The organism is Peptostreptococcus sp., from assembly GCF_036639115.1.
Taxonomy (GTDB): domain Bacteria; phylum Bacillota; class Clostridia; order Peptostreptococcales; family Peptostreptococcaceae; genus Peptostreptococcus.
Genome location: NZ_JAVWJH010000003.1, coordinates 1 through 115343, shown reverse-complemented (window position 1 = coordinate 115343; position 115343 = coordinate 1). Strand labels below are relative to the sequence as shown.

At 30.8% G+C, this 115343-nt stretch carries 86 protein-coding genes, 1 tRNA gene, 1 other RNA gene and 1 pseudogene (1 of these 89 running past the window's edge); 10 read left to right on the top strand and 79 right to left on the bottom strand.

Translation table 11 applies throughout. From position 1 onward, the window contains the following. The 15 genes and pseudogenes from RR561_RS04815 to RR561_RS04745 all read right to left on the bottom strand — a co-directional run. Window positions 1-826 carry the 5' portion of an RluA family pseudouridine synthase gene (locus tag RR561_RS04815; protein WP_332506418.1) on the bottom strand. Its footprint begins 149 nt before the window's first position, so only the first 826 of its 975 coding nucleotides appear in the window; the start codon lies at window positions 824-826; its stop codon lies off the left edge, out of view. Between the two features lie 63 nt (window positions 827-889). Beyond that, window positions 890-1336, bottom strand: a pseudogene (gene lspA / locus RR561_RS04810) (signal peptidase II); the annotation flags it as partial. A gap of 228 nt (window positions 1337-1564) precedes the next feature. Further along, window positions 1565-2572, bottom strand: a complete 1008-nt coding sequence (gene trpS / locus RR561_RS04805; RefSeq protein WP_332506416.1) for a tryptophan--tRNA ligase — start codon at window positions 2570-2572, stop codon at window positions 1565-1567. Window positions 2573-2872: 300 nt separating this feature from the next. Continuing rightward, entirely contained in the window at window positions 2873-3652 is a 780-nt protein-coding gene (locus RR561_RS04800; protein ID WP_332506609.1) for a cell wall-binding repeat-containing protein, read from the bottom strand. Between the two features lie 230 nt (window positions 3653-3882). After that, window positions 3883-4782 carry a sulfite exporter TauE/SafE family protein gene (locus RR561_RS04795; protein WP_332506415.1) on the bottom strand — a complete coding sequence of 300 codons (900 nt, stop codon included), beginning with the start codon at window positions 4780-4782 and terminating at the stop codon, window positions 3883-3885. Between the two features lie 239 nt (window positions 4783-5021). Then, window positions 5022-5720 carry a 5'-methylthioadenosine/adenosylhomocysteine nucleosidase gene (locus RR561_RS04790; RefSeq protein WP_332506413.1) on the bottom strand — a complete coding sequence of 233 codons (699 nt, stop codon included), beginning with the start codon at window positions 5718-5720 and terminating at the stop codon, window positions 5022-5024. A gap of 206 nt (window positions 5721-5926) precedes the next feature. Next, window positions 5927-6982 (bottom strand): YeiH family protein, encoded by a 1056-nt coding sequence (locus RR561_RS04785; RefSeq protein ID WP_332506411.1) that lies wholly within the window; start codon window positions 6980-6982, stop codon window positions 5927-5929. Between the two features lie 312 nt (window positions 6983-7294). Beyond that, window positions 7295-8185, bottom strand: a complete 891-nt coding sequence (locus tag RR561_RS04780; RefSeq protein ID WP_332506409.1) for a sulfite exporter TauE/SafE family protein — start codon at window positions 8183-8185, stop codon at window positions 7295-7297. A 160-nt stretch (window positions 8186-8345) separates the two neighbouring features. Continuing rightward, a complete protein-coding gene (locus RR561_RS04775; protein WP_332506407.1) occupies window positions 8346-9353 on the bottom strand; it encodes a proline racemase in 1008 nt (335 codons plus the stop codon). Between the two features lie 84 nt (window positions 9354-9437). Further along, window positions 9438-9902 carry a glycine/sarcosine/betaine reductase component B subunit gene (locus RR561_RS04770; protein WP_332506405.1) on the bottom strand — a complete coding sequence of 155 codons (465 nt, stop codon included), beginning with the start codon at window positions 9900-9902 and terminating at the stop codon, window positions 9438-9440. Between the two features lie 11 nt (window positions 9903-9913). After that, a complete protein-coding gene (gene prdD, locus RR561_RS04765; protein ID WP_332506403.1) occupies window positions 9914-10672 on the bottom strand; it encodes a proline reductase cluster protein PrdD in 759 nt (252 codons plus the stop codon). 174 nt (window positions 10673-10846) lie between these two features. Then, on the bottom strand, window positions 10847-11578 hold the full coding sequence (gene prdB, locus RR561_RS04760) for a D-proline reductase (dithiol) protein PrdB (RefSeq protein ID WP_332506401.1): 732 nt from the start codon (window positions 11576-11578) through the stop codon (window positions 10847-10849). A 26-nt stretch (window positions 11579-11604) separates the two neighbouring features. Further along, window positions 11605-11976, bottom strand: coding sequence for a CBO2463/CBO2479 domain-containing protein (locus RR561_RS04755; RefSeq protein ID WP_332506399.1), 372 nt, complete (start codon window positions 11974-11976; stop codon window positions 11605-11607). A gap of 52 nt (window positions 11977-12028) precedes the next feature. Beyond that, window positions 12029-13930, bottom strand: coding sequence for a D-proline reductase (dithiol) proprotein PrdA (gene prdA, locus RR561_RS04750; RefSeq protein WP_332506397.1), 1902 nt, complete (start codon window positions 13928-13930; stop codon window positions 12029-12031). Window positions 13931-15352: 1422 nt separating this feature from the next. Next, window positions 15353-17113, bottom strand: a complete 1761-nt coding sequence (locus tag RR561_RS04745) for a sigma 54-interacting transcriptional regulator (RefSeq protein WP_332506395.1) — start codon at window positions 17111-17113, stop codon at window positions 15353-15355. 961 nt (window positions 17114-18074) lie between these two features. Between RR561_RS04745 and prdC the strand changes: the two genes are divergently transcribed. Both prdC and RR561_RS04735 read left to right on the top strand, forming a co-directional pair. Beyond that, entirely contained in the window at window positions 18075-19388 is a 1314-nt protein-coding gene (gene prdC / locus RR561_RS04740) for a proline reductase-associated electron transfer protein PrdC (RefSeq protein ID WP_332506394.1), read from the top strand. Between the two features lie 406 nt (window positions 19389-19794). Continuing rightward, on the top strand, window positions 19795-20376 hold the full coding sequence (locus tag RR561_RS04735; protein ID WP_332506392.1) for a flavodoxin family protein: 582 nt from the start codon (window positions 19795-19797) through the stop codon (window positions 20374-20376). Window positions 20377-20565: 189 nt separating this feature from the next. Here RR561_RS04735 and selB read toward each other — a convergent pair whose 3' ends face one another. The 5 genes from selB to RR561_RS04710 all read right to left on the bottom strand — a co-directional run bounded on the left by selB (window position 20566) and on the right by RR561_RS04710 (window position 27240). After that, a complete protein-coding gene (gene selB / locus RR561_RS04730) occupies window positions 20566-22455 on the bottom strand; it encodes a selenocysteine-specific translation elongation factor (protein ID WP_332506391.1) in 1890 nt (629 codons plus the stop codon). Further along, a complete protein-coding gene (selA, locus tag RR561_RS04725) occupies window positions 22455-23888 on the bottom strand; it encodes an L-seryl-tRNA(Sec) selenium transferase (RefSeq protein ID WP_332506389.1) in 1434 nt (477 codons plus the stop codon). The genes selB and selA overlap by 1 nt, the downstream gene beginning before the upstream one ends. A gap of 119 nt (window positions 23889-24007) precedes the next feature. Continuing rightward, complete coding sequence (gene selD, locus RR561_RS04720) at window positions 24008-25060, bottom strand: selenide, water dikinase SelD (RefSeq protein ID WP_332506388.1); 1053 nt, start codon at window positions 25058-25060, stop codon at window positions 24008-24010. A gap of 185 nt (window positions 25061-25245) precedes the next feature. Beyond that, entirely contained in the window at window positions 25246-26229 is a 984-nt protein-coding gene (locus tag RR561_RS04715) for a hypothetical protein (RefSeq protein ID WP_332506386.1), read from the bottom strand. A 228-nt stretch (window positions 26230-26457) separates the two neighbouring features. After that, window positions 26458-27240 carry a helix-hairpin-helix domain-containing protein gene (locus RR561_RS04710; RefSeq protein ID WP_332506384.1) on the bottom strand — a complete coding sequence of 261 codons (783 nt, stop codon included), beginning with the start codon at window positions 27238-27240 and terminating at the stop codon, window positions 26458-26460. 430 nt (window positions 27241-27670) lie between these two features. Between RR561_RS04710 and RR561_RS04705 the strand changes: the two genes are divergently transcribed. Continuing rightward, window positions 27671-29605: a D-alanyl-D-alanine carboxypeptidase family protein gene (locus tag RR561_RS04705; RefSeq protein WP_332506382.1), complete on the top strand. Its 1935-nt coding sequence runs from the start codon at window positions 27671-27673 to the stop codon at window positions 29603-29605. Window positions 29606-29813: 208 nt separating this feature from the next. On the opposite strand, the gene RR561_RS04700 is transcribed toward RR561_RS04705, so the two are convergent. From RR561_RS04700 to recX, 16 genes are all read right to left on the bottom strand, one after another. Further along, entirely contained in the window at window positions 29814-30137 is a 324-nt protein-coding gene (locus tag RR561_RS04700) for a DUF2325 domain-containing protein (RefSeq protein WP_332506380.1), read from the bottom strand. A 265-nt stretch (window positions 30138-30402) separates the two neighbouring features. Then, window positions 30403-33078 (bottom strand): cation-translocating P-type ATPase, encoded by a 2676-nt coding sequence (locus RR561_RS04695; protein WP_332506379.1) that lies wholly within the window; start codon window positions 33076-33078, stop codon window positions 30403-30405. A 342-nt stretch (window positions 33079-33420) separates the two neighbouring features. Then, window positions 33421-34338, bottom strand: a complete 918-nt coding sequence (locus RR561_RS04690) for a WYL domain-containing protein (RefSeq protein ID WP_332506378.1) — start codon at window positions 34336-34338, stop codon at window positions 33421-33423. 295 nt (window positions 34339-34633) lie between these two features. After that, window positions 34634-35011, bottom strand: coding sequence for a RidA family protein (locus RR561_RS04685; protein WP_332506376.1), 378 nt, complete (start codon window positions 35009-35011; stop codon window positions 34634-34636). Window positions 35012-35138: 127 nt separating this feature from the next. Next, a complete protein-coding gene (ilvA, locus tag RR561_RS04680; protein ID WP_332506375.1) occupies window positions 35139-36356 on the bottom strand; it encodes a threonine ammonia-lyase in 1218 nt (405 codons plus the stop codon). A gap of 279 nt (window positions 36357-36635) precedes the next feature. Continuing rightward, complete coding sequence (locus RR561_RS04675; RefSeq protein ID WP_332506374.1) at window positions 36636-37022, bottom strand: YhbY family RNA-binding protein; 387 nt, start codon at window positions 37020-37022, stop codon at window positions 36636-36638. A 118-nt stretch (window positions 37023-37140) separates the two neighbouring features. Then, on the bottom strand, window positions 37141-38421 hold the full coding sequence (obgE, locus tag RR561_RS04670) for a GTPase ObgE (RefSeq protein ID WP_332506373.1): 1281 nt from the start codon (window positions 38419-38421) through the stop codon (window positions 37141-37143). Between the two features lie 171 nt (window positions 38422-38592). After that, the gene (gene rpmA / locus RR561_RS04665; protein WP_332506371.1) at window positions 38593-38883 is read right to left on the bottom strand and encodes a 50S ribosomal protein L27; all 291 of its coding nucleotides are present in this window, start codon (window positions 38881-38883) and stop codon (window positions 38593-38595) included. 13 nt (window positions 38884-38896) lie between these two features. Then, a complete protein-coding gene (locus RR561_RS04660; RefSeq protein WP_332506369.1) occupies window positions 38897-39214 on the bottom strand; it encodes a ribosomal-processing cysteine protease Prp in 318 nt (105 codons plus the stop codon). Between the two features lie 6 nt (window positions 39215-39220). After that, window positions 39221-39529: a 50S ribosomal protein L21 gene (gene rplU, locus RR561_RS04655; RefSeq protein ID WP_332506367.1), complete on the bottom strand. Its 309-nt coding sequence runs from the start codon at window positions 39527-39529 to the stop codon at window positions 39221-39223. 197 nt (window positions 39530-39726) lie between these two features. Then, window positions 39727-40692 (bottom strand): DMT family transporter, encoded by a 966-nt coding sequence (locus RR561_RS04650; RefSeq protein WP_332506365.1) that lies wholly within the window; start codon window positions 40690-40692, stop codon window positions 39727-39729. Window positions 40693-41164: 472 nt separating this feature from the next. Next, window positions 41165-43585, bottom strand: coding sequence for a leucine--tRNA ligase (gene leuS / locus RR561_RS04645; RefSeq protein WP_332506364.1), 2421 nt, complete (start codon window positions 43583-43585; stop codon window positions 41165-41167). A gap of 424 nt (window positions 43586-44009) precedes the next feature. Continuing rightward, a complete protein-coding gene (rsfS, locus tag RR561_RS04640) occupies window positions 44010-44393 on the bottom strand; it encodes a ribosome silencing factor (RefSeq protein WP_334309592.1) in 384 nt (127 codons plus the stop codon). Between the two features lie 7 nt (window positions 44394-44400). After that, window positions 44401-44985: a bis(5'-nucleosyl)-tetraphosphatase (symmetrical) YqeK gene (gene yqeK / locus RR561_RS04635; RefSeq protein WP_332506360.1), complete on the bottom strand. Its 585-nt coding sequence runs from the start codon at window positions 44983-44985 to the stop codon at window positions 44401-44403. Continuing rightward, window positions 44986-45675: a nicotinate-nucleotide adenylyltransferase gene (gene nadD, locus RR561_RS04630; protein ID WP_332506358.1), complete on the bottom strand. Its 690-nt coding sequence runs from the start codon at window positions 45673-45675 to the stop codon at window positions 44986-44988. A gap of 672 nt (window positions 45676-46347) precedes the next feature. After that, window positions 46348-46980, bottom strand: a complete 633-nt coding sequence (gene recX, locus RR561_RS04625) for a recombination regulator RecX (protein WP_332506356.1) — start codon at window positions 46978-46980, stop codon at window positions 46348-46350. A gap of 489 nt (window positions 46981-47469) precedes the next feature. Between recX and RR561_RS04620 the strand changes: the two genes are divergently transcribed. Genes RR561_RS04620 through RR561_RS04610 form a run of 3 tightly spaced genes read left to right on the top strand, consistent with a single transcriptional unit; the run spans window position 47470 to window position 49167 of the window. After that, entirely contained in the window at window positions 47470-47820 is a 351-nt protein-coding gene (locus RR561_RS04620) for a fluoride efflux transporter FluC (protein ID WP_332506354.1), read from the top strand. A gap of 15 nt (window positions 47821-47835) precedes the next feature. Continuing rightward, window positions 47836-48231 carry a fluoride efflux transporter FluC gene (locus RR561_RS04615; protein ID WP_332506353.1) on the top strand — a complete coding sequence of 132 codons (396 nt, stop codon included), beginning with the start codon at window positions 47836-47838 and terminating at the stop codon, window positions 48229-48231. Window positions 48232-48246: 15 nt separating this feature from the next. Next, complete coding sequence (locus tag RR561_RS04610; protein ID WP_332506351.1) at window positions 48247-49167, top strand: ribonuclease Z; 921 nt, start codon at window positions 48247-48249, stop codon at window positions 49165-49167. A 213-nt stretch (window positions 49168-49380) separates the two neighbouring features. On the opposite strand, the gene RR561_RS04605 is transcribed toward RR561_RS04610, so the two are convergent. The 26 genes from RR561_RS04605 to polA all read right to left on the bottom strand — a co-directional run bounded on the left by RR561_RS04605 (window position 49381) and on the right by polA (window position 82808). Continuing rightward, window positions 49381-51156 carry an NADH-dependent [FeFe] hydrogenase, group A6 gene (locus tag RR561_RS04605; RefSeq protein ID WP_332506350.1) on the bottom strand — a complete coding sequence of 592 codons (1776 nt, stop codon included), beginning with the start codon at window positions 51154-51156 and terminating at the stop codon, window positions 49381-49383. Next, the gene (locus RR561_RS04600; RefSeq protein ID WP_332506348.1) at window positions 51150-52985 is read right to left on the bottom strand and encodes an NAD(P)-binding protein; all 1836 of its coding nucleotides are present in this window, start codon (window positions 52983-52985) and stop codon (window positions 51150-51152) included. The genes RR561_RS04605 and RR561_RS04600 overlap by 7 nt, the downstream gene beginning before the upstream one ends. 374 nt (window positions 52986-53359) lie before the next feature. Further along, window positions 53360-54682 carry a ribonuclease E/G gene (locus tag RR561_RS04595; RefSeq protein ID WP_332506346.1) on the bottom strand — a complete coding sequence of 441 codons (1323 nt, stop codon included), beginning with the start codon at window positions 54680-54682 and terminating at the stop codon, window positions 53360-53362. 61 nt (window positions 54683-54743) lie between these two features. Then, window positions 54744-55442, bottom strand: a complete 699-nt coding sequence (locus RR561_RS04590) for a TIGR03936 family radical SAM-associated protein (protein WP_332506344.1) — start codon at window positions 55440-55442, stop codon at window positions 54744-54746. Further along, window positions 55442-57301 carry a TIGR03960 family B12-binding radical SAM protein gene (locus RR561_RS04585; protein WP_332506343.1) on the bottom strand — a complete coding sequence of 620 codons (1860 nt, stop codon included), beginning with the start codon at window positions 57299-57301 and terminating at the stop codon, window positions 55442-55444. The genes RR561_RS04590 and RR561_RS04585 overlap by 1 nt, the downstream gene beginning before the upstream one ends. Window positions 57302-57492: 191 nt before the next feature. Continuing rightward, entirely contained in the window at window positions 57493-58611 is a 1119-nt protein-coding gene (gene rodA / locus RR561_RS04580; protein WP_332506341.1) for a rod shape-determining protein RodA, read from the bottom strand. Beyond that, a complete protein-coding gene (locus tag RR561_RS04575; RefSeq protein ID WP_332506340.1) occupies window positions 58592-59839 on the bottom strand; it encodes a septum site-determining protein MinC in 1248 nt (415 codons plus the stop codon). Before RR561_RS04575 ends, rodA begins: the two co-directional genes overlap by 20 nt. Window positions 59840-59869: 30 nt before the next feature. Continuing rightward, window positions 59870-62941, bottom strand: coding sequence for a penicillin-binding transpeptidase domain-containing protein (locus tag RR561_RS04570; RefSeq protein WP_332506338.1), 3072 nt, complete (start codon window positions 62939-62941; stop codon window positions 59870-59872). Window positions 62942-62952: 11 nt separating this feature from the next. Then, window positions 62953-63438 (bottom strand): rod shape-determining protein MreD, encoded by a 486-nt coding sequence (gene mreD, locus RR561_RS04565; protein WP_332506337.1) that lies wholly within the window; start codon window positions 63436-63438, stop codon window positions 62953-62955. A gap of 8 nt (window positions 63439-63446) precedes the next feature. After that, complete coding sequence (gene mreC, locus RR561_RS04560) at window positions 63447-64337, bottom strand: rod shape-determining protein MreC (protein ID WP_334309589.1); 891 nt, start codon at window positions 64335-64337, stop codon at window positions 63447-63449. A gap of 3 nt (window positions 64338-64340) precedes the next feature. Further along, window positions 64341-65390: a rod shape-determining protein gene (locus tag RR561_RS04555; protein WP_332506334.1), complete on the bottom strand. Its 1050-nt coding sequence runs from the start codon at window positions 65388-65390 to the stop codon at window positions 64341-64343. Between the two features lie 939 nt (window positions 65391-66329). After that, on the bottom strand, window positions 66330-67013 hold the full coding sequence (radC, locus tag RR561_RS04550; protein WP_332506333.1) for a RadC family protein: 684 nt from the start codon (window positions 67011-67013) through the stop codon (window positions 66330-66332). A 255-nt stretch (window positions 67014-67268) separates the two neighbouring features. After that, on the bottom strand, window positions 67269-68138 hold the full coding sequence (gene rnfB, locus RR561_RS04545; RefSeq protein WP_332506331.1) for an RnfABCDGE type electron transport complex subunit B: 870 nt from the start codon (window positions 68136-68138) through the stop codon (window positions 67269-67271). A gap of 16 nt (window positions 68139-68154) precedes the next feature. Further along, a complete protein-coding gene (rsxA, locus tag RR561_RS04540; RefSeq protein WP_332506329.1) occupies window positions 68155-68730 on the bottom strand; it encodes an electron transport complex subunit RsxA in 576 nt (191 codons plus the stop codon). Window positions 68731-68743: 13 nt separating this feature from the next. After that, window positions 68744-69337, bottom strand: coding sequence for an electron transport complex subunit E (locus RR561_RS04535; protein ID WP_332506328.1), 594 nt, complete (start codon window positions 69335-69337; stop codon window positions 68744-68746). 14 nt (window positions 69338-69351) lie between these two features. After that, the gene (locus tag RR561_RS04530; protein ID WP_332506326.1) at window positions 69352-69918 is read right to left on the bottom strand and encodes an RnfABCDGE type electron transport complex subunit G; all 567 of its coding nucleotides are present in this window, start codon (window positions 69916-69918) and stop codon (window positions 69352-69354) included. Next, window positions 69918-70904 carry an RnfABCDGE type electron transport complex subunit D gene (locus tag RR561_RS04525; protein WP_332506325.1) on the bottom strand — a complete coding sequence of 329 codons (987 nt, stop codon included), beginning with the start codon at window positions 70902-70904 and terminating at the stop codon, window positions 69918-69920. Before RR561_RS04525 ends, RR561_RS04530 begins: the two co-directional genes overlap by 1 nt. A 17-nt stretch (window positions 70905-70921) precedes the next feature. Beyond that, window positions 70922-72265: an electron transport complex subunit RsxC gene (gene rsxC / locus RR561_RS04520; protein ID WP_332506324.1), complete on the bottom strand. Its 1344-nt coding sequence runs from the start codon at window positions 72263-72265 to the stop codon at window positions 70922-70924. 326 nt (window positions 72266-72591) lie between these two features. Continuing rightward, window positions 72592-73893, bottom strand: a complete 1302-nt coding sequence (locus RR561_RS04515; RefSeq protein WP_332506322.1) for a pyrimidine-nucleoside phosphorylase — start codon at window positions 73891-73893, stop codon at window positions 72592-72594. A gap of 214 nt (window positions 73894-74107) precedes the next feature. Then, a complete protein-coding gene (gene deoC, locus RR561_RS04510; protein WP_332506320.1) occupies window positions 74108-74755 on the bottom strand; it encodes a deoxyribose-phosphate aldolase in 648 nt (215 codons plus the stop codon). Window positions 74756-74821: 66 nt separating this feature from the next. Continuing rightward, entirely contained in the window at window positions 74822-75649 is an 828-nt protein-coding gene (locus RR561_RS04505; protein WP_332506318.1) for a carbon-nitrogen hydrolase family protein, read from the bottom strand. A 189-nt stretch (window positions 75650-75838) separates the two neighbouring features. Beyond that, entirely contained in the window at window positions 75839-77677 is a 1839-nt protein-coding gene (locus RR561_RS04500; protein ID WP_332506317.1) for a C40 family peptidase, read from the bottom strand. Between the two features lie 601 nt (window positions 77678-78278). Further along, the gene (locus tag RR561_RS04495; protein ID WP_332506315.1) at window positions 78279-78497 is read right to left on the bottom strand and encodes a heavy-metal-associated domain-containing protein; all 219 of its coding nucleotides are present in this window, start codon (window positions 78495-78497) and stop codon (window positions 78279-78281) included. 263 nt (window positions 78498-78760) lie between these two features. Then, window positions 78761-79312, bottom strand: coding sequence for a lytic transglycosylase domain-containing protein (locus tag RR561_RS04490; protein WP_332506314.1), 552 nt, complete (start codon window positions 79310-79312; stop codon window positions 78761-78763). Between the two features lies 1 nt (window position 79313). Further along, window positions 79314-79919 carry a dephospho-CoA kinase gene (gene coaE / locus RR561_RS04485; RefSeq protein WP_332506312.1) on the bottom strand — a complete coding sequence of 202 codons (606 nt, stop codon included), beginning with the start codon at window positions 79917-79919 and terminating at the stop codon, window positions 79314-79316. Window positions 79920-80126: 207 nt separating this feature from the next. Continuing rightward, window positions 80127-82808, bottom strand: coding sequence for a DNA polymerase I (gene polA, locus RR561_RS04480; protein WP_442952299.1), 2682 nt, complete (start codon window positions 82806-82808; stop codon window positions 80127-80129). 379 nt (window positions 82809-83187) lie between these two features. On the opposite strand from polA, the gene RR561_RS04475 reads away from it, so the two are divergent. Both RR561_RS04475 and RR561_RS04470 read left to right on the top strand, forming a co-directional pair. Beyond that, window positions 83188-83271, top strand: a tRNA-Leu gene (locus RR561_RS04475). A gap of 202 nt (window positions 83272-83473) precedes the next feature. Continuing rightward, entirely contained in the window at window positions 83474-84400 is a 927-nt protein-coding gene (locus RR561_RS04470; protein WP_332506308.1) for a selenium metabolism-associated LysR family transcriptional regulator, read from the top strand. Window positions 84401-84608: 208 nt separating this feature from the next. On the opposite strand, the gene RR561_RS04465 is transcribed toward RR561_RS04470, so the two are convergent. The 4 genes from RR561_RS04465 to RR561_RS04450 form a co-directional block, all read right to left on the bottom strand. Further along, the gene (locus RR561_RS04465) at window positions 84609-84854 is read right to left on the bottom strand and encodes a DUF896 domain-containing protein (RefSeq protein WP_332506307.1); all 246 of its coding nucleotides are present in this window, start codon (window positions 84852-84854) and stop codon (window positions 84609-84611) included. Window positions 84855-84995: 141 nt separating this feature from the next. Continuing rightward, window positions 84996-86423, bottom strand: coding sequence for a MocR-like pyridoxine biosynthesis transcription factor PdxR (gene pdxR / locus RR561_RS04460; RefSeq protein WP_332506305.1), 1428 nt, complete (start codon window positions 86421-86423; stop codon window positions 84996-84998). A 91-nt stretch (window positions 86424-86514) separates the two neighbouring features. Continuing rightward, window positions 86515-86704: non-coding RNA, 6S RNA (ssrS, locus tag RR561_RS04455), on the bottom strand. A 189-nt stretch (window positions 86705-86893) separates the two neighbouring features. Beyond that, window positions 86894-87916 (bottom strand): LacI family DNA-binding transcriptional regulator, encoded by a 1023-nt coding sequence (locus tag RR561_RS04450; RefSeq protein ID WP_332506303.1) that lies wholly within the window; start codon window positions 87914-87916, stop codon window positions 86894-86896. Window positions 87917-88262: 346 nt separating this feature from the next. Here RR561_RS04450 and acpP point away from each other — a divergent pair, with 346 nt between their 5' ends. Beyond that, entirely contained in the window at window positions 88263-88490 is a 228-nt protein-coding gene (gene acpP / locus RR561_RS04445) for an acyl carrier protein (RefSeq protein ID WP_332506302.1), read from the top strand. Between the two features lie 98 nt (window positions 88491-88588). On the opposite strand, the gene RR561_RS04440 is transcribed toward acpP, so the two are convergent. Both RR561_RS04440 and RR561_RS04435 read right to left on the bottom strand, forming a co-directional pair. Beyond that, window positions 88589-89599: a nucleoid-associated protein gene (locus RR561_RS04440; RefSeq protein ID WP_332506300.1), complete on the bottom strand. Its 1011-nt coding sequence runs from the start codon at window positions 89597-89599 to the stop codon at window positions 88589-88591. Further along, window positions 89589-90509, bottom strand: a complete 921-nt coding sequence (locus RR561_RS04435) for an RluA family pseudouridine synthase (RefSeq protein ID WP_332506298.1) — start codon at window positions 90507-90509, stop codon at window positions 89589-89591. Before RR561_RS04435 ends, RR561_RS04440 begins: the two co-directional genes overlap by 11 nt. A 227-nt stretch (window positions 90510-90736) precedes the next feature. Between RR561_RS04435 and RR561_RS04430 the strand changes: the two genes are divergently transcribed. Further along, a complete protein-coding gene (locus tag RR561_RS04430) occupies window positions 90737-91585 on the top strand; it encodes an NAD(+)/NADH kinase (RefSeq protein WP_332506297.1) in 849 nt (282 codons plus the stop codon). Window positions 91586-91627: 42 nt separating this feature from the next. Here the strand turns inward: RR561_RS04430 and RR561_RS04425 are convergent, their stop codons facing one another. The 11 genes from RR561_RS04425 to RR561_RS04375 all read right to left on the bottom strand — a co-directional run bounded on the left by RR561_RS04425 (window position 91628) and on the right by RR561_RS04375 (window position 114869). Further along, complete coding sequence (locus RR561_RS04425) at window positions 91628-92959, bottom strand: HlyC/CorC family transporter (protein ID WP_332506295.1); 1332 nt, start codon at window positions 92957-92959, stop codon at window positions 91628-91630. A gap of 433 nt (window positions 92960-93392) precedes the next feature. Continuing rightward, entirely contained in the window at window positions 93393-97007 is a 3615-nt protein-coding gene (locus RR561_RS04420; protein WP_332506293.1) for an AAA family ATPase, read from the bottom strand. Further along, the gene (locus RR561_RS04415; protein ID WP_332506291.1) at window positions 97008-98222 is read right to left on the bottom strand and encodes a metallophosphoesterase family protein; all 1215 of its coding nucleotides are present in this window, start codon (window positions 98220-98222) and stop codon (window positions 97008-97010) included. A gap of 2 nt (window positions 98223-98224) precedes the next feature. After that, window positions 98225-102406, bottom strand: a complete 4182-nt coding sequence (locus RR561_RS04410; RefSeq protein ID WP_332506289.1) for a UvrD-helicase domain-containing protein — start codon at window positions 102404-102406, stop codon at window positions 98225-98227. After that, entirely contained in the window at window positions 102406-105984 is a 3579-nt protein-coding gene (addB, locus tag RR561_RS04405; RefSeq protein WP_332506288.1) for a helicase-exonuclease AddAB subunit AddB, read from the bottom strand. Before addB ends, RR561_RS04410 begins: the two co-directional genes overlap by 1 nt. A gap of 12 nt (window positions 105985-105996) precedes the next feature. Further along, window positions 105997-106713: a PD-(D/E)XK nuclease family protein gene (locus tag RR561_RS04400; RefSeq protein ID WP_332506286.1), complete on the bottom strand. Its 717-nt coding sequence runs from the start codon at window positions 106711-106713 to the stop codon at window positions 105997-105999. Between the two features lie 159 nt (window positions 106714-106872). Then, a complete protein-coding gene (locus RR561_RS04395) occupies window positions 106873-109191 on the bottom strand; it encodes an ATP-dependent helicase (RefSeq protein WP_332506285.1) in 2319 nt (772 codons plus the stop codon). Window positions 109192-109463: 272 nt separating this feature from the next. Next, window positions 109464-111428, bottom strand: coding sequence for a hypothetical protein (locus RR561_RS04390; RefSeq protein WP_332506283.1), 1965 nt, complete (start codon window positions 111426-111428; stop codon window positions 109464-109466). A gap of 424 nt (window positions 111429-111852) precedes the next feature. After that, window positions 111853-113352: a hypothetical protein gene (locus RR561_RS04385; protein WP_332506282.1), complete on the bottom strand. Its 1500-nt coding sequence runs from the start codon at window positions 113350-113352 to the stop codon at window positions 111853-111855. 105 nt (window positions 113353-113457) lie between these two features. Next, a complete protein-coding gene (locus tag RR561_RS04380) occupies window positions 113458-114462 on the bottom strand; it encodes a DUF1700 domain-containing protein (protein WP_332506280.1) in 1005 nt (334 codons plus the stop codon). Between the two features lie 47 nt (window positions 114463-114509). Further along, window positions 114510-114869: a PadR family transcriptional regulator gene (locus tag RR561_RS04375; protein ID WP_332506278.1), complete on the bottom strand. Its 360-nt coding sequence runs from the start codon at window positions 114867-114869 to the stop codon at window positions 114510-114512. Window positions 114870-115343 lie beyond the last annotated feature (474 nt).

Genomic DNA, 115343 nt, shown 5'->3' with positions numbered 1-115343 from the left:
GATATCCATATAGATTATCCCCTATTATCGGATGTTTTAGATAGCTTGAATGAACTCTTATCTGATGAGTTCTTCCTGTCTCTAAATTTGCCTTCATATATGTAAAGCCTGGCAAATGTTCCAAAACTTCAAAGTGAGTGACTGCTCTTTTTCCTCCACTTTTAACTACTGCCATCTTCAGCCTATTTTTAGGATTTCTTCCTAAAGATGTATCTACAGTTATTTTGTCCCAATCCACTCTACCTGAGCAAATCATCTCATATTCTCTCGTGATCGAGTGAACTGCAAACTGCTCAGCAAGCTTTTTATGGGCATTATTATTTTTTGCAACTACCAGCAATCCAGATGTATTTTTGTCAATTCTATGTACTATTCCTGGTCTTATAACACCATTTATAGAAGATAGTTTCCCCTTGCAATGATACATTATTGCATTTACTAATGTTTGGTCTGGATTTCCAGGAGCTGGATGTACTACCATACCTTGCGATTTATTGACTATCAATAGATCGTCATCTTCATAAACTATATCTATATCTATATTTTGTGCTTCTATTAATAACTCTTTTGGTTCTGGCATAGCTACTGTAATTGAATCTCCCAAGCTCACTTTGTAGCTTGATTTTTCCTTTTTTGAGTTCACTAAAATTCTGTCTTCTTTTATCAGCTTTTGTATGTTACTTCTAGAGATATCTATATACTGTTCAGATGTAAAAAGATCTAATCTCTTACCCACTGAATCCTCTTCTACAACAAATCCATCTATCTCTTCTGCAAATGGATTTGATGCCTCTATATTTTCTTTATTGTCTATTTTAAAATCCATAACTTATAATATTTTTCTTGTTTACAATAAATTTTAAATTAATTACTTAAAACTAACTGTAAACTAATTTTCTTCCTTTCCACTTTTTATCAAATAAATGCAGAGTAGCAAAGTTCCTACAACTACAAATATGTCTGCTATATTAAATACATAGTTCCAAATAAATCTAAAATCAAAAAAATCTATTACATATCCCATCTTGACCCTATCTATTAAATTACCTATAGCACCCGCTATAATTAAGCAAATAGATATATTGGCAAGTTTAGATGTTTTTACTTTATGTATATATACAAGTCCTGCTATAGTTACAACGATTGCTATTACTATGAAAAAAACCTGCATATTTTCAAACAAACCAAATGCTGCTCCACGGTTTTCAACGTATGTAAGGTGAAATACTCCATCTATAATAGCAACACTATTGCCATATTCTAAAAAGTTTTGCATAAAAATCTTTGATACCTGATCTAACAACACTAAAATTACTATAAAAATTTCGTACATAAAAACTCCTTTATCTACATTTAAGTTTTCATAATTACAATAAAACCATTGATTTCATCGTAATTGCATAATAGTCCATAATAAATTATTATACCATAAAAAATAAAAGTATCGGTCTAATTGCGATACTTTTATTTTTTATATTTTTTAATTGTTTTTATATTTTTATAACGAATATCGAGTATTGAATTTATAAACTTTTAAATCAAGCCGCTTATAAATTACTTATTCCTAGTAATTTCTTCTTACAAAACCTATCTGATCATATACTGAATCCAAAGTTTCCTTTGCTCTTTTTTCTGCCTTTTGAGCTCCCTTTATATATATACTTTCTAGATAGTCTCTGTTATCTAGTAGATAGTTATATTGTTCTCTCATAGGTCTAAGAGATTCTACTACTGCTTCTGCCATTTCTTTCTTGAAAGCTCCATATCCCTTACCTTCATACATTGCCACTATTTGATCTACAGTCTGATCAGTTAAAGCTGAATATATGTTAATTAAGTTTCTTAAACCTGGTTGTTCGTCGTTATACTTAACTATTCCAACTGAATCTGTAACTGCTTTTTTGATCTTCTTAGCTGTAGTATCAGCATCCTCTGCCAAAAGTATATAACCATTTTCATTAGAATCAGACTTACTCATCTTCTTTAATGGTTCCTGTAGACTCATTACTCTAGCTGTTCCCTTTGGATAATATCCTTCTGGTACTACAAAAGTATCAGAGAATCTATTATTAAATCTCTCAGCAAGATCTCTAGCTAGTTCCATATGTTGCTTTTGATCATCCCCTACAGGTACTACATCAGCCTTATATAAAAGTATATCAGAAGCCATAAGTACTGGGTATGTAAATAGACCTGCATTTAGATTAGCCTCACTCTTTTTTGACTTATCCTTATACTGTGTCATTCTACTTAGTTCACCCATATAAGTCATTGTACTTAACACCCAGTTGAGTTCTGCATGTTGTGGAACATGTGACTGTATAAATATTGTATTTAAATCAGGATCTATACCACACGCTATAAACTGTGCCAACAATTCTATTGTTTGCTTTCTAAGCACTTCTGGATCTTGAGGTACAGTTATAGCATGCATATTTACCATACTAAAATAGCACTCAAAATCATGCTGTAAATCTGTCCAGCTCTTTAGAGCTCCTAAATAATTACCTAATGTCATTTGACCAGATGGTTGAACACCACTGAATATTACTTTTTTTCCTTCTTCACTCATATCATTCTCTCCTTATATAGTTATTGCAGAACCTATATAATATATTAAAATCTTTTACCTAAATTCATTATATACTTCTTTAAATTTTGTGTCAATATCAAGCAAAATTGAGTTCATAGCACTTCAATTAATTTTCAAACTTATTTTTGATAAAAAAATATATACAAGATAATATTTAAAATTTATTCTAAAAAAAGAATCTATAAATTTCTATCTATAGACTCCTTTTTAGAATGTTACTCTGTTTTAATTTGTTTTAGTTTTTGGTGTTATTATATTTTATTTTAATTTTTGATGCTACTATATTTTTAATATACTAAATACATGCTTTGATACTGTATTCTCTCCCCCAACCACTATTTTGTTTTCAGACTTGATTTTTTTTGCAAAATCTTTAATAGAGTTAGGGATTTCCTTGTTTTTAGTAAGTAATATTGGTGATTTCAACTTTGCTCCTAAAGAATTTGCTATCAGAGCATCTGATAGATTTTCACCACTTACATAGACTGCATATTCGGAATTTGGCCATACCCCGACAGCTATTTGGGCTGCTGTTTCATACCTATCTTTACCTGCATATCTTGCAATTTTATTTGATCCAAGTTTTTCAACCTGTTTTTGAACGCTTTCTGATATTGAGTAATTACCTCCTGCATAAATTATACCCTCTATTTGTTTAAATTTTATGAATTTTTCTGTTTCATTAGAAAGTTTCTTTCCATCAGTTATAAGTATAGGCATTTTTTCCTTACTTGCCAAAGAGCTAATAGCTAGTGCATCTGAATAGGAATTCGATGATACTAATATTGCTTTTTTAGATGATGGATTTTTGTCCATTACTATGTTAGCTATAATATTTGAAGTATCAAACCTATTATTGCCTGCTACTCTTTGAACCTTATACTTTGATGAAAGTGTATCTTTAATTTGACTAGATACTGATTTTTCTCCGCCAATTATTATTATATTTTTTGCCTTAAGTCTTTCAATTTCATTCATTGTTTCTTTTGGTGTATTGTTCTCATTTGTATATAATACTGGAGATTTTAATATTTCTGACAGAGGTGATGTTGTTAAAATATAATTAAAGCACCTTTCATTTTTTCTTATTGTTTATTTAGTACGTTTTTATACATTTAGTTTTCATACTTATTCGAATATCTTATATTAACTATTGATTTAACTTTATATTTTTACTTTCTTAAATTATCTATAAAAAAATAGACATTTTGATAGAGTATACTCAATTGTTTGAGTTTCTATAAAATGTCTATTAATATATAGTTTCTAATATAAAATTAAAATTTATACTATGCTATTTCTGCACTCGCTTCATCATTAGAAGGCTTGTTCTTAAATGCTGCCTTAAGCATCATGAATGATGTTATTGCAACAACTATTATAACTAATACCTTTAACTTTTCTATTGGAAGTCCCTTTACAAAGAAAGCTGCTATAAATACACCTACTATACCTGCAAGTGATATTATTACAGAATTCTTCTTTGCATATGCATCTTCCTTAACGAATTTAGCAGATGCTACTGGCATAAGTAGAGCACATGATCCCATCATGATTGGGAATGCTGCTGATGGGTCCATTCCCATTGAATATACTACTACCATTGCTGGAGCGTATAGACCTATACCTGCTGTCATAAGAGCACCCAATACAAAGAATAGTACTATTGCTACTATTAACTTAGCTCCATGAAGACCTAAAGCTGTTCCGCCTATTGGTAATACGTTTAATGTTGATAATAATAACATTACTGCTGAAATTAACAGTGCAACACCCATTATCATCTGTATTTTTCTTTCATCAGTTCTTGCTATTACTCCTGCACCTAAGTATGATCCTACTACAGCTGCAGCAATTAGAGATACTAATGTCAATGGTTCTACCTTTGTAGCCTGTATAAATATTATAGCCTCACAAAGCACTGGTAATGTACATGAAACATTAAGAGTTGCAGGTATCTGCTTGTCTTTTATGTTACTCTTAAAAGCTTTAAATAAAAATACTGTTGGAGCAAATGCACCAATTCCTAATGTATCAAAAAAATTAGTAGAAAATCCTATTATAGCTGGTTTCCATGCCTTTTCTTCTTCTAAATTATCCTCTTTTTTCGCCTTGAATATATCCTTGAAAAATATTATTGCGAATCCTACTACTGCAACATATAGTAATATCTGTAATACCTTTATCATTTTGTTCTAACCCTTCCTTTTAAACTAAACTTAATTAAATTTATTTTGCCAAATAAATTGTTTCTAAAATCTCTAAATATTTTGTAAGCAAGGATATGACTATATGAATTCGCATAAAAATAAAACACCCCTCCTAATAATCAATCTATAGAAATTATATATTGATTTTCAGAAAAGTATTTTACTTTTAAAAAACTATCAAATATACGCTTTTAGAATTTTATAAAATTATTTAATTATTATAATCTCTTCAGCATATTTACTACCATATCTTTTGAGTTTATGGCAGCTATTTTGACAAATTCATCATATGTCATATCTGCTGAACTATCAGCTTTATCCGATATTGCACGTATTATAACAAATGGAATTTCATTTAAATAGGCTACATGAGCTATAGCTCCGCCTTCCATTTCACAGCAATATCCATTAAAATCGTTCTTTAAAATGCTTTTTGTTTCATTATCAGCTACAAACTGATCGCCTGTAACTACTCTGCCTTTGTAGGCTTTGAATTTTAAATCCTCTTCAAGAAAGGCATCATATGCTGCCTTGATCATTCTCTCATCAGATGTAAACACAGAAGTTTTCATTCTAGGTATAGTCCCTTTAGGGTCGCCTAATGGAGAAGCATCTACATCATATTCTATAGCATCTGTAGAGATAACTATATCATTGATATTTAATTTTTCATACAAAGCTCCTGCTACCCCAGTGTTGATTACTGAATCTACATTAAACTCACTAATTAATATCTGTGTACACATAGCTGCATTTACTTTAGCTATGCCACATTCTACTATAGCAACTTCTTTCCCCTCAATAACCCCTTCTTCAATAGATAGACCTGCTATCTTTGTAGTTTTTCTGTTTTCTAGCATTGAAGTAAGTTCTTTTACCTCTTCTTCCATCGCTCCTATTATACCTATTTTTTTCATGTGCATCAGTATACCAAAGGTATACTTTCCTCACTCCCTTCTATGTTTGTAGTTGTTTTGGTGTTAATGGTAATATAAAACATATTTCCATTCTAAAGTTCACATTAATTGTTAAAGTTAATATGAATCGTTTGTTTTGTGTGTTTTGTGTGTTTTGTTTTGTGTGTTTTGTATTTCTTTTTTATATTAAATGCGATCCTCCATACCTACAATAGGCCAGTGAACTTTTGCATCAATAAACTTACTGCTATAATTCCTATCCAGCAGAATGAACCAAGTAATATCGGTTTTCCACCAGTTTTTATTAGCTTAATAATGTCCGTATTAAGACCTATCGCTCCCATTGCCATCACTATAAAGAATTTACTTACTGTTTTCATCAATGAGAAAAATTCTGGAATCAAATTAGCTAGGCCACCTGATATTATACCATTACTTATCATAGATTGAAATACCGTTGTTATAATTGAGCAAAGAACAAAATATAATATAAATGAAGGTATCATTTTACTTATTTTGTAAGCTCCTACTGTAGAACCATTTGACTCTTTCTTAGAGTAGTATAGTGATAGGAAGAATGTTATTGGTATTATTGCCAAAGTTCTAGTCAATTTAACTACTGTGGCTGCATCCAATACCATTGTTCCTGTTTGGTGCATACTGTCCCAAGATGACGCTGCTGCAGTTACAGAAGATGTATCATTAATTGCTGTACCTGCAAATACCGCAAACCCTTGATTGCTTAATCCAATCAAATCTCCAATTGTAGGAAATATTAGAGCTGCTATTATGTTAAAGAAAAATATTACTGATATTGCCTGAGCTATTTCATCACTATCTGCGTCTATTACAGGCGCTGTAGCAGCTATTGCTGATCCACCACATATAGATGATCCAACACCTACTAATATTGATATTTTCTGTGGAATGTTCATCTTCTTGCTCAAGAAGTATGAAATTATTAAAGATGTAGCAATAGTACAAACTATTATAGGTAATGAAGCCTTTCCTACCTTTACTATCATCTGCAAATTAAGACCAAATCCTAATAAAATTACTGCATACTGCAATACTTTCTTTGATACAAAGTTTATACCACCTTGAAATCTTTCTTTTTTTTCATTCATTATTGTCCCGACAACTATACCTATAATTATAGAAAATACAGGCCCCCCAATTATCGGAAACATTTTCCCCAAAAACCAAGCTGGAATAGACATTAAAAAACAAAATATAATCCCTTGATACTTATTTTCTGACATGAATCTCTCCCCTTCCTTTTACTATCTTTAATACATCTCTATTTTACATTTCATTAGAGAAAAATTCAATGATTTAAGCAAATATTTTTATATAGTTTTTTAAATAACAATGCCTTAAATATAGCCAATTGTCTATTTATTTACAAACGCTATATTTATTGAAATTTCAGTCTTTTGAAGAATATTCATCCATATTTATTTTATAATTTTTTTTATATTTTTCACCTTAAATTACACTTATATTTTCATTAAAAACGCCCTTAGAGGATACATACCTCCAAGGGCATTAATGTTCATTATAAATTGAGTAAATTAATTTACTTTTGGTTCTTTTGGTCCCTTATTTGTAAATGCTGCCTTAAGCATCATGAATGCTGTAACAGTAACAACTATTATGACTAATATTGTTAATTTATCTGTTGCTAGGCTCTTTACAAAGAACGCAGCTATAAATACACCTACTAGACCACTTATTGCTATTATAAAAGCGTTCTTCTTAGCGTATGCATCTTCCTTAACGAACTTGGCAGACGCAACTGGCATAAGTAGTGCACATGATCCCATCATGATTGGGAAAGCCGCTGAAGGATCCATTCCCATTGAATATACTACTACCATTGCTGGAGCATATAGGCCTATACCTGCTGTCATCAACGCACCTAGTACGAAGAATATTACAATTCCTCCTATTAGCTTTCCACCATGTAGTCCTAAAGCTGTTCCACCGATTGGAACAATTCCTAATACTGACAATAAGAATAAAAGTGCTGATGCAAGAAGTGCAAATCCCATAATCAGCTGTATATTTCTTTCATTTAACTTAGATATAATACCAGCACCTATATATGAACCTACCACAGCTGAGGCTATCAAAGATACCAATGTTATAGGTTCAACATTAGTTGCCTGTATAAATATAATTGCCTCAAACATAACTGGTAAAGCATCAGCTGCATTAAGTGTAGCTGGTATCTGCTTATCATTTATATTGTGCTTGAATGCTTTAAAAAAGAAAACTGTAGGTGCAAATGACCCTATACCAAGTGTGTCAAAGAAATTCGTAATGAAACCAGTAGCTACTGGCTTCCAAATTTTTTCTTCTTCTAATCTGTCTTCCTTCTTAGCTTTCCAAATATCTCTAAAGAATATTATTGCATAAGCGACAAAAGCTACATACAATAATATTTGAAGTCCTTTAATCATAACGATTTCCTCCTCATTTTACAAAGAATCAGGGGGAAGCCCCCCTAATTAAATAACTAATTCCAAATAACTTTTCCTTTAAATCGCTAACAAAATAAATTAAGTAACTAGCTTAATTTATGAATAATTAATTTCTTTGTAAAGTAATTTTTGACGCAACTTACTTTAGTATAAATCCGTGCTTAACTGGGTCAGTATCATCTATTACAAAATGATTAAATCCAGTTATATAAGCTGAACCACTTATCTTAGGTATTACTGCATCAAATGTGTCAACCTTTGCAGTTCCTACGATTTCGCCTTCGAATACTGTTCCTAGGATTGATTCATAAACGAATTTTTCTCCCATTTTGAACTTACCCTTAGCATATAAAGTAGCAAGCTTTGCACTTGTACCAGTACCACATGGAGATCTATCTACCTGTCCCTGTCCAAATACAACACAGTTCTTTAAAGTAGCACCTGGTGTATCAGTTTCTGACCACCATTCAATTAAATCTACTGTATGAATATGTGGCATTTCTGGATGCTGAACTGGTATTTCAGCGTTTATGATGTCTCTTAACTGCATACCTAATCTGTTAAGTATATCAGCATTTTCTGGAACTATTTCAACGCCTATCTGATCAACCTTTACTATTGCAAAGAAGCTTCCACCAAATGATATATCAAACTTAATCTTTCCATATCCAGGTAGTTCTACTTCTTGATCTTCCTTATATAAGAATGCAGGAACATTTTCAAATGATACCTTCTTAGCTTTTCCATTTTCTACAGATACTTCACCCTTTATTATTCCAGCTGGTGCTTCCTGTATTATATGAGTAATTGGTTCATGTACTTCTACCATACCTGTTTCAACTGCTACAGTCATAGCTCCTATTGTTCCGTGGCCACACATGTTTAGGTATCCGCCACCATCCATAAAGATGATTCCATAATCAGCTTCTGGGTGTGTAGGCTGAGTTACTATTGAACCAAACATATCATTATGTCCTCTTGGCTCTAACATTATAGCTGTTCTAAGATAATCTAAATTATCCTCTAACCATTGTTTCTTTTCTGGCATTGAGTTTCCAACAACGTTTGGTATACCTCCAACTACAATTCTTGTAGCCTCACCTGCAGTATGGGAATCGATTGCATGAATACTTCTACTAAATTTCATAACTATGTACCTCCATTCAATTAATGTTATTAAATTATTAATTTATATCAAATTATTAATTTTTCTAATTTATTATTTAATTAACTATTTTTGACGCATTTTAAACTTTAAATATACAAGTGCCTTCCTTGCATCGACTACATCTACATTGTTTTCTCCAACAACTTCCGTTTCAATGCCTTCTTTGCTCTTGTTTATATCGACAATTGTGTCCATATATTTATTGGTTACTACAAACTTAGCTTGTACTCCATTAAATGTCACTCCAACCGTTGGTATACCTCTTTTTCCGATCTCTTCAAAGGTATTAGCATAATCCACATGAGAATTACCCCAACCATCAGAACTCAAAATAACACCGTCTACCCTCATAGCTTCACACCATGCAGCAGCTCTTTGTCCAACTAAGTTTTTATATTTATTATCATCTGGTGTACCAACTACGATTACACCGACAAAATCAACATCTGTATCCTCACCCATCACTTCTATCAATGGATCTCTAAACATATGTAGTGATGTTTCTTTTGTTGAAGGACCTATACCCATTATTACACCCCCTATACTAATGCTCTCAAGATTCCATCCCTATATTCATTAGGAGACAGTATCATCGGCATATTACACATATCAATTATAGATGTACCACCTTCGAAACCACTAGGTTCTTCAGGGAATAATAGATTATCGTACATTGCGCCCTGTCCTGCAACTTGTTTAACTAATACAACTTTCTTTTTTCCTGGTGAAACTTTATCTAAATATTCATATGAACCACTTGCAGCTCTTCCATCAACGATTTTTAGAGCTTTTCTAATTTCTTGAATAAAATTATCACAGGCTCTAAAGCAAGCGTTTGGAAGTGTTCTATCAAAAGGCAGACCACCCTTTATAGTGACATCCATATGTATAATGTAATCTTTGGTATCAGGAGTTCCCCTCTTACCAAATATCATTTGCTCACTAAGTATACCTTCAGATGATCCAAATTCATGCATTTGTCTACCATCTTCATCTACGCCAGTCAACATTACGCAGACACCAGTCAAAGTATGAGTTATACCTTCACCTATATCTCCTAAGACTTTTGTAGAAATAGGTATTATATCCATAATTGTATTAATCTGCCTGTCATAATCCCCAGGCTGTATAATCTCTAACTTTATATCACTGATTAAATCATCAGCTGCTTTCAATTCATCAATTTTCTCTTGAACAATTTCAAGAACGTCGCCTTTAATTGAGAATCTTTTACCATACTCAACATTGTTTATGGCAAAAGGCTTAATTACAAGGCGTCTGAGAATTTTCTCGTCCATAATATGACCACCTTTGGTATAAAATTAGCAATTGAGAATAAAAAACAATATTCTCAATTTTCAAAATAGTAAACTTACATCCCCTACATTGCTATAGAGGATGAGTTTACAATTTTATGTTTCTATATTTCTTTATTTCTTTATATTCTCAACATAACCAATCTTATCAGCTAACTATATAGCAGCGTGATATTCAAATGGTAGTGGAACTATCTTTCCTGCTGAAGGAATAGCTATTAATTGTTCTAAAGTAGCCTTTAATATTCCTGTCTGCATTTCTATGTTGTTTGGTTCACCAGCGTTAGCACCCATTGGTACCAATGGAGCTACGGCTCTTGGAGTACCATTCTGTCTAACTACTGGAGGAAGTGCTGCTATTATTATTGTAGGTATACCAGCTTCTTCTATTGCTCTCTGCACGATCACGGCAGTTCTATGACAAGTACCTCAGCCTGCTGTCATAACAACGCCATCTACACCTTCTTCTTTTAACTTGGCAGCTATTGCTGGACCAGTTTCGTGTGTAAATGCATCCTGGTTTCCACCACCACCCATGAAAGTGTAGTGACAAGGTGCAACTCCCTTTATGAATCCTTCCTTAGCAAGTTCATGTAATCTTTCGATTGGGAACATGCAGTTTACGTCTCTATTTACATCAGAGTTATCATATCCACCATGAGATACCATAAGATCTGCTGGAGTAGCTGTATCTGGAACCATTCTGAATCCAGTATCACCTGCTAGGTTAAATTTCTCATCACTCTTCATATGTACACCGGCAGCTGAAGCCAATGCTATTACCATTTCGTTTAATGGTTTTGTAACAGGAGTCCAAACTGGAGGTGGTGTTATTGGAACATATATCTCTGATTGAAGTCCTGGAACTGTTGTTAACTTACGACTCATTGTATTTCTCTCCCTTCAAAATCGATCTAAATTTCTGATTCAAGTTCCTTAATTTTAATCTTTTTTTCTAAATCAGCTAAAATAGCTGTTTTTTCTAAGATTTTTTTTTCAAGTCTTGTCAGATTTTCAATCTTCTTTTCTTCTTCTACTTTTTGCTGACTAACTATTTTTCTCAAATATTCCTCATTAGGTTCTGGACGTAATACCTCTGGATTGCTTAACATAAATCCAACTTCATGTCCTACCTGAGGATTATAGTCAGTAATAAGCATTCTGTTTGGTATTTTAAATTGTCCAAGCCTACCTTTTAAATCTATAGTCACAGCGCCACCTTCAACATTGGTGATGACACCTTCATAATATTTTTCTGAGGATATGTATCTTAAATCTTCTTCCATGTTATCCCCTTTCTAAAAAGCTCTTTGAACAACCTTAATTTAATATTATATACTACTTGCTTTCTACTGGAGTGTAAGTATCCTTAACTGTACCAGCATCTATATCTTCTCTTTCGTATAATCTGCTTCTCTTTTCAGTCATGTTAAGAGTAGTTTCATTATCTTCTAAAGGAATTGTTACTCCTAAAGCACTTTCTATAGCATCTATGTTGTTCAACTTAACGTTGTTATTCCACTTTCTTTCAGCAGGCTTAACTTCTTCGCCTTCGATAGCGTTCTTTAACATAGCTACTATTCTGTGAGCTTCTTCTGGAGCTAGTGTATTGTTTTCAAGTATTTCATTTTCTATACCCTGTCTAGACTTATTATTGTCTACCATGTTAGTCATGTACTTGTTACCAACAACTAGAGCACCCTGAACAGCACAGAAAGATACACCTACTACTGGTATTCCTCTCATACCTATCTGTTCGATATGTGAAGCGAAATCTATATGGTTATTACCGAAACCTTCAGTAGTTACTACTGCTCCGTCAACTTCCATAGATTCAACTAACATACCTAATCTCTTAGATACATAGAACTTTTCTGAGTTAGCCTGAGGTGATCCAACGAATACTACACCTACTAGGTCTAGTTCATCATCTTCCATTACTCTCTTAACTAATGGCTCTCTCCAGTAATGTCTTGACATTTCCTTAGAAGCAGGTCCTATACAAGTTAATGCATGGATACCACCATCTAATACTTCAAGTGGAGATAATACAACTGGAACGTTTCCTAAGTCAACGTTAGGTCTAGCGCCTAAAGTACCAACTGGTTCAACTGGTAGTATTAGGTTATCATGCATAGCACCCTGTCCCATTATTTCCTTTACTATTACTACTTTTCTCTTTCCGCTTCTTCTGTACTGGTTGATTTCTTCAGTATCAACTACTAAAGATTCATCTTCAACAGCCTTAAGAGCTTCTCTTATTTCCTGAGTGATGTAGTCAAATGCCTTATGAGCTGCAAGAGGTCCTGGTCTTTCCATGTTAGTACCTTCTTTTATTGTTACCTGTCCCTTAATGAATATTTCACCAAAGTCAGCTGCACCTGGTCTACCCCACATCATTGTTGTATCCATTGCACCTTCAGAAGAACCGAATTCACCTATCTGAACGCCATTTGCATCAGTACCAGTAAGTACCATTACAACACCGTCAAGAACTCTAGTAACACCTTCACCAAGATCACCTGATTCCTTAGTTGCTACTGGCTGTAAGTCAAGAACTGCTTCTGAATATTCATCATATCTGTCCTGAGTTATTATATCTAACTTCATGTCATATACAAGTTCTTCAGTATCTACAGCTTCCTTACATATTTCTTCTGGATGTCTTATTGTAAGAGTAGTTCCGTTGATTTCAGTTACATCACCGAATACTACCTTTTCTATCTTATAGTGCTTCTTAGTAAGACTTCTTATTAGCTTAGTTTCTTCAACTATTTCTTCAGCTGGAGCTGCTTCTACTATTGTACCAGCCTGTCCTGCTGCTGCAGCGATTCCTGTTGGTATTTCAAGATTGATATCTTTACCTTCACCTATATGAATCTTTATTGTTCCACCTAAAGCAGATGGAGCTGCTACTGTAGTTGTTGCTGGAGCTACTGCTTCTTCAGCTTCTTCTTCAGCATCCTCTTCAGTTTCTTCTACTAATTCAGAATACCCTTCCATATTATCTGTAGTCATTGTACCAAGCGCATCTAAAGTTTCCTTCATTGTAGCACCTAATGCCTGACCAATTGTTAGAGCATTTTCTGGAATTTCCAGTAAACCAGAATCAATTAAATCTGGGAATATAGCTGGATCTTCAAGATTTGCCGCCTCTACTACTGTTCCTGCTTCAAATCTGCAACAGCAGACTGCTGGATCATTAGCATGAGCTTTTGCTGTTTCATTAGTTATTGACATAGCAAAAAACCTCCTTAAAAGTTAAAATTTAATTTATAACAAATATATATAATTCCCACCGCAAAAAATTGTCTATTGTGTTTTTTAATTATAGTAAAACGGTTTTTCCTTATATATATTTTTTTGTGAATTGATCTTAAAATAGATCTGCAAAACATAAATATCTTCCATGATATACAAAGTAGATATTTATCTGTACTTCTTAGTGACATCGTCACACTTTTGTTGAGATACCTATATTATATTATTATACTGTTAATTCTATTATAATACAAATACTCCTTATTTAACACCCTTTAAACAACTACTTAAACAAAACATACTACCACCTCTATATATAGCAAACTTAATGCCAACTTTTTCATTTTTATTATAAAAAAGTAATTAAGTATATTTACTTATTTTTTTAAATATATACTTTTACAATTGTTGCTTTAACATGAATAGAAAATATCTATAACTAAGATGTATTTTTTCAATGTGTCTGTTTGCCGACAATTTTTATAAAAAAAACTACTAAAAACTTTTTTTATTTTTCCGCATAAAAGACTACATACGTGTAAAACACTTATGTGTAAACGTTTATCATGTAGGAAAAACTTTTTATGTCAGTTTTCCGCCTTTTTGTCAGAAATCAGACATAATATTTCAAATGTTTTTCAGTTGTTTTTTAACTCAATTTTTCGACTTTTTAAACTTTGTTTAAAATATCAATTTAAATTATATTTTATAAAATTTTTAAATCTTATAAAATTTTTAAATCTTATATCGATTTTCTATCACTTACTATATATCCTTGGTATTTCTAATAACACTTTAGTTTAGCTTAATCCCTCTTAAAGTTAAGTATGCATTAACTATTATATATATTTATTAATATATATGAGTAAATATCTAAACTTTCAAAACTACACATACAAACACTACTATTTGTTTTCACAAAATAAACACTCGACATCTATATAAGCAATTTTCATGCCAACTTATGTTATTTTGCACTTTTTAAAGTTTTTATCTATTTTACCTAATTATATTACAGTTTTTATCTATCATCTTTATTATTTTTATTTTTATTTTTTATTTCTTTTTTTACTCAACACTTTTTGTGTTCGTTTTTTGAACATATGTATCATTTTTAGACGTTTAAACGTTTTCTCGCTTATATTAAAGCAATTTTACATAATAATTCTTATATTCGTATAACATTTTTTATATCTTATTTTTTATATATATTTTATTTTCAAATGTATTTTTTAATTTTTTATCGTTTTTTCATATATTTTTTTATGTTGACCTTATTTAAATAAATTAAGTCAATATTTTAAAACACAAAAAAAGATGTTCAATTTTCTTACAGTAATACTGTATAAATTTAAACACCCTTTTTACATTTACATTCTAAACATTTTTAGTATATTTATTTTAATTGTCTATATCATATTGATTGATTTTATAATACAAGGTAGTTCTAGGTATATTCAATATTTTAGCAGCTTTACTCTTATTTCCCTTTGACATTTCAAGAGCTTCATTTATTTTATTAATCTCTAATATTTCAATAGCCCTGTTTAAGTCCATCGGATACACTACATTTGTAGGCTTCTTTACAGCCTCAATTATATACTCTGGTATATCATCTACTTCCAAAGTTGGTCTAGATGATAAAACTACCATATTTTCTATTGTATTTTTTAATTCTCTTATATTACCCTTCCATCTATATTTTTCTAGTACCTTAAATGCCTCTTTACTTATCTTAAGAAAAGGCTTAGCATTTTCTTTACACTGCTCTTCTAAGAAATGATATATCAATATTCCTACATCTTCATTTCTTTCTCTTAATGGTGGTAACTTTATTTCAACTACATTCAATCTATAAAATAAGTCTTCTCTAAATTTTTCTTCTCTTACCATTTCTTTTAAATCTTTATTGGTTGCAGAAATTATTCTCACATTCACTTTGATCATTTCTCTGCCACCAACTCTCATGAATTCTCTTTCCTGAAGAACTCTTAGTAGTTTGACTTGCATATTTAGTGGCATATCTCCAATTTCATCTAGAAATACCGTACCGTTATTTGCTAGTTCAAAAATACCACTCTTACCATTCTTTGTTGCTCCTGTAAATGCTCCTGGCGCGTACCCAAAAAATTCACTTTCAAATAATTCTTGAGGTATTGCACTGCAGTTTACTGGTATAAACGGTCCTTCTCTCTCGCTATACTTATGTATAGCCCTTGCAAACACTTCCTTACCAGTACCACTCTCACCATTTAACATTATAGAACTGTTAGTTTTGGCTACTTGCTTGGCAATATTTTTTGCCTTTTCAAACGGATAACTCTTACCTAATATCTGGTCAAACTCGCTCTTTGAAAGTGATTTTACTTCATCTTCTAAATATGCTAATCTGTCATTTGCAACTTCTAGCTCTTGAGATAACTTTGTTGCATCTGTAATATCCACCTCAGTACATACAACTCCAACAAATTCATCATTGAAATATATAGGGTTCGCTTGAACAAATCCGTATAAATCTGTATTATCATCAATCTTCTTAGAATAATAAAAATCATTCATACTTTCTCTAGTGGTCAACACTCTCTCCATAATTGTGTCTTCTAGAAAATCATTCATTTTCTCACCAACCATATCGCTGGCGCGAATATCATATCTTTCTTCCATAAATTTATTCCAAAGTATTACTACTCCATTTTTATCGATAGCAGCTATACCTTCATTTATTTGTTGCGTAACATATTTTAGAGTTACAAACTTCTCCTCTAATGTAGAATAATTATTGTATTTTATATTCTTCTCTGTCATATAGCCAACAATTTTTTCATCATCATCTATAATAATGTTTACATATGCTCCATTATCCAATAAATCTCTAAAAGATGAAAAATCATAATCGCTACTAACTAGCTTAAAATCCCTATTTAATACACTCTTTACTTCAACATCTCTATATTTAAAATCATATCTTTCAATTATTTCCGACATATCTAAAATAGACAAGTAACCTGCAATTGTATTACTAAGACTATCCATTACTATAATTAGTTTATTCTCGGTTACCATGTATTCAAACACTTCGCCTATAGTACAGTAGTCTTTTACAACTTTAAAATCCTTCTGAATTACATTTTCAAAAGATTCTTTGATGGGGACACCAAACATATATACACCTCCAATATCTATTATCTATTTATTCAATTATATCACAAGAAGTTGTCTTCTATAATCTAATTATTCGTGTTTTTTAATGAATATATTTGCTTGACCCATATTCTTAATTTTAAATTAAAAACAAATAAATAATATTGTTTCATATACACTAGTAACTACACAAGATCCAACTATTTCTTACTAGAAACATAATATACCATATTAGCTCTTAAATCTATATATTTTCTGATATTAGTTCAGAAAATATACAATAAAGTATAATTTTTATTAAAAATCAGTTCTATTTATTATTCTATCATAGTTTTTTTAGATTTTTCTATTAATAGTACTATTTTTAGTTATTATGATTTAGCCCATATCTTTAATAGATGATATCTATAATGATTATAGATATAATTTTGAGTATTTTTTCTAATTTATGATAATATGTAATTATATATTAATTTATCTATTTTTAATCAATTAATTTGTATCTGTTTTTTTCTTTGCCCATAAATTTTGCTTTTTCATGCTAACATATTCGCTATAAGTCATGCTATACAAGCTTTTGACTTTCAAAAAAACATATTTTATTATTATTCTCTACATTATATATAGTATCTTTTAAGACCTTTTTTTCTTATATATAAAAATATCTATGATATTAAGACGTTTTTTTATATATTTACAAATTAATAAATTAACTTTTATAAATACACTATTAACTTTTATCCATTATATGATATAATAGGAACGTGAGTAGATGAGCTTGCTATAAACAGTTCTTTACCCACATCATTTTATGTTAATATTTTAAATAAAACATATAAACTTAAACACTAGCGGCTCATATGCTTTTGACTTTTAGTCTAAAGTGGTTAGCTAAGCGATACTTAATAAAACTAATACACTTACAAATAAACTACAGATTATTAACACTACATACAATTTATTATTTTAAGGAGGCAGGATTATGTCAAATACTATTCACTTATTATTAAAGCAGAATATTGGCGCAAAGAATTCTCCAGTAGTCAAAGTTGGAGACGAAGTTAAGAGAGGACAGCTAGTAGCAGATTTCGAAGGTTTAGGTGCTTACCTACATGCCAGTGTAGATGGTAAGGTTATAGAAGTTACTGAAGATGAAATCGTTATACAGCCAAATGAAGTACAAGGTGAAGACTTTGTTAAAATTGAAAAGGGCGCAACTATAGCAGAAACAGTTAAAAATGCAGGTATCGTTGGTCTTGGTGGTGCTGGTTTCCCAGCTCATATCAAGTTAGGTACTGATCTTGGTGGAACTGGATACGTTCTATGTAATGCAGCTGAATGTGAACCAATATTAACTCACAATATGCAGCAATTACTTGCAGAACCTGAAAAACTACTAAGAGGTATGAAGCTTTGCATGGAATCTTGTAATGCAGCTCACGGTGTATTTGCTATAAAGGAAATTCACGAAAAAGAAATACTAACAATGCAAGAAATAATAGATGATGAAAGAATCTCTGTACATATATTACCAGATATGTACCCAATGGGAGAAGAAAGAGCTATCGTTAGAGAATGTTTAGGAATTGTTCTTGAAACTGATAAGCTACCAGCAGAAGCAAATGCTGTAGTAATAAACTCTGAAACAATGTGTGCAGTAGCTAGTGCAGTTGATGAACTTAAGCCTTTAATCGAAAAGGACTTAACAGTAGCTGGATACTTAAACACTGCTAATGCTCTTGAAATATTCAAGAACGTTCCAATTGGTACAAGAGTTGGAGATTTAATAGAAAGAGCTGGCGGATTATTTAAGCACGGCGAATACGGCGAAATAATCATGGGTGGACCTTTCACAGGAAAATCTACTAACTTAGATGCAGTTACAACTAAGACTACAGGTGGTATATTAGTTACTAAGCCATATCCAAAGGATGACAGAAAGATGGGTCTATTGGTTTGTGCTTGTGGTGGTAACGAAGATAGATTAAGAGAAATCGCTGGTTACATGGGATCTACAGTAGTAGGTGTTGAAAGATGTAAGCAAGCAATCGAAGGTAAGGGTGGCGCATTAAAGTGTGAAAACCCAGGACATTGCCCAGGACAGGCTCAGAAGATGCTTGCTCTAAAGAAGGCTGGTGCTCAGACAGTTCTTATTTCAAACTGTACTGACTGTACAAATACAGTTATGGGTATTGCTCCAAAGATGAATATACCAGTATATCATCAGACTGATACTTCATTAGATACTATGCACATCGAAAGAATTAGATTCTTAAAGGATGGACAAAAGAAGTAAATTACTTTTTATATAAAAGAAGACAGATAATCTGTCTTCTTTTTTTATTTGATGCTTTTTATAGTATACTTATTAAAGCTCTTAGTTCGCAGTAATTTTATAATGATTTTAAGGTACAAACTTCAATTAAATATGTGCTTATTACACAAAAAAATATTTATTTGTTCGACAAACACACATATGTTCAATCTATGACATTTCCTCTATAATCTATATCAATCGACCTCCCATTATTTCTTACATAATTCAATCTATTATTTGTAAATATTTTATACTTATTCAAGATATAAGTATTATTATTTCTAATATTCTGTTATATTTAGTATATAGGTATTAGAGTCTACTCTATCTATCTATTTATTTATAATAAATTATATAAATCAATTATTTTTTACGGAGGTATTATATGAAAGTATATATTTTGATGGGAAGTCCAAGAAAGGATGGCAATACTGCTTCATTACTAGACCCATTTGTAAGTGAACTTGCAAGAGATGATGTAGAAGTAGAAACAGTTTGGCTGCACGATAAAGAAATTAGTCCTTGTATTTCATGCAGAGTATGTCAAAATGATTGGACAAAGTTTGGATGTTTTCACAATGATGATGTCGCAGAAATTTTTGATAAAATACTAGAGTCCGACCTAATAATATTAGCTACACCTATATATTCTTGGTATTGCACTGCACCTATGAAGGCACTCTTAGATCGTTTAGTCTATGGTATGAATAAATATTATGGAGAAAAAAAAGGACCTTCTCTATGGGAAGGTAAGAAATTATCCATTATTACAACTTGCGGTTATAGACCTGAAAAAGGAGCAGACCTTTTTGAAACTGGAATGAAAAGATACTGTAAACATTCAAAGCTAGAATATTTGGGTATGCTTGCTGAGAGGAATCTCGGATACAATCATGACTTTATGAATACTGAAAAAAAGAAAAACGCTGAAGAATTTGCAAAGAAAATGTATGAACTTTGTAACTAGCCATAAAAATACTAGTAATAATCCTTATAAAATTTAAAAATAAGACTAATTATATACACATTTTCTAGATAAATAAGACTAATTATATACACACTTTCTAGATTTATATAAATGAACTCTTGTCTAATAAATACATTACAAATACACAAAATAATGGATAGGAATCCCCTATCCATTATTTAAAATCAATTAATATAACACTCTCTTATTTTCCACTCTTTTAGTTATCTTTTGTTTATCGAAACTTTCAAGTATTATCATGCAAATTTTTCTGCTAGAATCCATCATATCTCTAAACTCTGCAAGACTCATTTCACCATTTTTCTGAATGAAATCTACCATCTTCGTCTTTGCTTCTTCATATAGTTTTGTTGATATAATATATTCATCGTCTAAAAGTTGAACTTCCGAACCAATCATCGAGTCTAATACTTCTTTTTTTGCCTTATCTCCATCACAGATATCATCAATTGTTGAGATGTCATTATATCCCATAGAATTTAATTTCTTATCTAATTGTAATTTTAATTTCTTTTGTTCATCATTTAATTCTACACTAAATTCTTTCAAAGAAACGAGATTGTTTACAATTTTTATTCTATCATTATCAAGCACAAGCGATAAAAATCCATCTATATCTTTCGCCTTAAATGATGAATCAACTTTTGTACCTGCTTCTTGTTTCAACATGCCCGTTTTAAGAGGGTTTTCTTTATGATATTTTTCTAGTATTCTTATGAGTTTTGATTCTAGGAAATCAAAATACTCTTTATGTACTACTCTATTATTTATTTCAGATATTTTGCCTTCTACTTTTAACTCACTTAATATCTCTTCTATTTTTCCCTTAGATAGACTTACATAGCTCATCATATCAGATATTTTTGGATAAGTTGACGAATTATTTTTCAAAAATACTTCTAGTATTGATTTTTCATCACCTGATTCCTTAATTTTAAGCTCTTCTATTACACTTCCAATATATTTATTGATACTATGCTTTTCTTTGGAAACATCAATGATTACTCCACCACCAATTGTATCCATTGGGGAATAAGTTCTGATTACAAAAGGGTCTTGTTTTTTACAAACGATCTTTTCTTCAAGCCTTAATTGTACAAATCCTTCATCTCCAGCTTTCATTATTTCTTTTTCTAAAGGCACTGCTCTACATAAGATTTCTCTTGTACCATGATATAATTTTAATCTATCCCAATTTTCTATTTTACAGCCTTCGTGATTTAAAAGTTTTATTTTGACATCTATCATCATAGATTCAAGCAGGGAGTCTGGAGCTGCCAAAATATCTCCTCTTTCAATATCATTCACTTTGATATTTGCTAGATTTATCGCAGTTCTTTGACCTGCAAATGCTTCTTCTTCATTATTACCATGTACTTGAATATTTCTAACAACCGCCTTTTTGGCCCTTGGATATATTTCAAGTTCATCATTTAATTTTATTTGTCCTTCAATAATAGTTCCAGTAACAACCGTTCCAAACCCCTTAATAGAAAATACTCTATCTATATTTAATCTAGCAGGCAGATGATTATTTTTCTCTTCTACCTCATCGCTCATTTCATCTATTTTTTGAATTAACTCAGGTATACCTCTTTTGGATAAAGAATCTACTCTTATTATATCTGATCCTTCAAGAAATGTTCCTACTAGACCTTCTCTAATGTCATCTTCTGCTAGTTCAATCATCTCGTCATCTACCATATCACACTTAGTCATTACTACTAAGCCTTTTTTAATGTTTAAGTAAGACAATATATCTATATGTTCTATAGTTTGAGGCATCATACCTTCATCTGCAGCTATTACTAATAATACCATATCTAGCCCTGATGCTCCTGCTAACATATTTTTGATGAATTTTTCATGACCTGGAACATCAACAATACCAACATTTTTACCACTTGGTAGATTAAAATAAGTAAAGCCTAAATTTATAGATATACCTCTTTTTATTTCTTCATCAAGCGTATCAGTTGCTCTTCCTGTAAGAGCTTTTATAAGGCTCGTCTTTCCATGATCAATATGTCCTGCTGTACCTACTACTATATGTTTCATTAATTATCCCCTCCTAAAGCCTTAACTGTTTCTAAAGCAATTTCTTCAAATTGATCTTCAAAAATTGTTCTGACATCTAGGATGTATTTATCATCATAAACTCTTGCTATTATATGTGAATCACTAAGTCTTAGTTTTTCTTCAAAGTGACCTACACTCATTTTTTCTGGTTTAATAGCTACTGCTACTGAATTTAATTCCTCAGTAGGCATAGATCCCCCACCAACTTGACCTTTGCAGTCCTCAATTGATAAATCAACTGATATAGATTTCTCTAGTAAGGCTGATTTTATCGTTTTCAAAAGATTTTCAGCTTTTACTCTTAGCTCATCATATGTATATGTAAGCATTCTTAGTGTAGGTATATTTTTTATAGCTTTCTGCTCATCAAGATAAAATCTTAAGGTAGCTTCTAGCGCTGCTATTGTCATTTTGTCTACTCTAAGAGCTCTTGTAAGCTGATTTTTTTTCATTTTTTCTATATATTTTTTCTTTCCTACAATAATACCTGCCTGTGGTCCACCTAGCATTTTGTCTCCGCTAAAACTAACCACATCAACACCTTTATTGATTGAGTCAAATACTGTTGGTTCGTATGACATGCCATACTTAGAAAGATCTACAAATACACCGCTGCCCAAATCCTCAACTACAGGTAAGTCATATTTATCTCCCAATTCTCTCATTTGCTCAAGTCCTACATCTTCTGAGAAACCGACTATTCTATAGTTACTTGTATGAACCTTCATCAATACTTTTGTATTTTCTGTAATTGCGTCCTCATAATCATTATAGTGTGTTTTATTTGTTGATCCTACCTCTACCAAATCCGCACCACTAAGAGACATAATACTTGGTATTCTAAAAGCACCACCAACTTCTACTAGTTCTCCTCTTGAAACAATAGCTTCTCCACCCTTTGCCATTGTACTTAAAACCAATAAAACTGCTGCTGCATTATTGTTTACTACCAAGACATCTTCTGCCCCTGTAATTCTTTTAATCATTGCTGTTAAATGATTGTATCTAGATCCTCTATGACCTTCATCTATATTATATTCTAGATTTGAATATCTTGAAGCTGCATTCCATAGCTCTTCTTTTATATTTTCGCTAAGTAAAGACCTTCCCAGATTAGTATGAACAACAATGCCAGTGGCATTTATAACTTTTTTCAAAGATAGTTCATATGACTTTTGTGCCAAATTAATGCTTTCTATTATAATATCTTCCTCTTCTAATTTAAATGTTTCTATTTCTTTATCATCGATAGAAACTATTAACTTTCTATACTTGTCTACAGTAGTTCTTATTGAATCCAATACTATACTTCTAGGTAATTTTGTACACAACTCTATTATTCTATTGTCGCTTAATACTTCATCAACTGATGGAAGAACTGCGAATAATTCTTTTTTATTATTATCATTCATATTTTATACCTTCTCCAAACTTCAGATTTTATTTTTTAATATCTTATAATAGTTTCTATATAGACTCACCCAGTATTACTACTAGGTGCACCATATATATATTATACTATAATATTCAATTAATGTACTTCTAAATATTTTTCTTGTTTTGGAATGACTTCTCCTATTACTGCAGCAGATATTGTTCCATTTAATAACATATCCTTTACAATTTCATCTGCATATTCGCTTGGAAGTGATATCAATAATCCCCCAGATGTCTGTGGGTCGTGGAAAATATCTGAAAGAGCCTCTTCTACATTTTCAGATATATATGTATCATCTTGAACATAACCCATATTTTTGTATGCACCCTCGGGTATTATACCCATTCTGGCAAAATCTAGTGCATGATTCATAATAGGAACACTCTTAGAATCAATTGATATAGTTACCTCTGACGCCTTTGCCATCTCAAGAGAATGTCCTAAAAGGCCAAAACCAGTAATATCTGTTACAGAGTTTACTGGAAATTTATCCAAGCTTTTTGCTGCATATTTATTTAGGTGAATCATTACCTCTATTACATGATTAGATGTTTCCTTATCTACAAGTTCTGCCTTCATAGCCGTATTCATAATTCCTGCACCTATTGGTTTTGTTAGAACTAGCTTATCACCAGCCTTTGCTGTAGAATTTGCAAGTACTTTATTTGGGTGAACTATTCCCGATACTGATAAACCATACTTAGGTTCCTGATCATCTACAGTATGTCCACCTACAAGAAGGCATCCACTTTCATTTACCTTATCTGCTCCACCTCTAAGTATTTCTGCCAATACATTCATATCATGACAAGATGGGAAGCATACTATATTCATAGCAACAGTAGGTTCTCCACCCATAGCATATACATCTGATAGTGCATTTGCTGCAGCAATCTGTCCAAATATATATGGATCATCCACCATCGGTGTGAAAAAGTCCAAAGTCTGTATCAATGCCAAATCATCAGTCAACTTATATACAGCCGCATCATCAGCAGTATCAAGTCCTACCATAAGATTACTTACCTTGTCACTTGTATTTTGTGGTAATTTTGCAAGAACTGTAGCCAGCTCTTCTGGTCCTATTTTAGCTGCTCAGCCTCCTGCTTTTGTCATGTCTGTCAATTTTTTATATTCTTTTGCCATTTTTTCTCCTTAAAAAAATAATAAGAGGATTGCATTCCAAAAAATCGGTGGCATTTTCCTCTTATATTTTAAACTAATAATAAATGTTTTATTTTATAAAAATATTTATTATCTATATCTCAGCTCTTGCTATAAATAGAATATTAAATATTTATATTTATGAAAGAAACAAATTCTATCTTTCTTTAAAATTCATAACCAACTTTTTCTTCTTTTGCCTTGTCATATATAGCTTTTCCTGTTACTACATCCTGTGTACTTATTCCAACTGACTTGAATACAATTATTTCATCATCATTTTCTCTTGAAATAATTTTTCCATTAATCATGTCTCCAAGATCACCTGTAAAATCAGCTTCTGATATTTTGCCTTCTTTTAAAGGTGTTATAATACAACCTGCCTCTGATAATACTGCTTCTTTTGAGTCAAAGTATATTTTATCTGCCTTCATAAGAGTTTTTTCATCTATTTCGTGCATAGTAGGCATATAAGAACCTACTCCACATACAAGTGCACCCTTCTTTAAATTATCACCATTGATAATTGCTTTAGTAGAAGTCGTTACCAGTACTACTATATCTGAATCTAACACTGCTTCATCAGCACTGTTAGAAGCTATTACTTTTATCTTGCCTGAGTATTTATCTTGCATCTTTTTGGCAAAAGCTTCCCTCTTTGCTTGAGTTCTAGAGTGTACTTTGACCACCTTCACAGTATCACATCCAGCAACTATAGCATCAAATTGAGACTCAGCCTGTCCACCTGTACCTATCAAAGCTGCGGTTTCTGATCCTTTGCGAGCAAGAAGATCTATAGCTGAACCTGAAGCTGCCCCTGTTCTAATTTCTGTAACATATGTTCCATCTAATATACAGTTAACCACTCCAGTCTTGTCATCAACTAACAATACTGTTCCTGGTGTAACTGGTAAGTTTTGTTTTGTGTTATCAGGAAATACAGATACTATTTTTAGCCCTGCAACTCCTATATCGCCTACATATCCAGGCATAAAAAGTATATTTCCATTTGCATTTTCTGATGCAAAATTTGTTCTCAAAGGAGATATACTCTTTCCCTTACTGAATATTGAATAAGCTAATTTATCTGCCTTTATGGCATCTTTCATTGTAAAAATTTTTTCTATATCTTCTCTATTTAAAAGTAACATTTTTTGTCCTCCAGTAACCTTCATTAAAACCACAATTAGACACTTTTTCATACTACAATTATAACACAAAAATATATTCAATTCTATAAGTCTAAATAGTAATGATGATTTATTTCAACTATTATTTATTTGATCTTCAATTATCCCTTATAGAGAATAGCTATATCAATATTAAAGAATACTCTACCTTAAATATCAACCTTTCCCGTTGGCTAATATTTTTGAAAATTATTTTATATCAATATATTCTTTCATGTTTTCAAATTTTTTATCGCCTATTCCAGAAATATTTTTTATATCATCTATACTCGAAAATTTCCCTTCTTTTTCTCTGTAGTCAATAATTTTTTTGGCAGTAGATGGTCCAACACCAGTTATTGTTTGTAGTTGGTTTTCATCGGCAGAATTTATATTGATTTTAGATTCTTTTGAGCTTGAATTAGATGAATTGTTGGTATTATTATCAGCTGTTACATTTGGAGATTTTATACCATTGGAACTAACAGCAGATAGGTCATCTTCTCTACTGCCTTTATCATCTTGACCAATGTAAGGGATAATATAATGCTGAGAATCCTCAAGATTCATAGCCAAATTTATTCTATTAATATCTGCATCCTTAGTCGTACCACCTACCTTTTTTAATGCATCATCTAATCTCATATTTGAATCCAAGCTTATTACACCTGGGTTGGCAACAGCTCCTGTTATATATATCGTTATATTTCCACTTTTTTTATTATTTTGTGATAGTACATTCTCCTTGCCAACTTTCTTTTTTTCACTATCTAATACAACCCCATCTTTTTTATCAATTGAATAATTTATTTCAGAGTTACTTGACTCATTTAATTTTTCTCTTCTATCCAATAGTCCAAGTCCACCAGAAAATATGATCTTATAAAGCAAAAAAATTATAATTATAAACGTTATAATAGCTTTTTTCTTATCAATTTCTGAAAGTTTATTTTTAAAAATATCTAATTTTTCTCTCTCTTTATTTTTACCCATTTTATCCTCCATCTAATTCTAAATACACATAATTCTTTTGAATTTGCTATGTATAACAATTTTCTTATTATTTTTAATTCTATTTTCTATTTACATAATTTCTCATCTTGCTATTATATAATTATTCATTTTAAAATATAACTTATATGTTTTTTATATAAATTCAAATTTCCTTTAAAAACTAATTATTATTAGATTCTCTAATATATAAAGCAATCTATTCATATATATATAGTCATTAATTTGAAATTTCTACACCAAAAATAAGGAAATATGTGATATACTATTTTTGCGAACTATATTTAAATATAAATAGGCAAAGGAGGTCGATGCGTAGTACAAATATGTCTTATAAGAGGTATATTACAGCAATCTTATATTTTTTATAAACAAATTTTGATGTATTAGTACAATGCATCCTATAAAAATTATGCTCAAAAAATTTATTTCCATTTTTTCAGCAACTATACTATGTGTAGCTTTATTATCTAGCTCAGCAGTAGGTGTTTTTGCAGATGAAAAAACTGAATTAGATTCATTACCGTCAAAGCATATGGTTTTGATGGACTATAATTCTGGAAAGGTATTATACCAAAAGGATGCTGATACAAAAATGTATCCTGCCTCAACTACTAAAATATGGACTGCCTTTTGTGTTCTAAAAAAAGCTGATGATGTCAATGAAATTATAGAGATTAAAGATATGCCAACTGTAGAAGGTTCTAGTATGTATCTCGAAAATGGAGAAAAGTTCACTGTTTTGGAACTTTTACAAGCTCTCTTGATACACTCTTCAAATGACGTTGCGTATGTTTTGGCTAGACACTATGGAGATGGCAATGCAGATAACTTTATTAAATATATGAATGAAGAAGCCAAAAAATATGGTGCACTGCATACACATTTTAACAATCCACATGGTCTTCCAGATGAGGAACATTATACAACTGCACTAGATATGACAAATCTTTCTAGAGTAGCATTCGGTGATGAAACGATCAAAAAAATTGTTTCAACAAAGGAAGTCAGTTTCAAAAAAGGTGATAATTGTAAGCTTGATAGACAGATGTTTAATAGCAACAAATTTTTAGCTTGTAAACAAAATATGGAGTATAAGGGCAAAGAAGTTCCAATCAAATATGATATAGTTGATGGAATAAAAACTGGATATACAGATGATGCTGGAAACTGTCTTGTATCAACTGCACAAAAAAATGGTGTAAGGCTAGTTGCTGGTGTATTTGGTTCTCCAGGAGGAAGTTTGTACCATGATTCGAGAGCCCTGTTAGATTATGGATTTGATGGATTTAAGGTAGTTACTATTTTTAAGAAAGAAGATATGAAAGGCGAGAAAAAAGTAAAGTTTTCTACACCTTCTTCTATAAAATACAGCCTTGCCAATGACTACATCATAACAATACCAAAGAATGATAACACTTCTAAAAAAGATTATAAAACCAAGTTAGATTTTGAAAATTTGAAAATGCCCGTTAAAAAGGGTGATATCATTGGTACTTTAAATATCTTTGAAGATGGTGATATGGTCTCTAGTATAGGCTTGGTAGCAGAGAATGAATCAAAAACATATACTCAATACATGATGAGTATGCTACCTTTTGGAAATTCAAAAAAAGAAGATCCTAAAAAGGCTTCTTCCGATAAAAAAATTAGTAAAGATGAATCGAAAAAAACTAATAAAAAAGATTCTGATAAAAAAGAAAAAGAAGCAAAAGACAATGAAAACAATAATAGTAAAAGTTCAAAAGAAACAAAGGATGAATCTAAAACTTCTGACAAAGTAAAGACTGAAGTATCCAATTCCTTCAATGGATTTATAGGTATTTTTTATGGTATAGGAGATTTCTTTAAGAATATATTCTCATCAGATATAGTAAAAACTTTTGAATCTAGTAACTTCTATAAGTTCTTAGATAAACAAATAAGTAGTAAAATCAGTTTTATCCCTTCAAAAGTTATTATATTGGGAATACCTATTATAATAGTTCTTGCTGTTATAATGCTTATAATAGGAATATTAAGAGATAGCTTTAAGAAAAACTCAGATAAAAAAGAAAAAAAATCTAGAAAAGAAAGAAAAGCTGACAAAAAGGCTAGAAGCGAGAGAACGTCTAATAGAAAATCTGAAATGAACGTTGATGATATTGTTCCAAAAGACCTTGATAGTTCGGCTCCTGATGAAAATATTGATAACTCTAAGGACCGTAAGTCTAAAAAAAGAAAAAAACTTAATACAAAAGAAAAATCAACTTCAAAATCAAAGGCAAGCTATAAAGAAAGCACTGTAGATAACAGTGACTCTACAAAACGAATACCTGTCATAAAAGATTCCAAAGACAATAAATAAAGACAATAAATAAAGTAAAAAAGACTAGGAAAATATTCCTAGTCTTTTTATCTATTAAATATTATAATTTATACTCATTTTTATTAACATTTCTTAAATCTATTAATTTCCCTAAACAATCATAGGGTTTTATAATGACATCATACATAAAATATTTCTTAAAATATTATATCAGCCTCTAATACTTATATACACTTATAATCAAATACTAGTTCTTATTACATCCCTTACATTCCGCACAGTTACCTAGGCAATAATCAACATCTTCAAGACACTTAGTAAATGCAACCTTACTACTGTTTTTGTGTCTTATAATAGGTATAGACATTTTTTTTGCATGTGATTCTACAATTTTTGTCATTTTGTGTGACACAGTAGAAGTCAGTATCACTATTGCATCTGGACTTCCTATTGAATTTTTCACCTTACTAGACATAGTTGTATATACCTTCGCCTTATACCCCTTATTTTTTGCCAATTTGTAATAATCTTTCTCCATTCTCTCATGACCACCAATCACTAATAAACTCATAAATTACCTCCTAAAATATACTCTTTCTAATTAAACTATATTGATTAATATCCGAATAAGTAAAACATCCTCAAATTATTTTTTTATATATGATATAAGAATGTTATAATTATTATTTTTTATTCTAAACAAGGATGATAATAATTATCATCCTTGTTTATATAATATAAGAATATTTAATTTTTGTCAAGTCTTATTGATAACTTTTCTTAATTATTAATGATTTTCTTAATTTTATTTTTCTATATTCCTATCCATAAATAAATTATTTTCTAATTTTTTTAGTTACTTCCATACATAATACTGCTCCTAAAGAAAGTCCAACTGCTATTGCTAATTCTCTAAATGAGTATGCCATAGGTATAGCAAATATAGCTCTTACGCTTGGTAACAATACTATTCCCAAAAGTAATAAACAAATCAACACTGCATAAATTACATATTTGTTTGAGAAAAATCCTGCTGAAAATGCACTATTAAAGTCAGATCTACATGCAAATGTCTGGAAAGTTCTAGACAAAAGAAGTGTTGTAAATGCAAGTGCTACACCCATTTGTGAAGATGTTTTCATACCTATATATTGTGCTATTATAGCGGCTATACCTACAAATATACCACGCGATAGTATGGATTGTAGCGTTCCACCACCTAATAGACCTTCATTCTTTTCTCTAGGTGATATTTCCATTATTCCCTTTTCTGGCTTCTCCATTCCCAAAGCAATAGCTGGTAGAGAGTCATTTACCATATTTATAAATATTAATTGAAGTGCTGTATATGGGTTTGACCAGTCAGCAAACACAGCAAATAATATAGATATTATGGCACCAAGATTTCCTGAGAACAAGTAAGTTATTGATTTTTTGATATTACTATATACTGTTCTACCAACCTCTACTGCATCTATAATACTGGCGAAGTTATCATCCATTAAGACCATTGCAGAAGCGTCTTTAGCAACTTCTGTGCCACTTCCCATAGCAATACCTATGTCAGCATTTTTAAGAGCTGGTGCGTCGTTTACGCCGTCACCTGTCATAGCCGTAACTTTATTTTTTTTCTGCCAAGCTGCTACTATTCTAATTTTATTTTGTGGTGACACTCTTGCGTACACACTTATTTTTTCTAGATCTTTATCTAGCTGATCATCACTAATATTATCTAATTCTAATCCTGTATAGGCCATATTTCCATTTTCAAATATTCCTATTTCCTCTGCAATAGCCACAGCTGTTGTTTTGTGGTCTCCTGTAATCATTATCGGCTTAATACCTGCTGATTTTGCCTTTTCTACTGCATGTATTACTTCTTTTCTTGGAGGGTCGATCATAGCTATCAGACCTATAAATATAAAATCTTTTTCATAGTTTACATCAATTTTAACATCATCGCCCATTATTTTATATCCAAAAGCCAATACTCTAAGTGCTTTTTTTGAATAATTTTCATTTTGAAGTTTAATTTTATTTAAAATTTCATCTGTCATATCTATTACTTTATTGCCCTGCAAAACTTTTGTACATCTAGATAAAAGTATGTCTGGAGCTCCTTTTGTAAACATCAAATTCTCAGAATTGATATTATGGGCAGTTGACATCAGCTTTCTATCTGAGTCAAATGGTATCTCTTGAAGTCTAGGATATATTTCTCTTACTCTATTTGTCAAGTATCCTGTCTTATCAGCAAATACTGTAAGGGCAACTTCAGTTGGATCTCCCAGCTCGAGACCGTCTTCTTTTACAACTGAGTCATTACACAATGCTGCTGCATAATTAATCATAGCCTCTGATGAAAATTCATCCATTGAAATATCTTCCAATACTTCCCTATCTTCTACTTTTTCTGAAACTGATTCATTTCCATTTTTATAAGTGTAGTATCCTACTGCTGTCATTTTATTCATTGTAAGCGTTCCAGTCTTATCTGTACATATTACAGAAGTAGAACCCAATGTTTCTACAGCTGGCAGCTTTCTAATTATAGAGTTCTTCTTTGACATAGTCTTTGTTCCTGCAGACAACACTATAGTAACTATAGATGATAGTGCCTCTGGAATTGCTGCAACAGCTATTGCAACTGCAAACATAAATGAGTTAAGAACTACTTGCTTCATGTCAGCTCCAGTACTGTGTCTAGTAGCTCTAAATACCTGTATTGCAAAAATAAATATACACATTGCCACAATAGCTATTCCTAGCTTTTTAGAGAATTGTTCTATATTTGATTGCAGTGGCGTCTGCTTTGTCTCTGTACTTTCCAAAAGACCTGCTATTTTACCTATTTCAGTATCCATACCAGTGCTCGTACATACATATGTTGCTCTACCATTAACTACCATTGATGTTGAATATACCATATTGATTCTATCACCTACAGTACATTCTTCATTTATTCTTTCTGTATTTTTCTCTGCTGGTTCAGACTCTCCTGTCAACATTCCTTCCACAATTTTCAAGGACTCTGCTTCTAGAAGTCTACCATCTGCTGGTACATAATCTCCAGCTTCCAATAAAATAATATCTCCGGGTACTACATCTACTGAAGATATAGTTATTTTTTCGCCATTTCTTATTACTTTAGCATTTGGTACAGACATTTGCTTTAAGCTATTTATAGATGATTCCGCCTTTTTAGTCTGCACCGTTCCTAATACAGCATTTAGTATCAATACTAGAAATATTATCAGCGATTCTATTACAGAACCAGTTGCTATCTGTATTAAGGCCGCAACTATAAGAATAATTACCATAGGATCCTTAAAACTCTCTAGAAATATCTTCCAGGTTGGATCACCCTTTTTTTCTCTTAATTCATTTTTACCATATTCTGATAGCCTTTTTGAAGCTTCTTCATTGCTCAATCCATCTTTAAACGAATAAAGCGAATCTAGTGCTTCTTCACTACTCATCATATAGTGTTTTTCATTACTATTGTTTTTCATAATTTCCTCCTTAAAATAAGATTATTTTTTATCTAATCTAAAATGGTTCAAGCGAGCACTATATCTATTATTATACCCTAAAAAGGTTATTTAAAATAAAAAAAGCCCGACTGCAATACTTCAAAATAGGCGCACTTCACCAATTTTGAAAGTCTCGCTGCCAAGGCATAATAATCCTCGTTCCACTACCCGAGTACCAAAGGTACCGTCCTGACGAATAATGGCTGTACATGGGTGTACATCGCTACTCCCCTTCTATACTTTAGTATATAATAATTATATACAATTGTCAAAATATAATCGTTAATTTTACAAAAATATTACTATGTCTATTTCATTCTATTAAAACTTAGTTTCCTCGATTAATTTTATAGCTTTTTTTAATCTTGACTCCATAGTGTCCCTGAGTGATTCTGGATTCATTATCAATACCTCCTCTAAAAATTGGAAGAAGTATACCTCAGCCTGTGCCTGCGAACACTCAAATACCTTTGTATATTTATCTTTTAATTCATCTTCATCTAGATTTATAATTTTATTTATTTCTTCACTTTTGTATACTAGCTTTTTATCTAGCTCAATTGGTCTATTCAGAGTTATTTTACTTAAATTTTTTATACCTTCTTCGCTAAATTTAACTTTTACATATTCTCCATACGATAAAAACGCATCATAATATTCATCTACTCTTTTAAGTAGATCAGAATTTTCATCTTCAAAACTAACTTTATTAAATTTAATTTCCAAAATTCTAGAAATTCTAAAACTTCTAAAATCCTTTTTATTTTTACAATATGCAATTAAATAATTGTATTCCTCTTTTGCTGTTGTTTTGATACGGTAGGGCTCTACTATTCTATACTCACTCTTACCATCTTTAAAATACTTTATCTTCAAAGATTGTTTATTTAATATTGACTTTTCTAGATCCTTAACTATACTATTATATATTATTAACTCTCTGATATTTAGTGGCTTAGATAAATAAGAAACTATGTATCCTCTTAAAATTTCAGATTGATGCCTATCTTTTTGTTCGTTTATAATATCATTCCACTTGCTCTTATTTTTTTTATTAATGAGCACATTTACAGTTTTATTTTTTCTTTTGTCTTTATCTATTTCACTGTATGCTGGAACTAAATTTTCATTGCTTTCTATTAATCTATTTATAAAAGTATTGAATTTTAAGCCATTTTTTTTCAAATCTCTCTCAATTCTCTCATGAACATCTTTTTCAATAGTTAAACCAACCTTCATTATAATCACCTCTGTCTTAATTATACAATCTATAATATATGACTGCAAGACCTAACATCTGAAAAAATTATTCAGTTATATATTTTCATACATCTATTATCTAAATTTTTTTCTTGATTTCACCTTATATATATTGAGATTACTTGATTTTTATATTTATTTACTACTTATTTCATACATTTATCAATTAGAATAAATTCATTAGATAATTTTTATTTTATATAAGAATTTTATGTCTTTTTATTTAAAATAAAAAAGTGTGAGAGATAAATCTCCCACACCAAATATTTTAATATTATAGAACTACTAAAACTTCAACTTCTACCTTAGCACCCTTTGGTAATTCCTTTACAGCTACACAAGATCTAGCTGGCTTGTGATCTCCAAAGAAATCAGCATATACTTCATTTACTCCACCGAAGTCTGCCATATCAGTTAGGTAAACTGTAGTCTTAACTACATTAGTTTCCTTAGCACCTGCTTCAGTAAGTACAGCCTTTACATTCTTTAAAGCCTGAGCTGCCTGAGCCTTGATATCTCCCTGTACTAATTCACCAGTTTCTGGTACTAGTGGAATCTGACCTGAACAATATAATACATTACCTTCCTTTATAGCCTGTGAATATGGACCAACTGCTGCTGGAGCATTCTTTGTAAATAAAACTTCTGACATATTGATTTCCTCCTAATTTATTTGATAATCTTATTATACACTTATTTTATTAAAAAATCAAGCAAGTTAACCATGCTATACATCTTTAAAATAAGTCTTTTATTGTTTTTTTCTAATTATTTAAATTTTATAGATATTCTGCTTTTATACCATTTTCTACAAGAGCAGACTTTATTATATTTATTTGGTCAAAACTTACTGTTTCTATAGTAGCTTCAACAATTTGCTTTTTAATGTGCTTTCCTGTAGCTAGCTTGTCTTGATTTATACTTAAAACATTTGCTCCATTTTCTGCAAATATAGATACAAACTTTGCAAGAGCCCCTGGTTCATCTGCCAATTCAGCTACCATGCTCAATCTTCTTCCCTGTTCCTTTAATGCAACACTCATAATTCTATATAGTGTATTGATATCTATATTTCCACCTGATACCACGCATACAACATTTTCTCCCTTAGCTGGCTTATATTTACCAGATAAAAGTGCCGCTGTACTTACTGCACCTGCTCCTTCACTTACTAGCTTTTGATTTTCCATCATAAATAGTATTGCTTCAGCTATTTCTTCTTCAGTAACAGTTATTATCTCATCAACCTTTTTAGAGATTATATCAAATGTCAAATCTCCTGGTGTCTTAACAGCTATACCATCTGCTATTGTTACATCATTAAATGCTGAAGTAACCTTACCTGCTTCATAAGAAACCTTCATAGATGGAATATTACAAGTCTGAACTCCAACTATCTTAACATCTGGTTTTAGACCCTTAAGAGCTGTAGCTATGCCTGCTACTATACCACCTCCACCTACTGGAACTAATACAGTGTCTACATTTCCATCAAGCTGTTCAAATATTTCTAAACCAATTGTTCCCTGTCCAGCGATTACTTCTTTATCGTTGAATGGTTCTAGGAATGTAGCCCCTGTTTCTTGCTGAATTTCTACTGCCTTAGCATGAGCATCATCATATACATTACCGTGAAGCACTACCTCTGCACCATAGCTCTTTGTTGCTGCTACTTTTGATACTGGAGCTGTGGCTGGCATACAAATTGTCGCTTTTATTCCAACATTTTTTGCACTTAAAGCTACTCCTTGTGCGTGATTTCCTGCACTAGAAGCGATTACTCCATGAGCCTTTTCCTCATCTGTAAGATGGGCAATCTTATTACATGCTCCTCTTATCTTAAATGAACCAGTTCTCTGTAAGTTTTCACACTTATACCAAACCTTTGCACCTGTTTTCTCAGATAGTCTAATATTTTCAAGAAGGTCAGTCTTTAAAACGACATCCTTGATAGTCTCTCTTGCTTCTTTTACATCAGTTAATGTAACCTTTTCCATTTCCATGTCTCCTTTTTCTCGAGTTATACAAACACCCGCACCTAAAATTATTTCTATTTTTTGAGTTATACAAACACCCTTTTTGATGCAAGATACCTTTATATTTAAGATTTTTTGATATAAAATAAATAATTACGAACATATTTTATTTCTTAAACATAACTTGCCTACGTATTTAATATAATACTATCAGAGAAAAATTTCAACATCAAATTCAATTTTTTTATGTTTTTTTCAAAAAAAATAATAATCGGCATTAAACCGATTATTATAATAAATTTATTTTCTATTTCTCTTTCCTAGCTCACTTGCTTGTTTCTTAGTCATTCTTCCGCTCTTTGTTTCTCCCTTTTTCTTAGCCTTTGCAGGTCCATGTCCAGGGAAAAGAATTTTAGGTTCATCTAAATTTTTCTTATATATTGTAAATTTATTACCTATAGACTGTACATACTCCGCTCTTATAGCCTCACAAACCTCATTTGCAGCTTCTTTCGCATCTATTCCAGCCGTTTCTAATATAGTTACCTTTACAAGCTCTCTAACTCTTAACTGATCATCCAATTGAGATAAAAATTCTTCTGTAATACCTTCCTTACCTATCTGAGTAGTAGGTTTAGTTGTATTTGCAAGAGATCTCAAATATGAGCGTTTCTTTCCATTTAACATAATTTCACCTTTCTAAATAACCATTTCTTATGGTTATAATCTATATTATCAAAATAAAACTCCAATTATAATTTTTAAATTACTTTTTAAAATTTTATTCTAAATTTTATATTTATAATTAATTATAAAATTCAAATTCTAATTCGTATATTTTAACGGTATCACCGTCTTCTATTCCCATTTCTCTAAGTTTATCAAAAACTCCTCTTGACTCCATTTGTTGCTGGAAGAATTGTAGAGATTCCATATCTTCAAAGTTTACAGAATACATTATTCTTCTCAACTCTTTACCTGATACTACGAATATTCCATGTTCATCAATTTCTACTTTTAGACCTTCTTCTTCTGTGTCATCAAGCTCTGGTCTGTAGATTTCATCCTCTGATACCAACTCTATTTCTTCAGCATCTGCAAGTATAGCAGATACTCTATCTATTACTTCATCTACGCCTTCTCTTGTTGCAGCAGACATTTTGAAGACTTCATATCCTCTATCTTCCATAGTTTTCTTGAAGTTATCATATATTGACTCATCATATAACAAGTCTGCTTTATTTGCTACTACAAGCTGTGGTCTAGATGCAAGCTTTTCATTGTAAAGATTTAATTCTTGATTAATCTTGTCAAAATCTTCAATCGGATCTCTTCCTTCTATTCCAGATATGTCTACAATATGTACCAAAACTTTAGTTCTTTCCACATGTCTAAGGAACTCATGACCAAGTCCAACACCATCTGAAGCACCTTCTATTATTCCTGGGATATCTGCTATTACAAAGCTATCTCCATGTCTAGTCTTAACAACACCCAAATTTGGTGTAAGTGTTGTAAAATGATAGTTCGCTATCTTTGGTTTTGCAGAAGTTACAACAGAAAGGAAAGTAGATTTTCCTACATTAGGAAATCCTATTAATCCAACATCTGCAAGCATCTTCAATTCTAGAGTAATCCAACGTTCTTCTCCATCTGTTCCAGACTTCGCAAATGATGGAGCCTGTCTTACTGCGTTTGCAAAGTTAAAGTTACCCTTTCCACCAAATCCGCCCTTAGCAACGACTACAGAATCCCCTTCATTTTTTAGATCCGCTATTATTAGACCTGTTTTCTCATCTCTGACCAAGGTACCTTCTGGAACATTAAGCACTAGATCTTCACCGTTTTTACCAGCTCTATTTCTTTTTGATCCATCTTCACCGCTCTGTCCTGAATACTTTGTTTTATACTTAAAATCCATCAAAGTTCTAAGGCCTGTATCAGCTACAAGCTTAATGCTTGCTCCTTTTCCGCCATTTCCGCCATCTGGTCCTCCAGCTGGTACGTATTTTTCTCTTCTAAAAGAAACCGATCCGTTACCGCCATTTCCAGCCTTGACAAATATCCTCGCTTTATCTATAAACATATGCGTCCCTCCTTTTCAAAATAATCTATATATTTATATATTACCTTATTATTTTGTCTATATATCTATTATATCCCTATTTCATATAAATAATCTAGTTTTTATATTTTGGAAATTTGTATATAATTTAAAAATAGAGCTATCAATTATTTGATAGCTCTATAGCTTGTATTATTCAGCGATTTCTACTGGATATATACTAACTCTCTTTCTCTTCTTGTCTAATCTTTCGAACTTAACTTTACCGTCTACAAGTGCGAATAGAGTATCATCTCCACCCTTACCAACGTTAGTTCCTGGATGTATCTTAGTTCCTCTTTGTCTTACTAGTATAGAACCAGCTGTAACAGTCTGGCCATCAAATCTCTTGACACCTAGTCTCTTAGAGATAGAATCTCTACCATTCTTAGAAGAACCTACTCCCTTCTTAGATGCAAGAAGTTGTAAATTCATTTTCAACATCTGGAGTCACCCCCTACTTTTCAAATATTTTTATATTTTTTGGATATTCTCTGCTTATTTCCTCTAGTGCAAGTCTTAAATGTTGTAATAGAAGTTGAGATTTTTCTATATCATTGTCTTCTATTAAACAAGATATCAATCCCTCCTTGGCAATTACTTCACTAAAACTTACTTTCTGTAGGCTTTCTAGTGAATTAATTACAGCAACAGAGTTGCTAGTAGCGGCAGAACAAACTATGTCATATCCAAATTCGTCATAATCTGCGTGACCTTTTAATTCAAAACCCTTAATTTTAAAATCGTTATTATAAAAAAATGTTACCTTAATCATATACGATTATGCGTTGATCTTCTCAACTACTAACTTAGTATATAGCTGACGGTGACCATTCTTTCTTCTGTAGTCTTTCTTTGGCTTGTACTTGTAAACGATAATCTTCTTATCCTTACCCTGCTCAAGAACCTTCGCCTGAACATTAGCACCCTCAACTACAGGAGCTCCTATTTTAAGCTCACCATTGTTCACAGCTAATACTTCATTTAAAGTAACAACTTCACCTTCGTTAGCTTCTAACTTCTCAACGAAAAGAACATCTCCTTCAGAAACCTTATACTGCTTTCCTCCAGTTTTTACTATAGCGTACATATATACACCTCCTCGTTTCAGACTCGCCGGACCAGGTATCTATTTCAGGTATAAATATCTGTAATAGAGTTTCAATGCCGAGCACTGTTTACACGTGCAGCTACCCTTCCCGTGCGGCAATTACCTTATCATTATACTAAATTGATTTTAGTATGTCAATGTATTTTTTAAAGATTTTATTTGTTTTCATTTTCATTTCACTGTGCTATCTTTCGATTTTCAGTGTTTTGATCAAATTCATCTTCTATTTCTTTACTCTTTCTTAATGGCAACTGTACCTGAGCTATAAGTACTGATATTACCATTATCATACAGCCTACTATCTCTCTGCTACTCAAAATTTCACCTAGGAATAGTACTCCCGCTACTGCTGAAACTCCAGCTTCCATACTCATTATTAAAGAAGTAATTGTTGGAGGAAGATTCTTCTGTGCAACAATTTGAAGAGTAAATCCAACACCACTTGATAATAAACCAGTGTATAAAATAGCAACAAAAGCAGCTTTTACACCAAGTATAGTTGTAGTCTCTGTTGCAAGTGTTGCAACTAAAGATAATAATCCACTTGTCATAAACTCTACCATTGATAACTTTATTGCATCAACTCTTGGTGCAAATATATCAATTATAACTATCTGTAAAGCGAAAAATATAGCTGATATAAAGACTAATAAATCACCTTTTTCAATTACAAATCCTTCTTTTATTGATAGCATATAGATACCAACACATGCTATAGCAACACATAACCACATCTTTGGAGTAGTTTTTCTGCCATAGAAAATTCCCATTATAGGTACCAATACTATATACATAGTAGTGATGAATCCAGCCTTTGATGCTGTTGTACTAATCATTCCTACCTGCTGTGTACTCATAGCTAAGAATAGTGCAATACCTGCTAATATTCCACCTATAATTAATGACTTACTGCTAAACTCTGACTTGTCTACCTTGTATCCTTTTCTTTTATTTCTGATCTTAAATGTAGTACTAACCAACAATAAGAATACCAAACTTAATAAGCATCTAAAAAAGTTAAATGCAAAGGGACCAATAAATTCCATCCCTGTTCTCTGAAATACAAGTGCAAAACCCCAAATAACTGATGTTAATATCATTAATAAAGCACTTTGAGTTTCTTTCCTCTTCTGCATGTTCATAATAATTCCTCCTTCCAATTACTAAAAATTCTCAAATAAAAAGGGCATCGCTGACGCAATCACCCCTTATAATCATATCCACGTATTCTTTTCACATCTCAATATTATCATAATTTATTAGCTTATTCAACACCTTGAAGAGAAATATTTTTTGTTTTTTTATTATTAGTTTTCGCTTTAATTTTAATTAAATGTACAAAAATTTAGTGAAGCTACTTTTACAATATCTAAAGATAATCATTCTTATTGTTTTTCTTTTTAAAAGTAAATCTATTTTATTTTTTTACAAAATAAAATAAAGAGGCTTAATCTGTAGTTTCACCTACGAATTAAACCTCTTTTCCAAAAAAACTTTTTTTATTTTTATATTTATTTTTTTTGTTTTTATATTTACGTACAGAATTTTTATATTATATATAATATTTATACTTTTTATAGTAGCATCATAAATAAATATTTTCTTATATTTTTATTACTTTATTACAATATTTACAAGTTTGCCTGGTATAGCAATTACTTTTACAATATTTTTATCTCCAATAAAATCTTTTACTTTTTCATCCTCAAGAGCAATATTTTTCATATCTTCCTGAGTAACATCTGTTGGAGCCAATACCTTGCTTCTAACCTTACCATTTACCTGAACTACAAATTCAATTTCATCTAGTACAAGGGCATTTTCGTCATATTTTGGCCAAGCAATATCAAATACGCTTCCTTCTTTTCCAATTTTTGCCCAAAGTTCTTCACCTAAATGAGGAGCAAATGGAGATAGTATTATTACAACAGCTTCTAAGGCCTCTTTTATAACCGCATCATTTCTATCATCTAATTCTTTATACTTATAAATATCATTGATTAACTCCATCAACGATGCTATTGCAGTATTAAGACCAAACTTGCTACTCAAATCATCAGTAACTTTCTTTAGAGTTGCATGAGTCTTGGCTCTCATATCTCTATCTTCCTTACTTAATTCCCCAATTTGTGCATCAGACTTTGCTATATCTTCTAGCTCGTCTACCAATCTATACACTCTATTAAGGAACTTAAAACATCCTTCTACACCCTTATCTGACCAGTCAAGATCTCTTTCTGGAGGTGCAGCAAATAGTATGAATAATCTTGCAGTATCTGCTCCATACTTGCTGATTATTTCCATTGGAGAAACTATATTTCCCTTAGACTTACTCATCTTTGTTCCATCCATAAGTACCATTCCCTGAGTTAGAAGATTCTTAAATGGTTCTGTATGCTTAGTCCAGCCTAGCTTATGAAATGCCTTTGTAAACCATCTAGAATATAAAAGATGTAGTATTGCATGTTCTACTCCACCTATATACTGATCTACTGGAAGCCAATGATCTACCAAATCAGTGTCAAAAGCTTCTTCTGTATTTTGGCTATCAATATATCTCATAAAATACCAAGATGAATCGATAAATGTATCTATTGTATCAACCTCTCTTCTTGCAGGCTTTCCGCACTTAGGACAAATACATTCCTTAAATGATTCAGATGTAGATAGAGGTGATTCTCCTCTTCCTGTAAACTTAACATCTGTTGGAAGTAGCACTGGAAGATTTTCTTCAGGAACAGGAACTATTCCGCAATCATCACAATATATAATAGGTATTGGACAACCCCAATATCTCTGTCTAGATATTAGCCAGTCTCTTAATCTATAGTTTGTAGTCTTCTTTCCTCTTCCCAACTCTTCAAGTTTTTCTACTATTGAATCAAATGCCTCATCTTTATTCATTCCATCAAATTCGCCTGAATTTATCATATTGTCATCTTCATCAATTACAGGAACAATTTCTAAATCATACTTACTAGCAAAGTCTTCATCTCTTTCATCATGTCCAGGTACTCCCATTACTGCACCTGTTCCATAATCAGCCAAAACATAATTTGCTATCCAAATAGGCATCTTCTTTCCTGTCAAAGGATTAGTTACAGTTCTTCCAATGAATCTACCCTCTTTTTCTAGTTCTGTAGATTCTCTTTCTACCTCAGTTATAGCATGAAGGCTCTTTAAAAATTCATCTAATACAGCCTCATACTCAGTACCTTGAACCAATTCTCTAGCTATCTTAGATTCTGGTGCAAGTACCATAAATGTTGATCCATAAATAGTGTCTGGTCTAGTTGTATATACAGTTATATCCTTGTCCATATCATCTACCTTAAAGGTAACATTGGCTCCATAACTCTTCCCTATCCAGTTTTTCTGCATAAGTTTTACTTTTTCTGGCCATTCATCCAATTTATCTAAATCCTGAAGCAATTCTTCCGAAAATTCAGTTGTCTTAAAATACCACTGTTCCAACTCTTTTTTATCTACTGTAGATCCACATCTCTCACATTCGCCCTGAACTACCTGCTCATTGGCAAGAACTGTTTCGCAAGATGGACACCAGTTTACATATGAATTTTTCTTATATGCAAGTCCTGCTTCTAAAAACTTCAAGAAAATCTTTTGTGTCCATTTGTAGTATTCTGGAGTAGATGTTGCTATCTCTTTATCCCAATCATAGCTAAGACCTAGCATGCTTAACTGATCTCTCATTTCATCAATATTTGCCATTGTCCACTTATGAGGATGTATGTTATTTTTGATTGCTGCATTTTCAGCTGGTAGACCAAATGAATCCCATCCCATTGGATGTAATACATTATAACCTTCCATTTTTTTAAATCTAGCTATCACATCTCCTATAGAGTAATTTCTTACATGACCCATATGTATTTTTCCTGAAGGATAAGGAAACATCTCTAGACAATAATACTTTGGTTTTGATGTATCTCTTACATCCATTTTATACTGTCCATTGTCTTTCCATACCTTTTGCCACTTTTCTTCTATTTGCTTAAAATTATAAGTGCTCATTTCTTCCTCCTTAAACTATTAACTAAATAGTTTTTAATAAATATATAATACAATTGCTAATAATGACTCTGTCGCAAATATCTAAATTCTAAAATTTTAGAAAATAAAAAAAGCCCGTCACTAAACATTTCTGTTTAGGGACGAGCAATATTCTCGCGGTACCACCCTAATTAGCCTTAAAGGCTCTCTCGGATTAGTCTATAAGCCAACTACGGCCATACGGTTTAATCGACAAGTTCAATACTTTAAACTGCTACCCTCCCAGCAACGGCAGCTCTCTAAAAGTTTTATCATACCTACTACTTCGACCATATAATTCTTCAACTAAAATTTATATTCTAGTTATACTTACCTATATTAACATATATAAAAATATTCTGTCAATACAAAAATATAATACATTTTTTAATATACTATATTTTTATTACATTTCCACCTTAAGAGATTCTGCATCAATTGCTTCCAACTCTTCCATATCTACATATGGAGCGTCTTTCCAAAGTTTTTCAAGGTTATAAAAACCTCTATTTTCTTCATCAAATATATGGACCATAATATCTCCATAATCTAAAAGAATCCAGCTCTGAGTTTCTCTTCCTTCTTTACCTCTAGCTTCTATTCCTTCTTTTTTCATAGTATCTTCTACACTATCAGCTATAGATTTTACCTGTCTTGATGAAGTTCCAGATGCTATTATAAAATAATCACATAAACTGGATACCTTCCCTATATTTAGGACTGCGATGTCCTTTCCTAATTTGTCGCTGATAGAATCACATATCAGCTTTGTCATATTTTCAACTGTAATCATAACCTTACCCCTTTTTTACACTCTTCAACTTACGGATATAATAGTTTCTAGCCTCTACTGTTCTCACATGTAGTGGTAGCCTTCTATTTAAGATATTAATAATAGTATTGTCTATGGACTTAACTATTACTTCGTCAATTTTTCCAGAATATGCCAATTCTCGAAGTTCATCAACCCCTGGGTAATCCCTACCATCTTCTATGAGATCAGCAAGATATATTACCTTTTCGAGTGGCTTCATAGCTGGCCTCCCTGTTGTATGATATCTTATAGCATTTAATATTTCTTCATCTTCTATGCCAAACTCATACTTTGCAATATATGCACCTACAACACTGTGAGATAGTGCTGTACTATTTTTTTCTAATTCATCTAACTCTATGCCATACTTTTCGCAGTAGTCACCTACTTTAGCAAACTTTATATACTTTGCAGTATCATGAAGTATCCCTGCTATTTCAGCTTTCTCTTTATCACACTCACAAAATTCGCATAACTTTACAGCAGCCTTGGCTACATTTAAAGAGTGGCGTATTCTTTTTTCTGGTAGATAATCGCTTAGTTTTTCAATCATCTCAGATTTATTCATCTACCTTCTTGCACCTCCATATAAATTATACTTATTAATATATTCTTCCACCCTGCCTGGTACCAAATATTTTATGCTCTTTTTACTCTTGACTCTTGACCTAATATAAGTCGAAGATATCTCAAGTGACGGAACATATACCATATCAATATCAGCGCAATAGCATTTTCTATATCTTGTAATATTTTCCTGTGTCTCTAATAAATCTATTCCAGGTCTAATCGCTGCAATAAATTTTGCATATTTAAAATTCTCCTGAAAATCTTTCCATGATTCCATTTGATTAACTGCATCAGACCCTGTAATAAAGTATAGTTCTTCATTCGGATAAGTTTCCTCTAAATGTTTCAGTGTATCTATAGTATATGTGTTATTGCTATCAGACGTTATTTCAAAATCAGAAACAAAAAAATCATCATTTTTAAAAGTTGATAGAACAACCATATTATACCTATGTATCTTGTCCAATACATTCTTTTTATGAGGTGGATCACCAGTAGGAATGAATACTACCTTATCCAAATCGTATTTATCACGAATAAATTCCGCTGTTGCAAGATGAGCATTATGAATAGGATTGAAAGTACCTCCCATAACTCCCAGCTTCATTTTTTCTCCTGACTCTCTAAACGTCTTGAGTTTTTCATCATTACGCTTATGTGAACAAGCCAGTCTTTCCTCTAATTGCATGTCATTTCTTCCCTTCGTAACCATGATAAATTCATTTTATCACAGCTAACTGCATAAGTCCAATTAGAATTTACATTATCTTTACATTATTTTTATACTCTAAATAGCAAATAATTAAGAGTAAAAAGCCATCTTTTATAGCTCTTAATTTATTCAATAACTCTCAAAAGTATTTAATCAATTAACTTTGAATTTTATTTTTCACAAAAATCGTTTAAGCACTCGCCTAATGTAATAATATTATTAGATATTTTCTTAGATTTTTAATAATAAACTAGAACTGCAAAAAATTCAACTATTTATTTTCATCTATATACAATTTGAAAATATCGTATACACCTACAACAATGCTTATTGTAATTATAATCAGATTTTTCATATCAATATTTTCCATTCCTAGATTCTAAAGCCTATTATAAAAATAAAATATTTTATAAATATCTTTTATCTATATGATTATTTATCTATACCTCAATAGCTAATAAAAAATCTTTATAAGACTTTTAATCTAGAAGCAATTCTAAAAGCTATCAATAACCCTGTCTTACCTTAAAAACAGTAAAATTCATACTATTTCCAACTAGCTCTTTAGTCAAACAATGTTCAATATTTTAATATTAAGTAAGCTCTATAAACAAACTCTTTTCGTCATTATCGAATTAAAGAATGTATTTAATAATTTTCTTCTTCCAATACTTCATTGATTGCTAATTTAATAATATCATAGCTAAAACCCTTGTATGATAGATGTTGATATAGTTTATTTTTCACCTTGTTAATATCTTTATCTTTTATTCTTGGTAACCTTTTTCTTGCCAAATAAATTGCATTTTCTAATTCAACATCGCTATCGATTTCAGATATGGCAGAATCTATATATTCTCTTTTTATCCCTTTAGTATATAAATTTTGCTTAATTCTATTTTTTCCAACTCTTTTAAAATTCAAATCATTGGAAACTATCATATCGGCAAATCTTTCATCATCCACTAGCTCATGTTTCTTAAGAAATTCAATGACCATTTCTATTATTTCTTCATCAAAATCTCCTGAAAGTTTTTCCCTGATCTTTTTTTCTGATTTTTCAACTTTCGATAAAGAATTCAATGCTTTATTTTTTGCCTTTTCATAGTCATCCGCTCTTGCAATTTCTATCAATTTTTCCTTATCTATCTCCTGATTTTTACTTAGATTGTATTTATATACTAACTCTGCTTGTAAGGATAATAAATATTCATTGTCAACATACAAGTTTACTCTGTTTTTATTTCTCTTCTGTATCTCAATGCCTGTTATCTTGGACATTTTATCACAACCTTCCAAATAAATTATATCATAAATCTTATTAATTTAATTTATAAAACAATATCTTCACCTATTTGTAACTAATAAAGTTTCTTCAAATATTTTTTTCATTATTCTTTTTAAAATGCTTTTTTTATTTTTAAAAATAAATTATTTTTCTTTAAGTTCTCCAAAATCATTTTATCTTTAATCAATGGAGTAATTATAGCCTTATAGATGTTTTTGATTTTTGCTTCACTCTATCTTTATACTTTTTTGCCTATAACCAACCTTATCCAACTATTATTTTGAAACATTTTATATATAAGGCAACTAAATATTTTTTATAACTTTTTTAAGCAATATTATTCTTACTGTACTTGCTATATTTAATATACTTTTTTTGCTTTATTATAGATATAATATTTTATCTTATTTACCTTTAAGATTCAATTGTTATATAATGGAATTTGTAGAAATAAATATATGCAAAATTAAGAGGTGAATTAAATGGAATTTTTTTTAATAGGACTGGGCGGAGGATTAGGTGCAGCCACAAGATTCTCATTGGGCAAGTATATCAAGGGAAAAATAAACATACATTTTCCATTAAACACAATGATTATAAATATACTGGGATCTTTTTTGCTTGGAATAAGTGTCGTAAACACAAAAAATCCGAGTCTGGCTTTTTTTATACAAAGCGGTTTCTTAGGAGGTTTTACAACCTTTTCTACATTTATGCTTGAGGGTTTTAATCTATATAAAGTAGCTGACTTTTACAAAAGCATATTTTATTTATCCACTAGTGTACTTTTGGGAGCTATTTCATTTTTAATAGCTTTTCATATAAAATTTTAATACTGAGGTGATTAATTGAAAAAAATATTTTATATATTTTGTGGGGGATTTTTAGGAGCAATTTTAAGAGCATTGTTATTTAACATTCAAATTTTAAATGTTAAAAGCCTTTTTCCACTAAATACAATTGTAGTAAACTTACTCGGATGCTTTTTTCTTTCTCTAATAAGCTATAGTTTAGAGAAAAAAATAAAATTCAATGATAATTTATATTCTGCTATTACTGTAGGTTTAATAGGAGCCTTTACTACTTTTTCTACTTTCTCAAAAGATTTGGGAATTCTAATATATTCAAATTTTTGGCTTTATGCTATAGTATACTTACTTATATCTATCGTTGGTGGTTTTATATGTGTATTTTTAGGCTATAAAACCGTTGAAATAGCTTGTAAGAAAACTAAAACTAATTAGCTTGGTGGTGAAAAAATGGTAAATCTAACAATGCTTGGAACGGGGGGCAATGTTCCATCTCCAAATAGATTTTGTTCCAGCGCATTTATAAATTATAAAGGTAAAAAAATGTTAATTGACTGCGGTGAAGGAACCCAGATATCTATGAAAAGTATCGGCTGTGGCTTTAAGGGAATCGATCTAATAATGATCACACATCTTCATGGTGACCATATAAATGGTCTAATTGGACTTCTCGCAACTCTTGGAAATGCTGAAAAGAGAAGCCCTCTTACAATTATTGGTCCAAAGGGAATTAAAAGAGCAATATATGCAATGATGATCCTAATTGAAGGACTTCCCTATCAATTAAATATAATTGAAGATCCTATTGGAAGTTTTTGTATTAATGATGATCATTTAAGAGATATAGAAATTTCCACTCATACCTTAGAACATTCTACAGAGTGTATTGGATATAGTCTATACTTTAAAAGAAATAGGAAATTCTGTGCAAAAAATGCGATCAAGAATAATGTTCCTAAAGCTCTATGGAGCCATCTCCAAAAGGGGAAAAGCTATTTTGTAGACGATAATAGCTACACTCCTGATATGGTTCTAGGAGATGAGAGAAAGGGAATCAAAATAAGTTATATTACAGATACTAGACCTATAGAATCTATTGTTGACTTTGTAAATGATAGTGATCTATTTGTATGTGAGGCTATGTATGGTGATGATATGGACATCTCAAAGGCTGTAAAAAATAAACACATGACCTTTAGAGAAGCTGCAACACTTGCGAAAAATGCCAATGTAAAAAAACTTTTATTGACTCACTTTTCTCCCTCTGTTGAAAAGCCCGATTATTTTGTAGAAAATGCAACTTCAGTCTTTGAAAATACTATTGTCGGATATGATGGTATATCAGTTGAAGTTTCATACCCTGATAAGTAATCAACAAAAGAGTCTTTATAATTGATTTAATACTGTCTATATCTGTGTAAAATTATTATAAAGACTCTTTTTATGTATTTATTTTTTATATCTATTTTTCTATCTAGTTCTATAACTATTTTTCTATTTATTTCTATAACTATTTTTTCATTTATTTCTATACCTATTTTATCTTCTATATATACTAAGTATTTTAAAATCTTATTTTAGATCTTACTCTATATGAAAATCAAATTCTTCTTCCACCTTTAATGAAAAAATCGGTGATAGTGGCATGCTCCATTCAAAATGATCCGTATGAAGAAGCTTATGCGCTATATTTGAGTTTGTTTTTTCAAAATAATCACTATATATTTTTTGTATTGCTGGATTTTCGTGGGAATATCTTAAATACATTTTTTTATCTAAATTATATAGTTTTGAAGCTCTCTTATGTGCTAGTTCACATCCATCTTTTATTGGTTGTCCACCTCCACCAGCACATCCACCTGGACAGGCCATTATTTCAACAAAATCATAATTAACATCTCCTCTTTTTAGAGCTTCCAATAGATTTCTTGCATTTTTAAGTCCACTTGCCACTGCGATATTTATTTGATTTTCTGCTATTGAAAATTTAGCATCTCTCCAACCTTGTTGACCTCTTACCGATTCAAAAGCATCTGGACTTGTATTTTCACCTGTTACAAAATAATACGCAGATCTCAAGGCCGCCTCCATTACTCCTCCCGTTGCCCCAAATATTACTCCTGCCCCACTTCCAATTCCCAAAGGTGTGTCAAATGATTCTTCCTTTAACTTTGAAAACTCTATATTTTCAGCTTTTATCATTTTTTCTAATTCTCTTGTAGTGATTACTATATCTACATCTTTTTTAGCCCTGGTATCATTTATAGATTCTATATCCGCTTCTTGTTTTTTGGCTGTGCAAGGCATAACTGATACACAACATATTTTGCTGGGGTCTACTCCTAAAATATCCGCATAATATGATTTTGCAACAGCACCAAACATTTGTTGAGGTGACTTTGAAGTCGATAGATATTTTACCATATCTGGGTATTGTGACTTCATAAATCTTACCCAACCAGGACAACAAGACGTAAATAGAGGATACTCTCTTCCTCCAGAAGTATATATTTCTAAAAATTCACTTGCTTCTTCCATAATAGTTAAATCTGCGCTAAAATCAGTATCAAATACATAGTCAAAACCTATTTTTTTAAGCGCTGCCACCATTAAATTTGTAGTTGCATCCTCTTCCCTAATATCCAAGTGTTCCGCCCATGCTGTTCTAACAGCAGGTGCTACTTGAACTACAGTAATTAAATCTGAATTTTCTAAAGCATCATAAACTATAGAAGTGTCATTTCTTACCTTTAGAGCACCTACAGGACAATGAGTAATACATTGACCACATATTGCGCAATCACTTTCTTCAATAGTTCTATTATGTGACACATCAACAGTTGTCCTAGATCCACTATTTACAACATCCCAAACCCCTAAACTCTGTATTTTATCGCATATCTGAATACATCTCATGCATTTGATACACTTTGAAAAATCTTTTTGCAATGGAAAATCTTTACTCCATTGTCTGCTTTCATATTTTACCTTGTATGGCATAGTCTCTACACTTAAATCATTGGCTATCTCTTGAAGGGAGCAATTTCCACTTCTAACGCATGTCGCACACCTAAAATCATGTTGGGACAAAAGCAACTCTATATTCGTCCTCCTAGCCTTTCTTACTTTAGGGCTATTTGTTTTTATTACCATACCTTCTTCAACAATATTGTTACAAGATGTCAAAAGCTTACTCGTGCCTTCAACTTCTACAGAGCATATTCTACAAGCTCCTATCTCATTTATATCTTTAAGAAAACATAATTTTGGAATTTTTATTCCTATTTCTCTAGCCACATCTATTATTTTGCTGCCTTCTTCTACCTTTAGTTTTATATTATCTATAGTTAACTCTACCATATCGAAGTCCTACCTCCCTTGAAATTTCCCCATCCAAAGTGATCACACCTTAAACATCTGCTAGCCTCTTGAGAAGCCTCATCTGCAGTCAATCCTTGCTCTATCTCTTCAAAGTTATCCTTTCTCTCTTGAGTTGTAAGCTCTCTCATATTGGATCTTGCACATGGCTTTCTCTCATCCCATTTAATATTTGGAAGCTTGATATCGACACTTATTAGATGATTATACCCTAGATATTCGTCTATATTTGCAGCTGCAACTTTTCCCGCTCCTATTGCCTTAATTACTGTGGCAGGCCCTGTAACGCAGTCCCCACCTGCGAATATTCCAGGAATATTTTCTATTTCACTAGAGTTTAACGCTTCTATAATTCCTCTTCTAACAGGCATACCAAACTCACTAAAATGTTTGGATTCTATATTTTGTCCAATTGCAACTATAAGCTGATCACACTTTAATTTTTTTGCCTCTTCATTAGAGTTTCTTGGTCTAGGTCTAGCAGATTTGTCTATCTCACCAACTATCTGAGGCTGAAGCCAAAGAGATTTAACTTTATTATCATCATCAATTTCAATTTTTAGAGGTGCCATCAAAGAGTATAGTTCACAACCTTCTATCAGTGCTTCATCTATTTCTGCCTCAATACAAGTCATGTCTTCTTTTCTTCTCCTATAAGCAATCGATACACTTTTTGCACTACATCTTAAAGCTGTACGAGCTGCATCCATTGCAACATTCCCACCACCTATTACTACTACATCTTTGCCCTCAAAATTCGGAAATTCTTCATTTCCAATCTTTTTAAGCATCTCTACCGCTGGCATTACTCCAATCGCATTCTCACCTTCTATATTTAGCTTTTTATCTTCATGTGCCCCAATTGCTACATATATGGCATCATAATCTTTCGCTAAATCCTCTATTTTTATATCTTTTCCAACTTGAGTATTTCTATAAACATCTATTCCTGTTGATAAAATGGCATTTATATCTTCTTGAAGCTTTTCTCTAGGAAGTCTATATTTAGGAATACCATATCTCAACATTCCCCCCAATTTTTCTTTTCCCTCAAATATTGCCACCTTATGTCCCATCAAAGATAGGTAATAAGCTGAACTTAGTCCACTTGGCCCACCACCGACAATAGCTATTTTTTTACCTGTTGATTCTGCACATTCAGGAGCTTCTACTATACCCGCATTATCCACTGCATACTTTTTCATTCCTCGTATATTCATAGGCGCATCTATCATAGCTCTTCTACACCTCGCTTCACAAGGATGTTCACACACTAGAGCACATGCACTTGGAAATGGATTATCCTTTCTAATAAGACGCACTGCATCAGCATACCTTTGCTCTCCTAGCAAGGATATATATCCAGGTATATCCACACCTGCTGGACATAGTGTTACGCATGGGACAGAAATATTTCTATCCATAGAACACTTCAATGTCTCCACGTGAGATATATAATCATCTCTAAAACCTAAAACACCTTTTAAAACCATCTCTGCAGCTTCGTAGCCTATAGCACAATCTGCAGAATATAATATCATTCTTGATGTATGTTCTATTAGATCTATTGTTTCCTTACTTCCCTCTCCATCTAATACATCTTCAATTAATTCTTGTAATTTGCCTAGACCAACCCTGCAAGGAACACATTTCCCACAAGTTTGTGCATGACATAGCTTCAAAAATGCTAGAGATACCTCTACAGGGCATATACCTGGAGGGCTTGATACTATTCTTCTCTCAACATCTCGATATAATCCTTCAACTACTATTTGGGCAGTATCAGGTGTATTTATATACAATCTACTCATTAGCTTTACCTCCTAAAACTTTATATTAAATAAAATATTTTTCGCTATTTTTTTAACAATATTTTTGTAAATTAAAAATCTGGATAAAAGCAGATTTTTCAGTTTTTATTTAATTTTCTGATTATTTTAATAATATCATATTTGTTAGGCTTTTTCACTATTTTTTTTGATAGTTATGTTAAAAACAAAATTTATTAAACAATAAAAAAGCCCCCTTTTAATTAATAAATGAGGGCTTTTAGTACTTCATAGAATATATAAGAGCTTTTCTTATATATTTTATATTTTTTTTGCTTTTTTATATTATTTTAAAATCAATATTTCTTTTTTTTTACTTTTTTATTTTTTATTGCTAATGTTTTCTAATTTTATAATTATTTTTTTATCAAACATATTTTTACCTTATATTTTGCTTCTATTTCTTTTATTTTTGATTTTTCTTTATCCAAAATATTATAATATGATTCGCCGATTTCTATTTCTACCTGATCTAAATTTTTATGGTATTTGGAGTTTATTACTTTTCTTTCTATTTTGTCTATTTCATATAAATAAGACGAGTAAAAATCATCTATAGTATTTTCTTTTCTCATCCTTGATATTTCCATGAGTCCAAGCTGGGTAAAGCCATGAACATTAGATCTATTTCCCTCTACAGATAGATTTTCAGACATTCTCTGAAGTACTCTTTTTTTATTTTTATTTGTTTTCATATCTATAAAATCAACTATTATAATTCCACTAATATCTCTTGTTATTATCTGTCTTGATATTTCATCACAAGCTTGCATATTAGCTTGAAACACTGTATCTTCATAGCTTTTATCACCTTTAAAACTACCTGTATTAACATCTATTACTGTCATTGCCTCTGTCTTATCTAAAACTATATAGGCTCCACTTTTTAAACGAACAACTCTAGATAGATATTTTTTTAGTTCATTATTTATTCCATAGCCTTCAAATATATCCATATTATTTTTTCTATCCAATTTTTCTAAATACAATGGATTTATTGACTTTACTGTACTCCTAATTTCTGAGTCCATTTCACCCTCTAGATAGACTATGTTTTTTATTTCATCAGATAGATGTTCTCTTATATAAGCCAAAATAGTTTTTTCTTTTGAATATAGTTTTTTCGGATAAAAACTCACTTGATACTCTTGAACAATCTCTTGATATTTTTTTCTTAAATCCTCAACTTCTTGCCTTATTTCATCTTCCATACATCCCTGTGCTTCGGTTCTAAGTATAAATCCTTTTTCTCCATCAGATGCATTCAATAAAATTTTCTTGAGTCTCTTCTTCTCATCATTAGACTTTATCTGATTTGAAAACACTAATTTTTTATTACTAGGTATATATACCAGAATTCTTCCTGAAATGCTTATTTCTGTGCTTAATTTAACTCTTTTGTCTCCTTTTTCTTCTTTTATTACCTGTACTAATATGTTGTCTCCTTCAATCAAATTAGCCTCTGCCTCTTCAAGTTTAAGATAGCCAGGATTATTTTCACCAATATCAACAAAGCAAGCCTTCATAGCGGGCATTATTTTTTCAATTTTTCCTCTATATACATTTTTTAATTTTTGACTATTGTTTTTTTCTTCTATTAAAAGTTTTTCAATTTTTTTATCTTTAAGAACTGCAAGCTTACTTGAGCTGACAAAGTCTTCAATAAAATATTCTTTCATAAATTACTCCTTATATTATAATAAGTGGATAACCAAAGGCAATCCACTTATTTTTAAATTCTTATAGTGGAGAAACAAGCTCTCCTTGTATTTCAAAATAAAGATTATTCCTTTTTATATCTACATCTAAAGGATCTATCTCTATATCTAAGTACTCTAATAGCTTCGGCACAAAAACATTAGTATTTAAATTTTGCTTTGATCCAGTAGCTAATATTGAGGATATTGATATCTTTTCATCATCTACCTTTATTGTATCTATTGTTTTTATAAGCGGTCTAATATCAACCTCAACTATTCTTTTCTTTTTATTTCTTCTTGTAGTTATGATAGACTCACTACTTTTTAATTTCTCCAAATTTTCAAGTACAGTTTTTTCGTCAAATTTATTCACATTTGGTATATCAAATTCATAATCTCCAAAAACTATATTGGCAGCTAAAGCTCTTTCTCCACCTTCAAGCTCAATACATTTTTCAAATTGCATACCATCAGGAAGCTGTCTGTTAATCCTATCCATCAATTCTTGACAATTTATATCGTCTTCAATTTCTATATCTACGTATTCCCCGTAGCTTTCAACACCTAAAGCCAATGCGTTTCCATAACTCATTTTTGGATGTGGATTAAATCCTTTTGAAAATGAAAGCTCAACATCAGCTCTTCTAAATGCTCTTTGAAGAAGTCTTTGCACATCCAGATGGGATATATATATCATATCTTCATTTTTAACAAATTTTATTCTCATTGTTTTTGACATTAACATAACCCCCTTCCAATATCATGTACGTTGATACCACAGCCATTACAACCATGCCTACAATCTTCTGTTACCTTAGCCTGTTTTGCTGTTTCATTTTCTCTAACTAAAAATTCTTTTGTTACACCAACATCTATATGATCCCATGGGAAAACTTCATCGTATTCTCTTTGTCTATGTGCGTAAAAACTAGGATCTAAATTATTAACTTCCATTGCATTTAGCCATCTATCTAAATCAAAGTATTCTGACCAACCATCAAATTTCGCACCATTTTTAAAAGCTTCTAATAATACCTTACCTAATCTTCTATCGCCTCTAGCAAATACCGCCTCCATCAAACTTGTCTTTGAATCATGGTAGTTATATTTTATATTTCCATTTCTAAGTTTGCCTATTAGATGTTTTTGCTTATCTCTAATTTGTTCCTGAGTGTCCTGACCATGCCACTGGAAAGGTGTAAAAGGCTTTGGTACAAAAGTAGAAGTACTTACTGTCACGCCAAATCTTCCACCTATTCTACCGCCATGAACACCTTTATATATATCTATTACTTCATATGCAAGATCTCTTATACCATCTAGATCTTCATAACTTTCTGTTGGTAGTCCAATCATGAAGTATAATTTTACGCTATTCCATCCCATTTCAAATGCCTTACCAACTGCATTTCTCAGATCATCTTCAGTAACTCCCTTATTGATAACATCTCTAAGTCTTTGTGTTCCTGCTTCAGGAGCAAATGTAAGACCTGTTTTTCTTACCTGTTGCACCTTTTCTGCAATTTCCATAGAGAAGTTGTCAAGTCTAAGTGACGGAAGTGACACTCCTATATTCTGTGATGCGTATTCTTCTACCAAAAAATCTGTAATTTCTTGTATCTTAGAATAATCGCTTGTACTTAAAGAAGATAGAGAAATCTCATCATACCCTGTATTTTTTATCATATTATCGACTATTTCTTTTAGCCTATCAAGTGATTTTTCTCTTATCGGTCTATATATCATACCTGCCTGGCAGAACCTACATCCTCTTGTACAGCCCCTGAATAGCTCTAAAACTATTCTGTCATGTACAGTCTCTATGAATGGAACTATAAGTTTTTCTGGATATTCCGCCTCGTCCATATTTTCTATAATTCTTTTTCTAGGCTTATCTGGAACAAAATCTTTTAGTTTGTTTAATTTTTTAACAGTACCATCTTCATTGTATTCAAACTCATAAAAAGCTGGTATATAAACTCCCTCGATTTGAGATGCTATTTCTAGAAAACCTTCTCTTGTTTTTCCATTTTCGTAAGGATCTGTAGCAATCCACTCCTTGTATGCTCTTATTACGTCTAGATTCATATCCTCGCCTTCGCCAAGCACTACTATATCTACAAAATCTGCTAAAGGCTCAACATTATAAGCACAAGATCCTCCTACAAGTATAAATGGTTCTCTTTCTTTTCTATCCTTTGCTAGCAGTGGAATATCTGCTAAATCCATCATATTTAATATATTTGTATAACACATCTCATATTGAAGAGAAAATGTTACAAAATCAAAATTAGTGATTGCTTCCCTTGATTCTAGTCCAAAAAGAGGAATATTGTTTTCTCTCATCTTTTCTTCCATATCAACACCTGGAGCATATACTCTTTCGCAGAATACATCTTCTTCTTTATTTATACAGTTGTACAAAATATGACTTCCTAAATGGCTCATCCCAACTTCGTACATATCTGGGAAACAATGAGCATATCTTATCAATTTTTTATTTGAAGTATCTTTATGAATAGTATTTAATTCATTTCCAAGATATCTAGCTGGTTTTTCTACTTTTTTGAGTATACCTTTTATATTTACTTTCTCCAAAATTTACCTCCACAATCTTATCTTTACAATTATGTAGGGCTTCTATTTTTCAATACAAGCCCTTAAAATTAAATATTAATTTATTACCTATTACCTATTACCTATTACCTATTACCTATTACCTATTACCTATTACCTATTACCTATTCATTATACACTAAGAGTTCATATAATAAAATTTTATTTTATCCTTAATAAAGGTTCATTCTTTTTCTTCGCATATACACGTTGAGGACTATCCCAATATTTGCCATAGAAGTCAATATTGAGCTACCTCCGTAACTCACAAATGGAAGTGTTACACCAGTTACTGGCATCAAACCTACAGTCATTCCTATATTTTGTATTATCTGATAGGCAAACATACCTGTAATACCTGCCACTATAAATGTTCCATAAGTATTTTTTGACCTTTTAGCTATAGTCAAAAGCCTTGTTATCAACAAAATAAATAAAATAATTATAAACAACATTCCTAACAAACCGAATTCTTCTCCAATAACCGCAAATATAAAGTCGCTATCACGTACTGGAAGGAAGTTTTCTTGATTTTGTGAACCATTATATAAGCCTTTACCAGTTAATCCACCAGAACCTATCGCAATCATTGACTGCAACACCTGATAGTTACTGGAAGCTTCTGGATTAAAAAAGTTTACTATTCTAACCCTTTGGTGAGGTGCCATTAAAAAGAACATTACAGGAGCTAATATAATACCTGCAATTATAACATTTCTAATTATTTTTTTATCCAAACCAGCAATATAAAGCATGAAGAAAATAATGCACATAAATACTATTGCAGTACCTAGGTCAGGTTGTCCTAATAACAAACCTATAAACGGAAGTGCATATAAAATCAATTTTGCTAATGTTTTTAGTTCATTTATATTTTCTCTATTCATATCAACTATTTTAGCATAACTCAAAATAAAAGTTGTTTTTACTATTTCTGATGTTTGAAGATTGTAGCTACCTATACGAATCCAAGATCTAGCACCAAACTGCTTATCTCCTATTCCTGGTATCAAAACGATCAACAACATTAAGAAACTGAATATATATAGTTCTTTATAATACTTACCAATACTATTATAATCAAATAACAATAGAATTATTACTATCACTATCCCTAATGCAAATGCCAGTAACTGAGTAATCATCTGTTTAAAATCCCCAGTAACGTTCACATGTGTGGCACTACTCAACACAAGTATTCCAAAAGCAAATATTAATAAGACTATAGTAACCAATTTCCAATCAATATTTCTTATTATTCTCGCTTTTTTACTATAATCTATTTTTTTCATCATCCACCTCTTCCTCTATAAGCAGATCTTTTATTTTATCGACAAATGTTTTTCCTATTTTCTTTTCTTTATTTTCTTTAGAAATATCATTTGTATTGCTTTCAATTTTATCTGTTTTTTCATTTTTTATATCAAATGTCAACTTATCTAGCTTACTCTGTGATTTATTTTTTAAATGCTTATTTGACTCACTATCTTCTATTTCACTATCTTCGCTTATTTTGTTTTCTAAATGCCCGTCCAACTCTTTAAAAGAATTTCTTTTTCTAAGATTTTCCAATAAATTCAAAGTTTTACTTTCCTGTAAAGAATCTTGAACTTCATCTTCATCTTTTAAAATTTTTGTTTTTTTATGAAGTGGATTAATTTTTCTTCCACTACTTAAGGATTCTTTTTTAGAGTGATGTTTTATCTCATATGAAAAATCATCAAAGGATTGATTCTTTTCCATCATTACTCCTTGTTCTTCTATATCAAAAGCTCCATAACTGGTATCTTTAATACTTTCAGGAGCGTATTTAAATAAAACTTCTTTTTTCTGAGATATAGTAATCTCTTTGCTTTCATCAATATATGCTATTTCTGGATTGCTCATACTTGTTTTCCTCTTACTTATCACACTGTCACTTTGGCAATCAAATATTGCTAGCTTCTGAGAATTTATTTGTCTGGCTATAACACAGGCACTATCATTTCCATAAGCCCCTGCATATACCATTCCTCTTACTTCTCCCATTACTATTATATTTCCACCAGATATAACGGTTGAATCTATCTCAATACTTCCAAGAACAGTTATATCACAAGATGCTTTTATAACACAATTTTTAGGTGTAGTAGTCATTACAACCAAACTACCATTATAATCTATTACTTCACCTTGAGATAGATCCATTATATACATAGTTCTAATAGCTTTAAAAATAGCTGTTGCACCCTTGTATTCTTTTTGATTCATCTGTTCATTAAAGTGGAATTCATCTACACCAGTATACTTTATATCGTAGTTTTCATCTAAATATTCTATTATAAGCTTTTTTTGATATGGCGAAATATAATTACTGTCTATATCGGTTAATACTCCTCCAATAAAAAAGTTTGGGGATGACTTGATCTTGTTGGAGATTGAATCAAAAATAGACTCCATTGAACTTTCTCTGTCTATATACAGCACTAAACCTCGTCCAGTCCCTTTAAATTCAACTGCTTCTTTCTCCTTCAAGTTCATAATATCATCCCCTCAAACTAATATTCAAAACTATTCTACAGCTTTTATATCGCTGCTAACATCTCTTGTCCTATCCTCTGAATTATTATCATTCTCCGATTCTTCATTATTTTCTTCTTGTGATTTAGTACTTTCTTCATTACCTTCTGATTTTTCTTTTGCATTATCATCTTCAGTCGTAGCTTTTTTATCTTCCTTAGCATCCTTATCTTCTTCCTTTATAAGACCAAAGTACTGTCCCATGACTTCTCTTATTGGAAGAACAGCATAAGAACTCGATTCTCCTTGAGGTATTACACAAGCAACGGCAATTTCTGGGTCTTCTGCAGGTGCAAATGCTACACACCACGCAAATGATCCATAATCTGGCTTGAATTTGTCAATATCATCATCAGTAATCTTTCCATTTAAAGACTTTATTGCCTTTCTTAGGTAAAATGCATTTATTTTATCAGTGTCATCTAATTTTACTTTGACACCTCTTTCCAATTCTTTTTCATACTTTTCTTTGTCTTCCTCTTTTGTTTTAGGATCTTTAATCTTTGATTTTAATTCTTGTATCTTGGTATTAGTAAGTTCTATCTCTCTTTGTGATCTTAGTTCCCTATACCTTGCCAAAACATCCTCTTTCTCTACACCATATGAAGACAGGTGAGACATCAAATAATCATATTCGTTGTCACTAGGTATTTTACCACTTTTTTCTGCAGTACCGGTTTTAGAAGCTACCGTCACAGGGAAATCAGCAAAAGCTCTCTTTGCCAGACCAGTCTTAGATACCCTAACCATTCCCTCTGTCAATACATCTAAATTAGAATCATCCTTAAACTTGATTTTTTCAGATTTTTTCTTGGTTTTTTCAGTTACCTCTCCCTTTGGCGATTCTACCTTGTCTACTACATTCATATCTACAAGATATCCTCCATTGGCAATAGCTGCAATATATCTAACTATTTGTGATGGGTTATAGGCATTTTCACCTTGACCTATAGACAAGTTAAATGTATCACCTATGCCCCACTTAGCAAAATTAAAATAACTATAAACCATTAAATCTGCATCACTTTCAATATGTTCTTCCTTTACACCTAGCTTTCCTAATCTTTCCATAGTCTCTTTTCTTCCAGGTGTTTTTTCTTCATCGATCCAACTTACTATTTCATCTATTTTTTTCTCAAATTCATCTTTATCTTTATCATAATCAATTCCCTCAAAGTGATCTCTCATTTTTCTATCTAGAGCGACCTTTAATTGAGCTTTTGTGCCTTCAACCTTTTCAGTTTCACTAGGAACTTTTCCATTTCTTTCTTCAAGCTGATTTTCAAGACCAGTTCCTTCATTCAAACCGAATTTTTTGGCATATTCTAGAATCTTCTTTGCTCCCATACCAAGGTTTAGATCTTCTCCTGTAATCCAGTTTTTATCACTACCTATAATATAGAAGTATATATTACAAGATTCTTGTATAGCCTTGTATAAATTTTCAACTCCATGATTTTTTCCACCATGATGCCATACATAATCGGCAAAATCTCTTCCAGCAAATCTAATTACACCAGGGTCATTAATTGTATATCCTGGATCTAGTCCAGAATCTAATGCTGCCATAGCCGTAATTAACTTGAAAGTTGAACCTGGCTGGAAAGCTCCCTGAGTTGCAAGGTTTAAAAGTGGATTTGGAGCCAAGAAATCATTTGGATTTTTAGGAAGGTAACTATTATAATCTTCGGCGCTTATCCCTCCTGCAAACTTATTTGGATCATAGTCAGGATAGCTTGCCATAGACAGAACTTCTCCTGTTTTAACATCTATTGCAACCAAAGCACCCGATTTTGCATTCGGAGCATATTCTCCTATACTTATATTTCCAAACTGACTTTCAAATACAGAACCTGTTCTAGCTGAGTCAATAGCTCTTTCCAATGAATCTTCTGCTACTTTTTGTACCTTACTATCAATAGTTAGATAAACACTGCTTCCTGAAATAGGTGATACTGACTTCATCTCATCTATTACTCTACCTACACTGTCTACCTTCACTTCCTTATATCCTGATTTTCCTTTTAGTCTTTTTTCATAACTATGCTCTATTCCAGATAGACCTATTAAGTCATCTGGATTATATCCATCTTTCTTTAGTTCTTCTGCCTTAGATGATGGTATTTTACCAACATATCCAAGTACATGTGATGCCAAATCCTTTTCTGGATATACTCTTTTTTGTTCTACTGCAACCGACACCCCTGGTAGTTTCATAGCATTTTCCTCTATCTGAGCAACAGTTTCTTTTTTAATTCCCTTTGCTAGAGTTACTGGGTTGTACTGAGTATACACATTCGATTTTAACATATCTCTAACTAACATTATCTTTCTAGCTTCACTGTCAGACATGCTGACATCTATTTTATAGTATTTATTTCTTATTAGATCAAAAGCTTTTTTAGCTGATATATTTTCATCCAGTTTGTAGCTTTCGAGCCAATCATTTTTATTCTTTTGTTGAGTAAACATCCAGTCATTTACCAATATTGGAGGATAATATCCCAAAGAATTCATTTTTGATTGAAGTTCCAATGGTTCCATACCTCTATCAGAGGCAGATAGTATTCCATTATCAATTAAAGAATCTACCATGTAATAGAAACATTTTTTAGGTGAAAAATTCTTTGGTATTCCATTTTCTGACTTAAATTGTTCAATCTTTTTATCAAAAGTAAAGTAGTACTTCCCATCTTCTATGACAATAGGAAATTCATCAGTATATTCTTCCTCATTTCTTTCCAAAATATTGATTATAGAATAAGCAATTCTATTTGGACCATCTTTCTCACTTTTTCCAACCTTATTAAAGGTATCTGCTACAATCTGCACAGTAAACTCTGGTTTATTACCTGCGAGTAAGACCCCATTTCTATCTTTTATCTCTCCTCTAGGTGCCTGAACCATTATTTGTTTATATGTCTTTTGATTTGCTAACTCTAAGTAATGAGAATTTTTAACGGTAGTCATATACACGATTTTACCTAATATCACAATAAGTACTACTATTATTATTTTATTAATAGTTTTTAATCTTTTTTTAATAATTGTATTCTTATTCATATCTGCCACCACTATTCTTCTCTTAATTTTTTGAGTCTGTCCTCAAATATAGTATATGCAAAAAATGCAACTAATGTATTTGCCGCTGGTATTACTACAATACACTTTATCAGAGCTATTATAATGGGTGTAGGAACGAAAAATATCGCTGAGAACACTGCACTTATAATAGAGTAAAAGACACTTACAATAGCTACTAATAGGCAGACTATACCCCTTTTATCTTTGAATATAGACTTCTCTACCATCGATATAAAATAAGATACTACCAAAAATAAAATCGCACTAACTCCGACTATACCCCCAGACATAAAGTCGCTGATTAATCCCAACAGGCCGCACAAAATCAATGAATTATTCTTGTCTATATATAAAGAAATAAATATTATATATATCAGTAAAAAATTCACACTGACAAAGGAGTTGATAAAATTCGTAAAGAATACCTCTATCAACATAATTATCAAACCAATTATAAAAAGTATTATATTTTTCATTTTATCACCTACTCCAACTTTCTTGGAGGTATAATACTCACATCATCTATTTTCTTAAAATCTACATTTGGTCTAACCTTTATTATTTTCATAGACTTACTTTTATCATTAATTACCTGTGTAACCTTACCTATAGGTATGTTTTCTGGATATAAACCTAATCCAGATGTCACAATTTCATCGCCTTTTTTAACCTTTGATCTTGAATCAAACAAGTACCCCTGTAGAAGTTTGTCCATATCTTTCAGATCGGATTTTCCTACAGCAGAAGATGTTGTGATAACACCTTTATAATCTTCTTTTCCTACTATTTTAAAACTTACAGAAGCCCTAGAATCAATTAAAGATATTGCTTTAGAATAGTTATTGTTTACACTATAAACTATTCCTACAACACCTTTGCCATTAATTACTACGCTATCTTCTTTTATTCCTTTATCAGCACCTGCATCTATAATAAAAGACTGATACCAATCCCCATCATTTTTACCTATTACTCCTGCTGATACAAATTTTTCCTTTTGATCTCCTTGAACATAGTTCAAGGAGTCTTTTAAACTTTCAAGTGACTTTTGTTTATTTTCATCACTTTTTATATCTATTATCTCCTGCTTTAACTTTTCATTTTGTTTAGTTAGCGTCTTCACTTTATCAGAATTATTTCTAAAATTAGCAAGATCACCTATAAATCCTCCAGTTGCTTGAACAACCTTATTCGTGTGTTTTCCTACATCATAGAAAAACTCTGAAACAGTGTTATCTTTTAAAAATGATAGTTTGTCGTTACCAGAAATAGACATTACAGATACTACTATTAATGCCGCGACTACTCCAGTTGTTATTATAGACTTGATAGTGAATCGTGACCTATTGTCCTTCTTTAACTTCAAAACAATCACCAACTAACTTTCTGCATTAATCTTTACAATACTATTAAAGATAAGCTCATTTTCAATTGATCTACCTGCTCCTATAGCAACACTCTGTAGTGGATTTTCTGATATATGCACATCAAGTGCAGTTTCAGACTCTATTAACTTATCCATACCACTAAGAAGAGATCCTCCACCTGTCAGATAAATTCCTTTTTCCATAATATCAGATGCTAATTCTGGAGGAGTTTGCTCAAGAGTAGTTCTTATTTCTTCAACAATTTCAGCAATCGGTTCTCTAAGAGCCTCTCTTACTTCAGTAGAACCTATAGTAATAGTTCTTGGAAGTCCAGTTAGTATATCTCTACCGCTAACATTGATTTCTTGCTCTGTTTCAGAAGCATAGGCTGAACCTATTGCAAGTTTAATATTTTCAGCTGTTCTAGAACCTATGACTATATTGTATTCTCTTCTTACAAAGTTTTCTATAGCCTCATCAAACTCATTTCCACCAATTCTGATTGAATTTGCTACCACTATTCCTCCAAGTGAAATAACTGCTATTTCCGAAGTCCCTCCGCCTATATCAACTATCATATTTCCCTCAGGATCATTGACATTTAAGTCTGCTCCAATAGCTGCTGCCATAGGTTCTTCTAATATATATACTTCTCTTCCACCTGCTTGTATAGCTGCTTCTTCAATTGCCTTTTTTTCTACCTTTGTAATACCATATGGTACACAGATTACTATTCTAGGACTTACTACACCCTTTGAACCCTTTTGTATAAAATAGCTAATCATAGCCTGTGTTGCTTCAAAATCTGCTATAGCTCCTTCATTTATAGGTTTAATTGCAACTATATTTTCAGGTGTTCTACCTATCATCTCACTTGCTTTCTCACCTACTGCCAATATTTCATTATTATCTTCTCTTATTGCTACCACAGAGGGTTCATCTACTACTATCCCCTGACCTTTTATGTATACCAAAGTATTTGCTGTCCCCAAATCAATACCCATATCATTTGTAATTATATTATTAATATTTGATCCAAAAAATTTGCTAAAGAATCCCATCTTTTCCTCCTATGCTTTAATAATTATTCATTTAAAACATCAATATAATACCAGACAATATATACAAATATTATATTATAATGTTATATAAACATGTATTTTAAATTTAACTTATATAGATTCATTTTATAATAAAAATTCACTCTATTCAATAAATATCAAGATCTAAACTAATTCCCAAACAAACAAAATATTTTCTTTCAATAAAATACCCTTTCTTTAAAGAGATTCTTTATTTCAAAGCATAAATTTTTTACAATTAATTTTGAGTCTATAAATCTAGATAATGCTTATATAACCGCTGTTTATTTACATTTTTTCTCTACTATAGTATATCACATCCGTGACAAATATAACATAACAACATTGATACAACTAACTAATTAAATATAGTCATATCACTTTCAAAAGTTACATTTTGTATCAAATTAATCTAATTTTATTATTATACAAATAAATATTAAGAAAGTGATAAAAATTACTGTTATTTATATTTTAGACAATAGAGGCCACTAATTTATATATTTATTTAAAATATATAAATTCTTTTTACGCAATTTATATTTATTTTGCCTGCGTTTTTTAATAAATTATAAAATATATGAGAAATTTAATACATGCTCATATATTTTTATAGCTTATTTACAATATATTTTTTTGCCACATATTTATAGATAGACTATATCATAAAAGATATATATTAAGTTCATCTTTTACTGATTTTTAACTACTTTTCCCTTAAGTATAATCAATATTTTCGAGATTTATATTTACATTATATCCTCAAAATACCAATATTCACTTGATGTAGAGAGAAATAGATACAATTCTTTTTAGAAATCTATTAAAATTGCATATTTATAATACTAATATACTACATTTTTCTTAATTTGAGTTAAACCACAAGTTTTTTTAATGAATTTTTGAAATTTTATTTACTTAAATGTCACCCTCTTCCTTAAGGCTATAGTATATTCCATCTCCAATTATAATATGATCCAAAACATCTATTCCTATAATATTTCCTGAACATATCAGTCTTTTACTTATCTTTTTATCCTCTTCAGATGGGCTAGGATTTCCCGATGGGTGGTTGTGCATCAAAATTACCGAATTTGCACTTCTTTTTATTGCTTCTACAAACACCTCTCTAGGGTGTACAATTGAACTATTTAAACTTCCGACAGACACATCTATATCACATATTATTTCATTTTTAGTATTTAGTAAGATAACCTTAAAAATTTCTTTTTGCAGATACCTCATCTCCCCCATGTAATATATGTATACATCCCAAGGATTTTTAATTTTATATCTTTCAGGAATATACTTGTCCACTCGATTCCCTAGCTCAAGAGCCGCTTTTATTATTGTAGCCTTTGATGGTCCTATACCTTCTAACATGCAAAGCTCCTCTATAGTGAGCTTTTGTAGTCCTCTTATTCCATCAACACTCTTATTTATTATTTCTGAGCTCAAAGCCACTGCATCTTTTTCCTTGCTTCCTGTTCTAATTAAAATAGCTAACAATTCAGCGTTTGATAAGTACTTCACTCCCTTACTTATCATCTTTTCTCTTGGTTTTTCTTCGTCTAACAAGTCTTTTATTTTTATTGATGTCATTTTTCTCTCCTATTTATACACATATCTCTCTATCTATACACATACTTCTCTATAATAGTAAGCATAAATCTATAGGCAATTAAAATAATAAATAACATCAATTAAATTTAAACACTTAAATATCATCTACTCAGCTAGTTATCTAATAACTCGAATCTGTTTAATAACAAAATCAAATAAAAAAAAGCTATCATGAATTAAAATTCATAATAGCTTTTGATAATTTCTTATATACAATCTAAAATAGAATAAATATTATTCAGATTTAGCTTCTGCCTTTGCGTCTTCCTTAACTTCTGGAGTTGTAGTTGCTTTAGCAGCTACTGCAGGCTTTTTTCTTTCCTTAGGCTTAATAACCTTAGTTGGGCACTTATTAGCACACTTGTTACACTGCTTACATTTGTCATAGTCTATACGAGCTAACTTATTTTCAAATATGATAGCATCAAATGGACATTCCTTGAAACAAATTCCACAACCTATACAACCAACTGAGCAATTATCCTTTACAGCCTTACCAAAATCATTTGACATACACTCTACAGTTACTTCTTTGTTAACTGGCTTCTGTTCTATAAGTCCCTTTGGACATATATCTACACACTTACCACAGTTAACACATTTTTCTTCATCTACTACTGCTACTCCATCTACTATATGAAGAGCATCAAATGCACAAACCTGAACACAAGTTCCTAGACCTAAACAGCCATATGAACAACCTTTTGGTCCCCCTATCAATGAAGCTGCTGCTCTACAATCCTGTATTCCATTGTACTCATATTTATTCTTAGTAGCCTCACAAGTACCCTTACATCTAACATGAGCCACCATCTTTTCACCTGAACCAGCTTCTACGCCCATGATGTCTGCAACTTTTTCTGCAACAGCCACGCCACCAACTGGACAACCATTTACTGGAGCATCGCCTTTTGCAATTGCTGCTGCTAGACCACCACAACCTGGGTATCCACAACCACCACAATTTGCACCTGGCAATACTGTTAATATTTCAGCTTCCCTTTCATCCACTTCAACTGCGAACTTCTTTGAAGCAAAGTCAAGGATCATACCAAAGATTAGACCGAGTACTCCTAGTACTACTATAGCATAAACAATAACCATTCTTTAGTACCTCCCCTTATAATTTTATTAAACCTGTAAAACCTAAGAAAGCAATTGACATTAGGCTGGCAGATATTAGTGTTATAGGGAATCCTTCAAACGCTTCTTGAATATCAGCCAATTCAAGTCTTTCTCTTATACCTGCAAATATTACTATTGCAAGAGTGAAACCTATACCGGCACCAGCGCCGTTTACTAGAGTTTCTATTACGTTATAACCTTTTGTTATATTAACTATTGCTATACCTAGAACGGCACAGTTAGTAGTTATCAATGGAAGATAAACTCCCAACGCTTGATATAGAGATGGAGAAGTCTTCTTAATTACCATCTCAACAAACTGTACTATTGAGGCAATAACAAGTATAAATGCTATTGTCTGCAAAAATCCTAGACCAAATCTATCCAATATCATTTGGATAAAATATGTTATCACTGAAGCCAACGCTATAACAAACGTAACGGCCACACCCATACCGATAGCTGTATCTGTCTTCTTAGAAACACCTAAGAAAGGACAAATACCAAGGAACTGAGAAGTGATAACGTTGTTTACAAGAACTATATATATAAATAATAGTATTAAATTCATTATCTACACCCCTTTACGCCTTTTTCTTAATCATCTTGTTGAATATAGCCATTAGGAATCCTAGAGTAAGGAACGCTCCTGGAGGAAGTATAAATAGTAATGTATTTACACTTGATGGTAAAAATACAAAACCGAATATGCTACCTGCACCAAGAATTTCTCTTACTGCACCTAGTATTGTAAGGGCTAAAGTAAATCCAAGACCCATACCTATACCATCTACAAATGATGCGCCTGGACCATTATTGAAAGCAAAACTTTCTGCTCTTGCAAGTATGATACAGTTAACGACTATAAGTGGTATATAAAGACCTAGAGCTTTATCTAAAGCTGGAACATAAGCCTTTAATAACATCTGTACTATTGTAACGAAAGTAGCTATAACTACTACGAAACAAGGTATTCTTATTTTATCTGGAACTACTTTTCTAAGAAGTGATATTGCTAAGTTTGAACAAGCAAGAACCACTGCTGTGGAAAGACCCATACCTATACCATTTATTGCTGAGCTTGTAACAGCAAGTGTTGGACACATACCTATTACCTGTACGAAAGTAGGGTTCTCGTCAATTAGACCATTTTTAAATATTTTACCTAAATTACTCATATCTAACCCCCCTCTTATTTACTTAAGGCTTCAAATACCATAACTGCATCATTTACACCACTAGTAACTGCCTTTGATGTAATTGTTGCACCAGATATTGCCTTAATTTCATTTTCACCTGGTGAACCGCTTTTGATAACTTCTAGTTCTTTGGCATCTTTATCTTTATACTGATCACTAAAAGCAGGATCAGCAGCCTTTGCACCTAGACCTGGAGTTTCTGTATTGTTACCAACATTTACTCCTGTTATCTTACCGTCTTTACTAATACCTATAGTAAGCTCGATTTCTCCACCGTAACCTGATGGCTTAGACTTGATAGTATATCCAACCTCGTCTGAACCGTTACTGCCTTCGAATACTTCAGATATAGTAGCTGCCCCAGCTGATTTATAAGAAGAACTTTCAACTTCCTTAAATTCTTTTGCTTCTGGAAGAACTTGAACTCTAGCTTCATTATTAGCTTTTTCATTACGTTGTTCTATCATAGGTGCAGTTATCTGGTCGGTACCAGCAAGTAGTAATGCTGAAACGGCACAAAACGCAAAAAGAGTTCCACCTATTTTAAACATACTATTCATTATTTACGCACCTCCCCAAATACTTTATTATGTACATATTTGTCAATCAATGGTACTAGACAGTTGGCAAATAGTATAGAATAAGATACACCTTCTGGGTAACCACCGTATAATCTTATACAAGTAGCTATTATAGCCGCAATTGCAGCATATATTATCTGACCTTTCTTAGTCATTGGTGAAGTAGTGTAGTCTGTTAACATGAACATACCACCTAGAAGTAATCCACCTGCTAAAGTTTGATATAAAGCAAACTCTGCATTGAATCCACCAAGCAAGAAAGTAAGTATAAATACTAAACCTATATATGTAACTGGCATTACATATGAAATGATACCTTTGTAAATTAGATATATACCGCCAATTATTAGTAATAACGCGCATGTTTCACCAACAGTACCGCCTATATTACCCATAAACATTTGACCTATAGATATTCCAGCCTCGTGAAGTTTATCAACTGCACCTGAAGCTGTTCCCATTCCCTCTGCACCAGCTAGCTTCATGTAGCTTAATGGTGTTGCAGAAGTTATTGCATCAGGATTATTTCCTGGAGTCAACCAAGTAGTCATAGCTACTGGGAAAGACGCTAGCAAGAAAGCTCTTCCTGCTAATGCTGGGTTAAGGAAGTTACATCCTATACCGCCAAATAACATTTTAACTACTACTATTGAGAATATTGAACCCAATACACACATCCATACAGGAAGCCCTGCTGGAACGTTAAAAGCAAGTAGTAAGCCTGTTACTACTGCTGATAAATCATTAATAGTAGATTTCTTTTTAGTAATCTTGCAGTAGGCCCATTCAGAACCCACAGCACCAATAACGCAGGCTAAAATAGTAACCAAGCCACTTACTCTAAAGTAGTACAAGCCAGCTAAAGTTGCTGGAAGTAGCGCTATTAAAACTTGCTTCATTATATATGAAGTATCTTCCTTACTCCTAATATGAGGTGAAGAAGATACTATCAACTTATTATCCATCACTCGTTCCCCCTCTATTATTTCTTTTGTGCTGCAGCAGCTTTTCTTCTCTTAGCACCGATTTCTTTCTTTGCCTGTCTGATTGAAGGTAATAAAAGTCTTCTTGAAGGACAAATGTATGAACATGATCCACATTCTATACAATCCATCGCTCTATGCTTTTCTGCTTCATCAAAATTATTTTTTAACGAATATGCACTTATGAATAACGGCTGAAGGAATGCTGGACATACGTCCGCACATCTTCCACACTTTATACAGTTCATCTGTTCTGGAGCTCTAGCCATATCTTCATCTAAGATTAGTATGCCTGAAGAACCCTTATTAGTAGAGATATCATCTGTAAATTGTGCTAGACCCATCATTGGTCCACCTGCAATAAGCTTGCTAGCGTTTACGCCTTCTTTTATACCACCGCATTGTTCGATAAGTTCACTAAACTTAGTACCTACCTTTGTTATTAAGTTTTTAGGTTCCTTTATACATGGACCTGTTATAGTAGTAATTCTTTCTACTAAAGGCATACCTTCTCTAATAGCTTTTGCTATAGCAGCAGATGTAGCTACGTTATCTACAACTGCGCCTGCAGCTATTGGAAGCGCTCCTGAAGGAACTTCTCTCCCTGTACAAGCATAAATTAACTGCTTTTCTGCACCTTCTGGATACTTAACCTGTAGGCTTACTACTTCGATTTCAGGGTATGCGTTTGCAGCTTCAACCATATTCTTAATAGCTTCTGGCTTATTAACTTCTATCCCTATGAAACCTTTCTTTACATCCAATACCTTCATCAATGCTCTTAATCCGTACACAACTGTTTCTGGGTGCTCCACCATCAATCTATCATCTGCTGTTAGATATGGTTCACACTCAGCACCATTTAGTATTACGTATTCTGCCTTTGAGTCTGGTGGAGGAGATATTTTAACGTGGTTAGGGAAAGTTGCACCACCCATACCAACTATACCGGCCTCCTTAATAATAGCAACAATTTCATCTCTCGATAAGTCTTCTATTTCACCATGTGGTTTAACGTTTTCATGCAGTTCTTCCTTGAAATCATTTTCAATAACTACACACATAGCAGTACCACCTGGTACGCCGCATTCCTTAATGGATTTCACGACACCAGATACTGATGAATGAATATTAGAAGATACAAACCCCTGAGCTTCACCAATTTTTTGACCTAACTTTACTTCATCCCCAACTTCTACGATGCATTTTGCTGGTGCACCGATATGTTGCTGAAGAGGAATATAAACAGTCGAAGGAGCTTTTGCTCTCTCAATTGGTTTCTTGTTTGCGTACTCTTTTCCATATGGAGGATGTATACCTCCCTTAAAAGTTAAGAGTTTCATCATGTTACCTCCTATTCATAACTAATATTTACTTTTTCCTCTATACTAGTATACAACATTTATGTGTATAAATCCATATTTTTATATCATAATTAATATGTGTGTTATTGTCTTTTTTTTGACTAATAGAGCGTTTTTTTAATTGAGAATGTTATTTCAATACAATATCTTATAATTAACATTAATTAATTATACTTAATGTGTTTTTTTCTATATATTATGAATTTTTACACAAAAATAAGAATCTCCATAAATTTATGAAGACTCCTATTTCGTATAGCTTATTTATTTAATTATTGTTGTTTTTTAATATTCCGACACTTTTTTTACTTTAATATTTCTTCGACAATCTTTGTATGTTCTGGCATATAATCTGAATAGCTAAATGCACTATATAATCTCTCTATCCAATCTAAACTCAAACTTTCATCATGATAAACGCTACATAAGCTATCGCCTTCACATATCTTCTCAGTTTTTTTTACATTTAACTTTAGGCCGACCGCATAATTAATTTCATCTTCTTTTGAAGCTCTTCCCGCACCTAATTGCATTGCTAATATACCAAGTTTCTGTGAATGTATTGTATTGATATATCCCGATTTTTTTGATTTTATTTCCGTGATGAACTTAGACTTAGGAAGCAGCTCGGTGTTTTTTATTTGTTCTATATTCCCTCCCTGAGCTTTCACCATTTGAATAAATTTTTCATATGCCCTACCAGAAGATATAGATTCTTCAAGCATTTTTCTTGCTTCCTTTTTAGTGCTTGCAATATTTCCCTGAATTAACATAATTTCACCTGCACACATACATAGTTCTGTAAAATCTTTCGGTCCTCTTCCTTGTATTGTTTCTACAGCTTCTTTTACCTCCAAAGCATTACCTATAGTGTTTCCTAAAGGTTGATTCATATCAGTGATCATAGCCATAGTGCTTTTTCCCAAGCTATTGCCTATAGATATCATTGACTTTGCAAGTTCCCTAGCATCTTCTACTGTATGCATAAAAGCACCTTCACCGTATTTTACATCCAACAGGATACTATCTGACCCTGATGCAAGCTTCTTTGACATAATAGAAGAAGCTATCAAGGCTGTAGAATCCACGGTAGCTGTAACATCTCTAAGTGCGTAAAGTTTCTTATCTGCTGGTACCAAATCTCCAGTCTGACCAATAATTGCAAGACCTATTTCATTTACCTGTTTTTTAAAGTCATCTTCACTTAGAAATATGTTAAAGCCTTCTATAGATTCTAGTTTATCAAGAGTTCCTCCTGTATGACCTAATCCCTTACCAGACATTTTTGCTACCCTTAGCCCACAAGATGCTACCATAGGACAAAGTGCTAAAGAAGTTTTATCACCTACCCCACCTGTTGAGTGTTTGTCAGCTTTTATTCCTGGAATATCTGACAAATCTATTATATCTCCGCTATTTCTCATTGCTTCTGCCAATATAGCAGTTTCATATTCATTCATTCCATTAAAAAATATCGTCATTAACAAGGCACTTGTCTGATAATCTGCTACACTTTCATCACATACTCCATCTATCCAAAACTTTATTTCTTCTTCTGTCAGTGCTTGGTTTATCTTTTTTTTCTCTATTATATCTAAAATCCTCATATTTCCCCTCCGAATCTAGGTCAGCTTTTGAAAAATCCATTAAAATTAATCCTAAAGTAAAAATAGATAGTTACCCTATATTAAAATCATCTACAAATTTTTATAAATAATCAGGAATCTCTTTTTTATTTCTTCTAATAATTAAAAGCTCCTATACTGACCTTGTTTGCTATGTTGATTTCTAATCCATTTTCAAATAATTAAAATCTCTTACCTACAATACCAACATTTTAACAGCAGAGCTTGTCCCTATCCTATCACAACCAGCATTCAAAAAATCAATTAGGTCTTCTATTGATTTAACTCCACCTGCAGCCTTTATTTTAACATCTCTTCCTATATTTTTTTTAAAAAGAATAATATCTTCCATTGTAGCTCCAGAACTTCCAAATCCAGTTGAAGTTTTGATATAATCTGCCTTAGCATTAGTAATTGCTTTGCACATAGCTATTTTTTCTTTTTCATCTAGATAACAACTTTCAATTATAACCTTTAGTATTTTTTCTCCACATATATTCTTTAATTCTCTTATTTCTTCTTCCACTTTATTGTAGTCTTTATTTTTTACATCAGATATATTTACTACCATATCTATTTCATTAGCTCCATTGCTAATGGCATCTTCAACTTCTTTTATCTTTGATCCAGTAGAGTTATATCCCAATGGAAATCCAACTACCGTGCATATGTTTATATCCTCACCATACTTTTTTCTTACTCTTTTTACATACGTTTGAGAAATACATACTGAGGCGGTCTTATATTTAAGAGCTTCATCACAAAGTAACTGGATATCTTCCCAAGTAGAAAAAGCCTTTAACAATGTGTGATCTATATGAGATAATATTTCTTGTCTATTCATTTTTCTTCCTTTCAAATAAAATATTTATATATTTTCTTGATTTGATCAATTAGTAGATATTAGATTTTATACATTTATCTTTAGAGCATATTTATCTTTTCTCAAATGTTTCAATAATGGTAGTTCTTTTCTTACTTTAGCAAGCTTTCCACTATTGACTTCTGAATAAAGGATCTTTTCATCTATCCCAGCAGAAGCTTCTATAGTTCCCCAAGGGCTCACTACCATAGAATTAGCATATGAAACATATGATGAACTTTCGTCTCTTGCAGGAGCCGCTGCAATCATATATATCTGATTATCTACTGCCCTCATTCTTATTGACATTTCCCAATGAGCAGGTCCTGTTGTCATATTAAAGGCTGCTGGAAGTAATACCACTTCTGCACCTAACATGGTCATAGCTCTAAAATACTCTGGAAATCTTACATCATAACAAATTGCTATCCCGATTTTTCCTAGATCAGTGTCCACTACAGTAAAATCATCACCTGGAGTCAGTACATCACTTTCTTTAAATTTTTGCCCACCTTCAATATTTATATCAAATAAATGCATTTTTCTATGCTTAGCTATTAATACACCTTCTCTATTATAAAAATAAGATGAATTATATATTTTTCCATCAGATTTTTCTGGTATTGATCCTGCTAACAAGTATATGCTACTTTCCTTGGCAGCTTTCATCATAGCCTTAGATGTCTCTCCAGGAAACTCTTCAGCATACTCAGAGAAACACTGATTGTTATAAGGGCACATAAATATTTCTGGAAGTAGCACTAGTTCCGCTCCATTATCGGCAGCTTCTTTAATCATACGAATTGCTTTTTCAATATTTTTAACTTTATCATTGCCAACATTCATTTGTACAATTCCAACTTTAAAATTCTTCAATTCAAACTCCTCTCAATATACAATCTCTTAGTATCTATTTTAGATTAATTCACAAAAATTATCCACAGTTTTATAGTTTTTTCCACAGTCAGTATTTTATTTTTTCTAACAAAACAATATTTTATTTTCTATATCAAAAATAGCACTGCAGAAATTTCCGCAGTGCTATATAATATTCTATTTAATTGATTAAGCGAATCTTCTAGCTCCTAGACATTTAACCCATCTTTCAGAAAGACTTGATATCTTTACATATTCTGGATTAGATGCACTACCACTCGCATGTATAAACTTACCATCACCTAGATATATACCTACATGACTAGTTCTTCCTCCACCCATTGTATCAAAGTATAATAAATCTCCAGCTTTGGCATTACTCATAGACACTGCTGAACCAGCATTTGCCTGATCTCTAGAAACTCTTGGTATATTTACACCCAAAGCATTCTTATATACATATTGAGTAAATCCTGAACAGTCAAATCCAGCCGTAGTAGTTCCACCCCATGAGTATTTTACCCCTAATAGAGAAGTTGCTGTATCAACTACCTTTTGTCCAGCAGCTGTTGTATTCGAACCTGGATTCTTATCTGGTGTCTTATCCGGATTCTTATTTGTATCCTGTCCATCTTCTTTTATATTTCCTGAACCATTATTATTGTTGTTATTATTTGGATTACTTGGTGTAGTCTTTGTTACATATCCTGCGCCAACATACCCAGTCTGTCCATTTTCAAGCTTAACCTTATACCAACCATTTTCTTCTCCAATAATATTTACTACTGAATTATGATTTAAAGTTGTTATTACAGACGTATTAGTCCCTGCACCTGATCTTACTCTTAGGCCAACAGAACTATTTACCTTACCCTGATTAGAGTTTTGCTTATTCTGTTCTTGCTGTTTGTTGTAATCATCAATATTTGTCTTATCTTCTGTAACAGTCATATCAATATACTTACCATTAGCCCATCCAGTTGTACCATCATTTAGCATTACCTTTACCCAACCGTTTGGATCTTTTTCAAGTACTTTGAATATTTCGCCTCTATAAATAACGCCAGAAACACCATTAGAAACTGAAGGGCCTACTCTTACATTAAGAAAATCTGTAGAAGTTACCTTACCATTAGCCTCTTTATCACGCTGATCTGTCTTGTTATTATTAAGAACATCTTCTGTTGATGCCTTATCTTCTGTTTTTACTGTTTCATTTTCTTTCTTTGCTTCTTCATCTCCAGCTACGTAATATCCACTTATCCATCCGATTTGTCCATTTTCAGTTTGAACTTTTGTCCATCCATTTTTTCTTTCCAAAACAGTTAGTTTTTCGCCAGCCTTAAGCTCCATTACCTTACCAGAAGTTACATCAGCCTCTTCTCTAAGGTTTGTTGCTGTAGTTGTCTGTGGAGTTTTCTTATCTGAAGCATCATCTGTAGTTGCAGCTGCATCTGTCTTAATATTTGTAGTCGCATCTGCATTCTTATCTTCATTTGTATCTGTTACATTCTTGTCTGCATTCACATTTGTTGCTTCTGCATTCACGTTCTTATCTGTATTTTCATTTGTTGCTTCTGCGTTTACATTCTTATTTTCATTTGCAGTATTTACATCTTTATTTGTATTATTATTATTAACATTCTCATCTATCTTATTTACTTCTTCACTTGCAGTTGCTTCTTCATTTACAGCTACTGCATTTGCACTTCCATTTGTTGTCTTTACATTGTTTGTCTCTTGTTTTGGAAATGCTGAAACATTGTTTGAAGTCGAGTTTGTATTTACACTTGTCGCTTCTCTAGTAGTATTTGTTTCTGTAGCTGTTACTGTCTTTATATTGTTCCCAGTAACTGCATTTGACGTTGGAAGTTCTGAGACTTTATTTGAAGTTGCATTTTCCTGTGCATCTTTATGGTTAATAGTTGTAGTTGCCTCTGTCGCTTGTTGTTCCATAGCGCTAGCATTTGAAACCGAAATGGCTACAGCTGCTGCACTTAACCCTAATACTGTAATTGCTTTATTCATCTAATTCTCACCTCTCGTAATTTTTCTTTCTATCATCATATTTATAGTAACTTGACGACCAATTATTTGTCGAAAACTTTTGTTACTATTTTTAAATTTTATTTTTTAAATTCGTATTTTTAACTCAAAATTTATATCACATTCTTATAATACATCATTTGATTACAGTTTGTAAAGCTTTTTTTTGAAAAAATGTCATTTTTCATCATATTTTTGTAACTTTTATACCCCGTTTTGTAACCTTTGACCTTTCTCTAAGCCTTACTTCTGTTACTTTTTTGTAACTTTATTGTTTTTAGCTAAATTTATTTATTATTATCACTTAAATTTTTACTGTAAATCTATTTTTTTACTATATATCTACTCTTCAAGATTTTTTACAGTTTACTTTCTTAATTTTTTTTCTTATCCATTCTTTTACTTATCATGAATTTTTGCTTATCTAATAAAAACACGGTTGTTACTTTTTATGTAACAACCGTGTAACTTTTACTATTATACTATTTTTTATAGCAATCAATCAATAGTTTTATAATAATTTTTACGACTTTTATAATTCTATCATAAAATTATCTCCATCTATTATACTATTTTACTAACTCTATATCGTTTTTACTTCCTTTAATTCAAAGCCTAACTCTTCGACAGCATCCTTAAGAACTTTATCTTCTATATTATTGTCTACGTTTATGTCTGCGTATCCTCCATCCAGATTAATATCTATTACTTCAACACCATCAATATCTTCTGTAAGTACAGCATTTAATCCCTTAACGCAATTTGCACAGTGCATTCCTTCTATTACTAGTCTCTTTTTCATTACAACATCTCCTTTAATTAAAATAGAATTTTAAAATCAGTATTAACTAGACTTTACATCAATAGTTATTGATAACCACTACCATTAGTTTAACACATTGTAAAACTTTATTCATCCTTTTATTATAAAAATATAGTTATATTTATTAAAGCTAATATATTATCTATTATTATGTATTTAAAAGGCTTACATACAGTTTTTAAATGTTTTTTCTACATTTATATTCTATTGTAATGTATACCCCAAAATTAAGCATATATAGTCTATCTATCGTACAACTCTTTATACTTTCTATAATTTCTAAGAACTTTTTCAGTATACTGAGATGTTTCTTTAAAAGGAATACTTTTCAAAGACTTTCCGTCATTACTGTATTTAGATGATTTCAACCATTTTCTAACATTCCCTGAACCACCATTATAAGCACTTATAACCAAATGCAAATCTCCATCAAACTCTTTTTCAAGTCTACTTAAATACCATGTACCTATCATAATATTTGTTTTTGGATCATGTATATCTACCTCTTCTTTGATTTTTAGTTCTTTTGCGGCCCAAGAAGCTGTCACATCTGTTATTTGCATCAAGCCTGAGGCACCTTTTCTAGATACAGCATCTGGATTAAATTTACTTTCCGTTTTGATTACGCTGTACACAAGGTATTTATCCACATCATATTTTTCTGAGTAATACTCTACATAATTTGAATATTTCACAGGATAAAACCTTCTCTCGATACTTTCATAGTTTACGCACAACACAACAATCAATAATAAAATTGAAATCAGAGTGACCTTATTGCGTATTTTTTTCAAGCTATATTCCTCCGCCTTCTATCATCCATGCTCTAATTTTAAGCATAAGTTTTATAACATTATCCTTTAAATCTTCCCTAGTGTAAGAATTATCTATTATATAATCTGCAAGTTTCATCTTTTTTTCCTGACTCATTTGACTGTTAATTCTTTTCATAGCCTCATCTTCAGATATATTGTCTCTCAACATTATCCTTTTTAGTTGCTCTTCGCCATTACAGTAGACTACAATGACCTTATCCACTATATCCTCAAAGCCTGCCTCGTAAAGTAACGCTGCGTCGACTACAGCCACTTCATTTCTTTCTTCATATTCAGATAATCTATCTTCTATTATACATTTAATTTTTTTATGAGTTATTTGATTTAATCTTTTTAGTTTGTCTTCATTAGAGAAAACTAGTTGACCTAATTTCTTTCTATTTATTTCTCCGTCAACTATTGCCTCAGAAAAGAACTCTCTCATCTCCATCATAACGTCATCATTTTTATATATCTCTCTAGATATCAAATCTGCATCTATTATATGAATGCCACGTTTTTCCAGTTCTCTAGAAACGCTACTCTTTCCACAAGCTATATTACCTGTCAAACCTATCTTCAACACTCTTTTATCCCCGCCTACCTTACTTTTTATTTTATTCCAATAGCAAAGCCATCTTTGAAAGCAGAGTAAGAATGTTTTAATCATCTAATCAAACAACTTTTAACACAAAGCTTTTTAAAAATGGCTACACTAATTATAGAATACATCTATTATTATATCAAATTTTCCTCACAATTTTTAGTGATTTTTCTATTATTTATCAATTATTTATTTTGTTTCATACCAAGATCGACCTACATTCAAATCGACATCTAAATTAACCTTCAAGTTGACTGCATTTTCCATTTCTGATCTTAATAATTCACTTACTCTATCTATCTCAGCTTCACTGGCTTCAACTATCAACTCATCATGTACCTGAAGAATCAGTTTGGATTCTAGTTCTTCTTCTTTTAATCTATTATAGACATTTACCATAGCTATCTTTATAATATCGGCAGCACTTCCCTGTATAGGAGCATTCATAGCAGCTCTCTTGCCTCTATTTTTGTCTATAAAGTTACTGGATTTAATTTCTGGTATATATCTTCTTCTATTAAACATAGTCGTTGAATATCCTTTTTCTTCTGCAGAAGAAACTATATGATCCATAAATCCTTTTATTCTTCCATACTTTGCAAAATAGCTAGCTATATAATCTTTTGCCTTTTTCTGTGATATACCTAAGTCTTTTGCTAGTCCAAAATCACTTTTTCCATAAATAATCCCAAAGTTTACAGCCTTGGCAGCACTTCTAAGCTCTGGTGTTACATCTTCAAAATCCACTCCAAATACTTGTGAAGCAGTCTTTCTATGTATATCCTCACCACTTTCAAATGCCTCTATCATATGTTCATCTTCACTCATGTGAGCCAATACTCTTAATTCTACCTGAGAATAATCGGCATCTACTAGTTTTTTACCTGGTTCAGATATAAACACCTTTCTGATCTGTCTACCCATAGAAGTTCTCACAGGTATATTTTGCATATTCGGATCCGTTGATGATATTCTTCCCGTAGTTGCTATTGTTTGGTTAAATGAAGAGTGTATTCTTCCATCTATAGGATTTACTAGTGTTCTTATTCCGTCTATATAGGTAGACTTTAACTTCACAACTGTTCTATATTCTGTTATTAAGTCAATTATAGGATGTTTATCTCTTAGCTTTTCTAGGACCTCTGCATTTGTAGAATATCCTGTCTTTGTTTTTTTAATTACTGGAAGTTCTAATTTTTCAAATAAAATCACTCCCAATTGTTTAGGTGAGTTAACATTAAATTCTTCCCCAGAATACTCAAATACCTTCTTTTCAGTAGTTTGTATAATTTCGTCAAATTCTTTACCCAAACTATCAACTATGTCTGTATCTGTATATATCCCAGCATATTCCATATCTCCAAGGACTTCCACCAAAGGCATCTCTACATCATAGAAAAGCATCTCCATGTCATCTTCTTTGATTATATCCTTCATCTTGTCTACAACATTTACCACAGTACTCATCATTCCTGCTGCATACTGATTTAGCTTCTCTACTTCCACCTCTGGATAATCAATAGCTTTTGCGCCCTTACCTAAAAGTTCTTCTTTTGAAGTGACTTTCTTATATAGATATTTATTTGCTATTATATCAAAGTTATATGACGTTGAAGATTTTGAATCTATAATATACTCAGCAATAGATATATCAAAGGCCATAGTATTTAATTCGATTCCGTATGGTCTAAGGGCTAGATAGTCTTGCTTTAGCTCATAACCTATCTTATCTATATCAGCATCTTCCAATATATCTTTTAAGCCTAAAATATTATCTCCATCTAGATAATAAATTGTTTTTGCATCTACTGATAGATACATTTTATATATATTTTTTTCCAATATATTACCCGATCTCGAAAAAGTCTTTATACATAATCTATTATTATCTTTTACACTTTTTATAAATTCATCAAGATTTTCAAGCTTCTTAACCTCAGTATTTTCCTCTTTTATGTCTTCACTTGATAGTTCACTCACTCTAGATATAAGACTATTAAACTTTAATTCTTGAAATTCTTTTATTATATCTGAAAGTTCAAAATCCCCAAACTTCATACTATCAAGATTATAATCTAAAGGAATATCTCTCACTATTGTTGCTAGTTCTTTACTCATTATAGCTTCTTGCTGATTTTCTTCAACCTTTTTCTTCTGAGCTCCCTTTAGCTGGTCTATATTATCCAAAACACCTTCTACACTTCCATATTTTGTCAAAAGTTTTATACCTGTTTTTTCTCCAATTCCAGGTATTCCAGGTATATTGTCTGATTTATCTCCCATTAGACCCTTAAGATCTATAAATTGATCAGGAGTAAGTCCATAGCGCTCTATTACTCCTTCTGTATTATACTCTTCTACATCCGCTATTCCTTTTTTAGTAATCAATACAGTTGTATCATCAGATGCAAGCTGAATAGCATCCTTGTCACCAGTTACAACATATACCTTATATCCACTCTTTTGTGCATCTAAAGATAGTGTCCCTAGTATATCGTCAGCTTCATATCCTTCTATTTCTTTTCTATCTATATTCATCTTATCCAAAACATTCTTCAAAGGCTGCATCTGCATTGCAAGTTCTGATGGCATCTTTTTTCTGCCCGCCTTGTATTCATCATATGCCTTATGTCTAAAAGTTGGTGCCTTTAAATCAAAAGCTACTGATATATGAGTTGGCTTATAATCTTTTATCATCTTAAACATCATTGTCAAAAATCCATAAATAGCATTAGTTTGAAGCCCATCACCATTGTCCATAGGTGGAAGTGCAAAAAACGCTCTATTTATAATAGAATTCCCATCAATTAATAATAATGTTTTATTTTCTTTATCGCTCATATTTTTCCTCATTTCTATAGTTTTTGTCATTTTTTCAATACACAGGTAAAATAGTCTTCACTTATATATTAGTGCTATTTAAAATATTACCCCATAGCACTGACTTTATTCTTAATTAGATCCTATAAATGTCTATTATAACCCGTAAAAGTATTTAAATTTCATCATTTTATTCAATGTAAGGTTGCTTTTTATATGCTCACTTGTATCTTTATGTTAAAATTACTTAAATCTATCAACTTGATTATACCACAAATAATACTCATTGAATTTTTAAATTATTTTTTAATTTTCATCTTGTTTTTTTAAAAAAAGTATGGTATTATATTACATGTACTTAGAAGTACTTAATTTTTTAGTGTTTTCCGCTGTTTTATAAATTAATTTTATAAAATACACAATTAAATGAGCCGCTATGGCGGAATTGGCAGACGCACAGGATTCAAAATCCTGCGGTAGCAATATCGTGCCGGTTCGACCCCGGCTAGCGGCATTATTACCAAAGCCATAAGGGAAGAGTTCTTTCTTTATGGCTTTTGTTCTGTATAATTATAAATTTTACAAAAATAGACTTTCAAAAATGTCTAATATTTAGTATTATTTATAGATATAGAAAAAATCTATTATACAAATTTTATTTATCTATGGATATATAGTATAATTGTACTATAATATAATTTTATGGAGGTATACTGATGGATATAAAACAACTAGAAGTTTTCGTTGCTGTTGCTAAACATAAGAGTTTCTCAAAGGCAGCTAGAGAACTTTTTCTAACGCAACCAACTGTTAGTTCACACATTCAAAACTTGGAAAGTGAAATGCAAACAGTGTTGTTAAATAGAAATAATAAAACAATAACTCTTACAGACTCAGGTAAAATTCTTTACAACCACGCAATTGTTATCTTAAATGATTGTAAAAAAGCAGTCTATGACATCAAGGAATATTCAGGAAAAATTGAGGGAAGTCTAAATATTGTCTGTAGTTCTATCCCTGAAACATATATATTCCCAAAGTTTTTAAGTAACTTCTGTGATAGGTACCCGAATATAACATTTACAATTAATCATTGTAATTCAAACTTAGTTATACCTGAAATTTTGAGCGAAAGAGTTACTTTTGGTATTGTAGGTTCAAAGCTTAAGCATCCTCATATTGAGTATTCTGATTTTATCAATGATGAGTTGATACTTATATGCCCAAATGAGTGTGAACTCGATGTTGATGAAGATAGATATATTGCCATAGAAGACCTAAAAAAACTCACTTTTATTATGAGAAAAGAAGGTTCTGGAACTAGAAACGTTATAGTAAAGACTTTAAATGCAAGCCCAGTGACTTTTTCAAGTCTCAAGGTTAGGGCTAATGTAGAATCAAATGATGCCATCATTCAAATGGTAAGAGAAGGACTTGGCTGCTCATTTGTATCTCAAATATCTGTACAAGATATGATTGATAGGAACGAACTAAAGGGATATAGAATAAAGGGATATAAGTTTGATAGAAACTTCTATTTTCTATTCTCGAAAAAAAAGGTGTTCACTCCGACGGAGAAAAAGTTTCTGGAGTTCTTTGAAGAGTTCTATGAAATAAGTATTGATGGAGATTCATCTTTATAGATTAAAATAAAGTTTTACAGTTAGAAATTTAATTATATTTTAAACAATAATTTTATTTTTTTAATAATAATTAGTATATAGACTTTCTAATCACACTTTAAAACAAGTATAAACAAATAAAATCAAGCCACATTATGCATAAATAGTATTTAAAATACTGTTTCATACACCATGTGGCTTTTTAAATCTTACTATAATTTAATTCTTCCTAAACTTCTACAGTCTCTTCAATCTCTACTGTTATTTCTTCTTCCTCTATTACTTCATCAGGGTGAACAACTTTTATATTGCTTAACTGTTGTCTAAATCCTGATCTAAAATTTTCTAAGAATTCTTTTCTTAGAATACCTCTTTCTTTTTCTTCACTTGATGTAAGCTTTCTTTCCTTGGCAAATTTCGCCAACTCATTAATTCTTGCCAATTTATCTTTATCGAATTCATTTATCATATCCATAGTTTTACCTCCTAAACTCCGTCTTCCGAACTACATTATACTACAGCTTTTTGTTTTTTGCTATATATATTTTATTTTTTCTTTATATGCTTATTTTTATATATTTTTAATATCACATTTATCAAAATCAATATTTATACTCTACTGTAAATCCGAATTACTTTTTATTGGGATTTTATTAAATTTCCTATAGAAATCATCTAGATTGTCAGCTATGATATCCACAGCATCCTTTATTCTTTCTACTGATTCTCTCGCTATATTTATTCTAAAAAATCTATCATCTATTTCATTGTCAAAATAAATGGACCCTGGTTGGAGAACCACTCTTTTCTCTAACATAAAATCCACAAAATCCCTAGAAAAATATCCTCTACTTAATTCAATGAAGAAATTAATTCCTCCATCTGTTTTTATCACCTTGAGCCTCTGTCCTAATCTTTTATTAATATATGAATAACACTCAATAAATTTTTTAGTATATATCTTTTCGACTACAGAAATATGTTTTTTCCAATCAAATTTGTCCATATAATAGTACAATGATTTCTGAATTAAAGTCGATGTTGATATATCTGAATTGTACTTTGACAGCATCGCTCTGTTCATAAGTTCAGTAGGTATATCCATTACTCCTACTCTTAGTCCTGGCATCAATATTTTCGAGAAACTCTTAATGTATATTACTCTATTATATTTATCATAGCTTTTCAATGTTTTATTGTTTGTTGCCAAAAATTTAAAGTCACTTATAAAATCATCCTCTAGAATATAAAACTCATACTCCTCTGCCAGTTCTATTAATTTCTTTTTCTTGCTCTCTGAATATGTTATACCTGTTGGGTTTTGAAAATTTGGCATCACATAGATCATTTTCGGTCTTATTTTATCCAATTTCATCTTTAACACACCGATATCTATTCCATCTTCTAGCATCGGTATGGGAACTAATTTTGAACCTCTGCTTTTTAGCACATCTATAGCTCCTGCGTATGTTGGTTCTTCAATAAAAACAATGTCAGAATAGTTTATTAGTGTTTTTGCCACTATATCTATTCCTTGTTGTGCACCAGATATCACCATCAAGTTATCTGATGTCGTATTGATGTCAAAATTTTTCAAATATCTTACCATTACTTCTTTCAGCTCTGTTATGCCATTTCCTTCATCATAATTAAATATGCTCGCATCATCTTCTTCAAGAGCCATATTTATTGCCTTTTTAAAATCAGTTATAGGAAATATCTCTGGTGATGGATTTCCACTATCAAGCCTATAAAACTGATCATCTTCATCGATATCTCTTTTAGAATATCCATTACTTTTGCTAGATATAAAAGTTCCACTTCCCACCCTTTTATTCACATATCCATCTGATTCTAACAGCTCGTATGCCTTTACTACTGTTACATTATTTACATCCAAAAAACTTGCTAATTTTCTTATCGGTGGTAATTTATCATTTGAATTTAGCTTGCCTTCTAGTATCATTGATTTTATATTATTATATACTTGTATATATTTACACTCCTTACCAGAAAACCTCACCTTATAATCATCAAATTCCATAAATATCCCCCTTTATTAATCTATTACATATACTATAACATGATTAGCCAAATATTACACAAAAATAAAAGTGCTGCCATATGGCAACACCTTTACTCCCAAAACACCGTAGGCTAATTAAATTCACACCCGAGAATCACCCAGGTGGGTGACCCGCCATATATTTTCCGAATTCCCAAATGCAATATTCAGGCTTTTCTTACTCGCATATGAACGTTGTCTCCCGTATTACAAATGTAGGTTGAACTTACATATAACCATGTCGTATGTTCTAGCTATATATACATTATATACCAAAACACAATTTTTTTAAAGTTTTTTTGTATTTTATTTTCCTAATAATGTTTTTTTATTTTGAAATTCATATCATCAACTATAAATAAACTTAATTTTATTTCTTTTTTTAAGTTTATCTTTAATAAACTTAATTTTTATATAAAGGTTCTTTTATATAATTTATAAGTATATTTTTATTCATTTCTATCAAGAACACTTTCTCTGTCAACTATTCTGTATGGAAGCTCCACTTTCCTTTCTCCAATATCCTGACCTTGAATAACCTTTATAATCATTCTTATCGCAACTGCTCCCATATCAAATAATGGTTGGTAAACAGTAGTTAATTTTGGTCTATATATCTTGGCAAACTTAACATCATTAAATCCTGCAACAGATATATCTTCTGGAACCTTATACCCCATATCAAAGCATGCATTTATTGCTCCTATAGCAGCCTCATCACTAGTAGCAAATATTGCATCAGGCTTTGACCCTTCATTTAACAACTCTTTTGCCGTAGCATAGCCATCATTGTATGTAGCACCACATGACTTAACAAGCTTCTCATCATATTCTATATTATTTTCGCTAAGAGCTTCTTTATATCCCTGTAATCTTGCATCTGCAAGGTTAGATATATGATAATTCGTTCTAAGTAGTGATATTCTTTCATGTCCTTTATCTATTAAAAATTGTGTCATATCCCTAGTAGCAGGTGCATTTTGAGTAGAAACATTGTATATGTCAAAGTCTCTAGTTGTCTTACTAATATAAACTGCTGGTATCCCACTGTTTTCTAGTACATTTACTATTTCTTGGTCAATATCCCAGCAAATCATTACTATTCCTTCTACCTGCTTTGCTCTTAATAAATTTATATTTTTTATTTCCAATTCTCTTTCTGAGTATGTGTTAGCAAGAAGTATATCATAGTTATACATCTTAGATATTTCTTCTATACCATTTAATACCTCTGCTGAAAATGTATCTGTTACTTCTGGCACAATGACACCGATTAACTGACTCTTTTTAGTTACCAAGCTTCTTGCTAATGGGTTTGGTACATATCCTGTTTCTTTAATAACGTCTAGAACACGCTGTTTTACTTCATTTGTAACAGGTTTAGAGTCATTTATTACTCTCGATACTGTAGATATTGAAACGCCAGCTTTTTTCGCAACATCTTTAATTGTGGTTGGTTTCTTAGTTACCATTTTATAATCTTTGCCTCCTTTTTGTAGTTTGTAAAACTAATATAGTTAATTATATATAATATCTTATCCTTGTACAACACTTTCCAGATCGTTGTATTTCCAATTAATATTAATTAAATTTAGCTGTATCTATTTTCCTCTTATTTTCATTATATACTATTCCTAAAAATAAATATAGTTTTTTTGAGTATTTTTTGTTGAAAAAAAGCCAGTAATATATTAAGATACTGTTATAAAGTGTTATTTACTTAAATATGTCAACTACCCACCGCCAATATTTTTATAATAGGTGGGCTTAAGTAATTAGTTGCCTAGACTAAATAAATTTATCGGGGAGGTAATCTAAATGTTTGAAAAAATCAAAGAAATCATCGTTGATAAGCTAAATATAGATGATGATAGCTTTATCACTTTGGACACTGATTTAATGGAAGATTTAAATGCCGATTCTCTTGATGCTGTTGAAATAATAATGGACATCGAAGACGAGTTTGACATTACAGTTGAAGAAGATGATGTAGAACAGATCAGAACTATTGCTGATATCATTAATTACATTGAAGAAAACAACTAAAATCGCAAAAAGGGACATAATCTATGTCCCTTTTTAAATTCAAAATATTTCTTTATATAACACAAAATATTTTATGCTATAAGATATATAATTTAAAGTTACTTTTCTTCATAAAATTCTACATTCTTAATAGTAATATCTACGCTTCCATCACTATTTTGTCTTATAGAATATTTCATAGGATCTTCAAAATCTTCCAATAATCCTTTTACGTCAAAACCAGTGTTTGTTTGTATACGTCTTCTTTTCAATTTTTTCTCAACCCAAGTCTTATCTATTGGAAACTCTCCAGTAATCTCTTTGTCTTCCAATAATTCTTTATAGCTCTCTTTTCTTTCATCATCAACTATACACTCATCTACAAATTTATCTATATCCACGCTGTTATCTTCTTTAAGAACATAGTTCATCATGCTTCTAACATCCTCAGCATCTTTTACATTATTTCCATATGCGTTGGTAATCCAGTTGTCAGTAACATTTTTAAATGATTTTGTAAGGAATTTTTCGTCTCTTACTTTTTCTACCTTTAAAAACTCTGTGACGAAGCTAGAGTCAGTTTCACTTTTTTCAGCAGCTTTATCCAAAACATTTAAATGCCATTCATCATTTACACCACTCACGCCTACCAAAGCAGCATGCACAATCTTTTGTGATGATTGAATTGCTATATCATTAGCTATCATTTGAATTGATACCTTTTCATTTTCATCATCATAACCTATCTCATGAGTGTATAGCTTTTTGTAGTCAAGCTTTATAATAGCTACACCCTTTTGATCCTTATTCGTATAAAGTACCACAGCCAAATCACAAGAATCTAGCTCTGCATTTATTTTCATAGCTTCAAATAAAAAGCCTGCAATACCTTGAGAACTCACGACGAATGAGTTTTCATCGTACAATATATGATCACAACAAACTCTTATTTCATTTTCATTATAATCATTAAATTTTGCTTTTCTTAAATCATCATCTCTCAACACTCTTCTAATGATTTTTTGATAAAAAGCATCTATCTCAGGTGAAATAGCATTTTCTGTGTCATTTAATACTGGAAAATCAGAATTTTTATCCAATACATGAATTATTACTTTATTAATAATCAATACTTTTTCCTCCCAATTTCTCTATTAATTCTTTCATATCTTCTGGTAATTTACTTTCAATTTCAATCCTACTTTTTATTCTAGGTTGATTTAGACCTATCTTACAAGCGTGTAGAGCCTGTCTAGCTATCAAACTATCATCAACTCTTCCATATAGTTCATCACCTATGATACCATGGCCTATATGGGCTAGATGAACTCTTATTTGATGTGTTCTTCCTGTTTCCAATCTCAATTTTACAACAGTAGAATTATCCATTCTTTCCAATACCTGATAGTGAGTTACCGATCTTTGTCCTCTAGGGTCTACACATCTAAGAATCGAGTTCTCTTCAGATATCATAAGTGGCTCATCTATAGTTGCAAAATCATCTTCGACTACTCCATCAACTACTGCAATATATTCCTTATTCATCAGATCATCACTCATATCCTTTGATAGCCTATGGTGTGCATATGCATTTTTGGCCAACACAACAATACCAGATGTATTCATATCCAGTCTATTCACAAATCTAACCTTGTATTTTTCATTTGATTTTTCGATATAATTTATTACATGATTTGCAAGTGTTCCTCTGTAATGGCTCTTGGTAGGATGAACAACCATATGAGCTGGCTTATCCATAATCAATATATCAAAGTCTTCATACAATACTCCTACACCTAAGTCTTCAGATACAAAATCACTTGTCTCTTCCTCAATAGGAATTTCTATAATATCACCGCTACTCACCATACAAGATGGTTTTCTAAATTCACCATTTACAAATATTCTTTTTTCTCTTTTCATTTTAGATATTGACCTTGTTGAAAACTCCAACTCATTTAACAAAAAATCTTTTAACTTGATTTCTTCTTCAACACCTATTACAAACTTATTCCATAACTGTTTTTCTTCAATAAACACAATATTTCCATCCTTAATTAAGTATTTATTTTTACCTATACCTTGCTATTATACCATAAATAGCTTCTTTTCCGTAATTATTTATTAGCTTTAAATTTTCCTCAATATTGTCCATAATAAAATAATATGTTTTTTTTATATCAGATTTCATTTTATTGTTTATTTTTGTACGGTTAGTTGTTATCATATACTTATAGTATTTATGAAAGAAGGTTGAAAAATATATTATGAAAAAAAATATTACTATTAGATCTAATCAGCTAGATATATCACTAAAAATTAAAAAGATAATTACAAAAAAATTCTCAGAATATGGATATGATATTAGCGAAGAGTTCACAGACAAAACTTCTTTAGTAATATCTATTGGAGGAGATGGCTCTTTTTTAAGGGCTGCTAGAGAACTAGACTTCCCTGATGTGCCTTTTTTCTGTATTAATACAGGTCACTTAGGATTTTTTGCCGAGATATTGCCAGATGAAAAAGAAATTGATTATTTCATAGATAGTTATGTAAATAATGATTTTGAAATCAATGAACTTCCTTTATTGGAGATAGATATCACAAATAAGGTTCACTCTGTTAGGGATTATGCCATTAACGAATTGGTAGTCAGAGGAAATAGATCGAGAACTGCACATTTAAAGCTTTTTGTAAACGGAAACTTTATGGAAACTTTTAGTGGTGATGGACTTATACTTTCAACATCAACTGGTTCCACAGCATATAACTATTCAGCTGGAGGAAGTATTGTTGACAACCGTTTAAAAATCATGCAAATTACTCCTATCTCCCCTATCAGTACCAATGCCTTTAGAAGTTTTACTTCTAGTATTATATTACCTGCTGAAGACAGTGAGATCAGCTTGAATCCTGAATACAAATTTGATAATTCTATACTGATTGTAATAGATGGAGAAGAGAAAAAGTTCCAAAATATTACAAGCATTAAATCTAGACAAGCAAATAAAAGGATTAAGTTGTTAAGACTTAGAGACTATGAGTTTTGGAACAGAGTTTATATGAAGTTTCTTAAAACATATGACTATAAAGAAAACGAAAGAAAAAATTTTTAATCAGCAAATAAAAAAACCAGATGCATACGCATCTGGTTTTTATTAGTCGCTATCTTTATTACTTTCTTTTTCTTTATATTCCTTAAATGATATTTCATCATCACATTTTTCTACGTCTTCTACCATCATTCTAATTGCGCCAATTCTATTTTTATCAAGAGATAATACTTTGACTGTAATAAAACCGTTCAATTCTATTTCTTCACCTTCGATTGGAAGTCTATTTAGATATCCTATAATGTATCCACCTATTGAATCAAACTCACCTGATTCAATATCTTCATGTAGATATTCATTTACATCACTGATTTTTGTACTACCATCAACAATATATTCATTATTTGAAATTTTTACTATTTCATCTTCATGTTCATCATATTCGTCTTCAATATCTCCAACTAATACTTCAACTAAATCCTCTATTGTCAAAAGTCCAGAAGTACCACCGTATTCATCTAACACTATAGCTATCTGAGTCTTTGCAAGCTTCATTTCTTCTAATAATTGAGAAATCTTCTTAAATTCATATGTAAAAAATACATCACGCATATAATCTTCTACCTTAAAAGTTTCTTCCTCTTCGTCAGTTAAAAATATTATATCCTTAATATTTAGTATTCCTACTATATCGTCAATGTTTCCTCTGTATACTGGAAATCTACTCATTTTTTCTTCTTTAAATAGACTTAATAATTCATCATAGTCTGCATCAGCGCTCACTGTAACCATGTCTATTCTCTGAATCATAGCATTTTCTGCCTTCATATCTCCAAACTCAAATACATTGTCAATGATTGCCTTTTCTTCTTGTTCCAACACACCTTCTTCGTGGCTGAAATTCACCATAGCTTTTAATTCTTCTTCTGTAACAAGTGACTTCGGATCGTCGTCTTTGATTCCCAATATTTTAAATATCAATGTGGTCATTAGATTTATCAGAAATACTAATGGAGCAAATATTGTAATAGACAGACTCAATGTTTTTGCAACGGCTAAAGAAACTCCTTCTTTATTGTTTGAAGCAAGAGTCTTTGGCGTAACCTCACCAAATACCAATATCAAAACTGTCATTATAGCTGTAGCCCAAGCTACTCCTCGGCTTCCAAATAATCCCACCATTACAGATGTAGATATAGATGTAGCTGCTATATTTACTATATTATTTACTACCAAGACTGTACTTAAAAGTTTTTTAGGCTCAGAAATTAATTTTTCTAATACATTCGCACCCTTAACGCCCTCTTCCTTTAAATGTCTTACTCTTACCTTACTAATCGATGTCAACGCTGTCTCAGATGCTGAGAAAAAAGCCGATATTGAAAGCAAAACTATCAAAATAACTACCTGAATCCACAAACCTCCAGAATCCAACAAAAACCACTCTCCCATATTCAAAATTATTTTATCTTAAAATTTTAGACAACTTAAAACTCACCTATAAGTTTTCTGTCTTAAATTAAAAATACAAATTAATTAAAACTTGTATATACATATAATAAAAAAGCCTTTCTTGTGCACCTACATACATTGTGTACTTTATATAGAATAAAACAGGTTACAAAAACAAGTAAAGACTTAATCATTTTATCCAACTTTACGCTTTTATTATATCATAATAAAGCACAAATTTCCATGGATTTGCCCGATAATATTTACTTTTCATTTGTAATTAACATATTTTCGCAAGTTAACTATATATTAAATATTACCATGAAATAGATACTTTTAATCATTATTACATCTATTTGAATATTAAAATAGATAATTGTTTAGAATTTTTCATATTTTAAATTCTTAGAGTTTCTTTTTAGTCAAGCACGTGATGAATTACCGAAGATGATATAGACTCATCCATTTCTACTTCAAGTTTCATTGGTATTCTTGTCTTTATTTCATCCACATGAGATATTATTCCTACACTAAGAGTATCACTCGATAGCTTTTCAAGAGATTGCATTACTGTTTCCAACAAACTACTATCCAAAGTTCCAAAACCTTCATCCAAAAAGAAAAATTCAAGGGGTGCACTACCCTTTAGCTGTATTTGAGAAGAAAGTGCCAACGCAAGCGATAGTGATGTCAAGAATATTTCTCCTCCTGATAAAGTATCTGCTGACCTTCTTATTCCTCCATTAAAGTTGTCCCTTATTACAAATAAGTAATCTGAATTAATTTCAAGGGAGTATCTCCCATTTGTGATGCTATCTAACCTTTTGGATGCATCAAACACAATGTTTTTCAAGTAAATTTGAGATAGATATTCAATGAATCTATTTCCCTTAAATACTTTTTCCAACTCCCTTATATCATCCATCATCTTAGAGTTTTTCTTTTGTTCCTTTAAAATATCTTCTACTAGCTTTAAATCTTTCTCCATCTCAGCAAGTCTATACACAGATTTAGTCAATTCACCCTTAGATAGATCCAATTTTTCCAATATTTCATTTAAAACTTCCTGTTGATTCTCTTTTTCTTCTTTTGAAACATTTCTGCCAGACAACTTTTCATTTAAACTCTTCAATTTCATCTTGTTTTCAGATAGACTCTCATTAAATTTTTTTATATCTTCTTCATAACTATTTATGCTTTCATCATCTAAATAATATTTTTCTATATCTTTTTCATCTTCAAATTTATTTTCTTTTAAAAGTAACTCTACTCTACTTTTTTGTTCCAAAAGATTTTCATTTTGAAGTTGTCTCAAGGTCTTGTTGCTTTCAATTTTTCTAGAAAGAATTTCAATATTTTTTTCTTCTTCTTCTAGATATCTCCTTGCTTCATTGTAATTTTCTTCTACTACTCTTATGAATGTATCTAGTATGCCTACAAATCTGTCCTCTAACACGCAATCAAACTCGATCACTTCCGTAAGCTTTTTTAAATCTATGTCCTTTTCTTTTTTAGATATTTCGTTACTTTTCGATTTTATATTTTTATTTATTCCCTGAAGCTCATTTTCTTGAATTGCAGTTTCTTTTTCTATATTTACTTTTATTAAATTTATATTATTAATATTTTCTTGAAGTTCTTTTATTTTTTTAACATTTTTTTCTTTTTCAAGTTCTAATTTTTCAAGTAATTTTATGCTTTGAGATATTTTTACATATTCCTCTTCAAAAAATATATTGTCTATCTCTAAATTTATAGATCTTATCTTAAGTAGTTTTTCTTTTTTTTCAGAAAATGTACTCTCCAATCTCGATTTTTCTTCAAAAACTTTATCAATATCTTTTTTTAGTATATCCAAAGCCTCTTTTTTTGCACTATTACTACTTGAAATTTTATTTTTTTCGATTATTAATCTATTTTCATTTTCTTTTTCTTTTTCTTTTTCTTCACTTAATTCAAGAATTTTTTTTGCCTTATCTTCCCTTTGTAATTTCACTTCATTTCTATCTTTTTTTAATTTGTCTATTCTAGATATAATATCTTCATATGAGCTGTTCATATATAAGCCCTTTATATCAAGTAATTCCTTACTATTATCTTCTATACTTTTATTTATATTCTTAATATCACTACTTAGCTCAGCCTTTTTCATCATTTGCTTGCTAGAATTTTCTTCTAATTCTTTTAGAATTTTTTTATTTTTATTATAAGAATCCTCTACATACTCATTTAGCTCTATCTCTTCTACTACATTATTGCATACTGGACAGATATCGCCCTTATGAAAACTTTCACTCCATATTTCTTTTATTTGTGATGCTAGTTTTTCTATACTCTTTTCATTATCTATTTTAGAATATTCTTCTACTTTTTCACTATTATCTAGTATGCTTTTTTCAAGTTTATCCAAATCAATTATCATCATTTTTTTCTTTTCAACTAGATTTGAATTTTCTTCTTTTAATTTTTTCTTTTTTTCATTCAAACTTTCTACTCTGATTGCTTCTTTTTCTAGCGAATATATCTCATCTGATATTTTTTCTAGGTCATTATCATTAGGAGTAGCTGTATTTTCTTCTTTAGATATTGCTTCTAGTATATTTTCTAATTTTTTTTGTGTTTTTTCGAGCTTTTCTGTTAAATCTTTCAATTTACTATTATTTTTCTCTATATCGTTACTTTGTAAGGCTTGTCTTTTTTCATATTCACAATTCTGTTCATTAATTTTATCGATTTCTTTAATCAATAAATTTGAATCATATATCAAGTCCCTATATTCAGTATTAATTTTGTTTTCTTTTATAGTTTCTTCTAATTGCTTATTTTTTTCATCTATTTCCTTCTCTTTATTTGATATTTCTAATAAATCATTTTCTATTTTTTCTTTTTTACTTTCCAAAACTTTTATTGACTCTTTTACTTCATATAGTTTTTCTATATTCTTTGCTTGTTTTTCTTTTTCTTCTATAATATTTTCTATATCTTTTTTAGTAGAAACAATAAATGGCATATCATTTTTCTTGCCCTCAATTTCTTTAAATTCCGTTTTTATTTCTTTTAAATTTTTATCTAATTCAATTTTTTGTCTATCTAATTCTTCCTTTTCTTTGTTCAGGTTATCCACTTTTTCTTTTAACTCTTTAAGTTTTTCTACTTCTGGTTTCAATAGCTTTGCCTTATTAGAAAACTCTAACTTATTGCTTAATTTTTTTATATTTTCTTCATTTTCAATCAGCATCTCAAGAAATTGTTCTATTTTTTTCTTTTCTTCTAAGAGATTAAATACCTGACTAAACTCCTCATATTTTTCACTTTCATCATTTTTATTTTTATTCAGTGATTCTATCTGGCTCTTTAGTAGCTCAATTTCTTTTTCTAAATCTTTTTTTTCTTCTATATTTATATTTGGATACTCGCTAAGCCTTGCCTCCAGCACTTCCATCTCTCCAAATAACTTTCCTCTTCTTTTATATATTTTTTGAGATAATTCTGTCCCATATTCTTCTAGACCAAATATACGTTCCAACATACTTCTTCTTTCCTTGCCAGCAAGAGTAAGAAATTCACTAAACTTTCCTTGAGGTAATACTACTGATCTTAAGAAGTCACTTTCTTCTAGTCCTATAATTTCCTCTATCTTCTTATCTACCTCAGTTTTTTTATCCGCCAAAATTTCATATTCTCCAGAAGAGCTTTTTCTTACCAATCTTGCGTAGTCACTTAGAGAATTTCCATTTGTTTTGCTTCTTTTAAATCTTCTAGATACCTTATAGACTGCTCTTTTTCCTGATTCACCAAGTTCAAATTCATAATCGATTGAAGCTTTGTCATGGTTTGAATTAATAAACTCTTTAGTTCCACGAGCTATATTTCCATATAAAGAGAGTGTAATAGCATCCAATATTGTTGACTTTCCACTTCCTGTCTTACCGAATATACCAAATAAACCTCTACTAGTGAGTGTTTCAAAATCCACTACCTGCTTTGTTGCATAACTATTTAGTCCTTCTATCTCTAGTTTTATTGGCTTCAACTATTGCACCTCCTCTTCATCATTTACTATACTTTCAAATAGCATTTTAACTTCCTCTGATGGTTCAAGCCCATCATTACTTTTTTTATAGAAATCTATAAAGTACTCGCTTATGTTTGATTTATTAATATCTATTGTTTCTTTTTCAAATTCATAATCTATACTTTCTATTATTGGCTTTATCTCTAGTATATGTTTCATTGTTTTCTTCATTTTTCGTATTTCTGATAATTTTAAAGATTCTTTCGTCCTAACTTCAAAATATGCAAATATATCTTCCTCTGATTTTTTCTCACATATTTCAATCGCTTCCTCAACACTTTCACATTCAAATAAAATAATCTGTTTGTAATTTTTAGTATATATTTTTGACACTTCAGCCTCTTTTTGAGCTTTAATATCCACCACATATACTGATTTAGATGTGTTTCTCTCGCTCTTACTGTATTGTATAGGAGACCCTGAATAATAAGCATTGTATTTCTTAGATATTCTCTGAGGCTTATGGATATGCCCCAATGCTGTATACTGAGATTTTTTAGGAAGATTGCTTTTTTCTACAAGTAAAGACCCTCCTAGCTCTATTCTTCTCTCAGACTCTGATTTTTCACTTCCAACTACAAATAAATGAGAAACAGCTATATTTATTTCGTCATCTCTATAGTTTTTTTCAAGAGACTCAAATATATCCCCTAGCTTTTGTGAATATGATTCCTGCATATCTTCTATGTTTTCAAAGTTATCAATTGCATCATTTAAACGTTTCTCACTAGGATATGGGACTCCTATTACATTTATAACTTCATCTTTTATCTTAATTTTTGTAAATCCTTCTTTCGCTTCAAGTATTTCAAAACCTTTAAACTTACCAACATTTGCCTTACTTAGAGGATAGCCCAGTATGATAATGCCCTTTGTAGATACCAGTGGCTTTACAGACTCTAATCTATCTGGATTGTCATGGTTACCTGCTATGATATACACGCATCTCTTACCACCGTCAGAGAGCTTTTCAATCGTATTATAAAATAAGCTTTCAGCAATTGCTGGGGGATTATATGTGTCGTATATATCCCCTGCAATTATTACCATATCTGCTTTTTCTTTTTCTACTAGCTCAATAAAATCCTCACAAAACTCTTCTTGTTCCTCTATTCTTGAAATTCCCTCAAGATTCTTGCCCAAATGCCAGTCTGAGCTATGTATTATTCTCATATCTATATCTCCTTATATTCCACTAATTTGCCTATGCTAAATAAATATATGTAAGTTTTGGATACCCTCCTTCCTGAAATATCTTCCATTGCCTTTTTATAGAGTTCAAGCTGAACTTTATATCTTTTAGTTACCTCTTCATAATTTTTATCATTCACATAATCTGTCTTATAATCTAGCAGAATTAAATCACCATTTTCATCTTCAAAAAACAAGTCAATTATTCCGACCATCATCATTCTTTCAGAGTCTGAAATACCCTCATCTTTATATACCTCATTGATTTTTATACTATAATCAATTGCTTTTTCTTTATATACCTTATTTTTATTATTTGCGTATGTAATATCTTTAAATATAGGAGAACTAATAAACCTAGCTATCCAATATGAATTTACTGTCTCTGCTTCCTCAATAGTCATTATATTTTTTTCTATAAAACTTTTCTTTTCTTCATCTATTTTTTCAATTAATTCATTTTGGCTTTCATCTCCATTAAATTTCGAAAAATTCAAAAGTTGCATCGCTAAATGAAAGATAGTTCCTCTTTCTGCTGCTGTAAATTCAACCATATCCTTACCTTTATGCATAAATTTAGGTGTCTTTAGCTCTCCTGAAAAAGTTTTTTCAAATATATTTCTGTGCATTTCATCATCTTCTGTATCCTGAATTATCTTTTTTATTTCTGAAACAGATATACTTGATGGCTTATTGGCACTTGCTTTATATTTATATTCATAATCAAATTTCGAATCCAATATCTTTTTTATTTCTTCATAGCTACAATCTATATACTTGCTATCTTCACCATCTGATACGACTTTCTCTTTATCTTTACTATAGCTATTTTTAAACATTTCTCCAGATGATAGATCCATATAGTTAAAGTGATTTATTTTCTCTTCATCTTCAATCCTTTTTCCTAAACTTTCAAATGAACTTGCAGCTTCCATAGTATTTATTATATCTTTACTTTCTAGAGACTCAGATTTTTTTCTCATTATATCTATGTAGTCATCTTTTACCTTTTCAAAATCATCAATGTTTATACTCCATTTACAATTTTTATATCCTATATACTTGGATATTTCTCCAGTTACACTTATAAATTCTTCTCTCTCACTTAAATTGATTATAGCTGGCATAATCCAATTTAAATAAGAATTTGCGGACAAAACTGCCATACTATCAATATTTAAATTTTCATCTGTAGGAGTATGTTTCCATTTATCGATTTTTTTATCTCTATCTTTTATTCTAGCTGTGAAAATCAATTTTTCTTTTGCCCTAGTCATAGCAACATATAAAAGTCTCATTTCTTCAGCTATTAATTCATTTTTCTTAACATTATCAATTCTTTTTTTGCTTATACTATCAAAATGCAGATTTCTTTTAATATCATTTACCCTAGGCCCATAACCCATGATTTGATGTAAAGACATGCCTACTTCATCTGATGATGTATTAAATCTTTTTTCTATATTTGCAACAATAACTACTGGAAACTCCAATCCCTTACTCTTATGTATACTCATTACTCGAACTACATTTTCTTCTTCTGAGATAGACTTAGCTTCACCCAGATCACTTGCCTTTGATTTCATACGTTCAACATAGTTTATAAAATTAAATAAACCTTTGTAAGAGGAATTTTCATATTGTCTAGCTCTTTCAAAGAGAAGCATTAAGTTATCCTGTCTTTGCTGTCCCATCTCAAGTAAGCCGACATATGCATAATATCCTGTCTCTTTTAATATATCCCATATAAACTCATCTACAGATAAAAGCAATGATTTTTTTCTCATATATTCTATTGAGTCTACAAAATTAGTGACCTTATTTTTAAGCTCCATCATTTCTTCTGACAATTTTTCTTCTTTAATAGATTCATTTTCAATAGATTCATTTTCGAAAATCATACTATTTTCTATATCTTCTCTTATTTTATTTTCATCGCTATCTTCTAAGAAAAAACTTTCTTCATCCATATAAGATTCTTCAACAGACTGATTTGATTTTTCTTCTCCCAAGTTGTAGATATTTAAAAGGGCTTCATAAAATTTCATATTTTTACCTGCCAGCCTTATTTTTGCCAGTTCATTAGAACTAAATCCATATATAGGAGATCTCATCACTGATATTAAAGGAATATCTTGAATCGGATTGTCTATTATTTTTAATAGATTTATCACAGTATCTACTTCAAGTGTAGAAAAATATCCGTCCCCTGAATCTGTATAGACTGGTATATCGTACTCAGTTAGTATTTCTTCTATGCTCAATGCCTTTTTGCTAGGGGATCTCATTAGTATTACTATATCTCTATACTCAACAGGTCTATAATCATCTATCTCCTTATCAAATACCATGTACTGTGGATCTTTTGAGTTTACCATTTTATATATAATATTTGCTATAGCTACACACTCTTTTGAGAATCCCTGTAAATCTTCAAGTTCCTCTTCATTTGTTAGTTCGCTATTTAAAATAGCCCTGGACAAATCCTTGTCCTCGTTTTCCTTATCGTCTTTTTCATCTACTATAAATATTTCTATCGGTCCTGCTACAAAGGCATTTTCCTTAGTCATCTCTTTAAACTCTGCACTAGGATTTAATCTTTCATCCTCAGTATAATCTAGCTCACCAGTTTCTTTTCTCATTATTTTTGAGAATATGTGATTGCAACCCTCTAATATTTCTGCTCTACTTCTAAAATTTTTATAAAGCATTATTTTCTTATTTAGACTATCTGGCGACTCACTATAAAGATCGTAAGAATTATATTTATCCATAAAAATTTCAGGCATAGCCTGTCTAAATCTGTATATACTTTGCTTTACATCTCCCACCATAAATCTGTTCGGTTTATCTGTTTTAGAAACCATTGAAAGTATCATTTCCTGTACAAGATTGCTATCTTGATATTCATCAGTAAACACTTCTACATATCTATCACTATAAGATTTTGCTATTTTTGATGGCACAGTCTCTCCATCTTTTTCATCTGTTAATATTTCAAGGGCATAATGTTCTATATCAGCAAAGTCAACTATTGACATAGCCTCTTTTTTCTTTGCAAATTTTTCTCTAAAAAGTATAGTAATATCAGATAATGCTCTCATATATGGATATACTATATCATTTTCTTTCTTTATATGATCGAGACTTATATTAAGCTTCTCAAACTCAGACTGAATGCTCTTGAAAGATTCATCCAGCTTTGGTTTGATCTCTTCATAGGCAATTACAGCATCTTCTGCGTGTTTTTTATTTTTTCTAAATGACTTGAATTTCTTTCCTTTGTATTCTTCTACAGTTTGAAGTATTTCCTTCCAAATTTCTAGCATTTTATCCGTATCTATTGAATCTTCTTTATCTGAATCCAAAAAATCACTCAAATTATCTTTTACTGACTTTAGATATTCAAATTTAGCATTATTTATTTCATAGTAAGCCATTAAGTCATCGTAAGGCATAATTTCACCTAAACACTCCTTTACTATAAAATAGTGATAATTAAGAGCCATCAACACGTCTTTTGCTATAGGTATAAAATAGTTTTTGATATAAAATTCTACTTCTTTATCCTTTGTATCAAAATATTGTGCTGACGAATCTAGCCATTTCTCAGGATAGGGTGAAGAGTTTACAAAATTATTGACCGTAAGTATCAAGCTAACTAAAGAATCATCATTATTTCTAGAAGAATACCAATCTACTAGTTTCAAAAATTTTTCATTTTTCTGATCATATAATTCTTCAAACATCTCTTTCATCACTTCTGAAGCTATGATAGATATTTCAGTTGGATCAGCTATTTTTATGTTTGGATCTAAATCTGTAACATGAAAATTATTGGTCAATACTTTTTTACAAAATGAATCAATAGTGCTTATATCTGCCTTATTTAAAAGCATCATCTGCTTTTGTAAGTGCTTATTGTCTGAATCATTTTCAAGTGCTTTTTCTATAGCTAATCCTACTCTTTCCTTCATTTCAGAAGCCGCTGCTTTTGTAAATGTCACTACCAATAATTTATCTACATCTATTGGATTTTCTTTATCCAATATCAACTGTATAATTCTTTCTATCAAAACAGCTGTCTTTCCAGATCCCGCCGCTGCTGCTACCAAAAGATTAGATCCTCTGTTTTGAATTACTGATTCTTGTTCTTTTGTCCACATTATTTGTCACCCCTTTCTTTATTCTTTGATCTAATTTTTTCTCTCATTAATTTTAGGACTTCTGTATAATCCTTATTTTTCACTCTTTTTTTAATTGAGTTATATCTATTTCCCTTAATTGTAGGATCAAATTGACATATTGATTTAAAGTCACAGAATCTACATGGAACCTCATCTCCCAATTTATATGGATGTATATCTATCTTTCCTGAGTATATTTCTTCACATATTTCTTTTGTCTTGTCCAAAACATATTCACTTACCGTTTCAAATTCATCAAAATTTAGACCTACTGTATGAGCCCCAATCTCTCCACCCTTTTTATTTGCTATAGGCAATATAAGAGATTTTTTATTTTCTTCATCTAGAGTTTTATCCAGATGTTTAATTACTTCTTTGTCCTTGATTACAAACCCACTTAGTTTATTTTCATTTAGAAGATTTTCCTCTAAATCTTTTTCTGTCATTTTTTCTACTTCTTCAAGACTGGATACTTTGCTTTTAACTGGATTAAATCTGCTATATAAAAGGGCTGCTGGCTTACAATTTGCTCCTTGACCATTTACTATGTTATCTTTATCTAGTTTCTTATTAGACTTTAGTACTGCACTCATATAGACAAATAATTGCATCTGAATACCTGCCATTATTTTATCCATATCTAGATTTCTAGTCGACGATTTGTAGTCAATTACTCTTACATAGTCAACTTCGCCATCATTATAACTATCAACCCTATCTATTTTACCTGTTAAAACAATTGCTTTACCATCTTCTAGTTTGTATCTTATAGGATCTATATCCCCTTTAAATCCAAACTCTACTTCAAAGTTTTGTGGCAAAAAATCTCCTCTTCGAATTTGTTCAGACATTATTTCAAGGCTATCCATAAGATTTTTATTGATTCTTCCTGCTAAATATTTATGTTTTTCCGAACTTTTTAAAATATATCCTTTTCTATCTTCTATTATTTGATTTGAAATCTTTTCAACTTCACTTTTTATATAGCTATTGTCAATATCATTCCAATCCACACCATTTATAATTACTCTTTTAGAGAAAGTATCCAATATTTTATGTGAGTACGTACCTGAATCCATTGCATTAAATTCATAGAGTTCTCTATCTTTTACCTTCAAGCCATAGTTTACAAAATAAGAAAAAGGGCATGATACATAGTTTTCAAGCTTGGATATACTAAACATACCAGCCCCATATATTTCACCTGCTAGATTTCTATTCATATTTTCAGCACTATTTTTGTAATTTATTGCCTTATTTATCATTTTCATTTTAAGTTTATAATTATCATTATCTCTAAAATATCTATATACATTTCTCCAACACTCATCTATTTTATTTTCTTCTATATTCGTTGACTGTCTTATATTTGAAATCAAATCATCAAAGAGTCTTTCTTTCGCCGAAATATTATCTACAACATCATCGAAGTTTGAGTTTATTTTTTCATCATGTGATATCTCCATCTTTATATTTGGAAACATTTTTTTAAGCTTTTTAATTAGAGGTGATGGCCTCATCGATTTGCCCTCAAAGTCCGCTACTGAATAGCTAACTATTAGCCTACTCATAGACATGCTCAGTGCTTTGTAGACTAAAAATTGCTCATCATAAGCCCTAGACATCATATCTGTGTCAAACTTGATGCCTTGCTTTAGTAGTCTATCCCTATCATTGTCCGTAAGCATATTATCATCGGATATATCCTGTGGGAATACTCCATCTCCCACCCCTATCAAATATAAAACCTTCATCTCTGGGTTTTTCATTCTATCTATAGTTGTGACAAATACTTGATCTCTAGCTGGTGGTATAATTCCGAGTTCAAACCCATCAAATTCCGCTTCCATAAGATTAATAAATCTTTCTAGACCAATCTTTTCATCAGCAAGAAACTCTACCATTTCATCTAACATGTCAGTAAATATAGACCACACTTGAGAGTATTCTTTCACCTTATATAAGTTTTCCTCTTCCTTAAATTTTTCAATTAAATCTATTATTTTTTCAGGCAGATTGATATCTATTGTGAATTCATACAAGTATCTACATATCTCTGAAACAGTATTTCTTCCTTTTAATTTATTATGAAGCCTCTCTATAGGATCCATAAGCTTATTTTTTATATCATTAATAGTTTTCAGGTAAGCTTCATCTTTGTCCTTATTTATACTATTATCTTCTAGACTGTGTGTTATTGGATAATCCCAAGTCTCATCAAACCATCTCCTACCCTTTATCCCATTGGCCAGAACATAGTTTTCTAACATAGAAATCTCTAGATTAGATATTGGAGTCAGTCCACTTTTTAGATACCTAAACATAGACTCATAACTGTAATTTTTCTGCTTCATCTCCAAAATTGAAAGAACTAAAACTATTATTGGATTATTTTTTGCTGCTATTTTTTCATCTAAAAAATATCCTATATTATAGTCCTCAAAGATACTTCTTATTAAGTAGGCATATGAATCCAAATCTCTCATAGCTATAGTTATCTCACTGTATCTATACCCTTCATCTCTCACCAATCTAGTAATCTCACTTGCAATATGCTCTACTTCCAAGTGAGTATTTTTAAACTCTATTATCCTTAAGGAGTCATCAATATTTTTCAAACTATCTTTTATATACTGATTCTTATTATTTAATACAAGCAAGTCTGTATACTTAGCTGGATTAAACTCATTAATATTCTTTTCTAAATGCCTTAAAACTGGATTATCATAATACTCACACTCTTTCATATGAATATCAGAATCTCTTTTTATAGAGTTTTTTTGACATATTTCATTTATTTTCATAAAAGTTATATTTGTCTTTGAAAATACTCCTGTTCTAGAATTAAAATTTTTAAGATCTGTCATTAGAGAAAAATATATATTTTCTGAGTATATCATTAATTTTTCAATAACTAGATACTGTATCGGTGTAAATCCCGTGAATTCGTCAATAAATATTGTTGCTCCCGATAATTCCTTATAATCATCTAGTTTCTTTGAAAAGAATTCCAAATTATCTTCTGTATCAAAATAGTTATCTAATAGATAACTCTCATACCTCTCATATACCTTTGCCAAATCATTCAGTTTGTGCTTTAATGAATCTTCTTCACTATTTTTAGCTATTTCATATATCTCATCAACAGACATATCATTTTGTTTGAACTCTATTATCATATCCATTATTTTGGATACCAATCCAACGCCAGATCCCTTTGCCTTAAATGTTACCAATTCATTAGATACAGAATCTAGAGCCTTGTATATCAACATCGCTCTTGCAGTTTTAGATATTTTTCTCTCTGTCAGACCGCCAACATTACTATATACAATATTTCCTAAAGTAGTGAAACTCACTACCCTAATCCTGAAATATGGATCAGAATCCAGTAGAAGTCTCTGGCTAATTTTTTTTTCCATTTCATAGCTATATTTTTCTGGAACTAGTATATAAATTGGTTTTTGACTTTCTTTTTTTGCCTCTTGAAAGCATAAATCTAAAATTTTATCTGTTTTATTGCATCCCATTCTCCCAGTAATAAAACTTACGCCCATGATACCCTCCTTCTAATCTAGCTCTTTTGAAATAGATTTAATTTGATTTATTAAAGAATTTATAGTTTCTCTATTTTTTATATGTTCTTTTTCTGTATAATTTATCATTACATTATTATTAATCCTAGGTTGATAATAATACATCCTCAACTTACTATAGTCTAGCTCCTTTGCCAAACTTTCTTTACAGACATACATATATACAATTGTTTGCATTCTCGACTTTGCAAAAGACTGTGATATCTTATTTTTTTCCATCTTCCAATCCCATATATTTATTTGGGATAGTTCTTTATCCTCATATATCTCCACCAATAGATCCAAGGTTACCTGCAATCTATTGCTTAGCTCAATGCTACACTCTGGATAGAATTTTATATTTTCTTTGCCATATCTTTGAGTATATTTTCTTTTTATAGATTCTACTCTTTTTAAATCTTTTTTTAAAGATATATCTATGGAATCGCTCTCATCTATATTTTCAACTATTCCCATAAAAATTCTTTGGCACATAGTATGAAAATCACGTCCATAACTCATGTTTTCTTCATAAAGTTTGTCCTGTGCCGTATCATCACTCCAAAATATATTTCTAATATATTTATCGGCAAACTCTCCCTTATCTCTTTTAAAGCTATTTAGCATATTTTGACTAAATACCAAATGTTCTATCCTATATGATAGTTCTTCAGGAGATAAGTTATCTTTTAGACCTAGCTTACTTTCCATACAAGAGCCTCCTTTTACCTAATTATATAATTTATAATAAATATTAAGCTTTTTTGTTTAGAATTTTCAATCCTTATCTATTTTTATACTGTTATCTTTATATTATATATCAAATGATATAACTTTTATATCAATCTATTATTTAGTTATTTGAGCTTATTATATATTTTTACTAATATATTTACTTAAATGAGCAAAAAATACAGAATCTTTTTTATTAAATGTAAACTGACCTGTTGGACTCATTTGTTTCCTACAATTCATCATCAATATTCTTTTTTTTGCTCTTGTAATCCCCACATACATCAGTCTTACATGCTCTGCTATCGTATCCTTTTTCAATATCATTTCATATTCTTCTACTTCTTTGACTTCATTTTTAGAGAAATAGTCTATATCTTTTTCTACACTTGCTTCTGGACATCTAAATCCATCTCTTAGGTATTTTCTATCCATCCTAAAATAGTCGCTAAACTGAGATGGAAAATTATCTGAATCTAAACCAAACATTATAACTGCATCCCATTCCATTCCTTTTGATTTATGCAATGTTGCAAGTGTGATACTACCTGGCTCAGCCTTATACTCTCCTATATCATATATTGATTCTATCGCAGCATCAAATACTCTAGAATACTTAATATCAAGCGCTACAGAAGCTCTAGACAGACCTTCAGACTCAAATTTCAATAGATTATTTAAATAAAACGCTATATAACTTCCGAGCATTTTTTCTTCTCTAGAACTTGGAAATAAATTTATTATGTTTTCTACAAGTTTTGCTATATCTATTTGAGGAAAAGAGCATAATTTTTGAATAGAACTTCTAATACTTCCCATATTAGTTCTAATTTTAAAAACATCTACTTCACTTAATTCTTTAATTATTAATTCTTCAGTAGATGAAGATTTATTTTTATATTCTCTGTAATACTCATCATCAAAAATCCATCTCTCACAGTCTACACCCTTAAAATATTTATTTATATTAATTGCTTCATCATCATCTATCTCTAATTCTTCATTTCTGATTATAAACGCTTCAAATATTAATTCAAGAAGTTTATTGTCATCCTTAGGATCAATTAAAAAATCTATGGCTAATTTAACATCAGTAATTATCTTTTTTCTTTCATTTAAATTTGCTCCCAATTCTTCACATTCTATTAGTCTTTCCTTTAGACTATCTGCTAACCTTGATATAGAATTATTATAAAAGCTTAATATACCTATTGAATAACTTGGAAAGTTTTTTTGTATATATTCTATTTCTTTAATAATATGATTTGTTTCATCTTCTATACTATAGCTAGTTAGAGATTTCAACATATTTTTTTGTGCCTTTGGATTCTCTTTGTAACCTTTAGCTTTTTCTACTTCTTCTATATATAGTTCCTCTAAAGAGTTATAGTATGCTTGATTTTTATTATTATGAGTGAATACTACTAGCTCATTTGCCAGACCTATTATATCTTGTGAGCTTCTTGAAGCCATGTTCATATTATACTTATAATCTGCATTTTTACAAAAATCAATAAAATACTTTGGGTCTGAACCTGTGAATGTTCCTGTTATACTTTGATTTACGTCTCCTACCCTTACAAGATTTTTCCCCGATTTTTTTTTATTATTTTTATTCCCTGATATAATATCTATTATCTTTCCCTGTAGCATATTTGAATCTTGACATTCATCTTCAAACACATATCTGTATCTTTTCTGATAGTGTCGTGCTACAGCCTCATCTTTTGATAAAATATTATAGGCAATTATTAATATATCATCGTAATCCATATAGGCATTATTTCTTAACTCTTCCTGATACAAAGAATATATTGGAGATATTATATTCATAATTCCTCTAAATTTATTTCTTTCAACTTTATTTTTCGTATTTTTCAACTCTTCTTTTCTATGTTCTACTAAAACCTTTAAACTCTCATCTGTTAAATTTTCGTACTTCAATAGTTTTATGCTGTTTGATACTATATTGAAAAATTCTCTATTCCAAATCTTTGCTATTTTTTCATTCTTTTGTTTTGATGGATCTATAAATTTATCTATTGACTGATTAGTATCTTCTTCTCTAAATTTTTCTATAACATTTTTTAATAGCATTTCTTTTTTATAGTCGTCAATTATTTCAAATTCTTCATTTATAAGGGCCAAACTGCTATTTTCTTTTATTATTTTCATAGCTAGAGAGTGTATAGTCATTACTTCAAACTTTGTTTTTGACAATCCTTTTTCATCAAGAATTGACCTAATTCTTGATTTGAAATTATTGACAGCACTATTCATATACGTTAGAACTAATATTTTTCCATCTCTATCATTTTCTATCATATCTTCTAATAAATCCGCTACAAGATTTGTAATTATAAAGGTCTTACCAGCGCCTGGAACAGCCTGTATCCCCATAGTACCTGCCTTATATGTCATTATCTCTTTTTGATCTTGCCTATAAACAATCTCCATATCCTCTCCTTATCAGCAACCTAACTCAAAATCAGCAATATAACTCAAATACTAATTTTTATGATTTTATATATAGCCTTTGCCTTTGTGATATATATTTATTACTGAGTTTTTTTCTTATATTTTGTATATGTGGCATTTATTTTTATGATCTATCTTTTACCGAATATTTATTTTTATTTATTATAGTTACACACATTATCTTATTTATTTTTATTATAGTTACACATATTATAAAATTTTCAGATTTTCAGATTTTCTTAATCACTATTTTAATTATAATTGTTTTTTATAATTTCATGAAAGATATTTAAAAATCTATTTTCCTGTTCATATCCAGCAATAGTGTTATAAGAACTAAGTATATATACCTTTTCATCTTTTTTACCATTGTTTCCAATAAGTTTGCAAATATCATCAACTATTGCTTTTTCCTGATAATCTCTATAAAATTCATCAATATTCTCACCATCTATATTTGACAGTATAGAATCATCCATATAAGCCAAGTCTGTATCTATTTCACTCTCTATTGAAGCATCAAAGGCTATAGATTTTGCATCAAGGATTATTTTAATACTGCTATCTATAGATGAATTAAGGTACTCTGCATAACCAGTCAGCAAAATATTTCCTAAATCTTTATTCTCTATTTTTCTTCTCATACTTGTGAAATTTGACATATATTCCTTTATAAATTTAATCATATCATCATATCTCAAGGAAAAAATTGCTCCTGAAGACTTCTCACTAAATATAGATAGCTCATCAATTAGCTTACAAATTTTACTTATTTCATTTATACTTTCTTCATTCAATTCAGCATATTTTCTATAAAATTTCTTAATAAATCCAGTATGATTTTCATCAGATAAACTTGGAAGGATACCTTCTGTTTCACGTATTTCTCTAATATATATATTCAGATTTTTTCTTATTGATATATAGTTGATATCTTTTTTTTCTAAGTTATAGATTTCCTTTGACTTTATGTCCTCTAATGCTTCTTTACCTGTATATTCTTTAGTATCTATTTCTGAGTCACCCTTTATATTTTCCTTAAATATTTGATCTTTTTCTTTAATTAATTCCGATGTATATACAGTAGGATTATTTTCTATAGCCATACTTTCATATATTTGATTATCAAATTCTTCATACAAATCCTCACTTAGCAAATCTATGTCCGAGTTTTTATTATTATAAATACCTTCAAGTATCAGCTTTACAAACTCAATCTTCTCATCATCATTAAATACATACTGCATATCCATTTTAAGGGCTAGAGCAAACAGTGAAGAAATGGCTATACTACTATTTCTAACGTCATAGTTATTGGATAAAAATCTTATATCGGTATCTAGTTTCAAGGATAGATCTTTTATAACATTTTCAATTATAGAGCTTGTTTTTGCTACTATTATACATATATTGGATTTTTTATATACCTTATCATCAATTATGTTTCCGAGTTTTTCTTCTAGATAAAAGAGCATATCAAAATAATTTTCAAATTCTTTTTCATATATCTCTATACTTTCATTTTTTTCATATACACAACTTTCTTCTATTATTTTATTAATGTTAACTATGTCAAATTCCTTCTCAGTTGTTTCTAGTGAATATATCTCTTCTATACTGTCTTTAAAGTTACTATTATTATTTGCTTTATATATATAAAACTTTTTATTTTTTATATTTTCTTGATATACATTACTTGGATATATTTTTTTCAAATAATTTTCTATCAACATAGCTATATCTATTACCTTGTATTTATTCATTACTGTTCTATATGATTTTATTATACTATCTATATCCAAAAATACTTTTTGAGGATATATACTTCTCTTAAACTTTCCTATTCTTTCAGATATTGCTTCTACAGGAATATTATTTTTAACAGATTTCAGCATTATAGAATATATTTGTGTTGCTAGAAAAAAGCTATTTGAATTTACTCCTTGAAAGTAAGCATCAAAATCTTTTTTATCTCTTATAATGCTCTCTAGTACACAAATACTTGCATTTCTTGATAGAACATTCACCCTAATCTTATCTTCTACTAGAGGCCAATATATAATGCTTTCTTCTTTAATAAATGACTCTAAAGTTGTGAAATTTAACTTACCAAAAAAATCTCCCTTAAAACTTTTTCTATATTTTTCTTTTGCAATTTCTACTTCCATAGAATTTCTACAAAATATATAATTTTCATTCCCAAAAGGAAATATCATAATCTATCTCCAATCCCTAGTATTCAACTAGACACTAATTAGTTCATATTTTCTTATATTAAAAAACAATTATTTCTCTTTATTTTATTTAATCATTACTATATTTATATCTTAAAAATCATACCTCTATATAACATTTTAAGATATTTATTAACTAAAATCAAGTCAGTAAAACATAAGTTCTATTTTGTTTCCTAATATGAACACAATGTTTTTATTTTCTTCTTCAATCACCAACTATTTTTGTTTAATTTATTTATAACTCGTCAGATATATTTAATTTTTAAATGTTTTTTATTCGCAGTTCTTGTTATTTTAGACTTTTAGGATTATTTACTTACTATTCTTTATCACTAAATTGGGATAAAGAATAAAAAAGGACAGAAATTTTTCTGCCCTTTAATTACTAATATATTATTATTGTCTAATTTTCTGAAATACTAGCTGTCCTAGCATTAACTATAAGTTCAGGATTAGATGTAGGATTTGTTGCTTCTTTTTCATTTTTATTTAATCTTTTTATATTATCCTCTAGAGCTCCATTATACTGTTTTACACTGTTAGGAGCAGGAATATTCTTAGATTTTACTCTTTTTACTAGGTAGTATCTAAAATCTATACCATCTTTTGTGTTTATATTTACCTTAGGGTTAAACTCGTCTTCTAAAGATATTCTTACAGAAGAATTAGGGGCATTTACAGTTATTTTATTTGCCATTTCTCTATACACTGGTATGCTCAAATCAAACTTATTGTAGTAATATCTAGCCTCTTCAGAATCAGTTCTTGAGCCTTCCCTTAAGTCTTTTGCTGATTTAATATCATCTTTAAAAAGACTTAGTATTGACCTTACTTCTTCCATTTTGTCACTCTTTTTATCTAATTTATCTAATTTTTTATCTATATCTACGTCAAAGTTTCCACTGTCGAAATCATCATCATTCATATTATCTAGTATGTCTTCATTAAATTCTATTTCTTTTTCAAATATACTATCTATATCATAATACGTTTGATCATTGTATGGTATTTTTTCTCCATCAATATTATATGTTATCTCATTGGCAACCTTACCCATTGGTTCATCTAAATCCAACAATAGAGTAGGTCTTGCAAAAACCTCTAACTTATCTATGCTTATAGCATTATTGCCAACCAAGTAGTCTAACATACTGGCATTAATATTTTCGTCTTTTAGATCTCTATAATCCAATATTAATTTTTTGATTGGATTGCTATATTCTATAGATGTTACAAACCTTATATCTGATGCTTTGATAGAATCCTTAATCATATTATCTTCTATGTTATATCTCGTGATGTAGCTCATACCTGATGTTAGGCTACCATTTTTTTGCTCAATATTCACTCCTTCAGGTAGTTCAATATCCACTTTATATACACTATTATCTCTTTTATAAATGCTGTTATCAAATGGGCTATTAGTGTTTATATCGTTACCCCTTTCAAACCTAGCCCCACTAAGTGCTAGTTCATCTAAAGAGTCTCTAACTATTTCTTTGCTAGTTATCAATGATATAAACTCAAATGGATTCATATATTCTATATTAGCATGGCTCTTAATCATTCCATTTATATTTTCTTTTGTTGATTCCACTGTCAACACACCATCTACTATACTTGCATCATATGCCTTTGGACTTTTTATTCCTGTTCCTTTTATTCTAACTTTATTATCAGTTGATTTTTTTATATTTACTACACCAAAATTGGGAAAATCTCCAAGTTTCAATGTGTTGACCTTATCAGTAGATTCCAGAATTTTTTTCTCTTCTACCAATTCACCTCTACGTTCAACTACATACTTATCTAATTTTGGCACTGTATTAAACGCTGTGTATAAACTTCCTGCTGCACCTACTACAAAGAATGCTACGGCAGTTATTAGTATCTTCTTATTCATGATAACACCTCACTCCTATCTATATTGACCGTTAACTTTTTATATAATTCTTATTTATTATTATTTTTAACTCATTTTTTATTTTTATTTCACAGATTAACTCTTTTATTTATCATCACTTAGTGAATCATTATCTGTATTCGTGCGACCATCTTTATTTATATGGATTTTTTTATCTAGGTCTTTTTGCATATCTACATATTCATCATTAGCAAGATCCTTGCTTATATCCGTATGTTTATCATTATTTAAATCTTTGTCTACATCTGCATATATATTATTATCAAAATCTTCATTTACACCTGCATTGTTATCAAAACCTTCGCTTATATCTGTATCTGTATTATTATCGAAATCTTCATTTTCATATTCATTACTACTGAAACTTTCGTTCACATTCATATATTCATCATTATCTAAATCTTCGTTTACATCCATATATCCATCATTATCAGTGTATTCATATTCATTATTTTCTTGATATGCCTTACCATAATTATTCATAGGGTCATTTTTTTTATTGATATTAAATACTTTTCTATTTAACTTTAAACCTAATTTTGTCAAAACCTTTAAAAGTAGTATTTCAAGCATCACAGATCCGATTATAAATATTATAGGAAATACCAATAGTATTTTATTTTGACCTATAATCCCAAAAGTCATTCCAACATATGGTAAAGTTGTAAACATAATCAAAGTCGCTATTATTATAGGTATTCCTATAAAAAATATTGCTGGAAAGTACAAAATATCAAATAATATAGTTAACATTTTTATAACTGTTTTACCCATAATTTTATTTATTCCTAATTTAGGAATCTTGATTTTTTTAGGATCAATAATTTTTTCTTTTTCCTCAAAATATGCATTAAAATCTTCTTTTGTATATTTTCCATCCTCTATATCACTTTTAACCATTTCATCTACTATAGATTTCGGATCACCTAAGGAATCTACCATTTCTTCCTCGTTTTTCCCTTCACTAATTCCATCTCGGAAGTATTCTTCATAATCTCTCAAAATATCTTCTATTTCAATAGGATTTAGATTGAGATATGCTTTTTCTAAATAAACTCGTATTTCTTTTAAAAATTGATTCTTTTCCATATTATTCACCTCACGCTCTTTTTTAAACAATTTCTTATACATTTATATTATTCGCCACCATCATCATTAATATTTTTATCCAATCTGTCACCATAGATATTACCTCCTATTATAGAATCAATCACTTTGCTGAAATCATACCATTCTTTTCTTTGATTTAAGAAGTATTCTACCCCTCGTTCCGTTATTTCATAATATTTTCTAGCAGGCCCTTCACTTGATGCTTCCATGTATGTATCAAAATACCCATCTTTAGTTAATCTTCTTAGAATTGGATATATTGTTCCTTCATTAACCTCTATGCTGTTTGATATACTCTGTACTATCTCATAGCCATACATATTCTTCTTACCTATCATAGCTAGTACACAAAGCTCTAGGGCTCCCTTTTTAAACTGTGTATTCATCTGTTCACCTACCTTTTCAAGTCCTATGTTTATATCTCATTTAACTAGACATATACATTTATATGATTTTCAACTTGCTTTATTTTTGATTTAAATTCTCTTACTAAGTATTACACACTATTGTACATCGCCTAATACTATGTTACTAAGTATAGCACACTATTATACAATGCACAATACTATGTTATAAATAATATCATTTATTGAAAAATAAGAACTTTAAATATTTATATATTTTAATGCTTAAAGTTTATTATATTCTTTTACTAATTAGATCTGTATTAATATAATATTTATATTTATATTAATTTTTATATTTTATTAATATATTAATTTTTATGATTTATTTTTTATATTTCAAATAAATTTTTTCATAAAAAAAGCCCTAGCAATATGCTAGAGCTTACTACGTGGCTACGTCCTACTCTCCCAGGCAGTTTCCCACCAAGTACCTTTGGCGCTGGAGAGCTTAAC

Excerpts from the sequence above, each read along its gene's own strand:
- trpS (WP_332506416.1), bottom strand. The coding sequence starts at position 2,572 with ATGAGTGAAGAAGGAAAAAAAGTAATATTCAGTGGTGTTCAACCATCT.
- RR561_RS04795 (WP_332506415.1), bottom strand. The coding sequence starts at position 4,782 with ATGATAAAGGTATTACAGATATTACTATATGTTGCAGTAGTAGGATTC.
- RR561_RS04790 (WP_332506413.1), bottom strand. The coding sequence starts at position 5,720 with ATGAAAAAAATAGGTATAATAGGAGCGATGGAAGAAGAGGTAAAAGAA.
- RR561_RS04785 (WP_332506411.1), bottom strand. The coding sequence starts at position 6,982 with ATGTCAGAAAATAAGTATCAAGGGATTATATTTTGTTTTTTAATGTCT.
- RR561_RS04780 (WP_332506409.1), bottom strand. The coding sequence starts at position 8,185 with ATGATTAAAGGACTTCAAATATTATTGTATGTAGCTTTTGTCGCTTAT.
- RR561_RS04775 (WP_332506407.1), bottom strand. The coding sequence starts at position 9,353 with ATGAAATTTAGTAGAAGTATTCATGCAATCGATTCCCATACTGCAGGT.
- RR561_RS04770 (WP_332506405.1), bottom strand. The coding sequence starts at position 9,902 with ATGGGTATAGGTCCTTCAACAAAAGAAACATCACTACATATGTTTAGA.
- prdD (WP_332506403.1), bottom strand. The coding sequence starts at position 10,672 with ATGGACGAGAAAATTCTCAGACGCCTTGTAATTAAGCCTTTTGCCATA.
- RR561_RS04755 (WP_332506399.1), bottom strand. The coding sequence starts at position 11,976 with ATGGAAGAAGATTTAAGATACATATCCTCAGAAAAATATTATGAAGGT.
- prdA (WP_332506397.1), bottom strand. The coding sequence starts at position 13,930 with ATGTCAATAACTAATGAAACAGCAAAAGCTCATGCTAATGATCCAGCA.
- RR561_RS04745 (WP_332506395.1), bottom strand. The coding sequence starts at position 17,113 with ATGTTTGGTGTCCCCATCAAAGAATCTTTTGAAAATGTAATTCAGAAG.
- prdC (WP_332506394.1), top strand. The coding sequence starts at position 18,075 with ATGTCAAATACTATTCACTTATTATTAAAGCAGAATATTGGCGCAAAG.
- RR561_RS04735 (WP_332506392.1), top strand. The coding sequence starts at position 19,795 with ATGAAAGTATATATTTTGATGGGAAGTCCAAGAAAGGATGGCAATACT.
- selB (WP_332506391.1), bottom strand. The coding sequence starts at position 22,455 with ATGAAACATATAGTAGTAGGTACAGCAGGACATATTGATCATGGAAAG.
- selA (WP_332506389.1), bottom strand. The coding sequence starts at position 23,888 with ATGAATGATAATAATAAAAAAGAATTATTCGCAGTTCTTCCATCAGTT.
- RR561_RS04715 (WP_332506386.1), bottom strand. The coding sequence starts at position 26,229 with ATGTTACTTTTAAATAGAGAAGATATAGAAAAAATTTTTACAATGAAA.
- RR561_RS04710 (WP_332506384.1), bottom strand. The coding sequence starts at position 27,240 with ATGGGTAAAAATAAAGAGAGAGAAAAATTAGATATTTTTAAAAATAAA.
- RR561_RS04705 (WP_332506382.1), top strand. The coding sequence starts at position 27,671 with ATGCTCAAAAAATTTATTTCCATTTTTTCAGCAACTATACTATGTGTA.
- RR561_RS04700 (WP_332506380.1), bottom strand. The coding sequence starts at position 30,137 with ATGAGTTTATTAGTGATTGGTGGTCATGAGAGAATGGAGAAAGATTAT.
- RR561_RS04695 (WP_332506379.1), bottom strand. The coding sequence starts at position 33,078 with ATGAAAAACAATAGTAATGAAAAACACTATATGATGAGTAGTGAAGAA.
- RR561_RS04690 (WP_332506378.1), bottom strand. The coding sequence starts at position 34,338 with ATGAAGGTTGGTTTAACTATTGAAAAAGATGTTCATGAGAGAATTGAG.
- RR561_RS04685 (WP_332506376.1), bottom strand. The coding sequence starts at position 35,011 with ATGTCAGAAGTTTTATTTACAAAGAATGCTCCAGCAGCAGTTGGTCCA.
- ilvA (WP_332506375.1), bottom strand. The coding sequence starts at position 36,356 with ATGGAAAAGGTTACATTAACTGATGTAAAAGAAGCAAGAGAGACTATC.
- RR561_RS04675 (WP_332506374.1), bottom strand. The coding sequence starts at position 37,022 with ATGTTAAATGGAAAGAAACGCTCATATTTGAGATCTCTTGCAAATACA.
- obgE (WP_332506373.1), bottom strand. The coding sequence starts at position 38,421 with ATGTTTATAGATAAAGCGAGGATATTTGTCAAGGCTGGAAATGGCGGT.
- rpmA (WP_332506371.1), bottom strand. The coding sequence starts at position 38,883 with ATGTTGAAAATGAATTTACAACTTCTTGCATCTAAGAAGGGAGTAGGT.
- RR561_RS04660 (WP_332506369.1), bottom strand. The coding sequence starts at position 39,214 with ATGATTAAGGTAACATTTTTTTATAATAACGATTTTAAAATTAAGGGT.
- rplU (WP_332506367.1), bottom strand. The coding sequence starts at position 39,529 with ATGTACGCTATAGTAAAAACTGGAGGAAAGCAGTATAAGGTTTCTGAA.
- RR561_RS04650 (WP_332506365.1), bottom strand. The coding sequence starts at position 40,692 with ATGAACATGCAGAAGAGGAAAGAAACTCAAAGTGCTTTATTAATGATA.
- leuS (WP_332506364.1), bottom strand. The coding sequence starts at position 43,585 with ATGAGCACTTATAATTTTAAGCAAATAGAAGAAAAGTGGCAAAAGGTA.
- yqeK (WP_332506360.1), bottom strand. The coding sequence starts at position 44,985 with ATGAATAAATCTGAGATGATTGAAAAACTAAGCGATTATCTACCAGAA.
- nadD (WP_332506358.1), bottom strand. The coding sequence starts at position 45,675 with ATGCAATTAGAGGAAAGACTGGCTTGTTCACATAAGCGTAATGATGAA.
- recX (WP_332506356.1), bottom strand. The coding sequence starts at position 46,980 with ATGTCCAAGATAACAGGCATTGAGATACAGAAGAGAAATAAAAACAGA.
- RR561_RS04620 (WP_332506354.1), top strand. The coding sequence starts at position 47,470 with ATGGAATTTTTTTTAATAGGACTGGGCGGAGGATTAGGTGCAGCCACA.
- RR561_RS04610 (WP_332506351.1), top strand. The coding sequence starts at position 48,247 with ATGGTAAATCTAACAATGCTTGGAACGGGGGGCAATGTTCCATCTCCA.
- RR561_RS04605 (WP_332506350.1), bottom strand. The coding sequence starts at position 51,156 with ATGGTAGAGTTAACTATAGATAATATAAAACTAAAGGTAGAAGAAGGC.
- RR561_RS04600 (WP_332506348.1), bottom strand. The coding sequence starts at position 52,985 with ATGAGTAGATTGTATATAAATACACCTGATACTGCCCAAATAGTAGTT.
- RR561_RS04595 (WP_332506346.1), bottom strand. The coding sequence starts at position 54,682 with ATGAAAGAATATTTTATTGAAGACTTTGTCAGCTCAAGTAAGCTTGCA.
- RR561_RS04590 (WP_332506344.1), bottom strand. The coding sequence starts at position 55,442 with ATGTCAAAAACAATGAGAATAAAATTTGTTAAAAATGAAGATATGATA.
- rodA (WP_332506341.1), bottom strand. The coding sequence starts at position 58,611 with ATGAAAAAAATAGATTATAGTAAAAAAGCGAGAATAATAAGAAATATT.
- RR561_RS04575 (WP_332506340.1), bottom strand. The coding sequence starts at position 59,839 with ATGAACTTGAAGGAGAAAGAAGCAGTTGAATTTAAAGGGACTGGACGA.
- RR561_RS04570 (WP_332506338.1), bottom strand. The coding sequence starts at position 62,941 with ATGAATAAGAATACAATTATTAAAAAAAGATTAAAAACTATTAATAAA.
- mreD (WP_332506337.1), bottom strand. The coding sequence starts at position 63,438 with ATGAAAAATATAATACTTTTTATAATTGGTTTGATAATTATGTTGATA.
- RR561_RS04555 (WP_332506334.1), bottom strand. The coding sequence starts at position 65,390 with ATGGGATTCTTTAGCAAATTTTTTGGATCAAATATTAATAATATAATT.
- radC (WP_332506333.1), bottom strand. The coding sequence starts at position 67,013 with ATGACATCAATAAAAATAAAAGACTTGTTAGACGAAGAAAAACCAAGA.
- rnfB (WP_332506331.1), bottom strand. The coding sequence starts at position 68,138 with ATGGTTATTGTTTATGCTATAGTAGTACTAGGAGTACTCGGTCTAATC.
- rsxA (WP_332506329.1), bottom strand. The coding sequence starts at position 68,730 with ATGAATTTAATACTATTATTTATATATATAGTTCTTGTAAACAACGTT.
- RR561_RS04535 (WP_332506328.1), bottom strand. The coding sequence starts at position 69,337 with ATGAGTAATTTAGGTAAAATATTTAAAAATGGTCTAATTGACGAGAAC.
- RR561_RS04530 (WP_332506326.1), bottom strand. The coding sequence starts at position 69,918 with ATGAATAGTATGTTTAAAATAGGTGGAACTCTTTTTGCGTTTTGTGCC.
- RR561_RS04525 (WP_332506325.1), bottom strand. The coding sequence starts at position 70,904 with ATGGATAATAAGTTGATAGTATCTTCTTCACCTCATATTAGGAGTAAG.
- rsxC (WP_332506324.1), bottom strand. The coding sequence starts at position 72,265 with ATGAAACTCTTAACTTTTAAGGGAGGTATACATCCTCCATATGGAAAA.
- RR561_RS04515 (WP_332506322.1), bottom strand. The coding sequence starts at position 73,893 with ATGAGGATTTTAGATATAATAGAGAAAAAAAAGATAAACCAAGCACTG.
- deoC (WP_332506320.1), bottom strand. The coding sequence starts at position 74,755 with ATGAATAGACAAGAAATATTATCTCATATAGATCACACATTGTTAAAG.
- RR561_RS04500 (WP_332506317.1), bottom strand. The coding sequence starts at position 77,677 with ATGAATAAAGCAATTACAGTATTAGGGTTAAGTGCAGCAGCTGTAGCC.
- RR561_RS04495 (WP_332506315.1), bottom strand. The coding sequence starts at position 78,497 with ATGAAAAAGAGACTAGTAATAGAAGGAATGCACTGTGCAAATTGCGTT.
- polA (WP_442952299.1), bottom strand. The coding sequence starts at position 82,808 with ATGACAAAAACTATAGAAATGAGGAAAAATATGAGCGATAAAGAAAAT.
- RR561_RS04470 (WP_332506308.1), top strand. The coding sequence starts at position 83,474 with ATGGATATAAAACAACTAGAAGTTTTCGTTGCTGTTGCTAAACATAAG.
- RR561_RS04465 (WP_332506307.1), bottom strand. The coding sequence starts at position 84,854 with ATGGATATGATAAATGAATTCGATAAAGATAAATTGGCAAGAATTAAT.
- pdxR (WP_332506305.1), bottom strand. The coding sequence starts at position 86,423 with ATGGAATTTGATGATTATAAGGTGAGGTTTTCTGGTAAGGAGTGTAAA.
- RR561_RS04450 (WP_332506303.1), bottom strand. The coding sequence starts at position 87,916 with ATGGTAACTAAGAAACCAACCACAATTAAAGATGTTGCGAAAAAAGCT.
- acpP (WP_332506302.1), top strand. The coding sequence starts at position 88,263 with ATGTTTGAAAAAATCAAAGAAATCATCGTTGATAAGCTAAATATAGAT.
- RR561_RS04430 (WP_332506297.1), top strand. The coding sequence starts at position 90,737 with ATGAAAAAAAATATTACTATTAGATCTAATCAGCTAGATATATCACTA.
- RR561_RS04415 (WP_332506291.1), bottom strand. The coding sequence starts at position 98,222 with ATGAGAATAATACATAGCTCAGACTGGCATTTGGGCAAGAATCTTGAG.
- RR561_RS04410 (WP_332506289.1), bottom strand. The coding sequence starts at position 102,406 with ATGTGGACAAAAGAACAAGAATCAGTAATTCAAAACAGAGGATCTAAT.
- addB (WP_332506288.1), bottom strand. The coding sequence starts at position 105,984 with ATGGGCGTAAGTTTTATTACTGGGAGAATGGGATGCAATAAAACAGAT.
- RR561_RS04400 (WP_332506286.1), bottom strand. The coding sequence starts at position 106,713 with ATGGAAAGTAAGCTAGGTCTAAAAGATAACTTATCTCCTGAAGAACTA.
- RR561_RS04395 (WP_332506285.1), bottom strand. The coding sequence starts at position 109,191 with ATGGAGATTGTTTATAGGCAAGATCAAAAAGAGATAATGACATATAAG.
- RR561_RS04390 (WP_332506283.1), bottom strand. The coding sequence starts at position 111,428 with ATGATATTTCCTTTTGGGAATGAAAATTATATATTTTGTAGAAATTCT.
- RR561_RS04385 (WP_332506282.1), bottom strand. The coding sequence starts at position 113,352 with ATGAATAAGAAGATACTAATAACTGCCGTAGCATTCTTTGTAGTAGGT.
- RR561_RS04380 (WP_332506280.1), bottom strand. The coding sequence starts at position 114,462 with ATGGAAAAGAATCAATTTTTAAAAGAAATACGAGTTTATTTAGAAAAA.
- RR561_RS04375 (WP_332506278.1), bottom strand. The coding sequence starts at position 114,869 with ATGAATACACAGTTTAAAAAGGGAGCCCTAGAGCTTTGTGTACTAGCT.